The organism is Marinobacter sp. W-8, from assembly GCF_044342215.1.
GTDB classification, from domain to species: Bacteria; Pseudomonadota; Gammaproteobacteria; order Pseudomonadales; family Oleiphilaceae; genus Marinobacter; species Marinobacter nauticus.
The window spans coordinates 1776688-1892030 of sequence record NZ_CP172297.1 but is presented as its reverse complement, the minus strand read 5'-3'; the positions used below and the strand labels follow the sequence as shown (position 1 = coordinate 1892030).

114 protein-coding genes, 2 tRNA genes and 1 pseudogene (2 of these 117 only partly in view) are annotated in these 115343 nt (G+C 56.6%); 65 read left to right on the top strand and 52 right to left on the bottom strand.

What is annotated here, in order from left to right:
* Window positions 1–329, top strand: partial view of an ABC transporter permease gene (locus ACF8YQ_RS08830; protein ID WP_011784940.1) — the end only. It extends 433 nt beyond the left edge of the window; 329 of the gene's 762 nt are visible here — the last part of the coding sequence; its start codon lies beyond the left edge, outside the window; it ends in the stop codon at window positions 327–329.
* Window positions 326–820: a DUF192 domain-containing protein gene (locus ACF8YQ_RS08825; protein ID WP_396623229.1), complete on the top strand. Its 495-nt coding sequence runs from the start codon at window positions 326–328 to the stop codon at window positions 818–820. Before ACF8YQ_RS08830 ends, ACF8YQ_RS08825 begins: the two co-directional genes overlap by 4 nt.
* Here ACF8YQ_RS08825 and ACF8YQ_RS08820 read toward each other — a convergent pair whose 3' ends face one another.
* A complete protein-coding gene (locus ACF8YQ_RS08820; RefSeq protein WP_396623228.1) occupies window positions 821–1612 on the bottom strand; it encodes an enoyl-CoA hydratase in 792 nt (263 codons plus the stop codon). It lies immediately after the preceding gene.
* A 148-nt stretch (window positions 1613–1760) separates the two neighbouring features.
* Between ACF8YQ_RS08820 and ACF8YQ_RS08815 the strand changes: the two genes are divergently transcribed.
* Together ACF8YQ_RS08815 and ACF8YQ_RS08810 are read left to right on the top strand one after the other, a co-directional pair.
* Entirely contained in the window at window positions 1761–1910 is a 150-nt protein-coding gene (locus ACF8YQ_RS08815; RefSeq protein ID WP_014421453.1) for a hypothetical protein, read from the top strand.
* Window positions 1911–2106: 196 nt separating this feature from the next.
* The gene (locus tag ACF8YQ_RS08810; RefSeq protein ID WP_226597969.1) at window positions 2107–2841 is read left to right on the top strand and encodes a THxN family PEP-CTERM protein; all 735 of its coding nucleotides are present in this window, start codon (window positions 2107–2109) and stop codon (window positions 2839–2841) included.
* Window positions 2842–2951: 110 nt separating this feature from the next.
* Here the strand turns inward: ACF8YQ_RS08810 and ACF8YQ_RS08805 are convergent.
* Both ACF8YQ_RS08805 and ACF8YQ_RS08800 read right to left on the bottom strand, forming a co-directional pair.
* Window positions 2952–3038, bottom strand: a tRNA-Leu gene (locus ACF8YQ_RS08805).
* Between the two features lie 89 nt (window positions 3039–3127).
* A complete protein-coding gene (locus ACF8YQ_RS08800) occupies window positions 3128–3757 on the bottom strand; it encodes a class I SAM-dependent methyltransferase (RefSeq protein WP_396623227.1) in 630 nt (209 codons plus the stop codon).
* A gap of 184 nt (window positions 3758–3941) precedes the next feature.
* On the opposite strand from ACF8YQ_RS08800, the gene ACF8YQ_RS08795 reads away from it, so the two are divergent.
* The 4 genes from ACF8YQ_RS08795 to cydC are packed head-to-tail and all read left to right on the top strand — an operon-like array spanning window position 3942 to window position 9671.
* Window positions 3942–5381: a cytochrome ubiquinol oxidase subunit I gene (locus ACF8YQ_RS08795; protein ID WP_396623226.1), complete on the top strand. Its 1440-nt coding sequence runs from the start codon at window positions 3942–3944 to the stop codon at window positions 5379–5381.
* 2 nt (window positions 5382–5383) lie between these two features.
* On the top strand, window positions 5384–6385 hold the full coding sequence (gene cydB / locus ACF8YQ_RS08790; RefSeq protein WP_396623225.1) for a cytochrome d ubiquinol oxidase subunit II: 1002 nt from the start codon (window positions 5384–5386) through the stop codon (window positions 6383–6385).
* Entirely contained in the window at window positions 6386–8059 is a 1674-nt protein-coding gene (cydD, locus tag ACF8YQ_RS08785; protein ID WP_396623224.1) for a thiol reductant ABC exporter subunit CydD, read from the top strand.
* Window positions 8052–9671 carry a thiol reductant ABC exporter subunit CydC gene (gene cydC, locus ACF8YQ_RS08780; RefSeq protein WP_396623223.1) on the top strand — a complete coding sequence of 540 codons (1620 nt, stop codon included), beginning with the start codon at window positions 8052–8054 and terminating at the stop codon, window positions 9669–9671. Before cydD ends, cydC begins: the two co-directional genes overlap by 8 nt.
* Here cydC and ACF8YQ_RS08775 read toward each other — a convergent pair whose 3' ends face one another.
* Window positions 9672–10913: a saccharopine dehydrogenase family protein gene (locus tag ACF8YQ_RS08775; protein ID WP_396623222.1), complete on the bottom strand. Its 1242-nt coding sequence runs from the start codon at window positions 10911–10913 to the stop codon at window positions 9672–9674.
* Window positions 10914–11071: 158 nt separating this feature from the next.
* Between ACF8YQ_RS08775 and ACF8YQ_RS08770 the strand changes: the two genes are divergently transcribed.
* On the top strand, window positions 11072–11401 hold the full coding sequence (locus ACF8YQ_RS08770; RefSeq protein ID WP_224848383.1) for a hypothetical protein: 330 nt from the start codon (window positions 11072–11074) through the stop codon (window positions 11399–11401).
* Between the two features lie 24 nt (window positions 11402–11425).
* Entirely contained in the window at window positions 11426–11881 is a 456-nt protein-coding gene (locus ACF8YQ_RS08765; RefSeq protein WP_396623221.1) for a hypothetical protein, read from the top strand.
* A gap of 30 nt (window positions 11882–11911) precedes the next feature.
* Here the strand turns inward: ACF8YQ_RS08765 and ACF8YQ_RS08760 are convergent, their stop codons facing one another.
* Together ACF8YQ_RS08760 and ACF8YQ_RS08755 are read right to left on the bottom strand one after the other, a co-directional pair.
* Window positions 11912–12853: an electron transfer flavoprotein subunit alpha/FixB family protein gene (locus ACF8YQ_RS08760; protein WP_014421441.1), complete on the bottom strand. Its 942-nt coding sequence runs from the start codon at window positions 12851–12853 to the stop codon at window positions 11912–11914.
* Entirely contained in the window at window positions 12854–13603 is a 750-nt protein-coding gene (locus tag ACF8YQ_RS08755) for an electron transfer flavoprotein subunit beta/FixA family protein (RefSeq protein ID WP_011784958.1), read from the bottom strand.
* Between the two features lie 318 nt (window positions 13604–13921).
* Here ACF8YQ_RS08755 and ACF8YQ_RS08750 point away from each other — a divergent pair, with 318 nt between their 5' ends.
* Window positions 13922–15574: an electron transfer flavoprotein-ubiquinone oxidoreductase gene (locus ACF8YQ_RS08750; RefSeq protein WP_011784959.1), complete on the top strand. Its 1653-nt coding sequence runs from the start codon at window positions 13922–13924 to the stop codon at window positions 15572–15574.
* A gap of 214 nt (window positions 15575–15788) precedes the next feature.
* Here ACF8YQ_RS08750 and ACF8YQ_RS08745 read toward each other — a convergent pair whose 3' ends face one another.
* The 8 genes from ACF8YQ_RS08745 to ACF8YQ_RS08710 form a co-directional block, all read right to left on the bottom strand.
* Entirely contained in the window at window positions 15789–17201 is a 1413-nt protein-coding gene (locus ACF8YQ_RS08745) for an IS1182 family transposase (protein WP_396622918.1), read from the bottom strand.
* A 104-nt stretch (window positions 17202–17305) separates the two neighbouring features.
* Window positions 17306–17767, bottom strand: a complete 462-nt coding sequence (locus ACF8YQ_RS08740; protein ID WP_011784960.1) for a peptidylprolyl isomerase — start codon at window positions 17765–17767, stop codon at window positions 17306–17308.
* Between the two features lie 201 nt (window positions 17768–17968).
* Entirely contained in the window at window positions 17969–18535 is a 567-nt protein-coding gene (locus ACF8YQ_RS08735) for a DUF1285 domain-containing protein (RefSeq protein WP_396623220.1), read from the bottom strand.
* Window positions 18536–18549: 14 nt separating this feature from the next.
* Entirely contained in the window at window positions 18550–19446 is an 897-nt protein-coding gene (locus ACF8YQ_RS08730; protein ID WP_396623219.1) for a radical SAM protein, read from the bottom strand.
* Between the two features lie 41 nt (window positions 19447–19487).
* Window positions 19488–19937, bottom strand: a complete 450-nt coding sequence (locus ACF8YQ_RS08725) for a SixA phosphatase family protein (RefSeq protein WP_396623218.1) — start codon at window positions 19935–19937, stop codon at window positions 19488–19490.
* A gap of 30 nt (window positions 19938–19967) precedes the next feature.
* Window positions 19968–21029, bottom strand: a complete 1062-nt coding sequence (locus ACF8YQ_RS08720; protein ID WP_396623217.1) for an NAD(P)H-dependent glycerol-3-phosphate dehydrogenase — start codon at window positions 21027–21029, stop codon at window positions 19968–19970.
* A gap of 52 nt (window positions 21030–21081) precedes the next feature.
* The gene (locus ACF8YQ_RS08715) at window positions 21082–21573 is read right to left on the bottom strand and encodes an STAS domain-containing protein (protein ID WP_011784965.1); all 492 of its coding nucleotides are present in this window, start codon (window positions 21571–21573) and stop codon (window positions 21082–21084) included.
* Window positions 21574–21587: 14 nt separating this feature from the next.
* The gene (locus ACF8YQ_RS08710; protein ID WP_396623216.1) at window positions 21588–22796 is read right to left on the bottom strand and encodes a PP2C family protein-serine/threonine phosphatase; all 1209 of its coding nucleotides are present in this window, start codon (window positions 22794–22796) and stop codon (window positions 21588–21590) included.
* Between the two features lie 112 nt (window positions 22797–22908).
* Here ACF8YQ_RS08710 and ACF8YQ_RS08705 point away from each other — a divergent pair, with 112 nt between their 5' ends.
* On the top strand, window positions 22909–24393 hold the full coding sequence (locus tag ACF8YQ_RS08705) for an HD domain-containing protein (RefSeq protein ID WP_396623215.1): 1485 nt from the start codon (window positions 22909–22911) through the stop codon (window positions 24391–24393).
* Window positions 24394–24399: 6 nt separating this feature from the next.
* Here ACF8YQ_RS08705 and ACF8YQ_RS08700 read toward each other — a convergent pair whose 3' ends face one another.
* Window positions 24400–25425, bottom strand: coding sequence for an NAD(P)/FAD-dependent oxidoreductase (locus ACF8YQ_RS08700; protein WP_273030038.1), 1026 nt, complete (start codon window positions 25423–25425; stop codon window positions 24400–24402).
* Window positions 25426–25433: 8 nt separating this feature from the next.
* On the opposite strand from ACF8YQ_RS08700, the gene ACF8YQ_RS08695 reads away from it, so the two are divergent.
* The 10 genes from ACF8YQ_RS08695 to ACF8YQ_RS08650 all read left to right on the top strand — a co-directional run bounded on the left by ACF8YQ_RS08695 (window position 25434) and on the right by ACF8YQ_RS08650 (window position 33888).
* Entirely contained in the window at window positions 25434–26390 is a 957-nt protein-coding gene (locus tag ACF8YQ_RS08695) for an acyl-CoA desaturase (RefSeq protein WP_226610864.1), read from the top strand.
* On the top strand, window positions 26387–26857 hold the full coding sequence (locus ACF8YQ_RS08690) for a nuclear transport factor 2 family protein (protein WP_011784970.1): 471 nt from the start codon (window positions 26387–26389) through the stop codon (window positions 26855–26857). The genes ACF8YQ_RS08695 and ACF8YQ_RS08690 overlap by 4 nt, the downstream gene beginning before the upstream one ends.
* Window positions 26854–27636 carry an SDR family oxidoreductase gene (locus tag ACF8YQ_RS08685; RefSeq protein WP_014421431.1) on the top strand — a complete coding sequence of 261 codons (783 nt, stop codon included), beginning with the start codon at window positions 26854–26856 and terminating at the stop codon, window positions 27634–27636. The genes ACF8YQ_RS08690 and ACF8YQ_RS08685 overlap by 4 nt, the downstream gene beginning before the upstream one ends.
* Window positions 27637–27661: 25 nt before the next feature.
* Window positions 27662–28927: an NAD(P)/FAD-dependent oxidoreductase gene (locus tag ACF8YQ_RS08680; RefSeq protein ID WP_394131501.1), complete on the top strand. Its 1266-nt coding sequence runs from the start codon at window positions 27662–27664 to the stop codon at window positions 28925–28927.
* A gap of 2 nt (window positions 28928–28929) precedes the next feature.
* Window positions 28930–29832, top strand: coding sequence for a DUF1365 domain-containing protein (locus ACF8YQ_RS08675; RefSeq protein ID WP_396623214.1), 903 nt, complete (start codon window positions 28930–28932; stop codon window positions 29830–29832).
* Window positions 29820–31094, top strand: a complete 1275-nt coding sequence (locus ACF8YQ_RS08670; RefSeq protein ID WP_396623213.1) for a class I SAM-dependent methyltransferase — start codon at window positions 29820–29822, stop codon at window positions 31092–31094. The genes ACF8YQ_RS08675 and ACF8YQ_RS08670 overlap by 13 nt, the downstream gene beginning before the upstream one ends.
* Window positions 31091–31615, top strand: a complete 525-nt coding sequence (locus tag ACF8YQ_RS08665) for a DUF2878 domain-containing protein (RefSeq protein ID WP_396623212.1) — start codon at window positions 31091–31093, stop codon at window positions 31613–31615. Before ACF8YQ_RS08670 ends, ACF8YQ_RS08665 begins: the two co-directional genes overlap by 4 nt.
* Window positions 31612–32349: a hypothetical protein gene (locus ACF8YQ_RS08660; RefSeq protein ID WP_396623211.1), complete on the top strand. Its 738-nt coding sequence runs from the start codon at window positions 31612–31614 to the stop codon at window positions 32347–32349. Before ACF8YQ_RS08665 ends, ACF8YQ_RS08660 begins: the two co-directional genes overlap by 4 nt.
* Before the next feature lie 78 nt (window positions 32350–32427).
* On the top strand, window positions 32428–33240 hold the full coding sequence (gene xthA / locus ACF8YQ_RS08655) for an exodeoxyribonuclease III (RefSeq protein WP_014421425.1): 813 nt from the start codon (window positions 32428–32430) through the stop codon (window positions 33238–33240).
* Window positions 33241–33258: 18 nt separating this feature from the next.
* Window positions 33259–33888: a TetR/AcrR family transcriptional regulator gene (locus ACF8YQ_RS08650; protein ID WP_396623210.1), complete on the top strand. Its 630-nt coding sequence runs from the start codon at window positions 33259–33261 to the stop codon at window positions 33886–33888.
* A gap of 3 nt (window positions 33889–33891) precedes the next feature.
* Here ACF8YQ_RS08650 and ACF8YQ_RS08645 read toward each other — a convergent pair whose 3' ends face one another.
* A complete protein-coding gene (locus tag ACF8YQ_RS08645; protein WP_011784979.1) occupies window positions 33892–34311 on the bottom strand; it encodes a phasin family protein in 420 nt (139 codons plus the stop codon).
* 343 nt (window positions 34312–34654) lie between these two features.
* Between ACF8YQ_RS08645 and ACF8YQ_RS08640 the strand changes: the two genes are divergently transcribed.
* The 24 genes from ACF8YQ_RS08640 (at window position 34655) to ACF8YQ_RS08525 (ending at window position 54049) form a co-directional block, all read left to right on the top strand.
* Window positions 34655–35092, top strand: coding sequence for a YeeE/YedE family protein (locus ACF8YQ_RS08640; RefSeq protein ID WP_396623209.1), 438 nt, complete (start codon window positions 34655–34657; stop codon window positions 35090–35092).
* Window positions 35093–35095: 3 nt separating this feature from the next.
* Window positions 35096–35542, top strand: coding sequence for a DUF6691 family protein (locus ACF8YQ_RS08635; RefSeq protein WP_396623288.1), 447 nt, complete (start codon window positions 35096–35098; stop codon window positions 35540–35542).
* Window positions 35532–35960 carry a TIGR01244 family sulfur transferase gene (locus tag ACF8YQ_RS08630; RefSeq protein ID WP_396623208.1) on the top strand — a complete coding sequence of 143 codons (429 nt, stop codon included), beginning with the start codon at window positions 35532–35534 and terminating at the stop codon, window positions 35958–35960. Before ACF8YQ_RS08635 ends, ACF8YQ_RS08630 begins: the two co-directional genes overlap by 11 nt.
* A 23-nt stretch (window positions 35961–35983) precedes the next feature.
* Window positions 35984–37096: a ferrochelatase gene (gene hemH / locus ACF8YQ_RS08625; RefSeq protein ID WP_396623207.1), complete on the top strand. Its 1113-nt coding sequence runs from the start codon at window positions 35984–35986 to the stop codon at window positions 37094–37096.
* A gap of 16 nt (window positions 37097–37112) precedes the next feature.
* Window positions 37113–37853, top strand: coding sequence for a 5-oxoprolinase subunit PxpA (locus tag ACF8YQ_RS08620; protein WP_396623206.1), 741 nt, complete (start codon window positions 37113–37115; stop codon window positions 37851–37853).
* Complete coding sequence (gene pxpB, locus ACF8YQ_RS08615) at window positions 37850–38533, top strand: 5-oxoprolinase subunit PxpB (RefSeq protein WP_396623205.1); 684 nt, start codon at window positions 37850–37852, stop codon at window positions 38531–38533. The genes ACF8YQ_RS08620 and pxpB overlap by 4 nt, the downstream gene beginning before the upstream one ends.
* Window positions 38530–39483, top strand: coding sequence for a biotin-dependent carboxyltransferase family protein (locus ACF8YQ_RS08610; protein WP_396623204.1), 954 nt, complete (start codon window positions 38530–38532; stop codon window positions 39481–39483). The genes pxpB and ACF8YQ_RS08610 overlap by 4 nt, the downstream gene beginning before the upstream one ends.
* A gap of 440 nt (window positions 39484–39923) precedes the next feature.
* Window positions 39924–41222, top strand: a complete 1299-nt coding sequence (locus tag ACF8YQ_RS08605; protein ID WP_396623203.1) for a tyrosine-type recombinase/integrase — start codon at window positions 39924–39926, stop codon at window positions 41220–41222.
* Window positions 41223–41225: 3 nt separating this feature from the next.
* Window positions 41226–42047 carry a hypothetical protein gene (locus ACF8YQ_RS08600; RefSeq protein WP_396623202.1) on the top strand — a complete coding sequence of 274 codons (822 nt, stop codon included), beginning with the start codon at window positions 41226–41228 and terminating at the stop codon, window positions 42045–42047.
* Window positions 42048–42144: 97 nt separating this feature from the next.
* Window positions 42145–42339 (top strand): helix-turn-helix transcriptional regulator, encoded by a 195-nt coding sequence (locus ACF8YQ_RS08595; protein ID WP_396623201.1) that lies wholly within the window; start codon window positions 42145–42147, stop codon window positions 42337–42339.
* Complete coding sequence (locus tag ACF8YQ_RS08590; RefSeq protein ID WP_396623200.1) at window positions 42336–42563, top strand: hypothetical protein; 228 nt, start codon at window positions 42336–42338, stop codon at window positions 42561–42563. Before ACF8YQ_RS08595 ends, ACF8YQ_RS08590 begins: the two co-directional genes overlap by 4 nt.
* A complete protein-coding gene (locus ACF8YQ_RS08585) occupies window positions 42560–42994 on the top strand; it encodes a hypothetical protein (RefSeq protein WP_396623199.1) in 435 nt (144 codons plus the stop codon). Before ACF8YQ_RS08590 ends, ACF8YQ_RS08585 begins: the two co-directional genes overlap by 4 nt.
* Before the next feature lie 242 nt (window positions 42995–43236).
* The gene (locus tag ACF8YQ_RS08580; protein WP_396623198.1) at window positions 43237–45249 is read left to right on the top strand and encodes a hypothetical protein; all 2013 of its coding nucleotides are present in this window, start codon (window positions 43237–43239) and stop codon (window positions 45247–45249) included.
* The gene (locus tag ACF8YQ_RS08575) at window positions 45249–45791 is read left to right on the top strand and encodes a hypothetical protein (RefSeq protein WP_396623197.1); all 543 of its coding nucleotides are present in this window, start codon (window positions 45249–45251) and stop codon (window positions 45789–45791) included. Before ACF8YQ_RS08580 ends, ACF8YQ_RS08575 begins: the two co-directional genes overlap by 1 nt.
* 6 nt (window positions 45792–45797) lie before the next feature.
* On the top strand, window positions 45798–46034 hold the full coding sequence (locus ACF8YQ_RS08570) for a hypothetical protein (protein ID WP_396623196.1): 237 nt from the start codon (window positions 45798–45800) through the stop codon (window positions 46032–46034).
* Window positions 46035–46334: 300 nt separating this feature from the next.
* On the top strand, window positions 46335–46787 hold the full coding sequence (locus ACF8YQ_RS08565) for a DUF4124 domain-containing protein (RefSeq protein ID WP_023010151.1): 453 nt from the start codon (window positions 46335–46337) through the stop codon (window positions 46785–46787).
* A 161-nt stretch (window positions 46788–46948) separates the two neighbouring features.
* Window positions 46949–47119: a phage integrase central domain-containing protein gene (locus ACF8YQ_RS08560; RefSeq protein ID WP_396623287.1), complete on the top strand. Its 171-nt coding sequence runs from the start codon at window positions 46949–46951 to the stop codon at window positions 47117–47119.
* Between the two features lie 353 nt (window positions 47120–47472).
* Window positions 47473–47637: a hypothetical protein gene (locus ACF8YQ_RS08555; RefSeq protein WP_396623195.1), complete on the top strand. Its 165-nt coding sequence runs from the start codon at window positions 47473–47475 to the stop codon at window positions 47635–47637.
* Between the two features lie 515 nt (window positions 47638–48152).
* Window positions 48153–48398 carry an AlpA family transcriptional regulator gene (locus ACF8YQ_RS08550; protein WP_023010150.1) on the top strand — a complete coding sequence of 82 codons (246 nt, stop codon included), beginning with the start codon at window positions 48153–48155 and terminating at the stop codon, window positions 48396–48398.
* Window positions 48395–49369: a hypothetical protein gene (locus tag ACF8YQ_RS08545; RefSeq protein WP_396623194.1), complete on the top strand. Its 975-nt coding sequence runs from the start codon at window positions 48395–48397 to the stop codon at window positions 49367–49369. Before ACF8YQ_RS08550 ends, ACF8YQ_RS08545 begins: the two co-directional genes overlap by 4 nt.
* A 378-nt stretch (window positions 49370–49747) precedes the next feature.
* Window positions 49748–50161, top strand: coding sequence for a hypothetical protein (locus ACF8YQ_RS08540; RefSeq protein ID WP_396623193.1), 414 nt, complete (start codon window positions 49748–49750; stop codon window positions 50159–50161).
* A 451-nt stretch (window positions 50162–50612) separates the two neighbouring features.
* Window positions 50613–50987, top strand: coding sequence for a hypothetical protein (locus ACF8YQ_RS08535; RefSeq protein ID WP_396623192.1), 375 nt, complete (start codon window positions 50613–50615; stop codon window positions 50985–50987).
* Between the two features lie 11 nt (window positions 50988–50998).
* Window positions 50999–53764 (top strand): phage tail tape measure protein, encoded by a 2766-nt coding sequence (locus ACF8YQ_RS08530; protein ID WP_396623191.1) that lies wholly within the window; start codon window positions 50999–51001, stop codon window positions 53762–53764.
* Between the two features lie 24 nt (window positions 53765–53788).
* Window positions 53789–54049: a hypothetical protein gene (locus ACF8YQ_RS08525; protein WP_396623190.1), complete on the top strand. Its 261-nt coding sequence runs from the start codon at window positions 53789–53791 to the stop codon at window positions 54047–54049.
* A gap of 331 nt (window positions 54050–54380) precedes the next feature.
* Here ACF8YQ_RS08525 and ACF8YQ_RS08520 read toward each other — a convergent pair whose 3' ends face one another.
* Together ACF8YQ_RS08520 and ACF8YQ_RS08515 are read right to left on the bottom strand one after the other, a co-directional pair.
* The gene (locus ACF8YQ_RS08520) at window positions 54381–54860 is read right to left on the bottom strand and encodes a hypothetical protein (protein ID WP_396623189.1); all 480 of its coding nucleotides are present in this window, start codon (window positions 54858–54860) and stop codon (window positions 54381–54383) included.
* A gap of 110 nt (window positions 54861–54970) precedes the next feature.
* Window positions 54971–55061, bottom strand: a tRNA-Ser gene (locus ACF8YQ_RS08515).
* 263 nt (window positions 55062–55324) lie between these two features.
* Here ACF8YQ_RS08515 and ACF8YQ_RS08510 point away from each other — a divergent pair.
* The 5 genes from ACF8YQ_RS08510 (at window position 55325) to ACF8YQ_RS08490 (ending at window position 57517) form a co-directional block, all read left to right on the top strand.
* Entirely contained in the window at window positions 55325–56026 is a 702-nt protein-coding gene (locus ACF8YQ_RS08510; protein WP_011785004.1) for a Bax inhibitor-1/YccA family protein, read from the top strand.
* A gap of 100 nt (window positions 56027–56126) precedes the next feature.
* On the top strand, window positions 56127–56537 hold the full coding sequence (gene tusD / locus ACF8YQ_RS08505) for a sulfurtransferase complex subunit TusD (RefSeq protein WP_396623188.1): 411 nt from the start codon (window positions 56127–56129) through the stop codon (window positions 56535–56537).
* Between the two features lie 2 nt (window positions 56538–56539).
* Complete coding sequence (locus ACF8YQ_RS08500) at window positions 56540–56890, top strand: DsrE family protein (RefSeq protein WP_396623187.1); 351 nt, start codon at window positions 56540–56542, stop codon at window positions 56888–56890.
* 9 nt (window positions 56891–56899) lie between these two features.
* Window positions 56900–57187, top strand: coding sequence for a sulfurtransferase complex subunit TusB (gene tusB, locus ACF8YQ_RS08495; RefSeq protein ID WP_014421412.1), 288 nt, complete (start codon window positions 56900–56902; stop codon window positions 57185–57187).
* 3 nt (window positions 57188–57190) lie between these two features.
* The gene (locus ACF8YQ_RS08490) at window positions 57191–57517 is read left to right on the top strand and encodes a TusE/DsrC/DsvC family sulfur relay protein (RefSeq protein WP_396623186.1); all 327 of its coding nucleotides are present in this window, start codon (window positions 57191–57193) and stop codon (window positions 57515–57517) included.
* 22 nt (window positions 57518–57539) lie between these two features.
* Here the strand turns inward: ACF8YQ_RS08490 and ACF8YQ_RS08485 are convergent, their stop codons facing one another.
* The 3 genes from ACF8YQ_RS08485 to nfuA form a co-directional block, all read right to left on the bottom strand.
* Window positions 57540–57899: a hypothetical protein gene (locus tag ACF8YQ_RS08485; RefSeq protein ID WP_396623185.1), complete on the bottom strand. Its 360-nt coding sequence runs from the start codon at window positions 57897–57899 to the stop codon at window positions 57540–57542.
* A 21-nt stretch (window positions 57900–57920) separates the two neighbouring features.
* On the bottom strand, window positions 57921–59132 hold the full coding sequence (locus ACF8YQ_RS08480; RefSeq protein WP_396623184.1) for a DUF445 domain-containing protein: 1212 nt from the start codon (window positions 59130–59132) through the stop codon (window positions 57921–57923).
* A gap of 183 nt (window positions 59133–59315) precedes the next feature.
* Window positions 59316–59903 (bottom strand): Fe-S biogenesis protein NfuA, encoded by a 588-nt coding sequence (nfuA, locus tag ACF8YQ_RS08475; protein WP_396623183.1) that lies wholly within the window; start codon window positions 59901–59903, stop codon window positions 59316–59318.
* A gap of 238 nt (window positions 59904–60141) precedes the next feature.
* Here nfuA and metH point away from each other — a divergent pair, with 238 nt between their 5' ends.
* From metH to ACF8YQ_RS08455, 4 genes are all read left to right on the top strand, one after another.
* A complete protein-coding gene (gene metH, locus ACF8YQ_RS08470) occupies window positions 60142–63840 on the top strand; it encodes a methionine synthase (RefSeq protein WP_396623182.1) in 3699 nt (1232 codons plus the stop codon).
* Between the two features lie 15 nt (window positions 63841–63855).
* Entirely contained in the window at window positions 63856–64089 is a 234-nt protein-coding gene (locus ACF8YQ_RS08465; protein WP_114434053.1) for a DUF2970 domain-containing protein, read from the top strand.
* 351 nt (window positions 64090–64440) lie between these two features.
* Window positions 64441–66093 carry a nitrite/sulfite reductase gene (locus tag ACF8YQ_RS08460; protein ID WP_396623181.1) on the top strand — a complete coding sequence of 551 codons (1653 nt, stop codon included), beginning with the start codon at window positions 64441–64443 and terminating at the stop codon, window positions 66091–66093.
* Window positions 66086–66592: a DUF934 domain-containing protein gene (locus tag ACF8YQ_RS08455; protein ID WP_022991198.1), complete on the top strand. Its 507-nt coding sequence runs from the start codon at window positions 66086–66088 to the stop codon at window positions 66590–66592. Before ACF8YQ_RS08460 ends, ACF8YQ_RS08455 begins: the two co-directional genes overlap by 8 nt.
* Before the next feature lie 49 nt (window positions 66593–66641).
* Here the strand turns inward: ACF8YQ_RS08455 and sohB are convergent, their stop codons facing one another.
* Window positions 66642–67703: a protease SohB gene (gene sohB / locus ACF8YQ_RS08450; RefSeq protein WP_396623180.1), complete on the bottom strand. Its 1062-nt coding sequence runs from the start codon at window positions 67701–67703 to the stop codon at window positions 66642–66644.
* Between the two features lie 232 nt (window positions 67704–67935).
* Here sohB and ACF8YQ_RS08445 point away from each other — a divergent pair, with 232 nt between their 5' ends.
* On the top strand, window positions 67936–68250 hold the full coding sequence (locus tag ACF8YQ_RS08445; protein ID WP_396623179.1) for an SCP2 sterol-binding domain-containing protein: 315 nt from the start codon (window positions 67936–67938) through the stop codon (window positions 68248–68250).
* Between the two features lie 85 nt (window positions 68251–68335).
* Here the strand turns inward: ACF8YQ_RS08445 and ACF8YQ_RS08440 are convergent, their stop codons facing one another.
* The 4 genes from ACF8YQ_RS08440 to ACF8YQ_RS08425 form a co-directional block, all read right to left on the bottom strand.
* Complete coding sequence (locus ACF8YQ_RS08440) at window positions 68336–70042, bottom strand: chemotaxis protein (RefSeq protein WP_396623178.1); 1707 nt, start codon at window positions 70040–70042, stop codon at window positions 68336–68338.
* A gap of 210 nt (window positions 70043–70252) precedes the next feature.
* Window positions 70253–70963, bottom strand: a complete 711-nt coding sequence (gene dnaQ / locus ACF8YQ_RS08435; protein WP_011785019.1) for a DNA polymerase III subunit epsilon — start codon at window positions 70961–70963, stop codon at window positions 70253–70255.
* Between the two features lie 52 nt (window positions 70964–71015).
* Entirely contained in the window at window positions 71016–71459 is a 444-nt protein-coding gene (rnhA, locus tag ACF8YQ_RS08430) for a ribonuclease HI (RefSeq protein WP_011785020.1), read from the bottom strand.
* A complete protein-coding gene (locus ACF8YQ_RS08425) occupies window positions 71459–72268 on the bottom strand; it encodes a class I SAM-dependent methyltransferase (protein ID WP_396623177.1) in 810 nt (269 codons plus the stop codon). Before ACF8YQ_RS08425 ends, rnhA begins: the two co-directional genes overlap by 1 nt.
* Before the next feature lie 122 nt (window positions 72269–72390).
* On the opposite strand from ACF8YQ_RS08425, the gene gloB reads away from it, so the two are divergent.
* From gloB to ACF8YQ_RS08390, 7 genes are all read left to right on the top strand, one after another.
* Complete coding sequence (gene gloB / locus ACF8YQ_RS08420; RefSeq protein ID WP_396623176.1) at window positions 72391–73182, top strand: hydroxyacylglutathione hydrolase; 792 nt, start codon at window positions 72391–72393, stop codon at window positions 73180–73182.
* A gap of 169 nt (window positions 73183–73351) precedes the next feature.
* Window positions 73352–75094, top strand: a complete 1743-nt coding sequence (locus ACF8YQ_RS08415; RefSeq protein ID WP_396623175.1) for a LysM peptidoglycan-binding domain-containing protein — start codon at window positions 73352–73354, stop codon at window positions 75092–75094.
* Window positions 75095–75106: 12 nt separating this feature from the next.
* Window positions 75107–76936 (top strand): extracellular solute-binding protein, encoded by a 1830-nt coding sequence (locus ACF8YQ_RS08410; RefSeq protein ID WP_396623174.1) that lies wholly within the window; start codon window positions 75107–75109, stop codon window positions 76934–76936.
* Window positions 76937–76979: 43 nt separating this feature from the next.
* On the top strand, window positions 76980–78065 hold the full coding sequence (locus tag ACF8YQ_RS08405; RefSeq protein ID WP_396623173.1) for a microcin C ABC transporter permease YejB: 1086 nt from the start codon (window positions 76980–76982) through the stop codon (window positions 78063–78065).
* 2 nt (window positions 78066–78067) lie between these two features.
* The gene (locus tag ACF8YQ_RS08400; RefSeq protein ID WP_396623172.1) at window positions 78068–79090 is read left to right on the top strand and encodes an ABC transporter permease; all 1023 of its coding nucleotides are present in this window, start codon (window positions 78068–78070) and stop codon (window positions 79088–79090) included.
* A 1-nt stretch (window position 79091) separates the two neighbouring features.
* Entirely contained in the window at window positions 79092–80690 is a 1599-nt protein-coding gene (locus ACF8YQ_RS08395) for an ABC transporter ATP-binding protein (protein WP_396623171.1), read from the top strand.
* Between the two features lie 67 nt (window positions 80691–80757).
* Window positions 80758–81543, top strand: coding sequence for an enoyl-ACP reductase (locus ACF8YQ_RS08390; protein WP_011785028.1), 786 nt, complete (start codon window positions 80758–80760; stop codon window positions 81541–81543).
* 56 nt (window positions 81544–81599) lie between these two features.
* Here ACF8YQ_RS08390 and ACF8YQ_RS08385 read toward each other — a convergent pair whose 3' ends face one another.
* Both ACF8YQ_RS08385 and ACF8YQ_RS08380 read right to left on the bottom strand, forming a co-directional pair.
* A complete protein-coding gene (locus tag ACF8YQ_RS08385) occupies window positions 81600–82016 on the bottom strand; it encodes a PilZ domain-containing protein (protein WP_396623170.1) in 417 nt (138 codons plus the stop codon).
* 8 nt (window positions 82017–82024) lie between these two features.
* A complete protein-coding gene (locus tag ACF8YQ_RS08380; RefSeq protein WP_396623169.1) occupies window positions 82025–83851 on the bottom strand; it encodes a DUF1631 family protein in 1827 nt (608 codons plus the stop codon).
* 183 nt (window positions 83852–84034) lie between these two features.
* Here ACF8YQ_RS08380 and ACF8YQ_RS08375 point away from each other — a divergent pair, with 183 nt between their 5' ends.
* Entirely contained in the window at window positions 84035–85114 is a 1080-nt protein-coding gene (locus ACF8YQ_RS08375; RefSeq protein ID WP_011785031.1) for a 3-deoxy-7-phosphoheptulonate synthase, read from the top strand.
* A 16-nt stretch (window positions 85115–85130) separates the two neighbouring features.
* Here the strand turns inward: ACF8YQ_RS08375 and cobA are convergent.
* The 20 genes and pseudogenes from cobA to leuC all read right to left on the bottom strand — a co-directional run.
* Window positions 85131–85937, bottom strand: a pseudogene (gene cobA / locus ACF8YQ_RS08370) (uroporphyrinogen-III C-methyltransferase); the annotation flags it as partial.
* A gap of 41 nt (window positions 85938–85978) precedes the next feature.
* Window positions 85979–87253, bottom strand: coding sequence for a serine--tRNA ligase (serS, locus tag ACF8YQ_RS08365; RefSeq protein WP_396623168.1), 1275 nt, complete (start codon window positions 87251–87253; stop codon window positions 85979–85981).
* 114 nt (window positions 87254–87367) lie between these two features.
* A complete protein-coding gene (locus ACF8YQ_RS08360; RefSeq protein ID WP_396623167.1) occupies window positions 87368–88702 on the bottom strand; it encodes a replication-associated recombination protein A in 1335 nt (444 codons plus the stop codon).
* On the bottom strand, window positions 88702–89322 hold the full coding sequence (gene lolA / locus ACF8YQ_RS08355; protein ID WP_273030000.1) for an outer membrane lipoprotein chaperone LolA: 621 nt from the start codon (window positions 89320–89322) through the stop codon (window positions 88702–88704). Before lolA ends, ACF8YQ_RS08360 begins: the two co-directional genes overlap by 1 nt.
* 40 nt (window positions 89323–89362) lie before the next feature.
* Window positions 89363–91963: a DNA translocase FtsK gene (locus ACF8YQ_RS08350; RefSeq protein WP_396623166.1), complete on the bottom strand. Its 2601-nt coding sequence runs from the start codon at window positions 91961–91963 to the stop codon at window positions 89363–89365.
* 22 nt (window positions 91964–91985) lie between these two features.
* A complete protein-coding gene (locus tag ACF8YQ_RS08345; protein WP_396623165.1) occupies window positions 91986–93209 on the bottom strand; it encodes an O-succinylhomoserine sulfhydrylase in 1224 nt (407 codons plus the stop codon).
* Between the two features lie 27 nt (window positions 93210–93236).
* Window positions 93237–94760: an amidophosphoribosyltransferase gene (gene purF / locus ACF8YQ_RS08340; RefSeq protein ID WP_014421385.1), complete on the bottom strand. Its 1524-nt coding sequence runs from the start codon at window positions 94758–94760 to the stop codon at window positions 93237–93239.
* Window positions 94761–94794: 34 nt separating this feature from the next.
* Window positions 94795–95364 carry a CvpA family protein gene (locus ACF8YQ_RS08335; RefSeq protein WP_011785039.1) on the bottom strand — a complete coding sequence of 190 codons (570 nt, stop codon included), beginning with the start codon at window positions 95362–95364 and terminating at the stop codon, window positions 94795–94797.
* Window positions 95365–95457: 93 nt separating this feature from the next.
* Window positions 95458–96129 (bottom strand): SPOR domain-containing protein, encoded by a 672-nt coding sequence (locus ACF8YQ_RS08330; protein WP_396623164.1) that lies wholly within the window; start codon window positions 96127–96129, stop codon window positions 95458–95460.
* Window positions 96130–96221: 92 nt separating this feature from the next.
* The gene (gene folC / locus ACF8YQ_RS08325) at window positions 96222–97538 is read right to left on the bottom strand and encodes a bifunctional tetrahydrofolate synthase/dihydrofolate synthase (RefSeq protein ID WP_396623286.1); all 1317 of its coding nucleotides are present in this window, start codon (window positions 97536–97538) and stop codon (window positions 96222–96224) included.
* Complete coding sequence (accD, locus tag ACF8YQ_RS08320; RefSeq protein WP_396623163.1) at window positions 97519–98448, bottom strand: acetyl-CoA carboxylase, carboxyltransferase subunit beta; 930 nt, start codon at window positions 98446–98448, stop codon at window positions 97519–97521. The genes folC and accD overlap by 20 nt, the downstream gene beginning before the upstream one ends.
* 38 nt (window positions 98449–98486) lie before the next feature.
* Window positions 98487–99299 carry a tryptophan synthase subunit alpha gene (gene trpA / locus ACF8YQ_RS08315; RefSeq protein ID WP_396623162.1) on the bottom strand — a complete coding sequence of 271 codons (813 nt, stop codon included), beginning with the start codon at window positions 99297–99299 and terminating at the stop codon, window positions 98487–98489.
* A 17-nt stretch (window positions 99300–99316) separates the two neighbouring features.
* Window positions 99317–100525, bottom strand: a complete 1209-nt coding sequence (trpB, locus tag ACF8YQ_RS08310) for a tryptophan synthase subunit beta (protein ID WP_197536003.1) — start codon at window positions 100523–100525, stop codon at window positions 99317–99319.
* Complete coding sequence (locus ACF8YQ_RS08305) at window positions 100518–101147, bottom strand: phosphoribosylanthranilate isomerase (RefSeq protein WP_023010109.1); 630 nt, start codon at window positions 101145–101147, stop codon at window positions 100518–100520. The genes trpB and ACF8YQ_RS08305 overlap by 8 nt, the downstream gene beginning before the upstream one ends.
* The gene (gene truA / locus ACF8YQ_RS08300) at window positions 101144–102052 is read right to left on the bottom strand and encodes a tRNA pseudouridine(38-40) synthase TruA (protein ID WP_396623161.1); all 909 of its coding nucleotides are present in this window, start codon (window positions 102050–102052) and stop codon (window positions 101144–101146) included. The genes ACF8YQ_RS08305 and truA overlap by 4 nt, the downstream gene beginning before the upstream one ends.
* An 84-nt stretch (window positions 102053–102136) precedes the next feature.
* Complete coding sequence (locus tag ACF8YQ_RS08295) at window positions 102137–105310, bottom strand: FimV/HubP family polar landmark protein (RefSeq protein WP_396623160.1); 3174 nt, start codon at window positions 105308–105310, stop codon at window positions 102137–102139.
* A 313-nt stretch (window positions 105311–105623) separates the two neighbouring features.
* The gene (asd, locus tag ACF8YQ_RS08290; protein WP_031210539.1) at window positions 105624–106739 is read right to left on the bottom strand and encodes an aspartate-semialdehyde dehydrogenase; all 1116 of its coding nucleotides are present in this window, start codon (window positions 106737–106739) and stop codon (window positions 105624–105626) included.
* Between the two features lie 126 nt (window positions 106740–106865).
* Complete coding sequence (gene leuB / locus ACF8YQ_RS08285; protein ID WP_011785049.1) at window positions 106866–107939, bottom strand: 3-isopropylmalate dehydrogenase; 1074 nt, start codon at window positions 107937–107939, stop codon at window positions 106866–106868.
* Window positions 107940–107957: 18 nt separating this feature from the next.
* Window positions 107958–108605 carry a 3-isopropylmalate dehydratase small subunit gene (gene leuD / locus ACF8YQ_RS08280; RefSeq protein ID WP_396623159.1) on the bottom strand — a complete coding sequence of 216 codons (648 nt, stop codon included), beginning with the start codon at window positions 108603–108605 and terminating at the stop codon, window positions 107958–107960.
* A gap of 17 nt (window positions 108606–108622) precedes the next feature.
* A complete protein-coding gene (gene leuC / locus ACF8YQ_RS08275) occupies window positions 108623–110041 on the bottom strand; it encodes a 3-isopropylmalate dehydratase large subunit (protein ID WP_396623158.1) in 1419 nt (472 codons plus the stop codon).
* Between the two features lie 457 nt (window positions 110042–110498).
* On the opposite strand from leuC, the gene ACF8YQ_RS08270 reads away from it, so the two are divergent.
* Window positions 110499–111386, top strand: coding sequence for a LysR family transcriptional regulator (locus tag ACF8YQ_RS08270; protein WP_396623157.1), 888 nt, complete (start codon window positions 110499–110501; stop codon window positions 111384–111386).
* Here ACF8YQ_RS08270 and ACF8YQ_RS08265 read toward each other — a convergent pair.
* From ACF8YQ_RS08265 to ACF8YQ_RS08250, 4 genes are all read right to left on the bottom strand, one after another.
* Entirely contained in the window at window positions 111380–112534 is a 1155-nt protein-coding gene (locus tag ACF8YQ_RS08265) for an MFS transporter (protein ID WP_396623285.1), read from the bottom strand. The two genes, ACF8YQ_RS08270 and ACF8YQ_RS08265, sit on opposite strands and share 7 nt — an antisense overlap.
* An 18-nt stretch (window positions 112535–112552) precedes the next feature.
* Complete coding sequence (gene aroC, locus ACF8YQ_RS08260; RefSeq protein ID WP_121206582.1) at window positions 112553–113647, bottom strand: chorismate synthase; 1095 nt, start codon at window positions 113645–113647, stop codon at window positions 112553–112555.
* Between the two features lie 37 nt (window positions 113648–113684).
* A complete protein-coding gene (prmB, locus tag ACF8YQ_RS08255; protein WP_011785055.1) occupies window positions 113685–114590 on the bottom strand; it encodes a 50S ribosomal protein L3 N(5)-glutamine methyltransferase in 906 nt (301 codons plus the stop codon).
* Between the two features lie 75 nt (window positions 114591–114665).
* Window positions 114666–115343, bottom strand: partial view of a patatin-like phospholipase family protein gene (locus ACF8YQ_RS08250; RefSeq protein WP_396623156.1) — the 3' portion only. Its footprint extends 531 nt past the window's final position; only the last 678 of its 1209 coding nucleotides appear in the window; its start codon lies beyond the right edge, outside the window; it ends in the stop codon at window positions 114666–114668.

The following is a 115343-nucleotide window of genomic DNA, read 5'->3' as shown; positions in this document are numbered from 1 at the left end:
TTACAGCCATGACCTTTAGCCTGTTCGGCTTCATCATCGGTATCTGGGCGGATGGCTTCGAGAAGCTGCAGATCGTGCCAATGATGATTGTGACGCCACTGGTGTTCCTGGGCGGCACCTTCTATTCCATCGAGATGCTGCCCGAGATCTGGCAAACCATCAGCCTTTTTAATCCAGTGGTGTACCTGATCAGCGGCTTCCGGTGGGCCTTCTATGGGGTTTCCGATGTGCACGTGGGCATTAGTGTAGGCATGACCATGGTATTCCTGACCATGTGCATGACCGCCGTCTGGTGGATCTTTAAAACCGGCTACCGTCTGCGCTCATGATCGTTCGCCATCTTGCCCTGCTGGCTTTAAGTGCCCTGCTTGCAGGCTGCGGCTCGGCAGACGCCAAAGATTCCGCGCACCTGCCGGTGGCCCAGGCCTGTTTCGTCACTGATACAACGCAACACCCGGTGGTGCTGGAAGTGGCCAGCAACAGCCAGGACCGCCAGAAAGGCCTGATGGGCCGGGAAGCCCTGGCAGAAAACACCGGCATGCTGTTCAGCTACGATTATGAGCGCAACCCGGAGCAAGGCTTCTGGATGTACCAGACTCTCCTGCCCCTGGACATTGCCTTTCTGGACAACCAGGGCGTGATCGTCAGCATTCGCCAGATGCACCCCTGTGCATCCTCTCGCAGCAACGATTGCCCCAGCTACCCCGCAGGCGCCCCCTACTGGCACGCCGTGGAAATGAACGCGGGTTATTTCAGCAGCCGGCAAATTGAAGCCGGAGACCGTCTGATCTGGGATCAGGACAGCCCCTGCAAACCCTGATTACTTGTGCTGCCAGTCTGGATCCCGCTTATCCAGAAACGCGGAAATACCCTCCTGGGCATCATTCGCCTGCATGTTTTCCGCCATCACCTTGGCCGTGTAGTCATAAGCATTGGCCAGCGGCATTTCCAGCTGTTTGTAGAACGCCTCTTTGCCAATTTTCAGGGTATGCCCGGATTTGCCGGCAATGGTGGCGGCCATGCCGTACACCGTCTCATCCAGAGCTTCCGGCTCTACCGCGCGGTTAATCAGCCCAATTTGTTCTGCCCGGGCCGCATCAATCAGATCACCGGTCAACAGCATCTCCATGGCATGTTTGCGGCTGACATTGCGGGACAGAGCCACCATGGGCGTTGAGCAGAACAGGCCAATGTTCACGCCGGGCGTGGCAAAACGGGCGCCCTTCTCTGCCACCGCCAGATCGCAGCTGGCCACCAGCTGACAGCCCGCGGCGGTCGCTACACCGGCAACCCGGGCAATCACCGGTTTGGGCAGGTTCACAATCTGCTGCATCACCTTGCTGCACTGCTGAAACAGCCGCAGTTGGAAATCATGACTGTCGAACTGATCCCGCATTTCCCGAAGATCGTGCCCCGCACAAAACACCTTGCCGGCAGCGGCAAGTACCACTACGCGCACATTACCGTCCCCGGCAATCTGCTCAAGCACCTCTGAAAGCGCTTCCAGCAGGGCCATTGAAAGACTGTTACGCCGCTCCGGCTGATTCAGGGTTACTGTGGCCACACCGTTTTCAGCGTGCAGTCGCACCAATTCATCAGATGCCGCCGTCATACAACACTCCCCTTGGTTTTTATCGGATATTTCTTGGTGTCAGTATTCCCAAGGCCGCCGCCTATGTCGAACCGACCTTCGGCGTATGGTTGCAATGCCAGGAATTGCCCTCAGGGTAATAACATGTACCCGACACAGGAGGTGATGCATGTCTCGCTCAACATTGCTCAAAGCCGTTGTTGGTCTTGCCATTATCGTTGGCGGTATCGTCGTGATTATCAAGGATGAACCGGCCGCCCCCACCGGCGACATCAACAGCATTGAGCCCCTGCCAGAACAGGACAGCCCGGATCGTTAGCCTCTGGGTATGTCCGTTTTTTTTACAATGCAGCTGATCAAATACCACCCAGTCGCAAAGGTGACACTCCTTTCATATTGTTAAACGGGCAGTTTTTAAGATCAGGCACCCCCGTTGCTGATTGTCTACCGGAGCTCAGGGATTACACCTTCGAGCGACGGTAAACAAATGACGAAGCCCACAGGGAGTGTCACCAATGAATAAGAAACTATTGATCGCCAGCGCCGCCGTGGCCCTGTTTGCCGCCGCCTCTGTACAGGCGGCGACGATTCAGCTGACCAGCGTTAGCGGAATCTGGACTGCTACCAACCCCGGAAACCCTGCGGTAACCGGTGGTGGAACCGATGAAATCCGTTGGGGAACACCGGCCATTTTCGGCGGACAGAAGAGCGGATACCGTTTCGACGGCGCAGCGCCCCCAGCCGTAAACGTAAATGAGAACATTGATTTTGACCTGGGTACTTTTACCCACTACAACTGGCCGATCTTCGAGCCCTCACTGAATACCGCCCAGCTGACCGTCGAAACCAACCTGACCATCGACGGAATGGCGGAAACCGTGTATTCCGTGTTCGAGTTCGAACATTGGGAAACACCCAACAATGACCGGCCCTGTGCAGACGGCGGCACCAATGGTGTCGGCGTTAACAAGAATGGCTGTGCAGACAGAGTGACCTTCGCGCTCAACGTCGGCGCCTCTGATTCCTTCCTGATTGATGGCGTCAACTACTTTGTAGATATCTCAGGTTTCTTCTACAACGGTGCACTGGCCAGTGAATTCTGGACCAAGGAAAAGAAAGACAACGATGCCACACTCAAAGGCGTCATCACCTCCCGCCCGGTTTCCGTACCGGAACCCTCTACCCTCGCCTTGCTGGGCCTGGGCCTGCTGGGATTTGGTGTGAGGAAGCGGATGGCTAAGGCTGCTTGATAGCTACGCCAAAAAATTAGAAACCGCGGCTGGAGACGGGCGCGGTTTTTTTATTTCCGGAACGCCGAGAAATCTGGTTTCCGAAGATCACGTTTTTGGCCAAATAAGAATGGTGCCCGGAGCCGGAATCGAACCGGCACGACCTTGCGGTCGAGAGATTTTAAGTCTCTTGTGTCTACCAATTTCACCATCCGGGCATCGGAGGGGAGATTCTTGAAGGGCGGAATTGTATAAGGGCCGGTGGCGTAACGCAATTCTGTTTCCCGGCCGGTTTTCAATACGCTTTCTATGCCGCCTCCGGCTTGGTGGCCCTGCCCTTGTAGATGTAACCCGCGATTTTGGGCGCTTTGGGGATGTAGAGGTTTTCCAGCACCTGGATTTCGAAGCCCGCTTCTTTGATCAGATCCGCTATATGGCGGTTCAGGTGGCAGCCACCGGCCAGCTTGCGCCAGCCAGGTGTGATTCGATGTTGCCATTTGCGGGTGCCATCGTGAGGGGATTCGCCATGCTCCAGGAACAACAGATTGCCACCCGGCCTGAGTACGCGTTTCATTTGCTGCAGCGCGGCGTGCCAGTCAGGGATGGTGCATAGGGTGAAGGTCAGCAGCACGGTGTCCACGCTGTTGTCCTCCAGGGGTATTTTCTCCCCCGGCAGATCCAGCCACTCTACTTTTATGGGGGAACGTTGCAGGTTGGGTAGCGCTTTTCGGCGCATGCCTTCTGAGGGTTCGAGACCGTATACCATCTCAACGTGGTCCTGGTTGTAGAACTCCAGGTTGATGCCGGAGCCCATGCCCACTTCCAGTACCCGGCCTCTGGCCTGAGGAACCACCTGGCTGCGCAGTTTCATCACCTGGCCCATGGAGCAGGCTTTGTCTATGATGTGGGGGAGAATTCGTTCCTCGTAAAAGCTCATCTGGCTCACCATAATTGTTTTATATCAAGGGGTGCGACAAACTGCCCTATCGAAATCTGCTACGATTTGCGTAGCATCGTAATCATCTGCCGGTAATAACAACATAACAAAATAAACTATGGCAGCGGCTGAACGGGTTCGCTGACCCGTTTGTTATGACTTGTGCGAGTTACCGGAGGTTCCTATGGAACTAGATCCTCTCATCCTATCGCGAATCCAGTTCGCGTTTGTGGTGTCATTTCACGCCATTTTTCCGGTGTTTACCATCGGGCTAGCCTCCTACATCGCGGTACTTGAGGGCCTCGCCTTCAAAACCCGTAATCCGGTGTGGACCAAACTGTCGACCTTCTGGACCAAGGTCTTCGCCGTGGTCTTCGGCATGGGCGTGGTCTCGGGCATTGTGATGTCGTTCCAGTTCGGTACCAACTGGAGCGCCTTCTCTCAGGCCTCGGCCAACTTCCTGGGCCCCATTCTGAGTTATGAGGTGATCACCGCGTTCTTCCTGGAGGCGGCGTTCCTGGGTGTACTGCTGTTTGGTCGAGACAAGGTACCCGCCGGGGTTCATCTGTTCGCAGCCATCATGGTAGCCACCGGCACCTTTATCTCGTCCTTCTGGATTCTCGCAGCCAACAGTTGGATGCAGACACCGGCCGGTGTCGAATTCCGTGAGGGCGTGTTCCATGTGGTCTCCTGGAGCGAGGCTATCTTCAACCCGTCCTTCCCGTATCGCTTTATGCACATGGCCCTGGCGTCCTTCCTTACCGGTGGATTTGTGGTGGCGGGTGTCAGTGCCTGGTACCTGCTACGGGGACGTGAAGTAGAAGCTAATCGCAAGGCGCTCTCCATGTGCCTGTGGTTGCTGCTGTTCATTGCCCCGGCCCAGGCGGTTGTAGGCGACTTCCATGGCCTGAACACTCTGGAGCACCAGCCCGCGAAGGTCGCGGCAATGGAAGGCAACTGGGAAACCTCCCGCAATGTGCCGCTGTTACTGTTCGCCATTCCCGACCAGGAAAACCAGACCAACCATTTCGAGATTGGCATTCCCAGCCTGGCCAGCCTGATTCTTACCCACGAGTGGGATGGCGAAGTGCCGGGTCTGAATGAAGTGGCGGTGGAGGAGCAACCACCGGTGGCGATTGTGTTCTGGTCCTTCCGGATCATGGTCGGCATTGGTGTCCTGATGATTCTGTTTGCGCTCGCAGGCCTGGTTCTGCGAGCTGGTGGCCGGCTTTACAAGACCCGCTGGTATCTTCAGGGGATGCGCTTTATGAGTATCGCGCCCTTCTTTGCCGTGCTTACCGGCTGGTTTGTGACCGAGGTAGGCCGGGCCCCCTGGCTGGTGTACGGCATGATGACCCAGGCCGAATCGGTAACGCCCTCGCTTACCGGCGGCATGGCGCTGTTCACGTTGATCGGCTATATCGTTGTCTATGCCCTGGTGTTCAGTGCCGGCGTGTATTACCTCATGCGGGTGCTTTACGTTGGTCTTGAAGATTCTGACGATGAAGAACATGCCTCTGATCGCCCTGCCCGTCCGCTCTCTGCGGCCCATGTGCCGTTCGAGATTGAATCCGGCTCACACGGCGTTCATCAGGCAAAACCGGCTAACGAAGGGGGGCACTGACCATGGAACTGTTTGATCTCGCCCTCATCTGGGCGTTTATTATCGGCTTCGGCATCATCATGTATGTGCTGATGGACGGCTTTGACCTGGGCGTGGGTATCCTGTTTCCGTTCGCTCCGTCGGAAGAGGACCGGGATACCATGATGAACTCGGTGGCCCCGGTCTGGGACGGCAACGAAACCTGGCTGGTGCTGGGCGGTGCCGGCCTTCTTGCCGCCTTCCCGATGGTGTATTCCATCTTCCTGCCGGCACTCTACATTGGCGTATTCCTGCTGCTGGCAGGGCTTATCTTCCGGGGTGTGGCGTTTGAATTCCGATTCAAGGCCCGTACCTCCAGGTACCTGTGGAACTGGTCGTTTGCCGGTGGCTCTACCATTGCCGCATTCGCCCAGGGTGCTGTGGTCGGGGCTTACATCCAGGGTTTCAATACCGTGAATGGCGCCTACGTTGGCGGCGCGCTGGACTGGCTGACCCCGTTCACCGTGCTGACAGGCCTGGGGATGCTGGCCGGTTATGCCCTGCTGGGTTCTACCTGGCTGATTATGAAAACTGAAGGGCGCCTGCAAGAGTGGGCCTACCGGGTAAGTGCACCACTGCTGATTGCCGTGTTGGTGGTGTTTGGCATTATCAGTGTATGGACGCCCTTTGTTGACGACATGGTGCGGGAGCGCTGGTTCTCCAATCTGGGCGTGATCTGGATTCTGCCGGCCCTGACCCTGCTGTGTGCTTTCCAGATCTGGCGTTCGGTACGCAACCGGTTTGAAGGTATGCCATTCATTGCCACCATGGGCCTGTTCATCACCACCTACCTCGGACTTGTGGTGAGCAAGTGGCCGTATGTGGTTCCGCCCAACTACACCCTGTGGGATGCGGCTTCCGCCTATGAGTCCCAGCTGTTCCTGCTGCTCGGCCTGCTGTTTGTTATTCCCATCGTGCTGGCCTACACCGCCTGGACCTACTGGGTATTCCGCGGCAAGGTGCGTGCGGGCGAAGGGTACCACTGAGTGGCAGATCCGGCCCGGTCAAAGGTCCGCGCCTGGCTATCGGGTCTGGCCCGCAATAGCCAGCGCTGGATCACCGCAACCGTTCTGGCCGGTGTTCTTGCCGGGCTGGCCACCATCGTACAAATGGTGTTGCTGGCCTGGCTGATTCACCAGGGTGTGATTGAAAAAACGCCGGTTTCCGAACTCACGCCCGTATTTCTGGCCCTGCTTGCGGTTCTGGTGATTCGGGCCGCAGGCCAGGGGCTGCAAACCCGCTTTGCAGCCCGCTGCAGCGAGCAGGTGCGGCGCGATGCCCGCCGGCAACTACATCATCACTGGAAGGCCACCGGCCCGGTGAATCTGGCGGATACGTCCGCTGCGTCCCTGGCTCGCGAGTGGTTGGACCACGTGGAGGCGCTTCACGGCTATTTCGCGCGTTTTCTGCCGCAGATGACCCTCTCCGTGGTGATTCCCCTGGCCATCCTTGTTCTGGTGTTCTGGCTGGACTGGCTGGCTGGTATTTTCCTGGTGCTCTCTGCTCCGCTCATTCCGCTGTTCATGGCCCTGGTGGGCATGGGCGCAGAAAAGCTGAACCAGCAACATTTCGAAACGGTCAGCCGGTTGTCCGGCCAGTTTCTGGATAAGGTACGAGGGCTAACGACGCTTCAGCTGTTCGGGCAAACCGAGGCGGCCAGCCGCACGCTGGAAAACCGTTCCGACCAGTACCGCAAGATCACCATGAAAACGCTGAAAGTGGCATTTTTGTCGTCAGCGGTACTGGAATTCTTTGCCGCTGTGGCGATTGCGGTATTGGCCATCTATATCGGCTTCGGATTACTGGGTTATATCGAATTTGGCCCAAGCGACGAACTCACGCTGTTCAGTGGTTTGCTGATTCTGCTGTTGGCTCCGGAGTTCTTTCAGCCGTTGCGCACCCTGTCTCAGCACTATCACGACCGGGCCGCCGCCCTGGGGGCCGGTGCCGAGATTCTGGCCCGGCTGGAACAGTCTGTCGACAACGCAGAGCCGATCCGGCCAGACAACAGCATTAGCAATCAAGGCATTCAGATCTCCGGGGTCACGCTCCGTTACGGCGAGGGCCCGGTCATCTTCGATAACCTGGATATCCGCATCAAGGCCGGTCAGGTGATCGCCCTTACCGGACCCTCTGGTGGAGGCAAATCGACCCTTTTGCATCTGCTGGCTGGCTTTATTCAGTCAGAGGCAGGGGCTGTGTCAGTATTCGGCGAGGCTCCGGGCAATCAGCCGTTCGGATGGCTTGGCCAGCGGGGCTTCTGGATTCAGGGCACCTGGGCCGAAAACCTTCGGCTAACCACCCCCGATGCGACGGATATTGCCATCGACTATGCATTACGACAGGTGGGCCTGGGTGAGCTGGTGGACAGCCGGGCTGACGGCATTCACAGCCGCATTGCCGAGGATGGTCTGGGGCTGTCCGGTGGTCAGGCCCGCCGTTTAAGCCTGGCCCGTATCTTCCTGGCGGACTATCCCCTGATTCTACTGGATGAACCGACGGCCGGGCTGGATGCCACCAGCGAACTGTTCATTCTGCAGGCCCTGCATAGACTCAGCGAATCCGGAAAAACACTGGTGTTCTCCACCCATCATCAGGCGCTGCTGACATTGGCAGACCGCGTATTGATCGTAAATGACGGCGAGGTGCGCGATGCCTGAACTGAAGCCCTGGCTGGCGCTGATTTTCCGTCGCAAAGGTCGCCTTACGGTTGGTGCCGGCTTGCTACTGGGCACCCTGCTTTCCGGTATCGGTCTGCTAGCGTTGTCTGGCTGGTTTCTGACCGAAACCTCGCTGGTTGGCCTGTTGCTGGCCGCGGGGATACAGGCCTACATCAATCTTTATGTGCCGGGCGGTGGTATCCGTTTTTTTGCGGTGTCCCGAACGGTGTTCCGGTATCTGGAGCGTGTGTACAACCACAACACCGTACTGCAGCTACTCACCGATATTCGGGTGGCCCTGTTTGACCGATTGGCGGCCCGGCCACGAACAGAGCGCAGTTCCCGTTCCGGCGCGCAGTGGCTTTCCCGGCTCACAGCCGATGTCGATGCGCTGGACACGCTTTATCTGAGGCTGATTGCCCCCGCCGCCCTGGCAGCGGTGGTTACCTTGCTGCTTACCGCAATGGCCTGGTTGCTGTTTGATGGCGTGGTAGCGCTGATTCTACTGGCGATTCTGTCGCTATCGTTCCTGATATCCACCTGGCTGGTGTATCTGCGCACCTGCGCTGCCTCCGGGCAATTGAGCGATCAACAGGAGAGCCTGCGGGGCGAGCTGATTGAACATCTTGAAGGCTTTGCCGAACTCACCGCCGCCGGCCGCACCGGCAAACATACGGCCCGGCTGATGCGGCGTAGTGTTGAGTTGTCCCGGGATCAGGCCAGGATCGACAGCCGAACCGGGTGGCATCAGGCCGGCTCTCATCTGCTGATCAATGTCGCGGCCGTGGCGGCCTTGTGGCTGGGTTTTCACCTGTTTCAGGAAGGTGCTCTGAGCGGTCCGGTACTGGTGCTTCTGCCCATTGCCCTGCTGGGCCTGGCCGAAGTCTACGCCATGCTGCCGGATGCTTTTGGCAAGCTGGGGGCGACTCGCTCTGCCGCGCAGCGCCTGAACTCCGACCATGGTCTGGAAACGGCCGCGGCATCAACCGCTAACCCTGCTGGCGAACTGCCGAAGGGTCTCGCGCTTCAGGCCAGCGATATCACCGTCGGTTACCCGGGGTACTCACCGTTGCTCAGTCACTTCACTCTGGAGCTTCACCCGGGCGACACCGTCGGTATCGTTGGCGTGTCCGGCAGTGGCAAATCCACTCTGGCGGATACTCTGGCCGGGCTGGCAGAACCACGCCGAGGGCAACGTCATTCTCTGCCCTGCGCCTATCTCACTCAAGCGACCGTGGTGTTCGAAGACACCGTGAAAGCAAACCTTCTGTTGGCGAACCCCAACGCCGAGGACGGCGATTTGTGGCGGGTACTGGAACTGGTGGAACTGGCGGAACGCTTTGCTCAGGAAGCCGAAGGCCTGGATACCTGGCTGGGCAGTGCCGGCAACCGGTTGTCTGGCGGGGAGGCCCGGCGATTGGTACTTGCGCGGGTTTTGCTGAGCCGGGCGCCGGTGGTGATCCTGGATGAACCTTTCACCGGTGTGGACGAGGCAACCCGTACCCGGATCTCGCCCCAGATCAGCCGCTGGCTGCAGGGGCGAACCGTGGTGTGTCTCGGCCATGGGCCGGACGCCCTACTGGCCTCCGACCGCATTCTACACCTGGGTTGATCAGCGGGTTTCGACCACTTCAAAGGTCAGACCGGCATTGGCCTGCAGGCGTTCGAGCAATTTGCCATCGAGTGCCGAGGCTGGGGTCCAGAAGCCGCCTTTCACATCATCTTTCACATCAAAGGCCAGGCACAGCCCGGCTTCACCCAGCATTTTCGCGGTGGAGCCATAACCCGGGTCGCGATCGCCGGTTACCTTGGTGATCATGGTCTTGCCATCCGTGGTTTTGCCCACGAAACGCAGATCGTAGAAGCCTTTTTCCTGATCTTCGGGGCTCGGGCCCTCACCAGGCTTGGGTACGAGCTTCTCGACCACCCACCGTGTTGGCTTGATTGCGGACGCGGTAAAGAACGCGCCCAGCGCACCGACCATACCGTAAGCGGTCAGGCGGCCTTTGGTGCCCTTGCCGGTCATGATGGCTTCGTCGTAGGTGAACTCTTTGCCGTAGCGGGCACCCTGCAACGCATTGGAGCGGTGCACCACACGGGTGTTGATGGCACCCATCACAAACGGGGCCAGCCAGGCGTTGAAGTTCTTGTCAAACTCAGCAGATTTCAGGCTGGGCTGGCGTTTCTCGGAGCGATGCTCCGGCGGGCAGATAGAGAACGGGTTGGCCAGTTCCTTGCGCAACTTGGGGTCGGCTCCGGCTTCCTTGGCTACGTTGATCATGGAAGCCACCGTGCCGCCAGAAAGGCCGCCCTTGGCCACTTTCACTCTCATGCGCACATCCTGACAGGGCTTGCCGAAGGTTGCTTCCGCTTGCTGCTGCAGGAACCACACGCCCATGTCCGAGGGAATCGAATCAAAGCCGCAGCAATGCACAATCCGTGCGCCGCTTTCTTTGGCCTTGACCTCGTAACGCTCGATCATCCGGCGGATCCACTGCACTTCACCGGTCAGGTCGCAGTAGTCCGTGCCTGTCTCGGCGCAGACTTTTACCAGAGTCTCGCCGAAAAGAGCGTAAGGGCCCACGGTGGAGATGACCACCCGGGTCTGGCCGCACAGATCGCGTAGCGCAGGCTCGTCTGCTGCATCTGCCAGAATGACCGGTAATGATGCGGCGCCTGCCCCCAAGTCCGACTTGAGCTGGTTCAGCTTTCCTTCGGAGCGGCCGGCAATGGCCCATTTGACCTCCTTGTCTGCACCATAGTTTTCCAGAAGGTAGCGAGCCAGAATCTGGCCGACAAAACTGGTGGCACCGAACACGACAAGGTCATAGTTCGCAGCTGTGGTGTCTGTCATGGTCTGTCCTTGTTCAAACGAATGTATGAATGGATGGTAACAGGTTTATTCTGTGGTGCTACTTCCCCGTGAACTCGCGAACCCGCGTCGGGCCGGCCAATCGTTTGTCCTGTGGACTGAGGCACACTCTGCCCAGTCATTGAAGGAGGAGAGCCCCTTTGAGCGTCTTTCTGATTATTATCAGCCTGTTTCTCCTGGCTTGCAGCGCGCTGCTGGTCTGGCAAGTGCTTGAGCAGCGAAAGATGATCAAGCAAATGCTGCAAAGCGAGGATATCAGCGATACACATCAGGATCCTGAGCTGGTGCTTACGTTACGGGTACGGGATCCGATTGCCCTGGCTAAACGCGAATCCCGCACCGGACGGGTGCTGGCCGACCGCCTGCCGGTGATGACCCGCAAAATGGTCTATCAGGAAGTAATGAAAGAGCTGGAGCGGGAACTGGACGAGCGGGACATTGAGGTAGATATGCACATTGAGTATCGCTAGTTACGGAGCGACAGGAGGCTTGCCATGCTGTTACTGATCGTTAGCCTGATGTGCCTGGCCGGCAGTGGAGTGCTGTTGTTTGCTGCGTTCCGGCTTGCCAATGGCAACCGGCGCAATCTGAGAATCCTGAATGCGCATCGAATTGGTGCCCTGAGTGCGATCCAGAAAAGCCGGATGGACCTGATGGAAGTTCGCAACCGCGCCCGGTTGCTGGAAGAAACGGTGTCTGGCGGTGCAACGGCGGTCGAGAAAGTCCACAAAGCCATCGCCAACACCACGTTTGGCCTGATCGACCTGTTTTCCCGGGATGATGAGTTCCGGGACAGCGCCCGACGGATGCAACAGTCCCACCATCAGAAAAGCGAGCAGGTGTACAAGGCGGTGAGAACCACCAACCGGGCACTGCATATCCTTGCCGATACGCTGATTATCGGCAAAGCGGAAAAGCGCATTGTCTCAAAAACAAAGAAGGCGCCCTGAGGCGCCTTCTTTTTCTTAAACTTCAGAAAGTTACAGAACTTTCTTCAGTTCTTCTTCCAGCTGCGGAACTGCTTCGAACAGGTCTGCAACCAGGCCGTAGTCGGCCACCTGGAAGATCGGGGCTTCTTCGTCCTTGTTGATCGCAACGATCACCTTGGAATCAGACATACCCGCCAGATGCTGGATGGCACCGGAGATACCAACCGCAACGTACAGCTGCGGAGCAACGATCTTGCCGGTCTGACCAACCTGCATGTCATTCGGCACGAAGCCGGCATCAACAGCGGCACGGGAAGCACCAACCGCAGCGCCCAGCAGATCAGCAACCTGCTCCAGCATCTTGAAGTTGTCGCCGTTCTGCATGCCACGGCCACCGGAGATAACGATACCGGCAGAAGCCAGGTCCGGACGATCAGACTGAGCTTTCTCTTCACCAACGAAGGAAGACAGGCCAGCGTCTTTTACTACGTCCAGCTGCTCAACAGAGGCAGAACCACCTTCAGCGGCTACCGGGTCGAACGCGGTCGGACGAACCGTCACAACCTTGATGCTGTCGCTTGCCTTGACGGTCGCAATGGCGTTACCAGCGTAGATCGGACGCACGAAGGTGTCTTCGGATTCAACGCGGATAATGTCAGAAACCTGGGCAACGTCCAGCAGCGCAGCAACACGCGGCATGAAGTCTTTACCAGTGGTGCCGGCAGAGGTCAGGATGTGGCTGTAACCCTTGCCTACTTCAGCAACCAGCTCAGACAGGTTTTCTGCCAGGAAGTGACCGTAAGCGGCGTTGTCGGCAACCAGCACCTTGTTCACGCCTTCTGCCTTGGCAGCGGCTTCAGCGACGGCGCCTACGTTCTCACCGGCAACCAGCACGTCGATGTCGCCACCGATGGCCTTGGCAGCCGCTACAACGTTCAGAGTAGCCTGTTTCAGGCTGCTGTTGTCGTGTTCAGCAATTACCAGGATGCTCATTTAGATCACCTTCGCTTCGTTCTTCAATTTATCCACCAGCTCAGCTACGTCAGCCACCTTGATACCAGCCTGGCGTGCAGCCGGGGCTTCGACTTTCAGGGTGGACAGGCGAGCGGCAACGTCAACGCCCAGGTCAGCCGGAGACATGGAGTCCAGCGGCTTCTTCTTGGCTTTCATGATGTTCGGCAGAGAAGCGTAGCGCGGCTCATTCAGACGCAGGTCTGTGGTAACAACCGCCGGCAGGTTCAGAGCAACTGTCATCAGACCGCCGTCTACTTCGCGGGTTACGTTAACCTTGTCACCGTCAACAACCACTTCAGAGGCGAAGGTGCCCTGGCCCATGCCAGTCAGAGCAGCCAGCATCTGGCCAGTCTGGTTGTTGTCGGAATCGATGGACTGCTTGCCAAGAATAACCAGCTTGGGCTCTTCTTTCTCAACAACAGCCTTCAGCAGCTTGGCCGCTTCGAGGGACTGAACTTCTTCGTCAGTCTCGATGTGGATACCACGGTCAGCACCCAGAGCCAGGGCAGTACGGATCTGCTCCTGAGAAGCCTTCGGGCCAATGGATACAACAACGATTTCACTGGCAACGCCCTTCTCTTTCAGACGAACCGCTTCTTCAACTGCGATTTCGCAGAACGGGTTCATTGCCATCTTGACGTTGGCGAGATCAACGCCGGTGTTGTCCGGCTTGACGCGCACCTTCACGTTGTAGTCGATAACTCGTTTTACAGCGACCAGAACCTTCATAGATTCCTCGTTCTTCTACGATGGGTTTAATGAGTCTTCACAGTCAAAGGACCGGGTTGACCCGACCTGACAATGAGACGATACTAAAAATCGACTCAAAACACACTATATTTCGGTGTATACGTACAATGCCAAAGGTTAGTGCAGATTTCAAACAAACGTTTGTTTGATTCTTCAAATGCGTTATCCTTTCGGAACAAAGAGCCGTTTTGAGCGGTTTCGGGCTGTCGTCTATACGCACTTTTACCGGTATGATGGCGCCCCTGATGAGGCCTGCGGGCAAACAATATCCATTAAAAGCTGTTTGAGGAGACCAACGTGGAACGCGAATCGATGGAATTTGATGTTCTGATCGTCGGCGGCGGCCCTGCGGGCCTGTCGGCAGCCTGCCGCGTCATGCAACTGGCGCAGGAAGCCGGCGAAGAACTGACCGTTTGTGTGGTTGAAAAAGGTTCTGAGATCGGCGCGCACATCCTCGCCGGCACCGTATTTGAGCCCACGGCCCTGAACGAACTCTTCCCGGACTGGAAAGAGAAAGGCGCCCCCCTGAACACCCCGGTTACCCGGGACGATATCTTCCTGCTGAAGAATCAGGAAAAGGCCACCAAAGTACCCAATGCCTTTGTGCCCAAGAACATGCACAACCACGGCAACTACATCATCAGCCTGGGCAACCTGTGCCGCTGGCTGGCTGAGCAGGCCGAACAGCTGGGCGTTGAAGTGTATCCGGGCTTTGCCGCTTCAGAAACCATCGTCGAAGATGGCCAGGTAAAAGGCATTATCACCGGTGATATGGGCGTTGCCCGTGACGGTTCCGAGAAAGACGGCTACATGCCGGGTATGGAGCTGCGCGCCAAGTACACCCTATTCACTGAAGGCTGTCGCGGTCATCTGGGCAAGCGCCTGATCAACGACTTCAAGCTGGACGAAGGCAAGGATCCGCAGCACTACGGCATCGGTATCAAAGAGCTGTGGGACATCGACCCGGCCAAACACGAGCCAGGTCTGGTTGTTCACACCACCGGCTGGCCGCTGAACGAATCCGGCTCCACCGGCGGCTCTTTCCTGTATCACCTGGAAAATGGCCAGGTTTATGTTGGTCTGATCACCGATCTTTCCTACAGCAACCCGCACCTGAGCCCGTTCGAGGAATTCCAGCGTCTCAAGTACCATCCGGAGATCAAGAAATACCTGGAAGGTGGCAAGCGTGTTGCCTACGGCGCCCGTGCAATCGCCAAGGGTGGCTACAACGCCCTGCCGAAGATGAGCTTCCCGGGCGGCCTGCTGCTGGGTTGTGATGCCGGCACCCTGAACAGCTCCAAGATCAAAGGCTCCCACACCGCCATGAAATCTGGCCTGCTGGGTGCGGAAGCTGTATTCGAAGCTCTCAAGGAAGGCAAATCCGGTGAGGAAATCACCAGCTTCCAGAAGCGTTTCGAAGACAGCTGGCTGTACAAGGAGCTTTACGCCGAGCGTAACTTTGGTCCGGCCATGCACAAGTTCGGCAATATCGTCGGCGGTGCCATCGCCTTCTTCGAGCAGAACATTCTGCGCAGCAGCCTGCCGATCACCTTCCACGACACGACTCCGGACTACGCCACCCTGAAGCCGGCGTCTGAGTGCAAGAAGATCGACTATCCGAAGCCGGATAACAAGCTGACGTTTGACCGCCTGTCCTCGGTGTTCATTTCCAACACCAACCATGAGGAAGATCAGCCGGTTCACCTGAAGCTGACCGACCCGGAAATTCCGCTGAAAGAGAACCTGCCGAAGTACGACGAGCCAGCGCAGCGTTACTGCCCGGCCGGCGTATACGAAGTGGTCGAGAAAGACGATGGCAGCGGCAAGAAGTTCCAGATCAATGCCCAGAACTGTGTTCACTGCAAGACCTGTGACATCAAGGATCCTGCCCAGAACATCACCTGGGTAACGCCGGAAGGCGGCGGTGGTCCGAACTACCCGAACATGTGATCCACGATCACAGTTTCAGAAAACCGGGGCTTGCCCCGGTTTTTTTATGCTCACAGATTATTCCGGCCATAAAAAAACGGCCCCCGAAGGAGGCTGTGTAAAAACACGATTTACATAGCTTCTGAGCAGGCCCGCAAAATGCCTCGGACATCGTCCGGGGCATTTTTGCTTTCAATCAGCCTATATTTACAGGCAATAAAGAGGCCTAAGCGCCTCAAGCCAGCCTTGCCAGCATCCCCTTCACGCCCAGCACGTTGATCGCCCGCATCAGGTTGTAACTCAGCACCCCCAGACTGTATTCACTACTGGCAGAACTCAGACCCCAGCAGGTAAATCTCCCTTTATTCAGCATTCTCTTGAGTGTAGCGAAGGTCGGCTCAACGGTAGCCATCCGACGGATCATCCGCTCAGGTGTGGCGGCGTTCGTTGCTTTCTCCAGAGCCTCTTCATTGAAGTGGCGTGTGACCCAGCGTCTATCCGCCTTGGTGCATTGGCTCTGGAGCGGGCATTGATTGCAGCCTGAACGTGCGTACAGATGCAGACGATCCTTGTTGCTCACCGTCTTGTGAGGCAGCCGCTCTCCAGCAGGGCAGAGGTAAGCGTCCTCTTCGGGCAAATAGGTGAAGTCACGTTTCTGGAAGTACTCGCCGTTTCCCTGATTGTTGACCGCCCGGTTCGATGGCACTGCCACATCGTACCCAGAAGACTGAAGCTCTTTGATCTGCTGACCGTTGGAGTAGCCGGCATCGGCAACGAGGGTTTCTAGTCTGCCCTCCAGTACATCATGGGTCTCTTGGGCGATCGGTTTCAGTTGCTGGTTATCGCTACCTGCCTGTGTCAGGTCGTGGTGAACGATCAGTTGGTATTCCTCGTCAACGGCATTCTGCGCGTTGTAGCCCACCACCGTGCCTTCCCGGCCAGATTTCATCAGCTTGGCGTCCGGCTCTGTACGACAGAGCTGAGTCTTATCCTCATCGACCAGCGTCTTCAGCTCATCCTGCAGTTCCGCCTTGTGGGTTTCCAGATAAGCCAAGGCTTCGGATACTTTGTCACGGTTCAGATCGGCGTCATCACCTTGTTCCGATGCCGCCAGCTGAGCGAGATAACGATCAATTTTCTGATCCAGCTTGCCCAGCTGCTTCTCCAGCTGCTTGCGGGTAACAGCCTGGTCTTTACTGGCGGCCGCTTTGAACTTGCTGCCATCAATCGCCACCAACTGGCCACTGACCAGTCCTGCCTGTTTGCAGAACACAATGAACTGCCGGCACACCTTCTTGACCGCGTCACCGTTATCTTTACGGAAGTCCGCGATGGTCTTGAAATCCGGTGCCAGCTGCTTCATCAGCCAGAGCACTTCCAGGTTGCGATGACATTCTTTTTCCAGCCGTCGGGTACTGCTGGTCTGGTTGAGGTAGGCGTAGATATAAAGCTTGAGCAAATCGCCGGGGTGGTAAGGGCGGCGGCCGGTATGAGCCGTCTGAGCTTTCCTGAACCCCATCTCTGACAAATTCAGTGAATCCACAAACGCATCAATGACGCGAACCGGGTGATCTTCGGGGACATAATCTTCAACGCTGGGTGGGAGCAACAGCGCCTGACTTCGAGGGGTGCCTTCAAGATGCCTCATAAAAAATAACCGCGAGCCATGTCGCGGTTATTTTGCCAGCTTCGGAGGCTGTTTTCACACAGCCTCCGAAGGTGCCGTTTTCTGATCAACCATCAGAAGGCATATCAGTGCACGTGGCCGTGCTCTTGCTCTTCGTCGGTTGCTTCGCGGGTTTCTACCACTTCAACGTCGAAGTGCAGAGTCTGGCCCGCCAGCGGGTGGTTGGCATCGATGGTAACGGTTTCGTCGCCAACTTCTACTACGCGAACGACCTGGGGGCCGCCCGGAGTCTGTGCCTGGAACTGCATGCCTGGCTCGATGGTGTCTACGCCCTCGAAAGCAGAGCGCGGAACCGGCTGGATAAGCTCTTCGTTTACTTCACCGTAGCCTTCAGCTGGCTCTACGGAAACTTTAACCTGGTCGCCAGCGTTCTTCTCGGTCAGCGCACTTTCCAGTCCGCCGATGATGTTCTGTGCACCTTCCAGGTATGCCAGGGGCTCACGGCCTTCTACGCGGGAGGAATCGAGTTGCTCTCCCTGGTCGTTAGTGAGCGTGTAGTGGATGGTGACAACACGAGGTTGGGCCATGTGATCTCCTTGCGTGTCGCAATGACTGTGTATTTAGATTGTAGGCAATCGAAAGTGATCGTGAACAGCCTGACTGCACAGAGGGACTAACGACCACCGGGCCTCGTTAGAGAGCCAGGCTCGATAACAAGTAAGAAACCACAGTTTAACAAGTGACAGACTGCGTTTTCTACCTTATTCATTGGGGTTGTCAGGCGCTTTTCAACCGCCCTGCCCGATTTCCCAGAATTTTCCGTGACTAAGCACCCCGTACACGGTTTTTCCCGCCGCTTCGGTTTCCTCGGCCAGTTCGGCGAGGTCATAGAACGCCGAGGTAACCAGCCGGGCTTCAACACCGTGGCGTACCTGAATAACTGGCCGAGGTTCGCCAGTCTCAGGGTAAGAGCCCACATGTAATCGGTGCTGCTCGCCAATCTCCAGGGTTTCGCCCATGTTGGTGGCCAGGGTAATGACCTGCTCCGCGCCCTCGCCTTTCACTTCCAGACCATGGGCCAGCAGTGGTGCGTCCTCAACCTGGATACGCCATTTCTCGACCGGCGTAACCAGGTAGTACTCGCCATCGCTTTCCCGCCTGAGAATGGTAGAGAACAGCTTTACCGTGGCCTCCCGGGCGATGGGCTCACCTTTGAAGATCCACTGGCCATCCCGGGTGATCACCAGATCCATGTCGCCGGAAAGTTCGGGGTGCCATTGGTCCAGAGGTGGCAGATCCCTGCTCTTGCCGGCATGCTCGAGGGATTTTGCAATGTCATCGGGTGTCCGGTTCATCATTTTCTCCCTGATCAGAGCCCACGCATCCATTCTTCCCGCAAAGGTACGGCGCCGGGCTGGGTAATGGCCATGTTTACCTGCTGCAGCAGGCGGTCTTTATCGCGGCCCAGCGTGCCCTTGAGCACAAGGTAATTGGAAGCGTGATCGCTGCGGAAAATGGTGTTATCCAGTTCCAGGTGTTCCAGGAACAAACGGATTTCCTCGAACAGGGCCTGCTGGCCCAGGGGGACGAAATCTGCCCCGAAACCCTCGCGGAATCGCTCTTCACCCTGCGGAAAGCTGACCACCAGGGTCGACAGGTAATCCGGCTGGGTTTCATTGCAGAGTGTGGCGGTGTTAATGGCATGCTGCCGTGACAGAGCTTCACCGCCCAGACCATTGAGCACCATCACCGAGCTGACCAGACCGGCCTCCCGGATCTTGACCAGTGCCGACCGGGTGGATTCCCAGGTCTCGCCCTTGTTAACGCGCCGCAGTACCTCGTCGTCACCGGATTCCATGCCCACATAGAGGATTTTCAGGCCGGCTTCCCGGAGCTGCGCCAGTTCTTCAACGGACTTTTTCGCCAGGTTTCGCGGCAGGCAGTAGCTGGAAACGCGTTCCAGGCCGGGAAAAGCTCGCTTCAAGTCAGCGATTATTTCCAGCAAGCGCCGGGTGGGCAGCACCATGGCATCTCCATCGGCCAGGAAAACCCGGCGCACGTCGCCAAATGCCGCTGCTGCTTTCTCGATGTCTGCCCTGATGTCTTCGGGCTTTCGAGCCCGGAATTTCTTCTGGGGCTGAGTATACATCTCACAGAAGGTGCACTGGTTCCAGGAACAGCCATTGGTCACCGGCAGAATCAGCGATTTGGCCTCGCTGGGCGGCCGGAAGACCGGCTCAATGTAATCAATGGGAAAACTGTACATAGGTTCGTTCAGTATCAGAAATGAGTGATGTACTGATTAGATCAGGGCAGAAACTGGGCTTTCAAGTCGGCGCAGCCTGTCCCCACTACAGGCATATCCAGCAGTACAGCCTGAGAAGTCATAAAGGGAATGCCCTGCCGATGGCCATCCACCAACAGAGTGGAGAAGCTACCCACAAATGGCATGTGGGAAACCAGCATCAATGGCGAAATCTGGTTCTCCAGCAGCTCATCCAGGCAGCGGCCGGGGTCGTCATCCGGCGTGATAAAGGCTTTTTCTTCCACCGGGCAATTCAGCACTTCCGCCACAATCGCAGCTGTTTGCCGGGCCCGAACATAGGGGCTGGACCAGATCTGAGCGGGACGCCACGGGGAGGATGCAATCTGCGCCGCCACGGCTGCCACGCCCCGCCGGCCCGCGTCTGTCAGCTCGCGCTCCTGATCCAGGGAATGCCAACCGGCCTCTCCATGGCGCATAACAATCAGATGCACGTGCCTCTCCTTCCGGATGACAATACCGGGTTATTGGGTAATGGTGCGTGGCAGAATGAACTCCACGTCAGAGTTCTGTACGGCCATCATCAGGCTGTTGATCACCGCGTTGATGGAAGCACCTTCGTACAGAATCTCGTAAAGCCCTCGTACCAGCGGCATGTAGATGCCAATGGCCTCGGATTTTTCCCGCACCAGTTTCAGGGTATAGATGCCTTCGGCCACCTGCCCCAGCTCCTGCACGGCTTCGTCCAGTTTCTGGCCCTTGCCAATGGCGTAGCCAACCCGGAAATTCCGGCTTTTGCTGGAGGTGCAGGTGGCAATCAGGTCGCCAACACCTGCAAGGCCCATAAAGGTCATCGGGTTGGCACCCAGACTAACCGCGAAACGGCTCATTTCGGCCAGGCCACGGGTAATCAGCATGGCCTTCGCGTTCTCGCCCATGTTCAGGGCAGAAGCCAGGCCGGCAACAATGGCGTAGATATTCTTGAGTGCGCCGGCCAGCTCAACACCATAGATATCAACATTGGCGTATACCCGGAAGTATTCACAGCCCAGCAGTTCCTGCACGGTGCGGCGCACATCCGGGTCTTTCGCGGCGATCACGGTGGCGGTCAGTTCCCGGTTGACGATCTCGCCGGCCAGATTCGGCCCGCTCAGGACGCCGGAGCGGCACCTGGGGAGTTCCTCCAGCAGGATTTCGCTCATCAATTTGAAGCCATGCTCTTCAATGCCTTTGGTCAGGCTGACGACGATCTGGCCATCGCGGAACGCGCTGCTGTGTTCGCGAATGACCGACCGAAACGCTTTTGAGGGGATGGCAACCAACACGATCTCCGCCTTGCGCACCGCTTCGGCCAAATCTGTTGTCGGCTGAATATCGCCCTCAAGGGTGACGGCAGGCATATACCGGCGGTTAATGCGGGTGCTGCGTATTTCCTCTGCCTGTGCTTCATCGCGCATCCAGAAATGCACAACGTGGCCGTTCTCGCCCAGTACTTTTGCCATGGCAGTACCGAAACTGCCGCCACCAAGTACTGCCACATCGTAGGAATTCGCCCCGTGATTACCGGGCGTCGGGTTATCAGGCATAAACGTTCCGTTCTGTTTCTGTCAGGGCCGGGCCCGGTGCAGGACTGGCGCTTCAGCCAGTTTCCTCGCATTCCAGGGCCCGTACCAGATTCTTGAATTCTTCCCTGTTCCGGCTATTCATGCCCATCAGTACTTTATGGGCATCAAGAACTTTGTCGCGAACCTGCTGTTCGCTCGCCTTGAGCACGGGAATTTCTTCGAGTTCTTCAATTCGGGAAGCCGGCTCACGGACAATGATAAAAATCTTGTCGAAGCCCATGGATGTAATAATGCGGGTGATATCGGGGTTGGTGGAAATCAGCGTTGGCAGAAAATGACTTTGTTTCTGCGCCGCCAGCGCAATCTTGGCCAGCAGGCCAAGCGTCGTGCTGTCGATGATTTCGGTTTCGGTGAGGTCGATAACCACGGTCTTGAATGCCGGATCACGGGTTATGGACTCAACCAGATTGTCCAGCGTCGAACACAGGTTCAGCCGGATTTCCCCAATAAACTTCAGGACGTATATTCCCTGCTGTTCTGCTTGCAGGATTTTATAACCAGCCATTTTTCACACTGCCACTAAGTCGACGACGTGTTATCTGACCCGTTTATGGTATCAGTTACCGATACTATCGCGATATCGTCAGGCAGCTCCGAGATCTTACCCAGCCCCAGAGCGTCGCTCAGCGATGCGATAGTGTGACTACCTCCTGAAACGAGTTCAAGTAGTCTGTTCTCCTTTTCATCCAGAGATTTGGCCGGGATCACTTCCAGCAGGCCATCGGAGAACAACAAAAGCCTGAATGGTCGGTCCAGCTTCACCTGGTAAAGTTCCCATTCCGGCGTTTCAAACAGCCCTACCGGCAGCCCGCTGCCTTCCAGAAAACGGGTTTCACCGTCTTCAAAAGACAGAATGGGCATCGGGAAATGCGCCCCGACCGCATAGCTCAATGTACGTTCAGTCGTTGAAATGATGCCAACAAACACGGTGACATGCTTGCCAAGCCCGGTATCCAGAAGCTCCGAGTTGATCCGCTCAAGGAAGCGTTCCGGATGCAGGATGTCCTCACTGGACTGGCGCCGAAGATTCCGCTGCAAACGATTGGTGAGGTTTCGCAGTAACACCGTAACGAACGCGGAACTGGCGCCATGGCCCGATACATCGGCAATGTACACGAGCACCTTGTCTTCACTGATGCGAAAATAGTCGAGAAAATCCCCGCTGAGATACAGCGACGGCTTGATGAGGTAATCAACGCTGAGCCCGGAAAGCGTGAGCTCGTGGTCTGGCAGCATTTTAAGCTGTACCTTGCGGCCAGCGTTCTGGTCGGCCCTTAACTCGGCAATACCGTTGCGCAAGTCCCGGTTGGCTTCTTCCAGCTCCTGCCGGTACAGCTGATTCAGGCGGTTTACCCTGACCCGGTCAAACAACTTGCCGATAACGTCGTCCAGGGCGTTGCGGTCGTCATTGCAGGGTTTGAGTACCACATCGGCGGCGCCGGCCCGCATGGCCTGGACCACGTCGGCACTGGACTGGCTGCTGGTGCAAGCGACGATGGGCGTGAAACTTTCCACTTCGTCGAGGCGCCGGGACAGCTCTCGTATCGCTTCTGGAGGGAGATCCGCAAAGATCACATCCGGGATGTTGTCGTCGAACAATCCTCGGGCAGCGTTTACCCCTGCCGCACCAGTTACGTAAAACCCCCGCGCCTCCAGGTAACGGGACAGATCGGCGCGGGCCTGTTCATCGGCGTCAATTATCAGAATGCGCTCGGTGCGCGAGGTCATGTCGGTTGCCCTAAACTACCAGCGGTAAAGAAAAAAGGCTTTATATGGCCTATTCTGGCATGCCCCTGTGATATAACAAGGCCGCAATCATCATTTTGGGAGAATTGTAACCATGAGACGTGCCGTTAACGATCTGCTCGGAGCCTATGACAAACTGATCATGGACCCGGTGCATGGCGGTATCCCGCTCTACCGGCACGAAATCCAGGTGATTGACCATCCACTGTTTCAGCGCTTGCGTAACATCTGCCAGAACGACATTCTGAGCCTGGTTTTCCCCGGCGCCACCCATTCCCGTTTCCTGCACAGCATCGGGGTGATGCATGTGGGCACACGGATGTTCCGGGCCATGATCGATGCATACCTTCGAGAACGGCAGCTGAGTGAGCAGACCGATCTCAGCCTGAGCCAGCTCGATGCCATCGATTACCTGGCCAAGACCATCCGCCTTGGCTGCTTGCTGCACGACAGCGGACACTCCAGTTTCTCCCATCAGTTCACCCAGGCCCGGAAGATTCGCGACCTGATGTCTCGCCCTGAACGGTTCCGGGATTTGTGGGAAGGCGTTGACTATTCGGCCTACCACGCCAATGAACCGGAAGAGCTGGAGCATGAACACTACTCTGTTCGAGTCGCCCATGACGTGCTCTCGTCTGTGGATCTGGAGAGCGCCGGGCTGGCTGCCATCGATGTCATCGGCATTATGGAAACCACCGATGTTACGCCCAGCGAAACCTTCTGCCGCCACGCCCAGACGTTCTGGGAATTTATCGCTGGTGATGATGCCATTGCCGGCACTATCCCGCCCCGGGATGTACCGCAGCTGGTGATGGGCCTGCTGTCATCCATAGTTTCGGGGGAAATTGATGCCGACCGGGCCGATTATATGTTGCGGGACGGCTTCCACAGCTCGGTCACCATCGGCGGTTTCAATCTCGATCACCTGCTGAGCAACCTGCGGTTCGGCTGGGACGTTTCTGAACCCTGGATGGGGCTTGCGATTACCCAGAAAGGCCTGGGCGCCCTGGAAGACTTCGTGTACAGCCGCCACCAGATGTACCGCAAGGTATATGCGCACAAGACCGCTCTGGGCTTCGACTGGTTGCTGCGTGAGGCCATTAACGAAGTGCTGGAGGACCCGGAAAGCTTCGACTGGGTGGATACCTGCCTGAGCAACATGAAATGGTTTGCCGAGCTGACCGACAACTTTTTCTGGGAAGCCTTCCGCAAGGTTGCCCGCCGGGAACCGAGGAGCTACTCGTTCTGCATCGTGAACCGTGTGAAGCTGGACCACGTCGACACGCGAGAGAATCTGGACAAGACTGAAATCCTGAATCACAGCCGCTGGCTGGCATCGGAACTGGGCATTAACCCGGACAACGTGGTGACCTGCTCCATGAAGGCCCGCTTCTCGAACATTCAGGACAACTTCAACGGCATCAAGGTCTTGGTGAAAAACCCGATCACCCGGGAGCGAAGCCTGCGAAAAATCACCGAGGTGAGTGCCTTCTTCTCAAAATTCGGCGACGGCACCATCACCCATTTCTACCGGCGGCCGGAGGTCGCAGAAAAAGCTCCCTCCGACCTGACTGAGTAGCCGCAATTACTGATCAGGGCTCTGGCCCATTGCCTGCACCAGTTGCGAGGCGCTTTCCCAGGCGCCTTCAACCCGACCGCCCGCCAGCCAGTCGCCGGCCAGGCCAATGCCGGCAATGTGGTCGAACAGGTAGCCAGGATTATCGGCGGCTTCCGAGCGTGCGTACAGCCAACGGTGAGGTACCCAGTCATCCGGAGCCTCTTCATGCCCGGTCAGCCCCCTGAATTCCGCCAGCAGAGCTTCAGCAATGCATTCCGGGGCGTCATCCACGTGCTGATGTGTCCACTCGGGGTTCGCGTGCAGCACCCACCACTGGCCCTTGTCTTCCCGGCCGGGTTTGGAGGAGTTGTTGGCCACCCAGAACAACACGTCGGAGTTGGGGCGCGCAGCATCAAACGGGAAATCAACGGGACGATTAAAATGGGCAGCTACCGCCCAGCAAGGCAGGATATTATCCACGTGCTCAGCCAGCCCTTCCGCCATCGCTTCAAGCCCGCTGTCCCGCAACAGTTCCTGAGCCTGCGCCGGTGGCGCCGTGATCACGACCTGATCGAAGCCGTCGTAGTGCTGACCCTCGGTATCGGTGAGCTGCCATTTGGAACGGTGTTTTGACAGCCGGGCGATTCGAACGCCTGATTCCAGCGAAATGTGTTCAGACAGAGCCCGGGAAATGGCCGTCATTCGCGGAGTACCAACAAACCTGTGTTCCTCTGGAAACGTCTGCCAGCTGTCCCTTTCCGTCTGATAACCGAAGCGGGCATTCCAGCTCTGGTAGCTCTGGTGCCCCGCCCAGCGATCCAGAAACCGGGTGAAACCGGGATTACGGGACGTGAAGTACTGGGCACCGATATCGGCCGAGCCGTTCGCCACGCGTTTGGACGCCAGACGACCACCAGGGCCGCGGCTTTTCTCGAAGACCCGGACAATATGGCCCGAATCGCCAAGAAGAATTGCGGCCGTCAGCCCCGCCAGCCCTGAACCAATAACCGCGATGCTGCGTATTGATGTGGTGTCTGATGTTACTTCACGCATGGTTGTATATGACCCGAGTAAATAGTTGGTTAACAAACATTCTGAGATGGTTCGATTCCGAAGCAGGATCAGATCACCTGGATACGGACTCCCGAGCCTTTAACTGGGTACGAGTCCTGCCCTTCATCTCCCTCCACCTTGCCTGTTTGCTGGCACTTTATACAGGTGTCAGTACCTTCGCAGTGGTTTTTGCCATTGCGTTCTTCCTGGTAAGGATGTTCGCGATCACGGGCTTCTACCATCGCTATTTCTCCCACAAAACCTTCAAAACCAGCCGGCCTGCACAGTTCGCGTTTGCCATTCTGGGGGCCAGCGCGGCCCAGCGGGGGCCTTTGTGGTGGGCCGCGCACCACCGGCATCATCACCAGCACTCGGACAATGAGCAGGATCTGCACTCACCACACCAGGGCGGGTTCTGGTGGTCCCATATGGGATGGTTCACCTGTGATGCGGGCTTTGCGATGGACGAACGCAGGGTGCGCGACTGGCTGAAATTCCCGGAACTCAGGTTCATCAACCGTTTTGACTCTCTGATACCCGCCGCGTTCGCGGTTGCTATTTACCTGTTTGGCGAGGCACTGGCCCTGTGGGCGCCCGAGCTCGGCACCAACGGGCTTCAGCTCCTGGTATGGGGTTTCTTCATATCAACCGTGGTGCTTTTTCACGCAACGGTTTCGATCAACTCCCTGTCACACGTCTGGGGTAAAAGACGGTTTGAGACCGATGACGACAGCCGCAACAATTTCTGGCTGGCTCTGATCACCCTGGGCGAGGGCTGGCACAATAACCACCACCGCTGGCCGCAATCGGTACGCCAGGGTTTCCGCTGGTACGAAATTGATGTCACCTGGTACGGCCTGTGGTTGCTTTCCAAGCTGGGCATCATCTGGGATCTCAATCCAATTCCGGCTCATATTCAGAAAGAGACCCGGGAACTGGACCACAAGAGGAGGAACCGCTCATGACGACGTCTGCCTCTGCCATTGAAGTCGGGGCACCGGATTCCGGATTGCCCGTGGTACTGGAACGTTTCTGTTCGCTGTATAACGCACTGGACAAAGGCAATCTCAACAAGCTCCAGCAGGTATACGGCGAGGATATCGAGTTTCAGGATCCTTTTGGTCGGGTACATGGCCTTGATCAGCTAACCGAATACATGGCGAGCGCCTACGGCAACGTTATCCGCTGCCAGTTCCGTTTCCATGAACCCGTCATTCAGGAATGCTGGTGCAGCCTGCCCTGGGTGATGGAACTTCAACACAAGCGTGTCCGCGGCGGCAAGCCGGTGTTTGTAGAAGGCATCAGCCACCTGGAAATCCGGGACGGGAAAGTGCGATATCACCGGGACTATTTCGACGCCGGCCAGCTATTGTATGAAAACCTGCCCGTATTGGGCCGCATGATTCGTTGGGTAAAGGAGCAGGCGGGATGAGCCAATTGCTGTCATCACCCAGCAACATCTGGTTAACCGGCGCCTCATCCGGTATTGGCGAAGCGCTGGTTCACGAACTCGCCGGTGCCGGTCACAAACTGATTGTGACCGGCCGCCGGCAGGAGCCATTGGATGAGCTGTTGCAAACCTTCCCGAACCAGATAGCCGCCGCCGCTGCGGACACCACCAGCAAGAATGACTTGCAGGGGGTCAAGTCGCAGCTTGACCACTTTGGCGACCTGGACATGGTCATTCTGAACGCCGGTACCTGTGAGTATCTGGAAGTCGCGGACTACAACAGCGATGTCATTGCCAACAACGTGACCACCAACGTGATCGGCACAGCACGCTGCCTGGATGTTGCCCTGCCGGCGCTGCGGGCGACCCGTGCCAAAGGTAAACCGGCGACGCTGGTGATTGTGAGTTCCTCGGCGTGGTGGTTTCCGTTCGGGCGTGCTGAGGGCTATGGCGCCTCCAAGGCGGCACTTACCTACTTTGCCCAGTCACTGAGAGCTGATCTGGCGGCCGAGGGGATTCGGGTGGTGGTGGTATCCCCGGGGTTTGTCAAAACGCCATTGACGGACCGAAACGATTTTCCCATGCCGTTCATCATCTCAGCCGGGGATGCGGCTAGACGAATCCGCACAGGGCTTGAGAAAGGCCGGAACGAAATCGCGTTCCCGAAACGCTTTACCTGGTCCCTGAAGCTGCTAGCCGCCCTGCCCCAGGGAGTCATCGACCGCATGGCCGCCTCCATGGCCCGTAAAACCGATCATTGAAGTTTGACCACAGGAAATACCTTGCATGAATCAGGAACGTCAGCGAATTGCCGTGATTGGCGCTGGAGTATCAGGTTTAACAGCCGCCTGGCTGCTGGCCGACAAGCACGATGTGCATCTGTTTGAAGCCGGCGACTATGCCGGAGGCCACACCAACACGGAACAGGTTGAAGCTGGTGGTCGCACCTGGCCGGTGAATACCGGTTTTATTGTGTTCAACGACTGGACCTACCCCAACTTCATCAAGTTGATGGATCGGCTCGGGGTGGCCTCTGAAGTGAGCAACATGAGTTTCAGCGTGGACTGCCATGCCAGTGGACTGCAGTACAACGGCACCAGTCTGAACACCCTGTTCGCCCAGCGCCGGAATCTGTTTAATCTGAATTTCCTGAAAATGATCCGGGAGATTCTCCGGTTCAACAAGGAAACCCGTGCCGACCTGGCCGCCGGCACGATTCCGGACGGCGAAACACTCGGGGAATACCTGAACCGCAACGGCTACAGCCGGTACTTCCGAAACTACTACATTGTCCCCATGGGCGCGGCTATCTGGTCTGCGCCGGAGATTGTGCTGGAACAGTTCCCAATCCGGTTTTTCCTGCAATTTTTTAACAACCACGGCATGTTATCTGTGGATGACCGGCCCACCTGGCGAGTGATTTCCGGAGGTTCGGCTACCTACGTAAACCGGATGATGGACAAGCTGGGCGAACGCACCCATCTGAACAGCCCGGTAACTTCCGTAAAACGGGATGACGAGGGCGTTACCCTGGTGGCCAACGGACAGGAACATCGTTTTGACCAGGTCATTTTCGGCTGCCACAGTGACCAGGCCCTGGCCATGCTGGACGACGCCACTGACGATGAGAGAAGCATCCTCGGAGCCATCGCATACCAGAAGAACGACGTGGTTCTGCACACCGACGCCAGCGTACTGCCCTCGAACCGTCTGGCTTGGGCCGCCTGGAATTACATGATCCCGGAACACAGCACGCAACCGGTTTCCGTAACCTACAACATGAACGTTCTTCAGAACTTCGACGACGCTCCGGAAACCTTCTGCGTCACCCTGAACCGCAGTCGGGATATTAATCCGGAAAAAGTGATCAAACGGTTTGAATACGATCACCCCGTCTTCACACTGGACGCCGTTGCCGCACAGGAGCGTTACGATGACATCGGTAACCGGAACCGCACCCACTTTTGCGGTGCCTACTGGTTCAATGGCTTTCACGAAGACGGTGTGCGCAGCGCACTGAGGGTTACCCGGGCGTTCGGGGTGGAGCTCTGATTATGGCCAGTGAATGGCTGGAAGGCACCATTAGGCATCGGCGCAAGTTACCGGTTCAGCATGAATTCAGCTACAACATCGGTATGCTTGCCCTCGACCTTGATGACTGGTCCACGGTAACCAGAACCAGCCCGTTCTTCTCCCTCGAACGTTTTAACTGGCTGGGACTCTACCGCCGGGATTACCTGGACCCGGAAGTGCCCAGCCTGCGCCAGGCCGTATTCAACCGTGTTAAAAGCGCCACTGGTTGGGCACCGGACGGGCCAATAGAACTGGTTACCCACCCACGCTATCTTGGCTACATTTTCAATCCGGTCAGCTTTTACCTGTGCTATGAACGGGGCTGCAGGCCGGAAGCCGGCGCCATTCCGCGCGTGATCGTCGCCCAGATAACCAATACGCCCTGGAAGCAGCGCCATGTTTACTGCATGGAATGCACCCAGCCGGGGCCCGGCTCCGATAGCGCCTGGCATACCGAGCGTTTTGCCTTCAGCAAACGCTTCCACGTGTCGCCATTTAACGGCATGAACCAGCACTACCAGTGGCTGTTCAGTTTTCGCGGCAAGGACATGCGCATTCACATGAATGTGGAAGAGCAAGGCCACAAGCATTTTGATGCCACGCTGGTAGTCCAACGCACCCCTCTTGATCGTAAAACACTGCACAGGAGCCTGAGACGGTTTCCCCTGGAAACCATCAAAGGCGTTGCCGGTATTTACTGGAATGCCCTGAAGCTGAAACTCAAAGGGGCACCCTTTTACACCCACCCGGACAAACTCGATGCAACCGACAGTGCCTACCAGCGCGGTATCGAAGATCTGGGGCTGGATGTAACAGAAAAGGCACCGGCACAACAAGACAACGCATTTGATTCGGCAGGAAGGGTAAGCTCATGGAGAACCTGAACACCTCGGTTGAACACCAGCACACTAGCAACACGGGACTTTCGTTGATCAGCCGTGTTGCAAAGAGCCTGGTTTACCAGCAGCTGGCGCAGCTTGGTCATGGCAAGCTGGTGATCAGGGAGGCAGGAGCCCAGGACCTCGTATTCGGTGATGGCGATGACCGCTATCCCCAGGCCGAGTTGGTAATCCACAATCACAGCACCTGGCGGGATCTGGTGACCGGTGGCAGTATCGGTGCTGCCGAATCCTATGTGGCAGGTGACTGGAGCTCGCCAGATCTGACCGCCCTGCTCCGGTTTTTTACCCGTAATATCGACACCATGAACCGGTTCGAAGACCGCTTTGCCTGGATCAGCAAACCTGCGCTCAAGGCGCTGCACTGGCTGAACCGCAACACCCCGGAAGGCTCCCGCAAGAACATCAGCGCCCACTACGATCTGGGCAATGACCTGTTCCGCCTGTTCCTGGACCCGACCATGATGTATTCCTCCGCCATTTACCCCCGCGAGGATGCAACCCTGGACGAAGCGGCCGTTCACAAGCTGGATACCATCTGCCGGAAGCTGGATTTGAGGCCGGAGGACCGGGTGGTGGAAATCGGTACTGGCTGGGGTGGCTTTGCCATTCACGCCGCCAAATACTTTGGCTGCCATGTCACCACAACCACCATTTCCAGGGAGCAGCTGGAGCTGGCCCAGGCGCGAGTGAAAGCGGAAGGTCTGGAAGACAAGATTACGCTGTTGTTTGACGACTACCGCGATCTGCAGGGACAGTTCGACAAACTGGTGTCCATCGAGATGATCGAAGCCGTTGGCCCTCAATTCCTCGACAGCTACCTGTCCCAGATCAGCCACCTGCTGAAGCCGGATGGCCTGGCGCTGATTCAGGCCATTAACATGCCGGAACAGCGTTACCACCGGGCATTGAAGAATGTGGATTTTATCCAGCGCTACATTTTCCCCGGCAGCTTTATCCCATCATTCGGCGCTATTCTGGGTTCCATGGACCGGGGCTCGGACCTGGTACTGACCCATGCCGAAGACTTCGGCTTTCACTACGCCCGAACGCTGAGGGACTGGTGTGATCGGTTTATGGCGCGCCGTCAGGAACTGGAACAGCTGGGTTACGACCAGGCCTTCCAGCGCCTGTGGCATTTCTATTTTGCGTACTGCGAAGCTGGCTTCAGCGAGCGAGCGATTGGCGTTGCCCATCTTGTCATGGCCAAGCCGGCCAACAAGCGCGCGAATATTTTAAGTGTATGATCACTTCAAAAACTGCCCGTAACCTGTTGAACTTTATACTGTTCCAGACAGGCTGGCTGGCCTGCGTGCTGTACCCCGGGCTGGCTACAGTGGGGCTGATCCTGGTGTTCCTGGGCCTGCATTTTGCTCTGGTCAGTCAGCGTCGGTTTGCAGAACTTCAGTTTATTGGCTTTGGCGTGGTGCTCGGCGGCCTGATGGACACGCTCTGGTTCCGAACCGGGGTTCTGGCCCTGGATTCAGGAGCCGAGGTGCTGGCGGCCCCGCCCTGGCTCATCGCCATCTGGGCCATCTTCATGACCACCCTGTGCCATTCCCTGGGCTGGATTGGCCAGCGCCAGTGGCTGCCGTGGGTTCTGGCCCCCATTGCCGGGCCGTTTGCCTATTGGTCTGCCAGCCAACTCGGCGTGGTGGCGCTGCCGAACCTGACCATCTCCCTGGCCGCCATGGCCGTCGGCTGGCTCGTCCTGTTTCCGTTGCTGCTGTTCATTCGAAAGGCCCTGTATACGGAGCTCGAAACATGAAGCCAAGTACTTCAGCCGTTCTCGCTCTTCTGGCAGCCGCCGCGCCCCCCGCTGCTGGAGCCGTATTTGAATTCACAGGTACGGCCAAACAGGATGGGAACGTGCTTTATCAGGAGGATCATCGGGTTGAAGGTACCTGCTCCGAGGGGGTCTTTGCCCCGGTTGATCACCAGGTTTCCTACCGGAATCCGGAAAGCGGAGACGAGTTCGCCAGCAAATCGATGTCTTACAATAACTCTGCGTTCAGGCCTCAGGTTGAGTTCCGCCAGCCAAGCTTCGGTGAAGCATTAACCGTCACCTACCCCCAGGAGCAGTCTCTCAACATTGTCTGGCAGGAGCCAGCGGGAGACACCCGTGAATTCACGGTGCCCTTTGACCAGCGACTGGTGGTGGATTCAGGGTTTGACTACTTTGTCCGGGCCAACTGGGAACAGGTCCAGCAAGGCGAGTCGGTGGAATTCCGGTTTCTGGCGCCCACCCGGGGGGAACACTACGGTTTTGTTCTCGAGCCCGCCACCTCCGTCAAGGTGAACGCAGAAGTGACTGTCCAGATCCGCCCCACCAGCCTGGCATTGCGGTTTCTGGTCGACCCCATCGTGCTGGGCTATAGCTCAGACGGCGCACTGACCGACTATCTGGGGTTGACCAACCTCCGGCAAGATGCCGAATCCAACCACATCGCCCACATTCGCTATCAGGTTTCCCGCTTACCGGATTGTGAACTGACACGGTAATCTGGTCGCAGCTGCCAGACGGCACCCGGCCTGGGGTGTGTTAAACTCCGAAAAAATTTTTCCGGAGATTCTGCGCCCATGATGTTTGTGTCGTTCAATGTGAACAGTATCCGCACCCGCCTGCATCAGCTCGAAGCCGTGATTCAGCAGCTTAACCCGGATGTCATCGGTCTTCAGGAAACCAAGGTCACTGATGAGGAATTCCCTGTCGAGGCCATTCGCGAGCTCGGTTATCACGTTCACTTTCATGGCCAGAAAACCCACTATGGTGTTGCCCTGTTATCCCGCGCGGAGCCGGAAGAGGTCCTCAAAGGCTACCCCTCTGATGGTGAAGACTCCCAGCGGCGCCTGATTACCGGCCATTTCACCGTTAACGGCGAACCCCTGACCGTCATCAACGGTTATTTCCCCCAGGGGGAAAGCCGGGACCACCCTGTAAAGTTTCCTGCCAAGGAAAAGTTCTACGCCGACCTGATGGCCTACCTGGACGAATTGGCCAAGAAACCCGGCCATATTATGGTAATGGGCGACATGAACATATCGCCCACAGACCGCGACATCGGCATTGGCGCCGACAATGCCAAACGCTGGTTGCGTTCGGGAAAATGCAGTTTCCTGCCGGAAGAGCGGGAATGGCTTGGGCAGGTTGAACAACGGGGCTTTACCGATGTATTCCGCCATCTGCACCCGGACGAAGCCAATACCTTCAGTTGGTTTGACTATCGCAGCAAAGGCTTTGAGCGTGACCCGAGGCGAGGCCTGCGCATTGACCTGATCATGGCCAGTGACAGCCTCCTGCCCAAGGCAAAAGCAGCTGGTGTGTCCTACGATATCCGGGCCATGGAGCGACCATCCGATCACTGCCCGGTGTGGGCCTCATTCGACCTCTGATTGACCGGGCCATTACGGATGAAGAAAGTCAAAACCAGGGATCGGATCCTCGACACCAGCCTGCTGCTGTTCAACAGCCTTGGGGAGCCCAACGTCACCACTCTGCTGATCTCTGATGAGCTGGAGATCAGCCCTGGCAACCTGTATTACCACTTCAAAAGCAAAGGCGATATCGTTGAGGAATTGTTCCGGGCCTATGAGGCAGAGATGCTGGATCTTCTGGCGGTGCCCGACGAAGCAGACGTGCCCATGGACCAGTTCAGCTTCTTCCTGCATCTGCTGTTTGAAGCCGTGGCCCGCTACCGTTTCCTGTACCAGGATCTGGTCAATGTCCTGTCCCGTTACGATCAGCTTCAGGTTCGATTTCGCAGGATTCTCAAAAAAAAGGAATTGGCGTTCAACACGCTGTGTGAGAGTTTTCGCCGGCAAGGCATCATGAACATCGGTTCGGATGAACTGGCTTCGGTATGTGAGCAGCTTACCCTGACGGTGTGTTACTGGAGCAGCTTCGATACGCTTTCGCATCTGGATGACAGGGAGTCAGTGGACCCGGGCCGCGGGGTCTATCAGATGTTGCACCTGTTGCTGCCCTACCTGAACGAGGACGAGCAGGAACAGGTCCGGCTCACCAGCCGGACCTATCTCTAGAGTTTATTCTTCCTCGTCGCGCGCAGTGTTCTGGCCGCGCAGCCTGGACAGCTCACTTTCCAGTGCCTCGATACGGCGCTCCATAGCTTCGATTTCTTCCCGGCGATGGATGCCCAGGCGACGGAGTGCGCCAGAAACCCGCTGGTCGAACATATGCTCGAGCTTGTCCCAGGTACCGGTGGCCCGCTCACGAACCTCGCCTACCCGATCTTCCACGGTGCGGATCTGTTTCTCGACCACACCCCGGGTTTTGCTCTCCAGCTGTTCGCCTTCCTGAACCAGACGATCAAAGAACTTGCCGGCGTCCTCCTCCGCTTTGGTGTAGGCGCCAAGCCCAGCCAGCCAGATTTGCCGGGCGGAATCCTTGATCTTGCCCGCCAGTTGCGGATCATTTTCAGGATTTTTGTCGTCGTGCTCAGACATGCATACCTCATGGGAGTCGGGCATTAGCGGTAGCTGTCATTGTATTACAGCCGGGGCCGGATTGCAGTGGTGGCCCTGAGAACCGCATAACGAAAGGCCGCAGTATAACCACTGATGCAATATGAAAAAATGTTTTCAAACGAAAGCGCCTCTCACTTGAACTGTTCAAATTATGGTCAATACTTCCCAATACCGGCATCCCTGTTGATGTCGGTTTGTCTGGAAGTCTTTCATGGATACTACTCGCACGCCTCTGCCCGGCATTCCCTGCCGGGCTTTTTTTGTTATTATTTCTCCCCATTATATGGTTATTCCAAAACCGATATTTCGCGGGAGTCTATGAATGATTGATATTGCCTGGAGCCAGTTTACCCCTGGCGCTGCACTGACCGGCGGCCTGCTGATCGGCCTCGCCGCCGCAAGCTTCCTGCTTTTGAATGGCCGCATTGCAGGAATAAGTGGAATACTGGGCGGCCTGTTGGTGCCTGCCCGCCGCGATATACTCTGGCGGGTGGCTTTTCTCGCCGGGCTTGTAGGCACCCCAAGCCTGTGGCTGTTGTTTTCTGAACTTCCACCCATTCAGGTTGACGCAGGTTATCCAGCCCTGATCGTTGCCGGATTGCTGGTGGGTATAGGCACTCGCTTCGGCTCAGGCTGCACCAGCGGGCATGGTGTCTGTGGATTGTCTCGTCTGTCGCCTCGCTCACTGGTCGCAACCGTGAGTTTTATGGCAACAGGATTTTTAACGGTGTTCGTAATTCGCCACCTGATGGGAGTCTGAATGATGAAGTACTCTGTCACCTCACTTCTGGCAGGACTGATTTTCGGGTTGGGGCTCATGGTATCGGGTATGGCTAATCCGGAAAAAGTGCTCGGTTTTCTCGATATCGCCGGGCTTTGGGACCCTTCACTGGCTTTCGTGATGGGAGGCGCAATCATCGTCGGACTGGTCGCTTTCGCCGCGGCGCGCAGGCGTACCCTGTCGTTCCTCGGATTCACCATGAAAATGCCGGCGAACAACCGTATTGAGCCCAGACTTGTCATTGGCAGCATGATGTTCGGAATTGGCTGGGGCATCGCCGGTTTTTGTCCAGGGCCCGCCCTGGTGGCTCTTGGTGCGGGAGAAATCAAAGCCGTGGTCTTTGTTGCGTCCATGGTGGCCGGTATGATGGCATTCGAATTGATCGAGCGGATTAAACGACCGTCTGTGGGAGACACGCGTGGATATTAGAAAAATTGATGACAGCCTTTCCGTAGCGCCTCAAATCGCAATTGAGGACGTTGCCGAAATCGCGCGACAGGGGTTTCGGACCCTGGTCGCCAATCGGCCCGACCGTGAAGAATACGGCCAACCGGCCATGGCAGACATTGAGGCCGCCGCGAAAGAACAGGGCCTTGAGTGGGTCTACATGCCGGTTGAGTCTGGCAATATTACCGACCAGGACGTAGAACGCTTCGCGCCCATGATCCGTGATGCCGAGAAACCCGTACTAGCCTTCTGTCGTTCCGGCACCCGCTGTACGGTACTATGGGCCCTGAGCAGTGCCCGCGACCACCAGCCTGAGGAAATCCTGTCCCGGGCACGGAATGCAGGTTACGACATTACCGGGCTTATTCCCCGCCTGATGCAGCAGGCCGGCAAGCGTTAATTTTCACCTCACGGAACGTCTCAATGCCTTACAACGGGATCGATAACTACCGCCACAATGAGCCGGACCGGCTCGGTGTGCTGATCACCAACCTTGGAACCCCCGACGCACCTACTACTCCCGCCCTGAGGAAATACCTCGCGGAATTCCTCTGGGATCCGCGGGTTGTCGAGTTACCGCGCCCCCTGTGGTGGCTGATTCTGCACGGCGTCATCCTCCGCATTCGCCCCCGGAAAAGTGCGGAAGCCTATGCCGGTGTGTGGGAAAAGGACGGTTCTCCCCTGCTGATTCACACAGCGAAACAGGCTGAGGGTATCCGTGAGGCCATGAAACAGCGCTTCGGCACCAATGTGGTGGTAGGTTTCGCCATGCGTTATGGCAACCCTTCCATCCCCCGGGTACTGGACGAGATGCAACAACAGGGCGTGCGCAAGCTGCTGGTACTTCCGCTGTATCCCCAGTATTCAGCCTCGACCACGGCCTCAACGTTCGATGCCATTTCAAAAGACTTTACCCGGCGGCGCTGGCTGCCCGATTTCCGGTTTGTTTCCCATTACCACGATTTCCCGCCGTACATCGAAGCCATGGCGCGCCATATTGAATCCCACTGGGCTGAGCATGGCCGCAAGGAAAAGCTGATTCTCTCCTACCACGGCGTACCGCTGAAATACCTGCTGAAGGGCGACCCGTACCACTGCGAATGCCATAAGACATCACGGCTGCTGGCGGAGCGTCTTGGCCTCGGTAAAGACCAGTACATGACCACTTTCCAGTCCCGGTTCGGGCGGGAGGAATGGCTGCAACCCTACACCGATGAAACCCTTAAAGCCTTGCCCGGAAAAGGGGTAAAATCCATTGATGTATTCTGTCCTGGTTTCTCCGCCGATTGCCTGGAAACCATCGAGGAGATTAACGAGGAAAACCGCGAATACTTTATGGAGTCCGGCGGCGAAGGCTTTAGCTATATTCCCTGCCTGAACGCCACTCCTGGGCACATCGATGCCCTGGTGCAACTGGTGGAGGACAACCTTCAGGGATGGGATATTCCCGAGAACACACCGGAATCCCTTGAACAGCGGGCCACACTGGCGGAAGAGCGCAAACAGGCCACCTTCCCAGGCCGCAGCGATATCTGAAAAACAGGACGGTGCCATGAGACTGAATTGCGATCTGGGGGAAAGCTACGGCGCCTGGCAAATGGGCCAGGATGACCTGGTTATGCCCCTGATCGACATGGCCAACGTGGCCTGTGGCTTTCACGCCGCAGACCCTATGGTGATTCGCAAAACACTGGCACTGGCAGCTGCCCATGACGTGGCGGTTGGCGCTCACCCGTCCTATCACGACCTGCCCGGCTTCGGCCGGCGCTCGATTCACCACACGCCGGAAGAAATCGAAGCCCTGATGCTTTATCAGCTCGGGGCGCTCGAAGGCATGTGCCGCAGTGAAAGCCTGACGCTAAGCTACGTCAAACCCCATGGCGCCCTGAATAACGACATGATGCGGGACAATAGACTGCTTCGCGCCGTGATGGAGGCCGTACGCACCTTCCGGACCGATCTGGCACTAATGATTCCGGTCACCAGTAACTACCGCGAACATCAGCAAATGGCGGCCGATGTTGGCCTGCCCCTACTGCTGGAAGCCTTTGCAGACCGCGCCTACGATGACGAAGGCCAGCTGGTTTCCCGGCGCCAGGCCGGCGCCGTACACGAGGATCCGGACATCATCGTTCGCCAGGCAAAGTCGTTTGCTGACAAAGGTGGTGTGTTCAGTACCACCGGCCACTGGCTTGAGCTTCCCGCAGACAGCCTGTGCGTGCATGGCGATAATGATGCCGCACTGGAGGCGATCAAAGCCATCCGCAAGGCGCTCGGCAAACCCGGCCAATGATTGAGCCGGTTTCCGAAGACACCATCCTGATTACCCTGGCCCCGGCCATTGACGATACCCTGCCCGCTCGCATTGCCAGCCTCGTCGACAATATTTGGCGTGCCGGTTTTCACTGGCTGGTGGATATGGTGCCCTCATACACGACATTGATGGTGGTCTACGACCCGGTAGCCGTCGATTTCCGACAGGTAAGCGCCGAACTCAGGCCCCTCGTTCACAGGCTGAGCACGGAGGCGCACCAGGCGGAATTGAAAAGCCGCCTGGTGGAACTGCCGGTGTATTACAGCGTCGAGACCGGGCCTGACCTGCAATGGCTGGCCGCGGAGAGCGGCCTCGATTGCGAGGAAGTGATTCGTCGACACAGCTCGGTTGAATACCGGGTGCATGCGCTCGGTTTTGCCCCCGGCTTCGCCTTTATGGGGCAGGTTGACCCCACCATCGCCGCACCCCGGAAAACCACCCCGCGAAAACAGGTACCCGCCGGAAGCGTTGGCATTGCCAATCGGCAGACAGCCGTTTACCCGCAGGTTTCTCCGGGCGGCTGGCAGCTGATTGGCCGCTGCCCGACACGCCTTTTTGATCCAACGAACCTGTCGCTGCTCAAGGTGGGCGATCGGGTGCGCTTTACCCCCATCAGCCGGGAGGCGTTTCTGGCCGCCGGTGGGGAGCTCATTTCATGAGCTGGCTGGAGGTCATTCATCCCGGCGTGCAAAGTTCTGTGCAGGACAGTGGTCGCCGAGGTTATCGCCACCACGGGCTGGCCGCAGGCGGCGCCCTTGATCTGATCAGCTTTACCTGGGCCAACAAACTGCTGGACAATCCTCGCCATGCTGCCTGCCTGGAAATCATGCTGGGGGGATTCCGCGCCATTGCCCACGGCTCGCTCCAGGTTGCCATCACCGGTGCCAGAACCAGCGCGGCCGTGAACGGTGAACCCGTTGAGCTGTGGCGAACCTTGAACCTGAATGACGGTGACGAGCTGACCATCAGCCACTCGGGTCATAACCGGCTTATCTACCTGGCTGTGGCGGGGGGATTGGATTCACCGGAGCAGTTCGGCAGTCGTACGGTGGTTGTTCGGGAAAAGCTTGAGGGCCGGGGCCCGTTAAAGACAGGAGATAAACTGGTACCACGGGAACCGCAACGAAAAGTGCCAAGCCGGGAAGTTCCCGCACACCAGCGCCCTGATTTTAGTTCAGAGGTGGTTATCGGCCTGATACCGGGCTATCAATACTCACAGTTTCAACGTACGGATATCCTGCGGCTGACGACAAGCAACTACACCGTTAGCGATCAATCCGACCGTATGGGTTTCCGGCTTCAGGGCCCGGCCCTGGACTGCCCTCCTCCCGGCATCATATCCGAAGGTATTGCGCACGGATCCGTTCAGATTCCCGGTGATGGTCAGCCTATCGTGCTGCTGAACGATGGCCAGACGATTGGTGGCTACCCGAAGCCTGGCGTGGTACCGATCCTGGATTGCAGCCGCCTGGCCCAGCAACTACCCGGTGGCCGTGTCCGGTTTGAATTATGCGATCTGGCTACGGCGCAGAATCAGCGTCGGCTTTTTGAGCTTCACTACCAGAACACTCGCTGGTGTCAGAATGGCCAGGCACTTGAGTGGCTTTGATTCCCCCGGCATGCTCAAGATCGGGAACAGCCTGGCAAAAAGTGCATTCTTCCGTATCTACGGCCGCCCCACCCGTCTCGACATAACGCACGCGATGGCTCGCCCTGCCTCGATTCGCTGACACGGCGAAGCGGCGGTTTTTGCGATCTGACTGTTCCTGACTTTCAGGTTCTTCAGCCATGGATGAAATCTCCCGGATATGAAGCGTGGCGTTTGGAATCCAACGGGGGATTGGTGTAACAAGGATATTGGGGTATCGAGAGGAAAAACAAGAAGAAAAATGGCGGTGGGCCAGACCTTACAAAACCCGCCAACCACGCGGCCTTCCGACTCCTAACTACCCGAAAAATCAAAGATTACCTGTTTCGCTTGTGTCTTACCGTAACACTGTATAACATCAAATAACAATACTTTTTGTGTGACAGGATGTGGGCCAAGCAATGCCGAAGATTGCCAAGGAACTTTCCGCCCTTGAGGTTAAGCGCCTCACTTGCAGGATAGACCCGGAAACCGGAGAGGCGACGGAAGTTCGCTATCCGGTAGGTGGTGTGTCTGGCCTGCTACTCCGAATAACTCCCTCTGGTTCCCGTCAATGGATTCTACGCGCCAAAGTTGGCAATCGGCGCCCGGATATGGGCCTGGGGCCCTACCCGGAAATCTCATTAGCTCAAGCCCGCGACAAAGCCCGGGAGATGAAAGAGAAAATCCGGAGCGGGATAGATCCCCTGGAAGAAAAGCGCACCCTGAAACGCGCACTGCTGGCGGAACAAATCAGCACGCTGACATTCCAGAAGGCCATGGAAAAATACATCAAGATGAAGGCTAAGGAGTTCCGGAACCCCCGGCAGGAAAAACAGTGGACGAACAGCCTTAACACCTACGCAATCCCGCATCTCGGCAAGCTGCCGGTTCGTGAAATCGACCTCCCGCACATTAAACAGGTTCTGGACCCAATCTGGGAAACCAAAACCGAAACCGCCAATCGCGTCCGCGCCAGAATTGAGAACATTCTCGGCTGGTGCGCGATCCACGGTTACCGTTCAGGGGAAAACCCGGCTCGATGGCAGGGCTATCTTGATGAGGTCTACCCGTCTCCGGAGAAAATCAAAAAGCGTGGCCACTTTGCCGCCCTTTCCGTGGACGATATGCCGGAGTTTATGAAGGATCTGAAAAAGCGGACAGGTACAGCGGCCCGGGCTCTGGAATTTCTGATTCTGACCGCCAGCCGTACGAACGAGGTGATTGGAGATAAGCGGATCGGCAAGGCCGGAGTTACCTGGCAGGAAATCGACCTGGCCCGCAAAGTCTGGACAGTGCCAGCTGACCGCATGAAATCTGAAAAGGTCCACCGCGTCCCGCTGACTGATTCAGCCATTGAGCTTCTCAAAGGGATGGGAGAAGGATCCCCGGAAGATTTGATCTTTCCCGGGCCAAAGGGCGGAATTCCGTCAAACAACTTCCTAACTGCCCTCCTGAAGCGGATGGAAAGGCCAATCACCGCGCACGGCTTCCGCTCGACGTTCAAGGATTGGGCCAGAGAGCGCACAGCCTACTCTGACGAAGTTTCGGAGCTGGCCCTTGCACACGTGAACAGTGACGCCACCCGGGCCGCCTATGCCCGCTCAGAGCTGATAGACAAGCGCCGGCTGATGATGGCCGATTGGGAGCAATTCTGTGTGCACGGGGAGAACAAAAAGGAATCCGGCAAGGTGGTAGCCATTGGCGAGGGGAAGGGATAAATCATGGCAAAACTAAGGCTGAAACAGAAAGAATGGTTCACTCTAGCCGACGCTGCGAAGTATCTGACAGACGTAACTGAAGGCGCCGAGATTACTGAAGCAGATGTTATTCAATATGCTCTCGATGCAGAGCTCACAATTTCAGTGCGTCTCAATAGGTGGACTGAGCACTGTTTTCCGTATGGGAATCTGTATTTAAGCAATAATGAAGGTCCGAGCCTCAAAGAACTCAGTGAAGGGTTGCAGGATCCCATTCGCGACATCCATTTCTTAATTCATAGAAATCAGCAATATTTTGTCGTTTTGCGCGACGAAACAAACTTAATGCCAGGTATTTATGATATAGCTAATGACGCCGACAGCAGCGAAATCATATCCGATCTCTGGATAGCGCTTAAAAACGGACAGCAGGATACAAACGGTCAAACCTTTTCTTCTCCTCCGGCCCTAATAAACGAGTCAGGTAAATCTGTAAGGTTTTGCAAATATATAAACCTCATAGATGATGAAAGCAGAGTCGCAATAAGAATTCCGGACTACCAAATACCCCCAAAAACCTATTTTGTTGTCCGAAAAGCGGAAATTGATTCCCTTACAGAACCAAGCTCGAAACCTGAAAACCATGAAAAGCTATCGACGAAAGAAAAGAAAACCTATCTCAAAATCATCAGGACCCTCTGTGAAGATCACGAGCACCTTGATCTCAATCAGCACTCAACCACCGCCAGCCAAATAATAGCAATGGCCGACACGCTGGGGTTATCCATTCCAAGCAAGCGCACCCTCGAAACACTACTCAAAGAAGTCCGTGAGCTAGAAGATTAAGCGCAATTGCGCAACCACATAACGCAACTGCGCCAAATCAATAACCCGCGTTGATTTACTGACCTCGTTGTTATCAGAAAGCACACGAGGTCATTAAATGAAATCAGATCAGACAGAGAAATACCTCTCAGCCCGAGAGCTCGCTTCTCGTTATGAAGTGTCCTTGGTTACGCCTTGGCGCTGGGCCAAGCAAGGATCTTTCCCCTCCCCCGTAAAACTCGGACCTAACTGCACCCGCTGGAAGCTCTCAGAGATTGAAGCCTGGGAAGCCAGCAAGGGGACTGCAGCATGAAACAGCAATCCCCCGTTAAGCCTGGCTGGTTCTTCCGTAATGGCCGGCGGTACCTAGCCGTTTCCGAAGTACCGCGCACAGTCAATCTGACGACCTCCGAAGTAACCGACGCCATATCCCTAGGGCAGCTCAGAATCGAGCGTGTGAACGGCTGCAAAGTCGTCGCAATGGAGGAACTGTTCAACTGGATTGATATGCAAGAAAGCGGGAGGGGCCAGGCATGAGACGCATATACCATTACACCAGCCAGGCCCAACACTTGCCCCAGATATTGGATTCCGGGGCGCTAATAGGCCGGGCTGACTTCGAAAATGAGAAGCCGCTTGTCTGGTTTTCTCTCAACCCCAATTGGGAGCCCACCGCGACTAAGCCAGTCCGGGAACATGGCGTGCTAACCCAACTGACCCCGAGCGAGTACCGCCGCCGCTTCGGCATGGCCCGGTTATCACTTCCGGCTGATGACCCGCGCCTGATGGACTGGAGAGCAGCCTGCAAGTACGCGGGGATTCCCACCAGAGACAGAAAAGCCATGGAGGCCGTGGGCAAGCAAGCTGGGGGCAATCCGAAACACTGGTTTGCAGCACCGGGCCCCATTTCTCTTTCTGAATTGAAAGTGGAAATTCTGGACGGGAAAGCATGGAGGGGCCAGGCATGAAAACGGCACCCGCCCCCGGAGGGGCAAGGCACCAGACCCATCCCGATTATATCACCAGTGCCTACGGCGAGCGCAAAGAGCTGACCAGATCAGCTCTGGAAGCGATGGGCTGCACAACAAAGCCAGTCGAAATAACCCGATATGATAGTAATGGCAGCCCGGCGAAGCCTTGGAAAGGCAACGCCATATTCCGTCCCCTATATTTAATTGCCACTGGTGAGCCTTGCGGTCATGAGCGGATTTTGGACGAGAAGATCCAACAGATTCCGGATGAAAAGCCCAAGGACAAGCTGGCCACCAAAGGCGCCAAAGTGGCTGGCGCATGCACGCCTATCGGCTTCGATATAGCCGACCTACCCACTATGACCGGCAACATCATTGTTTGCGCCGGACTAGCGGACGGATACCGGCTCCATGAAGCTACCGGGCTGCCGGTTGTCTGTGGCGTTGGTGAGGCTCTGATTCCGCGTAACGTATCTGAGGTAGCAAACCGCAATCCGGATCTGCACCCCATTGCCGCCGTGGATAATGACAAGGCCGGAAAGATAGCCGGTGAAAAGTCTGGGTGTGTCTGGACCTGCCCACAATCTGAAAAAGACTGGAGTGACGTTTACCAGCAAGCAGGATCCGAAGCTGTGCTGGCGGAGTACCAGGAAGGTCTGACCGTACCGGCCAAGCCCGACTCAATCACGGAAGACGCAGACGACGAACGCAAGGCGCAATCCGACCTGATTGTGGAATTCGTTCTAGCCTTCAATGACCTGTTTCACGATGAAAATGATATAGCTTATGCCCGGAACATGGATTCCGGCGAAGTGTGGCCGCTGGCAGGAAAGGCTTTTCGCCACTGGCTGACCGCTGCGTTTTATAAGCAAACCGAAAAGGCGGTTCGGGATCAGTCACTGCGTGAAGCAAGGATGACGCTGGAGGGTATGGCAATGCAGGACTGCCGACCGGTTTATATCCGAGTTGCCAGCATTGATGGCCAGCATTGGATCGACCTTGCGGAGCCCGGAAAGAGCACGGCTATCTGCCTGATGCCGGGTAAGTGGGCAATCTATGATGCTCCGGTGATGTTCTCACGCTCCGAGAGTGCCCAACCACTACCACGCCCAGAACCCGGAGGGAACATCGATCTACTATGGAATATTGCCAACATCGTTCCGGATCAGCGGATCCTGGTTATTGCCTGGCTAGTGGAGTGCCTGCGAACAGATACACCCTTTCCGATTCTGGAAATGTTCGGTGAACAGGGCTGTGCGAAATCTACTACCCAGACCGCCCTCCGACGACTGATTGACCCGAACGCTGCCGACCTGCGGGCAGTCCCGAAGTCTGCCGAAGACCTTTATGTGACCGGCGGAACCAACCACGTAATCAGCATCGAAAACGTCAGTCATTTACCCGCACCGATTCAGGATGCGCTGTGTGTGATAGCAACCGGCGGAGGATTCGCCAAACGGAAACTGTACAGCGACAGTGACGAAATCGTTATTACCCTCAAGCGCCCGGCAATCCTGAATGGCATTGTCGCCGCAATCACGCAGCAAGATGCAGTCTCGAGGGCAATTAGCATTGAACTGCCGGTGATTACCAGTGCAGCGGCCAAAAACAAACTCGATACTGAGTACGAAAAGAACAGGGCGGCCATTTTGGGCGGTCTACTTGATATCGCAGCAAAGGCCTTTGAATACCTTCCGGAGATGACACTGCCGGCGGATCAGCGCCCGCGCCTGGTAGAGTTCGCCTATCTCGGCATGGCCGTTGCCAAAGCGATGAACTACCCGCCAGAAGTCTTTATGGAGCAATTCAACGCCGCCCGCCAGGACGGACTCGAACGCTCCCTGGACGCCAGCCCGGTTGCTAGTGCTATCAGGGATTGGGCCGAAACAAACCCGGATCAGATTGCCGAGCGGTCTGCGAAAGACTGGTTGAACTGGCTGGAGGACTACAAGCCCAAAAACTGTGATTCGTGGCCGCGTTCGCCAAAGGGACTTGGTGACGCTATGCGCCGGGCCGCGCCTGCGCTTCGCCAGCTGGGCATTGAATGCCGGTGCCTTGGCAAGATCGGTTCAACGGTCAAATGGCGTATCGGTCAGAAAAAGTCTTCAGAACAAAGTCGTCAATGTCTTGAAGTCGTGAACAATTCGGAAAAACAGCACGACATTACGACTTTAACGACTTCAGATCAGAGAGTTTCTTTTGATGAAAGCCAGAAACCTGCCCGATCTGCTGGCGGAAGGAGGCTGTTCTGATGACTGCCTTGGCTTACCTTCACGCAAACGGGCTGGATGCTGAAACCCTGATGGGCAATCAGATCGCAGTCTGGCCAGAGGATTCGATCACTCCAGAGATGGAGCGCTGGATCTCTGAACACAAGTCACAGTTGGTTGCTGAATTGAGAGGGTGCGGCGAGAACCCGAACGAGCTTCTACTGGCAATTGCCCAAACCCTTCAGAGCAACCCCGCCCGTTTGCGGGCAATGCTCACCGATGACGATATGCAGGACATAGCCGAAGGACTGAACAGCCCCGCCGATATGCTGGATTTCTTCAGACTGGCACAGGAAAACGGGGATTTGCTGGCGGACGATACACCAGAGCCCACTAGAGCGCCGGAGAGCAGCCCCGGACACGTCGAACTGATGCAGGCATGGAAGCCTGCCCACGATGACCTGATTAACCACCTGATGGCTTGTAGCGCCTGCTACGCACCCCGCGCCCGGTACTGCACCGAAGGGGCAGAGTTACGCAGGGCATACCTTGAGAGCTACCAGAACGCACAACAGCCGGAGTAAACACCCATGACCAAAGTGACACACCTGCACCCAGCTACAACCGTCTACCGATACAAGGCCGGAGACATTACCCGCGCCCTGGCTGAAGGTTTGAAACATGAAGTCGTCGCCGCCGACATCGAAAAGGTTTTGCGTGATGTTCTGTTCTTTCCAGAGCACGATGCAGAAGCGCAATACGGGGCGCTATGTGAGGCAAGCAATGTTCTCTACAACCTGCTGTACGCCAACGGCACCGCACCATAACGACACCAGCGGCAACAGGTACAGGCCGGGCCCTGCTGGCGGACAAAACCCGAAAGGTACTACCGGGCAACAACTCACCACGGGGACGCGGAACCGCACAAGCCGCCCAATTATCGGCACCCCATGCCACCACCACCGCACGACCGAACGCCCCGCCCTGCCTGCCTGAAGCCGTGGCGAACGTGGAGAAACAGGAAGCCAGGACCAAAAAACTGGCCGGTGCGCAGATGGCTTGCCTGGAGGCGCGCAGCCAAAGTCCTTATGCTAGGCTGTTACATATCGTTACAGGGAGGTAATCTCATGCGTTTTCTTGCTCTTCTTCTGACTGCACTTTCATTCTCAGCTGCTGCCCAGGTCTACAAATGGACGGACGAAAACGGCGTTACGCATTTTGGTACTCAGCCACCGGCTGGCCAACACGAATCTGTTCATATCCGAGAAAGCTCCCCGGGCGCCATGGGCAAGGGAAACCCTGCATCGTCAGACCTGGAGCTGCGAGCCCAACGGTTAGAGCTGAAACGAAAGCGTGAGGAATTGCAGCGGAAGGTGGATCGACGCGAGGCAGCTGCCAGAGCTGAGGCAGCAAGAGGGCCTGAGGAGAGCTGGGCCTGCAAGTATTCCAAGGATCGAGTAGAGGAATACGAAGTGCGCTTGCGAGAGCTTGGCAGGCGCGGATATCAGCAGTGGGAAAAAGATCAGTTGGAGTCCTGGAAACGAGAAGCTGAGCGAGAGGTTCAACGAGACTGTAACTGAGACAAATACTCAGTGAAGAGGTCCCGCCGTGCGCCGGTTTGTTATACGCGGAGAAAACACGGCAGGCCTGCCCACAAAACAGCAGCGTTAATGAAACCGGCTCACAGAATGGAATTACCTCTACCTGGCAACACCCGATCACTCGTATTGAGCCGCCACTGGTGCTCCGAAAGATCCAAGCACAGGGCAAGTACGAAACCGCGCACAGAATAAAACAGCAAATCAGCCAGGTATCCAGGTTCGCTATTTCAGATGGCTGGGCTGAAAGGGATCCTGCAGCCGACCTTCGCGGCCTCGTGAAATCCATGCCAGCAAAAGCAGAGCTTCCATAACAAAACCGGGCTGTTACGGGCCATTGAGGCCTATGCAGGCCAGCCGACAGCTTGCGCTGCATTGAAGTTGGCGCCCATGAATTTCTTTCGGCCCGGGGAGCTCAGAAAGGCGATTTAGTTGGGAGATTGATCTTGCTGCCGGCACCTGGATTGTTCCCGGCGAAAAGACGAATGGCACACTGAAAGCCAAGCGGGCGGGCCAGGTACCGGACCGCATCATTCCCCTGCCCCGCCAAGCAGTCGAGATCCTCAAGCCACTGTAACAAATCACAGGCCAGCGCCCCTTCCTGTTCGAAGCAATCGAACCCGGGAGACAACTCTCAGAAAACACGATCAACACCACGCTCCGGAGCATGGGCTATGACACTGAGGTTATGGTTGGTCATGGATTCCGGGCAACCGCGTCAACACTTTTGCATGAAATGGGCTGGCAGCCGGAAGTCATCGAGCTGCAACTTGTTCACCGCCAGCGAAACCAAGTAGCCGTCGTATACGACAGAACCGAGCGGCCAGTCTGAAAGAGCGAAAAGCGATGTTGCAGCATTGGGTGGACTACCTCGACTCACTGAAAACTGGACGCTCAATTCTGCCATTCAAAGCAAAAGAAGCCTGAACAATCATTGTATTTTTCAATAAAGAAATTAAAAAAAGATTGCTGACGCTATCACCACAGGCATAGTGAGCAGCCGCTGACGGACGTCTACGGATAGCAACGAATAACATACCGTAACCATTTGAATCTTGGGCAAGTTCTCCACAGGCGATGGAGTGCTGGCATTTTCGGGAAGATCAGCTTGCGGACTTTGGATTAAAGCGGCAGGGTTATGACGTGTTCGGAAGTGAGCGGATACGGAAGCGTACCAGGCAACCGTATCCGCCCGAACCCAGAGCCGTTGAAGGATGGGTGCTATTAAGATGCGACTCCAAATAGCCCCCGAACGATAACAGGGCGTTAGCGTCTCTACAATTTCGCTTTGTATCCTGGGGCCAGCCCCTCAACGGCATAACTACACCTGAAATACAGAGGTATGTTATGGCCGCTGCCAATCAAACCATTATTCGACTCGCTGAAACTCTCCGCCGAACCGGCCTCTCTCGCAGTACGCTCTACGATCTGCAAACCGCCGGGGACTTTCCAAAATCCATCAAGCTCACCCGTCAGGGTTCCGCTGTTGGCTGGCTTGAATCAGAGGTAAACGCCTGGATTGAGGCCCGCGTCGCTGAGCGTGATCAAATCGCTCAACATGCCTGGGAATCGACAGGGAGGGCCGTTGCATGAAAAAACTAACCGCAGCAGAACGCGCCAATCGACTCCGAGAAATCGAGACCCAACGTGAAGAACTCATGCCGGAGTTCAGCAACATTCGATCCCGGCTCCAAAATGTCCAAGGCCAACAAGCGAATCTTGAGAAACAGCTTCAGGAACTCACCTCACCACCTCCGAAACATGGCTGGCGGACTGCAGGCCGGTCAGGTGACACGGCTCGTGTTCGTCGTGAACTGGATCAAGTAAAGCAGAGCAACGAACAGCTTCAGGAAGAAATGCGACCTTTCCAGGAACAGCTGGACGATCTGGCCAAGGAAGAAGAAACGCTCCTGAACAATCCGCCCAAGGTATCGCTGGCGGACCTCCAACAGACTCAAGCCGAAATCACCAAACTTGAAATACAGATAGATCGAATCGGTCAGGCCCGGGATGAAGCAGCAGCCAGGACACCGACAGCGGGTATTGAATCTCTGAAAGAGGAAATCGCCCAAGCGGCTTCTGACCGTGATCTGCTAGCAGCTGACCTGGACCTCGGCGAAGGCTCCGAAGGGGATCTCAAGAAAGCCACCACCTATCTGACCAAGCTGAGGAAACAGCTGGCAGAACAGGAGGAAACCGCCAGCTTGGCCGGAGCAACTCAACGAGGCTACGAAAAACGGCTGGCGGACCTCTCAGAAACCAAGCGTCAGGCAGAGCAGGAATTCCGTTGTCAGCTGAGCTTGTACGCCAAGGAAATTCACGATACCGGGCTTCAGAAAATCGTAAAGGCCTTTGAGGAAATCGCCCCCGCTCTCAACGAGATTCTGGCCGCCAATGAGCTGTCGGCCATCCACGGCACCGGGGACGAGTTCAGCCGTTTAAGCGGGCGCGTCAGGCTTGATATGGGAGGCTTTCACGGTATCGAGAATAACTCAATCAGCGCCGATGACGAATTGATTTCTGAGAGAGTTGCGGGAATTTTGGCGGACATTCGCAAGAGCTGAAAAAAGGCAGCTCACCACGCCCATTTGGTGAGCTGCCTTCCTGGAGGAATAAAACCATGAACAATCTTAGCACACCCCTGCCTGAACAAAACAGAGTCAGAATCACCACCCCACTGTTGGCCCGCGAACGCCGAATTCTAACCGCCCTTCTCATGGGTCCGGTCAGTCGTGAGCAAGCCGACAGAGTAGGCCGTGTGAGCAACTCGCCACAATACATTGCCACTTTGCGGAGCCGGGGCCTGGCCATCGCCTGCATGAGGCAAACCTTCATCAACGAGGATGGGACTCTGTGCCGACCTGGAATCTACCAACTGTCCCGGGACTCCATTCCCCTCGCTCGAGAGCTTCTCTCTATCGCCCGCCAGGGAGCCTGAACGGATGCCGGCCAAAGACCCCAGGGCAAAGCACAAGGGCCGGAAAGGACAAGCGGGGTACCTCCATATACCCCGCGATGTTCTGAAAAGTGAGGCCTATCTCAACCTGGACGGCTGGGCGGTGAAATTGCTGGTTGATGTTGCCGGCCAATTCTGCGGAAACAACAACGGCGATCTGACGGCATCATGGAGCGTTATGAGGGATAAGGGGTGGCGGTCACCGGGAACCCTGAACAAGGCCCTCAAAGCGCTGACTGAAGCCGGCCTGTTGGAGCAGACCAGGCAGGGAGGCCGGAACCGGTGCTCTCTCTACGCCGTTACGTGGCGCCCTATCGACGAGTGCAAAGGCAAGCTCGACATAAAACCAACCCAGGCCCCCAGCGCCCGCTATCTGAATTTGGAGAAACTTGCAGCATGAAAATTAAAAACTGTAGTCGCTATTCGTATCAATGTAGTCGCTATGTGTATCAGTCAGGGGATTTTCCCCCTCCCTCCCCCTTCCACTGGTCGCTATGTGTATCAGTCATGCAATTTTGGGCGCGCTCATTAGTCGCTATGTGTACACCTTATAGTTTACCAAGGGGGGTGTTTACTCAGCTCTCTCTTTGCGGTGAATCCAGTGAGAAATCACCCACGGCCACCAGTGAACACATTGGCTGTTCAGTAAGCACAAACGGTAGTCACTCACACCACCTGAAAAACCCGGGGGACCCTGGCACCTCAAAAACTCCGCGGGGACGGTGCAACCACCCGGTATTCGGAAAATTTTTGGCGCTACATGGGGCCTCACCAGTTGGACTGGTAAACCCTATACAAAACAATCAACTAGATCTGATTCATCTGATGATTCCAGAGACAGGAGAGAACCAATGACTACCCAGAGAACCCTCGCCAAGCTGAACAGCCAACTGGCCGCAGCTGAACGGGCCTCCGCTGTATTCAAAGCGGAGCTGAAAAAACTTCAAGCGATCGAGCAGGAGCTACGCCAGGAATACGACCTGGCCACGAAGGATGACATTTTGAAATTGTGCATCGCCAATTCCGAAGATGATCTTTTTGTTGCCCTATGCCAACGCCCGATGCCTCGGAAGGCGGTTAAAGCAAAGCTGGAGCTTGCCCGGGAACTGAGGGACATCGCCCAAGCCGCAGGCATTGACGCCGGCCCACTCATTCAACACATGGACAACCCTGCACAGTTACTGAAAACCGCCATCACCGCCGCAAAGACAAGCGGCTACCATTGAGGGGAAACATCATGGCTGACCTGAAAAAAACCGTTGAATTGATCTTTGGTGGCGTCGATAAGACCGGCCCCGTTATTTCATCCGTTGGCAGGAACCTTGATTCACTCGTCGATAAAACCGGCAACATCACCGGCCCGCTGGCGGATGCTGCCGACAGCATTCTGAAGTTGCAGACCTCACTGGTTGCCCTGGGGGCCGCCGCCCTCACCTTTGCAGCCAAGGAAGCCGTTAGCTTTGAGGCGGCCCTGATTGACCTGCAAAAAGTCATGGGCGATAACGAGGGAGCTGCAGCCGATTACGCGGACACTTTCAGCAACCTCTCCAACCAGTTCGGAGTGGACGCCGGGGCCATTGTTCAAAGCACGGCAGATTTCCGCCAGGCCGGTTTCGATATCAACGACTCGTTAACCCTTGTTGAACAGTCGTTGCTGGCGGTTAACGCTGCGGATCTGACCACCCAGCAATCGGCGGATCTGTTGATTGGTACGCTGGCGGGCTTCAAGGCTCCGGCTGCCGATGCCGCCAACCTGCTGGACGTGCTGAACGCCGTTTCCAACAATGCCGGCGCCTCAGTGGCCCAGCTCGGGGACGGCTTCAAGGTCCTGGCGCCAGTGGCCAAAACGCTTGGGCTGACTTTCGAGGAAACCGCCGCCCTGCTGACGCCGGTAGTTGAAGTGACCCGCTCCGGATCCGAATCGGCCAACGCCCTGAAAACGGCAATCTCCAATCTCATCAAGCCGACCAAGGAACGAAAGGAACTGTTGGAGGATGAGCTCGGCATTCAGCTTGAAATCGACGGCCAGCGCCGGAACACCAAAGATGTTCTGTATGACCTGATTGAAGCCACCCAGAGCCTGGACGATAACGAGAAACAGCGCGTGGCAACGGTCATTGCCGGCGCCGAGCAGATGAGCCGGTTCCTGGCGGTTCTGAATGGCGCTGAACGCTCTGAGGAAATTCTCAAGGTAGCATTGGAGGCCAGCGGTTCCACGCTCCGAGAATTCGAGGTTCGCACCCAGTCCGCAGAGTTCGCCCTGAACCAACTTCGGGCCGCATTCACCACGGCAGCCAAAGTTACCGGGATGGAGTACATCGAGGAAACGAAAGCCGCCACCCAGGCTACCACAAGCCTCGTTCAAGCCTTCCAGCAAGCCCTACAGGGCGATAACGCGGATAAGCTGTTTGACGCGCTTCGGGGTGGCCTGGAACGGTTCTCTGAACAGGTAAATGTCATTGCCGAGAATCTGCCTGAAGCTTTCGAGGGCCTCGACTTCTCGCAGTTGCTGGTGGCCTTCGACGGCCTGGGGGATGAGCTCGGCGACGCGGTAAGCGCGGTATTCGGTGATATCGACCTGGACACAGCAGAAGGCTTGCAGCAAGCCCTGCAAAAAGTAGTGGATGCTTTCACCGCACTGACCAACGTTTCAGCCGGCATCATCAACGGCCTTGAGCCGCTATTCGACGCCATTGGCGCCGGCATTGAGGAATTCCAGAATCTGGATTCAGCCACCCAGAAAAGCGTTGGAGAGTTGCTCGGTATTGCCAAGGCCATTGATACCGTTCTGCCCCTTCTGGGCGGCCTGGCTGGCGGACTGCAATCCGTTGGCTCTGGATTAACCGCCCTGGCCGGTGCGCAAGGCTTCAAGGCCCTACTGGGCAACCTGGGCGAACTTGAAAAGATGGGCAAAGTCGGGAAAGGCGGCCTTATCGGCTTTGCTCTGGCTGGCGGGTATGCCATCGGCGAAATCATCAACGAGACAATCATTAATCCACTTGAAGAAAAGTTCGGCACCTCTATCGGCAGCTGGCTTTATGAGCAATTCAACAAGGATGAGCTGGAGAAAATCACCAAGGCCATGGCGCCGGTCTCCGAGGCCCAGCAGAAACTGGTCAAAGACACCCAGGATCTGCGCGACATGAACGCCAGCCTGGCTGAAAAGCTTGGCAAAACCGAAGTGGCCACCAAGGACACCCAGCGGGCATGGCAGGACTACGCCAATGAGCTGGTGAACGCAGCCAACAAACACGGCGATCTCAACGAGGCCATGAGCGGTACCGGGGAGAACCTCAATCGTTCCGCCAACGCAGTAGAGCGCCTGCAGGGTGAGGCTAGCAAAAGCGGGGACGCCCTCGGCAACGTTGGCCGGGCTACCAAACAGCTGGCGGAGAACAACGAAACCCTGGTTCTCGGATACGACAAGGCCACCGGCAAGGTTAACAGCTGGTCCGGCGCCATAGTGCGATCGGGTGACGCCATGGACGACACCGCCACCAAAACGGAAAAGGCCATCGCCAAGTCTGAAGATTATTACGTTCAGATGGAGAAAATTGCCAGCAATGAACGGATAGCTAACATCCAGGCATCGGTGGATTTGGATATTGCCGAGGCAGAAGCAAATGCCCAAAGAGTTGAAGCAATGCTGGAGTCTATTTCGAGCACGTTTGGGGACTCCACAAAGCTGACAGGCGATCTGTTCGGAATGCTCCTCAACGATGCTGATAACTTCCGTGAAAAATGGGCCGTTTCTGACCAGATCAAGAATGAAAACAAGCTCCGCGATGAACAGATGAAACGGCAGAAGGAATTGACCGAAGCCGAGATTGGTTACATGAAAGAAAAAACCCGCCAGCTTCGGAAAGGGGACGCCAAGCTGACAATCAACGCAGCCGGCCTTGAGCCCCACCTAGAAGCGATCTGGTTCCAGATCCTAGAAAAGCTCCAGGCAAAAGTGAACGCCGAAGGTGAAGAAATGCTCCTGGGCCTGAAGGGCAACTAACCCCAACTGAATGAGGCATACAGCATGACCAGCGAAAAGTTTAAAGAAAGATTTCAACACCACCCACTAGGCTACGTTTTCCAAATAATGGAGGTGGCAAACGACGAAGCTGAGCTTGAGCGTTATCTCAGCATGGCCCACGGAATGATTATGCTTCTCGAATTCCAGGGAGAGCTATCGAAAGAGGATCACGATTTCCTGAAAGAGGCCGCCAAGGGCAACGCAAAACGGAATTACGACAGGCTTCAGAAAACCAACGCGGCAGCCCCGGCCACCAAGCAGTAACCGGCCAATTGTCGGACAAAACACAGTAAATCATAAGCCCCGGGAGTTCCCCGGGGCTTTCACGGACTATTCGCAAAACTCAGAGTTTCAACACCCCTCAACGGGGAACGTTCGATAACCGTACTGACGCAAATCTGCGTCAACTTTCAGCAAAACCCAGCCCGGGCAATTTTTAAAGTTGGGTCGCCTTGTTCTCTTTGCCATTCTTGCGCCTGCTCAAGCGTCTCGAACTCAGGCGACACCGGGAGAGCTGGCTGGTCCGGACGACAGACATAATAGTATTCTGTTGGTGTTTTCATTTTCTCACCTTCCTCATCGTCGCAATCACAGCTTAGCGCCCAACCTCAGCGAGCGCCCGCATTTCCTGCCCCGCTCGGTCCATATTATCAATCAGCTGGCCGACATAGGTTTCAACAATTAACCCGCTCAGTTCTGAGCCTCCATCTCTGGCTTGCTCAAGGTATACCAGCATCATGAGCAGCATGGATCGGGTGTGTTCATGGATCATGTCGATGTTGTTGAAATGCTCAGCGCCGGCATCCTCCATTGACTCATGCGTGGCTTGTGCATCACTTTGTGTGGGCAGCGACCTTGGTTCAGCCTCGTATTGCTTACAAAGCAACTCAGTCTTTCCGCATGCATCGGATACAAGATCAAACGTACGCTCAATCATTGCGGCCAGGGTGACCTCCGGGGAGTCACTCTCAAGCATATGATTCAGGTTTTCAGGTTTGCGCAAATAATTCAGCAATGCGTCTGCATCAAGCAGGCGTGAACGGCAATCAGTAAGATGGTTGGAGAGTTTTTGCATGGTCACATTCCTTTTCGATTGTTGGTGAAAAACAAGCGAATCAGGCATGTGGGCCAAGTTGTAGGCCTTTTGGATTTCCGGGAGATAAAAGACTGTTTTGAAAGGAAAAATGGCGGTGGGCCAGGGATTCGAACCCCGGGACGGCTATTAACCGTCGGCGGTTTTCAAGACCGCTGCATTCAGCCACTCTGCCAGCCCACCGTCTAGTCGAAGCATCGGGAAACGCTTCGGCTTGCTGCCTTGTCGACAGCGGGAGGAATGATACCGGATTTGCCCCCTCTGTCAACGCCCTGCAAGAAAAACAAAGCAAATTCCGTGGCTTCTGGTCAGAGCTTAGACAAGATTACCGCGTTTTAATGGAATCCATTTGGTGTTTCTCTGTCGTAAATGATTGAAAGTTGCGGTTTCGACATTATGATGGTCTACAGTATCCAGTTGCACTAAAGCACTAAACGGAGATGACAATGGAAGACAGACGTTTCGGCGTTCAGAACAACCAGGCGGCCTACTCGCCGGCCAGCGAGACCAGTCGCGCAACGACCGGTATCAGCGACGACGCCATGAAGGTGTTGCGTAACACCTACATGCTGCTCGGTATGACCCTGGCGTTTTCAGCCGTGACTGCGTTCCTGAACATGAATGGCACGCACCCGGGCTTCCTGATTACCATCGTGGGCTACATCGGCCTGCTGTTCGCCACCTATAAACTAAAGAACAGCCCCTGGGGCATCGTCACCACCTTCGCACTGACCGGCTTTATGGGTTACACCCTTGGCCCGATCATCGGTGCGTTTGTTGCTGCCGGCGCCTCGCAGATTGTTGCTCAGGCACTGACGCTGACTGCCGTCGCGTTCGTGGGCCTGTCCGCAACCGCTATCATCACCAAGAAGGACTTCAGCTTCCTGTCCAGCTTCCTGACCGCTGGCGCATTTGTGCTGATTGGTGCCATGCTGCTGGCGTTCTTCATGGAGAGCTCTGCTCTGCACCTGGCCGTTTCCGCAGGCTTCACGATCTTTGCTTCGATCATGATCCTGTTTGAGACCAGCCAGATCATCAAGGGTGGCGAGCGTAACTACATCATCGCCACCGTTGGCCTGTATGTGTCCATCTACAACCTGTTCGTCAGCCTGCTGCACCTGCTGTCTGCGTTCAGCGGCGAAGACTGATCAGCAAACTCAGTCCAACGCCTTGAGAAAACCCCGGCCTATGCCGGGGTTTTTGCTTTAGGTACACTTGCAGGGTTTCCACCAGTCAGCAGTCAAACCCATGCCGCAGTCTCTCAGTTACACACTCGTGATCACCGGTGCACCCTGGGCAACACAGGCGCCCCAGACGGCCCTGTCATTGGCTCAGGCCCTGCTGAAAGCGGGCCACCGTATCGACCGGGTGTTCCTGTATGGTGATGGCGTACACCTGGCGTCGGCCCTGAGCGCTCCTCCCTCCGATGAGCAACACTGGCCGCGACTGTGGTCTGAATTCCTTTCCGGGAACAACATCACAGCGGTCGCCTGCATTGCTTCGGCACTGCGCCGTGGCATTGTCGATGATACCGAACAGGCCCGTTACGAGCTGACCGCCAGCAATCTCAGGGCACCCTTCGAAATTGCCGGTCTTGGAGAGTGGGTAGAGGGTAACCTGAAGTCCGACCGGGTTCTTTATTTTCACGGGGCACACTGACCATGACCACCCTGATTGTGATCGATCAGCCACCCTATGGCTCCTGGACAGGACGAGAAGCGCTGGACATAACGTTTTCCCTGGCGGCCTTCGACCAGCCCGCCGCGATGCTGTTTCTGGGGGCTGGCGTCCACTGGCTTTGCAAAGGCCAGGCCGCCGACGCCGTCGGCCAGAAATCTGTGGAGAAGAATCTCTCTGCCGCCACCCTGTTCGGCGTTGAACAGATACTGGTCGATACCCGGGCATGCGCACAATATGGACTGGAGATCGACGATTTGCTGTCAGGAAGCACGCCATCGGAGTCGATTTCCGAAACCCTGAGCCAGTTTTCCCGCGTTGTTTTTGCCGGATAGGACCCTGTCATGCCTGAAAACACGACCGCAACCCTGCACATCATCAACAAAGCTCCGGAACACGCCAGGTTCCGGCATTGTCTGGCGTCTGCTCAACAGGGTGACACGCTACTGCTGATTGAGGATGCGGTGCTCGCACTGCTCGATCGCGAAAAGCAGTTGCCGGGGGCTTCTTATGGTCTGGAGGCAGACGCACATGCGCGCGCCGTGGCCAATCGCGTGCCCGCAGATCAACTGGTGGACTACGCCGGTTTTGTGCAGCTGACCGTCAATCATTCACGAATCATCAACTGGTAAACCATGAGTGCTTCGAACTCGCCTGAGAGAAACAACGAGGGTTTTCTGGAGGACGCGGCCACCTGGACCAATGAGGTAGCCCAGGAAATCGCTCATGAAGACGACATTGATTTAACGGTAAAACACTGGGAAATCATATACTTTTTGAGGGATTTTTATAAACAGCATGAGATGTCGCCACCGTCGAACCGGTTGTTCGTAAAGGCCGTAAGAGAAGCGCTGGGGGACGAGAAAGGCGACAGTATCTACCTGATGACACTGTTCCCCGGAACCCCCGCCAAAACAGCCTGCCGGATTGCCGGACTGCCTCGCCCTACGAATTGCCTCTGAGCCCGTGGAAGATGTCGCGCTGTTATCTGTCCCGCTTTTCGGCTGACTGCGCCTGATTGGCTTGTTGCTCTTCGGCAGCGGCCCCCAGAAAGGTGCTCAGCCCGTTTTCAAACAGGTTCGAACCAAACTTGAGGAACTGGCGAGTGGATTCCCTGGTGGCACCGTCCCAGGCGCTTTGGGGTATCTGCCGGATAGATTCAGCAACCCCCTTCTGAACGCCACTGGTCACCCTCGGCTCAATCTCATTGGCGGTATCAATCAGTTCCTGAATGCGCTCAGCCAGCCATGGCTTTACCACCCAGAACCAGAAACCGAAGAGAACGGCCGTTACGGTGGCCGCTGTCAGTAAAACCTGCGTGAGGATCTGCGCCCAAACTGGCATACGCTATTCTCCCTGGTGTGGTCAGCCCAGTACGGCCTGGGGCAAGCCGGTCATGGCAAGAAACTGAACGAGCCCGGCCACGGCACCAAACAAGCCACCCACGAACATCAGCTGGATTTCTTCCTCCCGGAACGCTGGCCTGAGGATGTCCTGGAACTCTTCCGGGCGCAGGGCTTTCATCTGGCTGGCCAGCACCCCCGCCACGACGGGTGCACGCTCCCGATTGAAAGCGGGATCACTGAATACATCCCGGGTTGCCAGCACCGCTTTCTGATTCATCACGCGCTTGAGCTCGGTGTAACCGGTCATGCCCACAGACACCTGGGCCGCCAGCTTCATGACCATGGAATTGTCGAGCATGGGGCGCAGGTGTTTCTGGATGATGGCGCGGGTACGGTCACCATGCTGACCGTTGATCATGGCATCGGCGACTTTCTCCACCGTGATCAATTCCTCCGCCACCAGGCGCGCCCAGATATCGCTGATTTCATCCTGCCGACGCAGGAACAGCCCCTGCAACTGCCAGAACAATACCCGGCGCGGGCGCACCGGTGCAAAGATCAGGTTGATGGCAATCCAGTTAGTGATAAAGCCAATAAAAAAGCCGCCTACCGGCAGTAACCAGGGCTGGGGGTAGAACACCGAAACCGGCGCCAGCACCGCGCCCATCAAGGCACCGATAATCGCGCCCCGATTAATGACCGACCTGAGTTCAACCGCACCCGCCTGCCGGAATATACGATTCATCAGGTCCGGATGGTTCTGAAGCTCCCGACTCAACAGAGCCTTGAGATCGACCAGCTCATCCAGGTCGTCACCAAAATCCTCCACCAGTTCTTCTACCCGATTGGGTAACTGTTGCCGTGCCCACTGATAGATCCGGGCACGAACAAACAGCGGCAGGTTATCCCAGAGTACCGGCTGGATTTCATACATGACCTCGTCAATGTACTCATCCATACGGGGCGTTACCTGAGCCACCACCTGTTCCACAATGCGGTTGGGCTCCAGCTTCTGGTACACAGAATTCAGGTCGCCAAACTTCTGCAGTGTGCGATCGATGCAGATGTGGGCCATTTTCTCGGCCTTGCGCGGAATCACCCCTTGCCAGCCAATAACCCCAACGCCAATGAACCGGACAGGATGAAAGGACATCTGAATGGCGAGCCAGTTGGTGAACCATCCCACCACGGCAGCCATTACAGGCACGGACACAAGAGCAAGGTCAGTCAAGCGTTACCCCGAAAAAGAAAAAGCGTTCGCTCACACGGCACGGATAATACCCGGGCTTTGATTCTGTTTATGTGACCGATAATGAAGTATTACGCTTAACAGGCCATTGGCCGTGTAGCCAGGCAAGGCGGGTGTTTCTGGCAGCCGCCAGAGAAGGGGCGACTGCCGGAGGAAGGGTGCAACTTACTGATAGTAAGCGTTTTCGGTATTCGAGTGGTCTGTCACATCACGCACCGCGGAAATTTCAGGTACGCGTTCCTTCAGTGTCTTCTCGACACCCTGCTTCAGCGTCAGGCTGACCGCAGAGCAGCCCTGACACCCGCCACCAAAGCGCAACACCGCAACCGATTCGTCAACAATCTCAACCAGCGAAACATCACCGCCATGAGCTGCCAGGTTGGGATTGATTTCAGAGGCCAGCACGTAGTTCACACGATCCGGCAGGGGCGCATCATCAGCCACCTGCGGCACCTTGGCATTAGGCGCCTTGATGGTCAGTTGCCCGCCCATCTGATCCTTGGAGTAGTCGACATAGGCGTCTTCCAGGAACGGCACCGAATTATGGTCCAGATACAGAGTAAACTTCTCCAGGTTGACCTGCTCATCGGTTGGCACAACTTCATTGGGCGGACAGTATGCCAGACAGGTCTCTGCGTTGCGGGTGCCGGGCTGGGTCACGAAAATGCGTACGCCCATACCTTCAACGTCCTGCTTTTCAATCAGTTGCGCAAGATAATCCCTTGCGGAATCAGTCACAGTTACCAGAGCCATGCTTCCTACCTGTTATCAAGTGTGACTGACATTTTATGAGAGATCGCCGGAACATAAAAGACCAAGTAAAATAGTCGGGCATTAATGGGGTAATCAATTTCCCTTATCCCAACGGCGGACAGGCAAAACGGAACTTGATAATGATCATCCGTACTAAGACGCCTTTCAGCATTTTTGCTATGATCCCGCGCCAAAACGTAAAACACGACGTTAATAACGACACCCGGAAGAGTTTTCTATGACCGATCGCAATACACGCCTGGAACAGCTGCACCAAGCCCTCAAGGAGCGGATTGTCATTCTTGATGGTGGCATGGGCACCATGATCCAGAACCAGAAACTGGATGAGGCCGCATTCCGGGGCGATCGATTCAAGGATTACGAACGGGAAGTTCAGGGCAACAACGACCTGCTGAACCTTACCCAGCCTGCCCTGCTCCGCAACATCCATGCAGAGTACCTGGACGCGGGCGCAGACATTATCGAGACCAACACCTTCAACTCCACCAAGCTGTCGCAGGCCGACTATGGCCTGGAATCGCTGGCACGGGAGTTGAACGTAGCTGCGGCAAAGCTGGCACGGGAAATCGCCGACGAGTTCACCGCGAGGAATCCCCAAAAGCCACGCTTTGTAGCCGGTGCCGTGGGTCCCACCTCACGCACCGCTTCTATTTCACCGGATGTGAACAATCCCGGTTACCGGAACGTGGATTTCCAGACTCTGGTCGACAATTACTACGAGGCAGTTTCCGGCCTGGTTGAAGGTGGTTCAGACCTTATTCTCATTGAAACTGTTTTCGACACCCTGAACGCCAAAGCAGCAATCTACGCGACCCAGCAGTTCTTTATAGACAGTGGTATTGAGCTGCCGATCATGATTTCCGGCACTATCACCGACGCCTCTGGCCGAACCCTGTCTGGCCAAACCACTGAAGCCTTCTACAACTCGGTTGCCCACGCTAAACCGATTTCCGTGGGTCTGAACTGTGCACTGGGCGCGGACGCGCTGCGGCCTTATGTGGAAGAACTGTCGAACAAGGCCGAAACCTATGTATCAGCCCACCCCAACGCCGGGCTGCCCAACGAGTTTGGTGAATACGACCAGACCCCGGAGGAAATGGCCGAGATCATTGAAGGCTTTGCCAAAGACGGCTTTCTGAACATCATCGGCGGCTGTTGCGGCTCGCGCCCGGATCATATTGAAGCCATCGCCAGGGCCGTGGCCAAGTATCCGCCCAGACAGATTCCTGAACGCCCGAAAGCACTCAGGCTCTCCGGCCTGGAACCGTTTACCGGTGACGAAAACGCCCTGTTCATCAACGTGGGTGAACGCACCAACGTAACCGGCTCCAAGCGCTTCCTGCGGCTGATCAAGGAAGAACAGTATGAGGAAGCCCTGAGCGTTGCCCGGGACCAGGTTGAGAACGGTGCGCAGATCATCGATATCAACATGGACGAGGGCATGCTGGATTCCAGGGAGGTGATGGTTACGTTCCTGAACCTGGTGGCCTCTGAACCGGACATTTCCCGCGTACCCGTCATGATCGACTCGTCCAAGTGGGATGTGATCGAAGCAGGTCTGCGCTGCATCCAGGGCAAGGCCGTGGTGAACTCCATCAGCCTGAAAGAAGGCGAAGAGGAGTTCATCAAACGTGCCAGGGACTGCATGCGCTACGGCGCTGCGGTGGTGGTGATGGCCTTTGACGAAGACGGCCAGGCCGATACCTTCGAACGCAAAACCGAAATCTGCAAACGCTCCTATGATGTGCTGACCGGCGTCGGCTTCAACCCGGCCGACATCATTTTTGACCCCAACATCTTTGCCATTGCTACCGGTATTGAGGAGCACAACAACTACGCGGTGGACTTCATCAACGCCACACGCTGGATCCGGGAGCATTGCCCCCACGCCTCTATCTCCGGTGGCGTCAGCAACGTGTCATTCTCGTTCCGCGGCAACGATGCGGTACGTGAGGCCATTCACTCTGTCTTCCTGTATCACGCGGTCAAGGCCGGCATGAATATGGGCATCGTGAATCCGGGCCAACTGGTGATCTATGACGAGATCGAGCCTGACCTGAAAGAACTGGTGGAAGACGTGGTTCTGAACCGCCGGGATGACTCCACCGATCGCCTGCTCGAAGCGGCCGAAAAGTTCAGAGGCAAAGGCGGCCAGGCCAAAGAGGAAGACCTTGCCTGGCGTGAATGGCCCGTTGAAAAACGCCTGGAGCATGCCCTGGTTAAAGGCATTACCAGTTACATTATTGACGACACAGAAGCCTGCCGGCAAAACGCCAGCCACCCCATCGAGGTAATCGAAGGCCCGCTGATGGCCGGCATGAACGTGGTTGGCGATCTGTTCGGTGACGGCAAGATGTTCCTGCCCCAGGTGGTCAAGAGCGCCCGGGTAATGAAGCAGGCCGTGGCCCACCTGATTCCCTACATCGAAGCAGAGAAAACTGAAGACCAGCAGGCCAAGGGCAAGATACTGATGGCCACGGTCAAGGGCGACGTACACGACATTGGCAAGAACATTGTTGGCGTTGTCCTGCAGTGCAACAACTACGAGGTAATCGACCTTGGCGTGATGGTGCCCTGTGAAAAGATTCTGGAAACAGCCCGAAAAGAAAATGTCGACATGATTGGCCTGAGCGGCCTGATCACACCGTCACTGGATGAGATGGTGCACGTAGCGCGTGAAATGCAGCGACTGGACTTCAATATCCCGCTGATGATTGGTGGTGCCACCACCTCGAAAGCCCACACAGCGGTCAAAATCGAGCCCCAGTACAAGAACGACATCGCCCTTTACGTTTCTGATGCATCCCGCTGCGTGAACGTAGCATCCCAGCTGTTGAGCAAGACCGCGAAGCCCGCTTTCGTGGAAGCAGCTCGCACCGAATATGACGAAATTCGTGAACGCCGCAAAAACCGTGGTGACCGCACCAAGCTGGTGTCGCTGAAAGAAGCCCGTGCCCGTGCACCGGAAATCGATTTCGAGAACTACCAGCCGCCCAAGCCCGCATTTACCGGTGTCCGGGTCTTCGAGGACTATGATCTGAAGGAACTGGTGGACTACATCGACTGGACACCGTTCTTTATTTCCTGGGACATTGCCGGCAAATACCCGGCCATTTTCGACGACCCGAAACGAGGCGAAGCCGCACGTACCCTGTTTGACGATGCCCAGAAACTACTGAAACAGATGATCGGGGACAAGCGGATCTCGGCAAGAGGCGTTGTCGGGTTCTGGCCCGCCAATCGTCGGGGTGATGACATTGTCGTGTACACCGATGAATCCCGGACCGAAGAGCTCACTACCCTGCACCACCTGCGTCAGCAGGATGAGAAAGCTCCGGGCAAGCCAATGATGGCGCTGTCAGATTTCGTGGCGCCGGAGAGTCTGCACCTGGGCGATTATGTCGGAGGCTTTGCGGTGACCACAGGCATCGGCGTGGACGAACTGACCGCTGAGTTCAAAAACGCCCACGACGACTACAGCGCCATTATGGTGCAGGCCCTGGCAGACCGCTTGGCCGAAGCCTTTGCCGAGCGCATGCACGAACGGGTGCGCAAGGAATTCTGGGGTTATGCCACCGATGAACAGATGGCCAACGAGGACCTGATCAAGGAGCGCTACCGTGGTATCCGCCCGGCCCCCGGCTACCCTGCCTGCCCGGACCATACCGAAAAGGCCACTCTGTTCAAACTGCTGGATGCCACCGCCAACACCAGCCTCCAGCTAACGGAGCATTTCGCCATGTATCCAACCGCAGCGGTCTCCGGATGGTACTTCGCCCACCCGGAAGCCAAATACTTTGCCGTTGGCAAAATTGGCGTTGATCAGGTTGAGGACTATGCTGAACGCAAAGGCCTGACCAAGGCTGAGGCTGAGCGCTGGTTGATGCCAAGCCTGGCGTACGATCCGGCGGAATAACCTGAGGCGTATTCCATGAATGACGTGACCGAAAACAACAATAACAATGAACGCCCCCGCAGCCCGGGGGTTCTTAAGATCATGCAAAGCATCCTTGCCGGCGCTTTCGGTGTGCAGTCTGACAAGCGCCGCCAGGAAGACTTTTCACACCACAGCCCGCTACCCTATATCATTGCAGGCGTTCTGTTTACCGTCGCGTTTGTGGGCGCGCTGATCATCGTGGTCAAACTGGTATTGGCCGGGCAGTAGCCTACTGCCCGGATACCCAGACCACCGCAAAAGCAACTGCCAGCAGCACGAGCAATACCGCCGCCACTGCATCGGCCTGGCTGTCTGATTGCACGGATTTTTTCATGGCACTTCCTCCTTCCTACCCGAAGTTGTTGTTTTTCTGGCTTTCCCGATCAAGTAAAGCAGCAAATTGACATTCGTCCAGTTCCGGCGGCGATCACTTATCACCTGAATCGATAATGTTATGTTGAAATAATCATTTTGAGAATAAAAACACGATGGTATCCTGCCTCGCAGGAATAAGGCCCGGTCCATGAAACCCGGCCGTAAATTTTAGCTCTTCTGATGTAGCAGGCAGGACGTTCCACTATGTACGTTTATGATGAGCACGACCGGCAGATAGCCGCAGAGCGTGTTGCCCAATTCCGTGACCAGACCGAGCGCGCCCTTGCTGGTGAGCTGTCTGAAGAGGAATTCCTTCCACTTCGACTGCAGAACGGGCTTTATGTTCAGCGTCTCGCACCCATGCTCCGTATCTGTATCCCTTACGGCATGCTTCGCTCCGAGCAGCTTCGCCGCTTGGCACGCGTAACCCGGGACTATGATAAAGGCTACGCCCATTTCACCACCCGCACCAACATCCAGCTGAACTGGCCGAACCTGGAAGACGTGCCCGATATTCTGGCTGAGCTGGCGGAAGTGGAAATGCACGCAAATCAGACCAGCGGTAACTGCATCCGGAACACCACCACGGACCCGTTCTCCGGTGTCCAGGTGGAAGAAATCGCTGATCCACGCCCCTATTGCGAGATTATTCGCCAGTGGTCGACGTTCCACCCGGAATTTGCGTTTTTACCACGTAAATTCAAAATTGCCGTGAATGCCTCCGAACACACGGATCGCGCAGCTATCCGGGTGCATGACATTGGCTTGCAGCTGGTGCGCAATGACCAGGGCGAACTTGGCTTCCGGGTTCACGTTGGTGGCGGACTTGGTCGTACCCCCATGGTTGGCCCGGTCATCCGCGATTTCCTGCCGGAACTGGATCTGCTGACTTACCTGGAAGCCATTGTCCGGGTTTACAACCGTTACGGCCGCCGGGACAACAAGTTCAAGGCGCGCATCAAGATTCTGGTCAAGGCGCTGAGCCCCGAGGGCTTTGCCGAAAAAGTTGAAGCAGAGTGGGCCCACATCAAAGACTCACCTTCCCGGCTGACGCCGGAGGCGGTGAGCAAATTCCAGGGCTACTTTACCGAGCCGGCGTATGATGCAGTGGACAATGCTACCGATCTGCTGGCGACGCAGCGCTTCGAGAACCGTGAATTTGACAAGTGGTTGACCCACAACGTCAACAGTCACAAAAAGCCGGGCTACGCTATTGTAACCCTGACACTCAAGAAGACCGGCACGCCCCCGGGGGATGTCACCGACTTCCAGTTGGAGCAGATTGCCGATCTTGCGGATGAGTACAGCTACGGTGAAGCCCGGGCCACCCACGAACAGAATGTGGTGCTGGCAGACGTCCGCCAGGATCGACTGTTTGAGCTCTGGCAAAAGCTTGTGCCTTTGGGCTTCGCAACGGCGAACCTGAACACACTGAACGACGTTATCTGCTGCCCCGGCGGCGATTTCTGCGCCCTGGCCAACGCCAAGTCGATTCCTGTGGCTGAAGCAATCCAGCGTCGTTTTGATGACCTGGACTTCCTGTACGACCTCGGCCCCATCGACCTGAACATTTCAGGCTGCATGAACGCCTGTGGCCACCACCACGTGGGCAATATTGGTGTTCTGGGCGTCGACAAGAAAGGCGAAGAGTTCTATCAGATCAGCCTGGGTGGATCGTCACACCACGACGCCACCATCGGCAAGATTCTGGGGCCGTCCTTCGCTCGTGAGGAAATGCCAGAGGTCATCGCCAAGCTGATCAATGTTTACGTAGAAAACCGGACGGAAGAGGAAACCTTCCTGGACACCTATCGCCGGGTCGGTCTGGATCCTTTCAAGGAGCGGGTATATGCCTGATGTAATTGCCGCTGACGGCACGATTCGTAATGACGACTGGGTTGTGGTGCCCCGCCCTGCGGCGGGTGAGTCCATGGATATTCCTGAAGATAAGCCGGTCTTGATTCCGGCAGATCTGTGGCTGGCCGGCCATGAGCACTTTGCCGCAAAGCCCTCAGTGGGTGTCTGGTTTGACAGCCACGATGAGCCGGAATTGCTTGGCGAGAAAGTGAATGAATTGCCACTGATCGCGGTGAATTTCCCGCGCTTTGTCGATGGCCGTGGTTACAGCATTGGCCGTTTGCTACGTGAACGGTTCGGGTACCGCGGCGAGCTGCGAGCCATTGGCGATGTTCTGCTTGACCAGCTTCAGTTCATGAAGCGCTGTGGCTTTGACAGCTACGTACTGCGCGCTGACAAGGACATTGCAAAGGCACCGAAGTGCCTGAGCTTCTTCACCCAGACCTACCAGGCTGCGACCGACACGGACCAGCCCCTGTTCCGCCGCCGGGCCTCCTGAGACCAATCACCAGCGCATGAGTCGTCATGCGCTGGCGTTCAGTTCTGGTTTACTGCATTTTTTGATTCCGAAACGCACTCAACACTTTCCAGACGGTATGTTCGAGCGCCGCGCTGGTAGCCAAACCGAGCTTTTCCGGCAGTGTACGTTTGCGCTGGAAAGACACTGAGATCACGTCTCCCCGCTCACAAGCCTCAATCAGGTATTCGTCAGACGTTTTGATCTCATCGATCAGCTTCACGTCCAGGGCACGCTTGCCGAACCAGATATCTCCATTGGCAACCGCCTGAATATCCAGATCCGGACGCCGCTCACTCACATACTCCTTGAACAGGACATGGGTATCCTCCAGGTCCTCGAGGAATTTCTGGCGTCCCTTGTCGGTATTCTCACCAAAGATTGTCAGCGTTCGCTTGTGTTCACCCGCGGTGTGCACCTCGAAGTCAACGTCGTTCTTTTTCAGGAATCGGTGGAAGTTCGGGAGTTGCGCCACCACCCCGATGGAACCGAGCACGGCAAACGGCGAAGCAATAATGCGATCAGCCACGCAGGCCATCATATAGCCGCCGCTGGCCGCAACCTTGTCGACGCAGGCGGTCAACTTGATACCTTTGCTGCGAACACGATCCAGCTGGGCTGCCGCCAACCCATAGGCATGAACCAGACCACCGCCGCTCTCCAGGCGGATAACCACTTCGTCCGTTTCCGGATTGGCAACACTCAGAACCGCCGACACTGAACGCCGCAGGGTATCGGTATCGCTGGCTTTAATGTCACCGTCGAAATCGAGCACGTAAACCCGCGCCGTTTTCTCTTCGGTAGCGTCAGGTTCTGGCTGCTTCTTCGCGGCTTTCTTTTCAGCCTTGTCCTCTTTTTTCTTTTTCTTCTGCCAAGCCTTTCGTTCCTGGTCTGTCATCAACCTGGCCTGGATTGACTCTCTGAGCCGGCGATACTGATCGTTCAGCTTGCGTATTTTCAGCTCACCCTCACCTTCGTGATCGTCCCGGTCTTTCTGGGTTGCCGAGACAATGATGGACACGAGCACAATCGCCGCCACCACGAAAGTCGCCACCTTGGCGAGAAACAGGCCGTATTCGGTCAGAAATTCCAAAATGCAGTCTCCACACGTATTTGCAAACCCCGAAGTGTACCGCCTCGGCACAGGCCTGATAAGCCCGCGATAAAATTAAAACAAGCGTTCGATCAAGCTTGACACGAACCGGCTCTAACCATAAAGTCGGATTGCGAGGTTGGCGCTACCCCGGCTGCTGTACAGGCTGCCTCTGCCAGGGATCACTAGTCGTCACCACCATGACAAGACAACCATCAAAAAGGGTAAAACAATGTCTGTAGCTCAGGTATTTGAAAAACTCGAACAGAACTTCAACGCAGACGCAGCACAGGGCCTGGACCTGGTATTCCAGTTCGACATCGAAGACGACAAGACTTACCACCTCGTGATCAATGACGGCACCTGCAAGCTGCACGACGGCGCACACGACGATCCTTCTGTTACCCTGATCATGAACTCTGAAACCCTGCAGGGTATCGTCTCTGGCGAGACCGACGGCATGCAGGCGTTCATGGCTGGTCAGCTACGCGCCGAAGGCGACATGATGCTGGCAACCAAGCTGGGTGAACTGTTCAACATGGGCTGAGCCCGGTTAAACACCAGCTATAAAAAAACCTGCGCAAACCGCAGGTTTTTTTTATGCCATTCAGAAATTCGGGCCACCCTGGCGTCTACAGACCGACGTCATCCAGCGAACTCTGAGCCAGCTTGAGCAGGTCTACATTCCTGTCTTCCCGCCGACCGACGCCTTCAATGTAGTACTCGAGCGAGGTGAGCGCATCCGCCAGCGCTTCCAGAACCTGAGACGCAGGGGCTTCGCGCGCATCCAGCAGGCGCTCCTGAATGGACGTCGCCACCCTGGCAATCACCTCGGCGGCCATGGGGTCGTCCACCATTTGCAGACCACCCCAGATACTGCGCAGCGTACCCGGGAGATTGGCCAGATGGAGTTTGTCGTAATCGGATTCGATAAACGCTGTGATCGCCCGTTTGGCCAGGGTCAACGCACTGCGCGCCTCGTCCGCCACCACCCAGATGGCTTCCTGCAGGTACACGGATTCGTCCCGGCTCCGGTCTGCACCAGCAAGGGCATCGGTCTCTGAGGTAATGCCACGGGTCACAATCTGCATGACGGCATCCTCTACCCCCAGTACGGAATCCGCCAGACGATAGAGCTCCTCCTCCGCCGGCAGGCGGTTTTCCTCTTCCCATTTACGCAGTTTGGCCGCTTCTTCACGGGAAATACTGGCCAGGCGGTTCAGATCGAGCATCACCAGCGTATTGGCCAGGCGCTCCAGAGTATCGGCAATCGAGGCAAGTTCGGCCAGATCCGGTTCTATTCCGCGCTCGATGATGTCCAGCTTGTCCTTCAGCTGATTAAGCTCTTCCTGCAAGGCTTCAGACAGGGATTTGAGCACATCCGTGCCAGGGCCATAGAGGCGCCGGGAATGAGCCTCAAGAAGTGCGTCCGGGAATTCGGCAGGACCGAGCTGATAAGCAGAGAGTACCCGCGTCACCTCAGGGTTGGCTGAGCCACTGCGGTAAAGCAGATAGACCAGATCTTTGATCAGCGATTCGGGGGCGTCCTTGGCGGTAGCTACCTTGCCGACATATACCACTTCCCGCGCGTATTTCTCGATTCGCATCAGCAGACGCTTGCGGGCCTTGCTAAAGCCCATGGCACGATCCAGCATGGTATCGGATACCAACGCCAGCAGGCACCACATCTGCCCCATAGGCGCTCCCTGACACAGCCGTGCGAGACCACGGGCAGCCCTGGCAATGAGCTTCTTGCTAACCGCTTCGTTGCGCTCGCGGAGAATGCCGAGCAGTGCCACCTGGAAGGTCAGGCGCATGCGACGGGCCAGGATTTCATATTCAGACTCTGCATCATCCATGGGCCTGAGTCCCAGATCGCTGCAAAAGTCCGGGCGCTCCTTGATGTCGATATCAAAGAAGCAGGATTCGGGATAAGGTTTCTCACGACGGGCTTCACGCAGATCATTGATCACGGGCAGCAGCAGCTCGGGATGATCTTCACGTTGCTGATGGTAGTACTCGACGTAACGGCGGAGAATGAACAGCGCGCTGTTAAGTGCTGTCAGCAGTATATTCTTGTCGTCGTTGGCACCAACTGGCACATCATTGGCGAGATTAACCGCTTCCTGGCAAAGCAGGGTTCCGCCCCGGAGCTCCACCAGAATGAAGATTCCCCGAAGCTGGTTCAGGTAATCAACACAGTTCTGCAGATCTTCCCCGCTCTCGCGGTTTTCCTGAAAGCGCTCAAGGCTGGATTCTGCCTGCTTGATGGTCTGTTCGATTTCACTTTTGACCAGATCAAACGACTGCGATTTCGTCGCCAGAGACGATTGAACCATAAACGCTTCCTGTTAATTTGCGGAGACTACCGCATCCTGTTCATGAACTGCAGCCTGCATACGGGCAGGTCCTTCCTGTTCAGCGAGGCAGCCCTTGCCCATACCTGAACGGTTCGCAAAAAACTGGCGAACTTATCATTACTTATAACACAAAACTCAAGTAGCTCAAGAAAGCCGGAATGTAACAAATGGTACAGCTGAACGTGGTTCTCATTCTGTTGCCTGCAACCGGGACCACACCGTTTCGCCGGCCTGCTTCTCCATCATCGCCATGAACTCATCATGGGCAGAGGCTTCATCACTCGTGGCCCGAACCACCGCCAACGGCGCGCGCTCACCGGAGATCCGGCGAATACCGCCATCGCCACCTTCATCGCCGGAGCCGGCATCCAGGGACAGCGCGGTCTGGCCGCCGGTCATCAGCAGATAGACGTCTGCCAGGATCTCGGCGTCCAGCAATGCCCCGTGAAGGTCACGGTTGGAGTTATCCACTCCATAGCGCTTGCACAGGGCGTCGAGATTGTTTTTCTGGCCCGGGTGCTTTTTCCTGGCAATGGCCAGTGAATCGACAATGCCGCAGTGGTCTGCTGTTTTCCGAACCGGTTTCAGGCGGGCGAATTCGGAGTCCATGAAGCCCACGTCGAACGCGGCGTTATGGATGACCAGCTCTGCGCCCTTGATGAACTCAAAGAACTCGTCGGCAACCTCCGCAAACTTTGGCTTGTCGGCCAGAAATTCGTTGGTGATACCGTGAACGGTGATAGCCTCCGCTTCTACCTCGCGCTCAGGGTTAATGTATACGTGATAGTTGCGACCGGTCAGCTCGCGCTCGATCACTTCCACGCAACCAATTTCGATAATGCGGTGACCTTCGTTCGGATCAATACCCGTGGTTTCGGTATCCAGTACGATCTGTCTCATGCAACTGCGCTCTCACTCACTGCCCATTAATCGGTTTTCCAGGGGCCAGGGTTCAGGCCCCGTTCAGTTCGCGGACTCCGCGGTTGGCCAACTCATCCGCCAACTCGTTATCAGGATGCCCTGAATGACCCTTCACCCAATGCCAGTTAACGGTGTGCCTGGCAGTTTCAGCATCGAGCTCCTGCCACAGATCCGCATTCTTGACCGGTTTCTTTGCCGAGGTTTTCCAGCCATTGCGCTTCCAGCCGCTCATCCATTCGGTAATGCCCTTGCGTACGTATTGTGAGTCCGTATACAACTCCACCTGGCAAGCGCGCTTGAGCTCCCTTAAGCCTCGAATGGCCGCCATCAGTTCCATCCGGTTATTCGTGGTCTGCAACTCGCCACCGTGCATGGTCTTGCACGCATCGCCATAGCGCAATACGACACCCCACCCCCCGGGCCCAGGGTTACCTTTACAGGCTCCGTCGGTATACATCACTACCTTACCAGCCATTACTGCTCCTGTTCTGTTCTCCGCCTGTCCACCCTGCCTGAGCTATGGCTGGCACAGCCACTGGATACCCCCACGGTTCCGGGCAAAGCAATTACCTTGCTCTTGCGCCAGGATGCTCTGGTCCGGATCCGGGCGTATTCGCGTTTGCGGGCAAGGATACAGTAATAGGCGCCAGTGGGCAGTAAATGAGGGCGGCTACTGGCGGCCAAACGCTGCCGTCTTCCGGATGCCCCGTGTTTTCGCTGCAACGGAAGCGTACAGAAATAGGTGCCACTGTTTTCCAGCTCGAACCCCAGCAATCTGAGCCAGTCCTCCATTCGTGATCGCATCAGGAACCGACCACCCCAGGGGCCAAACCGATGGCGGGAAACCAGTCTGCGTGCGCCCCAGAGACTGAGCGGGTTGAACCCAACCAGAGCGATGCGCCCCTCACCTCGCAATACGCGGGCGGACTCGCGAAGCACCTGGTGCGGATCCGGGGAAAAGTCGGCCGTATGATGAAGGATCACAAGATCCATGGAATCACCGGGAAACGGCAACTCGTCGGCGTCACAAACCGCCACGCCCTCCGGCATATGGGCATGCCAGGCCGGGCAGGTAATAATCTTCTGGGCAAAATCGGTACCACTCGCCAAAGGCAATCGGTGACTCAGGCCAACCTGAAGTTGTCTTGCCCCGGTAAGGCCTTGCAGTTCCTTATCAAGTACTGCTCTCTGGCTGGCCAGCAGGGAGCGGCCAAGGGGGGTCTGCACCCAACGTTCAAAACTCTCATGTCGTGCTGAATAGTCAATCACGCCGCTGGCTTTCACGCTGGCTCCCCTACCCGATCCACTAAAGGTTTGATTGCTCGCGCAACCTGCCGCTCCTTGGGCTGTACTCGTTGTTGCATTATCATAACAGGCACATTCATTGAACACATGGGGTGGCCACCTTGCGCATTCATCCGGTTCCGGCATTCTCAGACAACTATATCTGGTGCCTTACCAACCTTGAGTCCGGCAAGACCCTGATAGTCGATCCCGGCCAGGCAAAGCCGGTGCTGGATTATCTCAGTGACAGCGGTTTCTCAGCAGACACTATCCTGATCACCCATCACCACCCGGATCACACCGGCGGTGTGAAAGAGCTTCAGCAACAGTATCCGGACATCCGTATTGTTGGCCCGACTGATTCGCCCTTCAAGGGTGCCACAAACACGGTCCATGCCGGCGATGAAGTCGTCTGGGAAGGCATCACGTTCAATGTCCTGGCAGTTCCCGGCCATACACTGGATCATATTGCCTATTACAGCGACACCCAGGTAAATGACAAACCCGTCCTGTTCTGCGGCGACACACTGTTTGTCTGCGGCTGCGGACGACTGTTCGAAGGCACACCGGAGCAGATGCACACCTCGCTCCAGACCCTGCGGGACCTTCCGGATGACACTGCAGTATACTGTGCTCATGAATACACCCTGGCAAACCTTCGCTTCGCCCGTCACTGGCTACCCGAAGATAAGGCGTTGGCCGAGTTTGAGAACGCCTGCAAAGACCTTCGGGAACGGGGTAAGCCCACCGTGCCGACCACGATTGGCCAGGAGAAACAGCTGAATCCATTCCTTCGGTGGGATGATGCCAAGGTCATAGAGGCCGCCGAGAACTACAGCACCACACACCGCCTTGCCACCGGCTCGGATTGTGCGGTTTTTGCAGCCGTGCGGCACGGCAAAGACAACTTCTGAGCGTGCGGGCGGTCACTGCTTAACAATTTATCTCACAGCCGTAACATGGCTCAGCTTGACCGCCCGGAAAACGCTCCCATAGAATTTCGAGCAATTATCGAACGTAACCTGTTAAATATGCCGGCTATTTTTACAGATACCCGCCGGCTCCACCCGGAACCCTGTGTTTATGCCGGTAAAACGACTGCCCTTCATCCTTCTCGCGTCAACCCTTTTCAGCGGCTGCAGTACCAGTCAGATCGCCGAGAACTGGCATACACCTTCGGCCTGGTTCGGGACCGAGGAAGAGAATCAGCAAAAAGACCCCCTGGACTCACAGCAAGTGGTTGTTGCCAAGGGCGATGAGGACCTCAAGGCTGACGTCGCTGCCGGCAATGGAGAGGACAGTGCCAGCGGGGCACCATTAGATGACGCCATCTCCCCGGAGCTTCAGGCCAAGGCCCAGCAAGCTCGGGAAAAACTGGACAATCCCGCCCGGCAATCTGACGCATCCACCAGAACAGACGATCTGTGGTCACGACTTCGCGACGGTTTCACCATGGACCACTCCGTCGACAATGCCAGGGTACAGGCTCAATTAGACTGGTACGTGCGCCACCCCCGTTACATCGATCGCGTGGTGGAAAGAGGCTCCCGGTACCTGCATTACATTATCAATGAAACCGAAAAACGCGGCCTGCCCAGCGAACTGGCTCTGTTGCCAGTGGTAGAAAGCGCCTTTGATCCTTTTGCCTACTCCCACGGTCGCGCTGCCGGGCTTTGGCAGTTCATCCCGTCTACCGGCAAATACTTCGGGCTGACCCAAAGCTGGTGGCATGATGACCGACGGGACGTGATTGCGGCTACCGATGCTGCCCTGACTTACCTAGAGCGCCTGGCCAACCGGTTCGATGGCGATTACACCCTGGCCCTGGCCGCTTATAATTCCGGGGGCGGGACCGTATCCAGCGCCATGCGTCGTAACCGTAACGCCGGTAAATCCACAGATTACTGGTCTCTGACATTACCGACGGAGACCCGCCACTATGTGCCCAAACTGATTGCCCTGGCAAAAATTTTCGACGATCCGAAAGCCTACGGTATCGACCTGCCACCATTAAAAGACGAACCGTATTTCGAAGTGGTGGATACCGGCTCCCAGCTGGATCTGGCCCAGGCCGCAGAATTAGCCGGCGTGGATATTGATGAAATCTATCTGCTGAACCCGTCCTACAATCGCTGGGCAACCAATCCGGATGGCCCCCATCGCTTGCTGGTCCCCAAGCAACAGGCGGAGGCTTTCCGCACCGCACTGGCAGAGTTCCCAAGGGAACAGCGTGTTTCCTGGCAGAACTATAAAGTCCGCAAGGGTGACAGCCTGAACACCATTGCACGCAAGTTCTCCACTACGCCGTCGGTGATTCAACAGGTCAACAAGCTCAACAGCGATCTGATACGAATAGGCCAGCAACTGCTCATTCCTTCCGCCACCAAGGGTTCAGATGCCTATGCGCTCAGCCAGGCCCAGCGACTGGAGCGAACGCAGGAACGTAAGCGCAGCGGCAACAAGGTACGTTACACCGTGCGCCGGGGCGATACCTTCTGGGATATTGCCAGGGAGCACCGGGTGTCTGTTCGGGAAGTGGCTGCCTGGAATGGCATGGCGCCGGGAGACCCCCTGATTCCGGGCAAGGAACTGGTGATCTGGTCGAAAACCTCAAAGCCGACCATGGTGGCCTCGAATACCCGCGGCAAGGCGATGGTGCGGAAGGTGGGATACCGGGTTCGCAGCGGCGACTCCCTGTCTGCCATCGCCAGCCGGTTTTCAGTGAATGTGCGAGACATCGCATCATGGAACGATCTTAATACGGACCGTTATCTCCAACCCGGCCAAAGTCTGGTACTCTACGTGGACATAAGAAACAGTCCGTAACGTGCGAGAACCATGACAAAAAAACCGGAAGCACCCTTGCTGACCAGAATTACCGCGACGCTGGCTCTGGCAGCGTCTGCCTGTTTCGCCACAGCCGATGAAGGCGTCACCGAAAACCTTAGTCCTGTGCATGGCATCGCCATGCACGGAGAACTGAAATACTCGGCGGATTTCAGGCACTTCGACTACGTCAACCCGGAAGCCCCGAAAGGCGGCGCACTGAAGTTATCCGTGGTTGCCAACGGCTTCGACAGCTTTAACCCCTTTGTCATCCGCGGTATCTCTGCGGCGGGTATTAACGCCTACGTGTACGATACCCTTCTGGAGTCCTCTGCCGACGAGCCGTTTTCCGAGTACGGGCTGATTGCCGAATCCGTTGAAGTGCCGGAAGACCGCAGCTTCGTCATCTTTAACCTCAATAAAGATGCCCGCTTTCAGGACGGCGAACCAATCACCGCTGAAGACGTGAAATTTTCCTACCGGATTCTGACCACCGAAGGTCACCCGTTTTACCGCAACTACTACGCGGATGTAGACAAGGTCACCATTGAAAACAGTCACCGGATCCGCTTTGACTTTGCGCAAACCAACAATCGGGAACTGCCCCTGATTCTTGGCCAGATGCCCGTCCTGCCAGAACATTTCTGGGAGGATCGAGAGTTTGAAAGCAGCGGCCTGACCACCCCGGTGGGCAGTGGCCCCTACCGGATTACCTCTTTTGACGCCGGCCGCTCCATTACCTATCAGAGGGTCGACGACTACTGGGCCAAAGATCTCGGTGTACGCAAGGGCCGTTTCAACTTCGACACCATTTCCTACGAGTACTACAACGACGACACCGTCGCCCTGGAGGCTTTCAAAGCCGGTAATTTCCATTTCCGCCAGGAAACCTCCGCCAAGAACTGGGCCACTGCCTATACCGGTCGTCAGTTCGAGAGCGACGATATTGAAAAAGAAGCCATCGAACACCACCGCCCCACCGGCATGCAGGGCTTTATCTTCAATACCCGCAAGCCGGTGTTTCAGGATCCCCTGGTTCGGGAGGCGCTGGCCTACGGTTTTGATTTCCAGTGGGCCAACCAGAACCTGTTCTTTGGGCAGTACACTCGCACCAGCAGCTATTTCGAGAACAGCGATCTGGCCTCGTCTGGCTTGCCCGAAGGGCGGGAGCTTGAAATTCTTGAAGCGTATCGGGATCAACTAAGCCCCGACGTTTTCACGGAGGCCTATTTCCCACCGGATACCGGTAACGGCGTCAGCCTCCGCGACAATCTTCGGACGGCTCTGAAGCTTCTGACAGAGGCCGGATATCAGATCAAGAATGGCAAGATGATCCACCAGGAGACCGGCAAGCCGCTGGCTTTCGAGATCCTTCTGTTCCAGAAGAGTTTTGAGCGGGTGGTTCTGCCTTTCAAACAGAATCTCGAAAAGCTGGGTATCGATGTGGCGGTGCGTCTGGTCGACAGCAACCAGTACATTCAGCGCGTTCGGAGTTTTGATTTCGACATGATCACCCAGGTGCTGCCGCAATCCGATTCTCCGGGTAACGAGCAACGGGACTACTGGCACTCCAGCAACGCCGATGTAACCGGTTCACGCAATTTCATGGGCGTTAACGACCCGGTCGTCGATGAACTGGTCAACATGGTCATTCAGGCGCCGGACCGCGAAGAGCTTGTACACCGGGTGCACGCGCTGGACCGTGTACTGCTGAATGGCCATTACGTGATCCCGCACTGGCATTTGCGCAAGGATCGGGTGGCCTACTGGAACCACCTGAAACGCCCGGCCAACACGCCCAAGAACGGCATCGACCTTAACAACTGGTGGACTGAACGCTGATACCGTTCGCTATCACGACGCTGTAGTAAGGACTGCTCCCTGAATGGGCATTTACATACTCCGCCGCCTCGCCCTGATCATCCCCACCCTGGTGGGGATCATGCTGTTGAATTTTGTCATTGTTCAGGCCGCGCCCGGTGGCCCCATTGAACAGATTCTCGCGGAGATGGAAGGCCACGGCAGCAGCGCTCTGGCGCGCGCCGGTGGTGGAGATGTTGGCGGTGAAGTGGCCAGCAGTTCCGGAGACAGCCGCGCATCCCGAGGCCTGCCGCCCGAACTTCTGGAAGAACTTGAGGCCATGTACGGCTTCGACAAACCTGCCCACGAACGTTTCTTCAAAATGCTGGGCGATTACGCCACCTTCGACTTCGGCGATTCCTTCTTCCGGGACAGAAGCGTCGTCGAACTGATTCTGGACAAGATGCCGGTCTCCATTTCCCTCGGCCTCTGGTCCACGCTGATTATCTACCTCGTCTCCATTCCACTGGGTGTCCGTAAGGCGGTAACGGACGGCTCCAGGTTCGATGTCTGGACCAGTTCTGCGATCGTGGTCGGCTACGCCATTCCCGGATTCCTGTTTGCCATTCTGCTCATCGTATTGTTTGCCGGTGGCAGTTATTTCGACCTCTTCCCGCTCCGGGGCCTGACGTCTCCGGATTTTGACCAGATGACCTGGTACCAGAAGGTTGCTGACTATTTCTGGCATCTCGCCCTGCCCGTTACCGCGAACGTGATCGGCGGCTTCGCTACCCTCACGCTTCTGACAAAGAACTCGTTTCTGGACGAAATCAGCAAGCAGTATGTGGTCACCGCCAGGGCCAAGGGCCTGGAAGAAAAGCAGGTGCTTTACGGCCATGTGTTCCGCAATGCCATGTTGATTGTCATTGCCAGTATGCCCGGCGTTCTGGTGGCGCTGTTCTTTACCGGCTCTCTGTTGATTGAGGTGATCTTCTCGCTGGACGGCCTCGGCCTGCTCGGCTTTGAAGCTGCACTCAACCGGGATTACCCGGTGATTTTCGGCACCCTCTACATCCTGACGCTGATGGGACTGGTGATGAAGCTGATCAGCGACCTCACTTATGTCGCGGTTGATCCGCGCATCGATTTCGAAAGCCGGGAGGGTGCGTAATCGTGGCAACCCTCTCGCCGATTCAGCGCAGACGACTCAATAACTTTACCGCCAACCGGCGCGGCTTCTGGAGCCTCTGGATTTTTCTGGTGCTGTTTGGCCTCTCGCTGTGTGCGGAACTGATCGCCAACGATAAACCCCTGGTCGTTTCCTACAACGGAGACTGGTACTTTCCCGTCATTCAGCAGGTGCCCGAAGAAACTTTTGGTGGGTTTCTGCCCACGGAAGCTGATTATCGCGATGACTTCATAGCGGGCGAAATCGAAAGCAATGGCTGGATGCTCTGGCCTCCCATTCGCTTCAGCTATAACACTATCAACTACGATCTGACTGTTCCCTCACCTGCGCCGCCCAGTGCCGAGAACTGGCTGGGAACCGACGATCAGGGTCGGGATGTGGCCGCCCGGGTGATCTATGGTTTTCGCATTTCGGTGTTGTTCGGCCTGACGCTCACCATCGCCAGTTCCATCGTTGGCGTTGCCGTTGGCGCACTGCAGGGCTACTACGGTGGCAAGATCGATCTGTTTGGCCAGCGCTTTATCGAGATCTGGTCTGGTTTGCCCATGTTGTACCTGCTCATCATTCTGTCTTCGATTGTTCAGCCCAATTTCTGGTGGTTGCTGGGCATCATGCTGCTGTTCAGCTGGATGGGGCTGGTGGATGTCGTGCGGGCTGAGTTTCTCCGCGCCCGAAACTTCGAGTATGTGAAAGCCGCCAGAGCACTCGGCCTGGACAATCGCAGAATCATGTTCCGGCACATTCTGCCCAATGCCATGGTGGCAACCCTCACGTTCATGCCGTTTATTCTCACCGGCGCCATAACCGGGCTCACGTCTCTGGATTTCCTGGGGTTCGGCCTGCCCTCGGGATCGCCATCACTGGGTGAACTGATTGCCCAGGGTAAAGCCAACCTTCATGCCCCCTGGCTGGGTATTTCCGCATTCGTGTCACTGGCCGTCATGCTTACGCTGCTGGTGTTTGTGGGAGAAGCGGTGCGCGATGCCTTTGACCCGAGAAAGAACTGATATGAGTGACCTGCTTTCCATCTCGGACCTGTCCATCACCTTCGATAACGGCCCACGGGTGGTTGACGGGCTGTCATTCAGCATCGACAAAGGCCAGACTCTTGCGCTGGTTGGCGAAAGCGGCTCCGGCAAGTCAGTATCTGCCCTGTCGATACTTCGGCTGCTGGATGAACGTCATGCGGCTTATCCCGCCGGACAGATCCTCTACAAGGGCGAAGACTTGCTGCAGGCGAAGGAAAAGCGCCTGCGCCAGATTCGTGGCCGGCACATCAGCATGATCTTCCAGGAGCCGATGACCTCGCTCAATCCGTTGCATACCGTTGAAAAGCAGATTTGCGAGACCCTGGAATTACACAAAGGCATGCGCGGCCCCCAGGCCCGGAAACGCTGCCTGGAATTACTGGAACTGGTCGGGATTCCGGCCCCGGAGACCCGCCTGACGAGCTACCCACACCAATTATCGGGTGGGCAAAAACAGCGGGTAATGATTGCCATGGCTCTGGCCAATGAACCTGATCTGCTGATTGCGGATGAGCCCACCACGGCACTGGATGTGACGGTTCAGAAACAGGTGCTGGAGTTGCTGAAATCATTGCAGCAGAAGCTGGGCATGGCAGTGCTATTAATTACCCACGATCTGAGCATCGTCCGCCGGTATGCCGATTACGTGGTGGTGATGGAACGGGGAAAAATGGTCGAACAAGGCGCGACAGAAGCGCTGTTCAGGTCGCCCGCTCATACCTACACCCGTAAACTCATTGACGCTGAACCACCGGAGCACCCTCTGCCTGCCGCCAACGGCACCGAAACCCTGATGACCGTAGACAACGTGAATGTGCATTTCCCCATTCGCAAGACCATGCTGGGCAAGGTAAAAGAAAGCTTCCACGCGGTACAGGATGCCAGCTTCGAGCTGCGTGCCGGTGAAACCCTCGGTATTGTCGGCGAAAGTGGCAGTGGCAAAACCACACTGGGCCACGCCTTGTTGAAACTCACTCCGAGCACAGGCAAGTTCAGCCTCTGCGGAACCGAGCTGTCCGCCCTTTCCCAGAAGGCTTTCCGGCCATGGCGCCGGCGCGTTCAGATTGTCTTCCAGGATCCCTTTGGCAGCCTCAGCCCGCGGATGTCCGTTGAAGAAATCATCCGTGAAGGACTGGAAATCCACGAGCCCGGGAGTTCCGGGCAGCACGAAGCCAGAGTTATCCAGGCCCTTCAGGATGTGGGGCTGGATCCGGACGCACGGCATCGCTATCCACACGAATTCTCCGGCGGCCAGCGCCAGCGTATTGCCATAGCACGCGCGCTGGTTCTCCAGCCAGACCTGATGATTCTGGATGAACCCACCTCCGCCCTGGACAGAACGGTACAGAAGCAGGTGATCGAGCTTTTACGGGAAATTCAGGCCCGATATAGGCTAAGCTACATCTTTATCAGTCATGATTTGGCCGTTGTTCGCGCACTCAGCCACAAACTGCTGGTACTCAGGCAAGGCCGGATTGTGGAATACGGCGATGCAGAGACCATTTTCCGGGAACCGCAACAGCCGTATACCCGGGAACTGCTGAATGCCGCTTTTTTCTATCAGTCTACGACCAATTGAGCGTTACCCGGCCCTGGCAGGTCGGGGATAATGCGCCGAAACCACGGAACACAGGGAGCAGAAACCCATGGGAATCCTCAGTGGCAAAAAAGCACTGATTGTTGGCGTCGCCAGCAAACATTCCATTGCCTACGGCATTGCCGAGGCCTTCGCTCGTGAAGGCGCCGAAATGGCCTTCACCTATCAGAACGAGAAACTGCAGTCCCGCGTTGAGAAGTTTGCGGAACAGTGGGGCAGCAAACTGACTTTCCCCTGTGACGTCGCCAGCGACGAGCAGATTGACCAGGTATTCGAGCAACTGGGCAAACACTGGGACAATATCGACATCATCATCCATGCGGTTGGTTATGCGCCGGCCCATGAGCTGGATGGAAACTACGTGGACGTCACCACCCGTGACGGATTCCGGATTGCCCACGATATCAGCTCATACAGTTTCGTGGCCCTCGCCAAGGGCGCGCGCGAGATGATGCACGAAGGCAGCAGTCTGCTGACCCTGAGCTACCTGGGCGCCGAGCGGGTGCTGCAGAACTACAACGTGATGGGTCTGGCCAAGGCGTCTCTCGAAGCCAACGTACGCTATATGGCCGCCAGCCTGGGCAAGGAAGGCATCCGGGTGAACGGTATCTCAGCGGGCCCGATCAAGACCCTGGCCGCTTCAGGCATCAAGAGCTTCCGCCGCATGCTGGCCGAGAACGCCAAGCAGGCCCCCTTGCGTCGTAACGTGACCACAGAAGAAGTCGGCAACGCCGCCGCCTTCATGTCGTCCGACCTGGCCTCTGGTATCACCGGTGAAATCCTGTATGTGGACGGTGGTTTCAACATCACCGGCATGGCGGAGATGGACGCCTGATAGGTTCCTTACGTCAGCCATAGCAAAAGAGCCGGCGCGATGCCGGCTCTTTTCGTTCAGCTTTCCGATAGCGCCCTGGCAACCGCCTCGATCCAGTCCAGGTAGTCGGTTTCATCGGACTCAAGTACCCGGACACCAATCAGGTAGCCCCACTCAGCCTCGCGGCACCACATGACCTCAACACTCAGCCGGAAGTGCTCTGAGTGTTCCCCAAGACTTACTTCCGCAACCAAAATCGACCCGATACTAAGCGATGCCTCGCACAACAGACTGATTCCACGGGCCGATATGTCACGTACCTGACATTCCAGCCTGCCGGGTACACCATCCAGTGTCGACGGCTCCGACTCCGGTTCGGGCGATTCCGGGAGTATCCAGGCACGCGCCCGGGCCGTTAGACGGTAGTCCTCACGAAGGTCTTTCCCTGACGGCAACTCGTCCTCTATTCCGAACCCATAATCATCATCGATCATCGTTCACCTCAGTTCCGACCAACACGGATACGCCCGACAACGCGGCTCAGGGTGTCATCAAACTCGGCCGAACTACCAAGCACGCGAATTCGACCTTCCACGATTCCGTTAACCAGTTCGTCCTGGAGAAACTCCCGGCGATTGAGCCCCAGACGATCCACAAACACATATTTCCGCGAAGCAGAAATCTTGACGGCGAGCTTGAGCCGAACGGGGTCGTCATCCCGGGTTTCCTGAGTGAGCACAATCCAGCCGCCGAGCGCGATACCTTCGACCTGTTTGGTGGCCACCAGCTCTGCCTCTTTTCGCAAACGCTCCTGCTCCGCCTTCTCATCTGCCACCCTTTGGCGCTCGGCCTCTTCACGTTCCCGTTCGAGTGCCTGCTGGCGTGCAAGCTCATCTTCCCGACGGCGTTGCTCGGCCGCTTCCCGTTCCTTCCGAAGCGCTTCGGCCCGGGCACGGGCTTCCTTGGCCGCCTTTTCCCGTTGTTCCAGCTGCCTGGCGCAGACTTTCGATAGCACTTCGAGGGTTTCTACAAGTACCTGACCGAAGGCCGTTGGTTCTGGAAGCGGCCTGAGCGCACCGCGGCCAAGCTCGGCCTGGAACTCGGCCCACGGCTGCAGTCCGAGTTTAACGCCGGCACCATTGGTCCAGAGCACTTCCCCGCTATCAGACAACAAAGCAAAGAAAAAACGTCGCTGTTCCCTTGCCCCTTCACCCTCTACAAACCACTGACCGACCAGAGGTTTGGCGTGGTCGGCCGAGACCGGCTCATTTGCCAGCCAGGTGCTGTCCCAGGTAAAATCTGAACCGGTGGCGAGCGCGGGCTCCAGTTCTGGTGTCTCTCCTCGAATTCGAGCCACAATTACCGCCTGGATCTCGTGTAATGCCTGTTCAGGAGCATCCTCACCCAGGGCGCGAGTCCAGACTTCGCGGACACGGTCGCCGAGTTGTTCCCCGACGTGATACAACCGGTTACGATCCCGATCAGAAAGCTGGGGGTCGCCCACCCAGACCAGCCACTCCAGTAATTTGTTGGCGTGCCGATGCACTTCACTGTCCGCGCCTTCGGCCCAGACACTCTGTTTCAACACCTTGTGCCAGTCGGTCAGGATAAAGCGGGTAATGGCCGGCGGTAGCTGACGGCCCGTCAAGGCGCGGCCGATCAGAGCCCTGGCCACCTGATCTGACAAACGCTGGCGTGAAGCCCCCTGCTCGGTTTCCAACAAACGTTCCCGTAGCCGCGCCACCTGATCATCCCGCTTTCGGGTATCGGCAAGCCATTGGCTACAGTAGTGCTCCAGCGGATCGCGGCTGCCGGCCTCAAAGCTGCCGGATACAGTAATAACCAGGCTATCGAGCTGATCCAGCAATACGCGGGATGATCGACCACCGGTATCACTCCAGCCACGCCATTCCTGAAGGTTATCAAGCCAGTCCAGAAGCACCCCGCTGAACACCTCCGCACCACACAGATCCAGTTGCCATGCCAGCCAGAACCGCAAGCGCGCTATGCGCCCCACCAGGGCGGCATGCAGGCCTGAGGTTTTCAGGAAGACATCCATGATCCGGTCGGAGAGGTAGGCCGCATTCACCTGTCGGACGGTCCACTCAATCTGAACCGAACGCAGCACTTTGGTTACCCGCTCATCCCGCTGTTCCGTCCAGCAGGACATCAATAAGGGACGCCAGTCCGGTTCCTGCTCTGGGGAAGACTTACTGGCGGGGTATGGCAGATCGGGCACCCGGATCCCGGACAGAACCTGGGTAATCCTTTCTGAAACCACCTTTCGGGAGGGAGCGACAGCCTGTGGTTTCGTTGATGAGGGCGACATCCGTTACCTGTTGTCCTGAAGCGTTGAGAAGCGTTGAAAAGGGCCTGCAAATAACGCAGTATAACCAACTCGCCGGGGTTTACTGCAACCTAGTATCCCACTCGCACTTATTATTCAATCATCCGGACAAAAGAATGAACATACCGGGTGAGGTAACGACAAGATTCGGGGAAGCACAACAAGATGTCGGGTAAGAAACTGGAAAACCTGAACGTGGCCAGCCAGGAAACACTGATCACTCCTGAAGCACTGAAGCAAGAGATGCCACTGTCAGACAAGGCAGCCGAAACCGTTGCCAATGGTCGGCAAGCCATCTACGACATTATGGATGGCAAAGATCATCGTTTGTTCATTGTCGTAGGCCCCTGCTCGATTCACGATGTAGAAGCTGCCCGCGATTATGCCGCCCGACTGAAAAAGCTCGCCGATGAAGTCAGCGATACACTGTTGATCGTCATGCGCGTGTACTTCGAGAAGCCACGCACCACCGTAGGCTGGAAAGGCCTGATCAACGATCCGCACCTGAATGATACCTTTGATATCGAGCAGGGACTGCACATTGGTCGCCGCCTGCTGCTGGACATCAATGAGATGGGCCTTCCGGCCGCCACTGAAGCCCTGGACCCCATATCTCCCCAATACCTTCAGGACACCATAGCCTGGTCTGCTATCGGTGCCCGTACCACCGAGTCCCAGACCCACCGGGAAATGAGCAGCGGCCTGTCCATGGCCATCGGCTTCAAGAACGGCACCGATGGCAGCCTCGACGTTGCGGTAAACGCCATGAAGTCAGTCTCTCATCCCCACAGCTTCCTGGGCATCGACCAGCAGGGCAAAGTTGCCATTATTCGCACCAAGGGCAACAACTACGGCCACGTCGTGCTTCGTGGTGGTGGCGGCAAGCCAAACTACGACTCCGTCAGCGTAGCCCTGTGCGAACAGGCACTGGATAAGGCCAAGCTGCGCAAATCCATCATGGTGGATTGCAGCCACGCCAACTCCAGCAAGGATCCGGCTATTCAGCCTTTGGTAATGCAGGATGTGACTCACCAGATTCTGGAAGGCAATCAGTCTATCCAGAGCCTGATGGTGGAAAGCCACATTAACTGGGGTAGTCAGTCTATTCCGGAAAACCTGGCTGACCTGAAATACGGCGTATCCATTACCGACGCCTGTATCGACTGGGAAACCACCGAAAAAGCCATTCGCGACATGCGTGAGAAGCTTAAAGACGTTCTGCCCAAGCGGACCGCCTCTGCCTGAAGTCTGAAGCCGGGCCTCAGCGCCCGGCTTCTGCTCCCAGCCAGTCCAGACGGTTTCGAAGAGAAACCACATTGCCGATAATCACCAACGTCGGCGCCTGAGCCCCCTTCTCCTGAACCCGATCCACAATTGTTTCCAGAGTGCCGGTAATCACTTCCTGTTCCGGCGTGGTGCCGCGGGATACCAGTGCCACAGGCATATCCGCCGGCATGCCGTGTGCCATCAGCTCCCGACTGATGATCGGTAAACCGACCAGGCCCATGTAAAACACCAGCGTCTGGTTATTCTGAACAAAATCCTTCCACGGCAGATCACAGGTGTCATTCTTCAGGTGCCCGGTAATAAACCGCACTGACTGGGCGTGATCCCGATGGGTCAGCGGAATACCGGCATAAGCAGCACAACCTGAGGCGGCAGTGATACCCGGTACAACCTGGAAACGGACGCCGGCCGAGGCCAGGGTTTCAATCTCCTCGCCGCCACGGCCAAAGATGAACGGATCGCCGCCTTTAAGACGTACCACCCGATAGCCTTCCCGGGCCAGATCCACCAACTGTTGATTGATCTGATCCTGTGGCAGCGTGTGGTTCGAACGCTGTTTGCCAACGTGGATCTTCTGGGCGCCTTCAGGAATAAGAGCCATGATTTCCGGAGAAACCAAGCGGTCGTACAACACCACCTCCGCCGACTGGATCAGGCGCCAGGCTTTCAGGGTGAGTAACTCCGGATCGCCGGGGCCGGCACCGACCAGCGCCACTTCCCCAGCCGAGTTGTTGGGGTTATCCGTAACCGGATTTTTCCTGTACCGCGCCGGTGCAGAGCCGACGGGTACGCCCTTTACTGGTGCATCCCTGGATTGATCATTCATTGAATACGCTCGACGCCTCCCATATAGGGTTTGAGTACATCGGGCACCAGAATACTGCCGTCCGCCTGCTGGTAGTTCTCCATTACCGCAATCATGGCGCGACCTACGGCCAGACCGGAACCATTGAGGGTATGGACCGGTTCGGGCTTTCCGGTGTCCGGATTACGCCAGCGGGCTTGCATACGCCGTGCCTGAAAATCACGGGTGTTGGAACAGGAAGAAATTTCGCGGTATTTGCCCTGCCCTGGCAGCCAGACTTCCAGGTCGTAGGTTTTCGCGGCGGAAAAGCCCATGTCTCCGCCACAGAGGGTGACGACACGGTAAGGCAGTTCGAGCAGTTGCAGGATCTTCTCGGCGTGTCCTGTCAACTCCTCCAGCGCCTGCGTGGATTCATCCGGACGAACGATGTGCACCAGCTCCACTTTGTCGAACTGATGCTGACGAATCATGCCCCGCACATCCCGGCCATAAGACCCTGCCTCACTCCGGAAACACGGCGTATGGCAAACCAGGCGCAACGGCAGTTCAGCATCATCCAGTATGGTATCCGCAACCAAGTTGGTGGCCGGCACTTCCGCGGTCGGAATCAGGTACAGAGGATTGTCGCCGGCTGTGCGGAAAAGATCTTCTTCAAATTTCGGCAGCTGGCCCGTACCGAACAGAGTGTTGGCATTCACCAGGTAAGGAACATAGGCCTCGGTGTAACCATGCTGCAGAGTATGCTGATCGAGCATGAACTGGGCCAGTGCACGGTGCAGGCGGGCCAGCTGTCCGCGCATAACAGCAAAACGGGAATGGGCCAGTTGAGTGGCCTTCTCAAAGTCCAGGCCTTTCAGCTGCTCACCCAGAGCCACGTGATCCTTAGGCTCAAAATCGAATTCACGGGGCGTACCCCAGACACGCGTCTCGACGTTGTCATCTTCACTGGCGCCCGGTGGCACGTCGTCGTCGGGGAGGTTGGGAATACCGGCAAAGAAGGCATTCAGGGATTCCTGCACGGAACGCAGTTCGTCCTCGGCGTCACCACGCTGCTGCTTCAGGCTTTCGACTTCTTCCAGCAACGGTTTGATATCCTCACCGGCTGCCTTGGCTTTGCCGATGGATTTCGACCGTTTGTTCTGCTCGCTCTGCAAGTTTTCCGTACGAACCTGAATGGCCCGGCGGCGTTCCTCAAGCTGCTCGAAGGTGGCAATATCAAACTCGAAATTCTTGATAGCCAGCCGACGGGCGATCTCTTCAGTCTGTGTACGGACACGTTTCGGATCGAGCATGTTGTTCCTGATTTCCGGTTAACGAATGAATGGTTATGCGGGCATTATACCTGCCGTGAATGCGCTGACCACCACCGGCCGGGCACAGGCAGAAAAATTGGCAAGGGATGGGGCTTAGTACCGCTTTTTCGGGCTGTTGGCATCCAGCGAGTCCAGTCGTTCGCGCTTCTCAGCCAGCTTGATTTCCAGCCCCCGCTGGACCGGTTGGTAATAGCGGCGCTGGTGGATCGCCTCCGGCAGGTAGGCTTCTCCTGCCGCATAGGCATCCGGCTCATCGTGGGCGTATCGGTACTCTTCTCCGTGCCCCATGCTTTTCAGCAATTTGGTGGGCGCATTGCGCAGATGCACCGGAACTTCATAGTCCGGATCGCTGCGGATATCCGCGATGCATTGATTGTAAGCTTTGTAAACGGCATTACTTTTGGGGGCAAGGGCCAGGTAGATGACGGCCTGCGCCAGCGCCAGCTCACCTTCCGGGGAGCCCAGGCGTTCCTGAGCATCCCAGGCCTGCAGCGTAATCTGGAGCGCCCTCGGGTCGGCATTACCGATGTCTTCACTGGCAATACGAACCAGGCGCCGGGCGACATACAGCGGGTCGCAACCTCCGTCGAGCATCCGGCACAACCAGTAAAGTGAACCGTCCGGGTTGGAGCCCCGCACCGATTTGTGCAGCGCCGAAATCTGGTCGTAGAAGACATCCCCACCTTTATCGAAACGGCGGAGACTGGTCTGCAGTACCTGTTCGAGAGTTTGAGCGGTAACCCGGTTAACACCGTCATCATCCGGCTCTGCCAGGTCGGCGGCCACCTCCAGAATGTTCAGCGCTCGCCGGGCATCGCCACCTGACGCTTCCGCCATAGTCGCCAGCACCGCCTCATCTACCCGCAACTGGCCGGCAAAGCCCTGCTCGCTCTCAAGGGCACTGTCCAGCAGCCGTCGTATATCCGCCGCTTCCAGGTTTTTCAGGACATAAACACGGGTACGGGACAGCAAGGCGCTGTTCAGTTCAAAGGATGGGTTTTCGGTGGTTGCGCCCACGAAAATGAAGGTGCCATCTTCGATGTGGGGAAGGAATGCATCCTGCTGGCTTTTGTTGAAGCGATGCACTTCATCCACGAACAAAAGCGTATCCCTGCCCTGGGACTGTTTGCGGTTGCGAGCGCGCTCCACCACCTCGCGAATTTCCTTAACGCCACTGAGGACTGCAGAGATGGTTTCGAAGGACAGGTCGCCGACATTGGCCAGCAGGCGAGCAAAGGTGGTTTTTCCGACTCCGGGCGGCCCCCAGAGAATCATGGAATGCAGCTGCCCCTGCTCCACAGCCCGGCGCAGGGGTTTTCCAGGGCCGACCAGGTGAGCCTGGCCGACATAGCCTTCAAGAGAGGTCGGCCGCATACGAGCGGCCAGGGGCTGAAAGCCGGTCTCAGTCTGAAACAGGCTGTCCTGCATCAGGCACCATCCCGAATCACGTCAACCCCCTCCGGATAATCGAGGCGGAAGACACTGGAATCGAGTGCCTGATTCAGTTCAATATGGTCGAAGCTGAGAATGCTCATCTGGGACAGTGAATCCCGCATGCGCATTTCCTGCAGCTCTCCGTCATAGAAGCTGAGTCGCAGAGAGGTAAACAAAGAATCCTGGCTACGGGGTACCAGAGTGAACTCACGGGTGCTTTCGCCAAGATCCCGAACGCTCACTTCGTAACTCTCATCCAGGTTCTCCACTTCCCCGCTCAACAGCAGTGCCGGCGTGGTCTGCACCCGCTCATCAAGGGAATGAACGGTTACCTGCTCCAGGTCCGGATCGTAGACTTCGACTTTGTCACCATCGCTGACAATAAACTGGGACAAGGGTGCACCGGTCTCCCAGTAAAACAAACCAGGCCGTTTGGCTTTGAGCGATCCACGGGTTTCCTGAACCTGATTACCGTTCTCGTTGACGACAATCTGTATAAAATCCGCCTGATAGGTCTCGTAACCTTTCAGAATCGAGGTCAACTGCTCAGCCGCGCCCCGGGATGCCTGTACGCTCTCAGCCTGGGACAGGCCAGACCACGTTGCTGCCAGCATCAACAGGATTCCTGAAAACATTCTGATCATCTGATAACTCCTAGTCTCTGGGAGGCGGCGGTGCGAGAACTTCTCTGGCACCGTTGTGGCCCGCCGGGCTAACTACCCCCGAAGCTTCCATGGCATCCACCAGATTGGCGGCACGGTTGTAGCCGATCTTGAATTTACGCTGGACCGACGAAATCGACACCCGTCGGTTTTCGGTAACAAAGGCGACAGCTTCGTCAAACAGGGCGTCGCCCTCTTCGCCACCACCGGCGCCGCCCTCGCTGAGCGTGGGCACACCAGGAAGGTGCTCGCCCTCGGCGCCATTCAGTACATCATCCACGTACTCCGGCTCACCCCGGGCTTTCCAGGCACTGACGACGCGGTGAACTTCGTCATCATCGACAAAGGCCCCGTGCACCCGCACCGGTAAACCGGAACCAGGTGGTAGATAAAGCATGTCGCCATGGCCCAGCAACTGCTCTGCGCCGCCCTGGTCGAGAACGGTGCGGGAGTCGATCTTGGAGGACACCTGGAACGACATCCGGGTGGGAATGTTCGCCTTGATCAGACCGGTAATCACATCAACGGAGGGCCGCTGGGTTGCCAGAACCAGGTGGATGCCAGCCGCCCGTGCCTTCTGGGCAATCCGGGCAATCAATTCTTCCACTTTCTTGCCGACAATCATCATCATGTCGGCAAATTCATCGATCACCACCACAATAAACGGCAGTGTATCCAGCTCAGGGCGTTCCTGCTCATCATTGGCAAGGTATTCATCCGGCTTCCAGAGTGGATCCAGCAGCGGCTCTCCCTCCGCCCGGGCATCTTTCACCTTCTTGTTGTAGCCGGCAATATTTCGAACCCCCAGGCTGGCCATCAGCCGGTAGCGGCGCTCCATCTCGGCCACACACCAACGCAGGGCATTGGCGGCCTCTTTCATGTCCGTGACCACTGGCGCCAACAGATGCGGGATCCCGTCGTAAATGCTCAGCTCAAGCATCTTCGGGTCAACCATGATGAACCGGACCTCGTCCGGAGTGGCCTTCAGCAACATGCTCAACAACATGGCGTTCACCCCCACCGACTTACCGGAACCGGTGGTGCCGGCGACCAGCAGGTGGGGCATCTTGGCCAGGTTGGCAACCATGGGGTTGCCCCCAATATCATTCCCCAGAGCCAATGTCAGTGGAGAGGAGGATTCGGTGAACACTTTGGCACCCAGCACTTCGCTCAGGCGTACAATTTCACGCTCCTCGTTGGGAATCTCGATGCCGACGACGGATTTGCCCGGAATCACCTCGACCACCCGCACACTGAGCACGGCCAGGGATCGGGCCAGGTCTTTTGCCAGGTTGGAAATCTTGCTGACCTTGACCCCGGGCGCCGGTTTGATCTCGAAGCGGGTAATCACCGGGCCGGGATTAACCTCGACCACCTCAACCGACACCCCGAAATCGCTTAGCTTCTCTTCGAGCAAACGGGACATGTGCTCCAGAGACTCTTCCGAATAACCTCTTTCTTTGTGCTCCTCGGGAGGATCCAGCAATGAAATCGGCGGAATCGGGCTTTCAATGTCTTCCAGCAGAGAGCCCTGGCGCTCATCACCCTTTTTCGGCGCACCGCCCTGCTCTTCTTTCTTGAACGGCGAAATCTTCAGGGAACGGGTCTTGGCCTTTTCAGCCGGGGGAGGCGATGGCTCTGACTTTACATCCCGAGAGCTGAAACTCTCCAGGTGCTCTGGTTCCGCTATGGATGCAGGCAGCCCTTCGATAGCCGGTTCTTTCCGCTCGCGCTGGGGCTCCCGGGTCCTGGTATCCTCTGCGGGTTTTGCACGACGACCAAATATCCGCTGCCACCAGCTCTGCTGGCCTGCCTTTCGGTCATTTTTACCCCTCTCGAGAGCCCGGACTTTGTCACGCACAACCGGGGGTTCCGGTTCGGGCTTTGGTGCTTCCGCCCTGGCTGCTGGAGTTCCCTGGCCGGTGTTTTTATCAGGCTTCTTTCCTGCCCCGGCGAATAGAGCTTTGGCGGCCAGGCCAAACTTCAGAGTCAAGCCTCCCACCTGATCCATCAACCGGAACCAGGACAAGCCGATCGTCACCGTCAGGGCAAACAGAAAGATGGCAATCAGCAGTAGCGTGGTCGCCGGAAGATTAAAAAACCGAACCATGGCTTCAGACACGGCAGTGCCCAAAACGCCACCTGAGGAGGCGCCCAGGCCAAATACGGAGTAGAGAGAAAGCAGACTGGTCGCAGACAGCAGAATAAGAACGAAGCCACCAAAGCGAACCATGAACAGTGGCCAGTGCATATCGAGCGGTTGGTGCCGACGACGAATAAGCATGATGGCGTAACCGGCAACCATCACCGGAAACAGCCAGGACACATGGCCGAAGAAGTCCATGAACAGGCTCGCCAGCCAGGCACCGGTGCGGCCTGCGTAATTCTGCACACGGATATCATGGCCAATACTGGCCCAGCCTGGGTCAGCCGGATTGAAGGTAAACAGGGCCATGGCGAGATAGATGCACAGCACAATCAGCGCAATAACTGCGCCTTCTCTGGCTCCCTGGGCCATCAGGCGACGAAATCGCTTCTGCTTGTCGGTCAGTTCTGTGGCTACTGCTTTCTTCGCTTTCGCGGATTCCGCCATGAATACTCAAACCGTCCGGTTGTTAGTCTTTCAACGCCTGGAAACCTCTGTCCAGATCGGTTTTCAGATCCTTGATGGATTCGATACCGACGGACAGACGAATCAGGTTCTCGGTAATGCCTGCCCTCGCCTTGTCCTCGGGAGAGAGGCGTCCATGAGTGGTTGTCGCCGGATGAGTGATGGTGGTTTTCACATCCCCCAGATTGGCGGTGATGGAAATCATCCGGGTCGCGTCAATAAACTTCCACGCCTGTTCCCGGCCACCCCTTACCAGGAAGGAGAGCACGCCACCAAAGCCGTCCTGCTGTTTTTTCGCCAGCTCGTGCTGCGGATGACTCTGCAAGCCTGCATAGTAAACTTTTTCCACACAGTCCTGCTGTTCCAGCCACAACGCCAACTCTAACGCATTGTCACAATGGGCGCGCATACGAATCGGTAAGGTTTCCAGGCCCTTCTGGAAGACCCAGGCGTTGAACGGACTCATGGTCGGGCCGGCGGAACGGAGGAAACCATAAATCTCGTCCAGGTACCTGGCCGGCCCAACCACCACGCCACCGACACAACGGCCCTGGCCGTCGAGATACTTGGTGGCTGAGTGGATAACGATGTCGGCGCCCTGCTCCAGTGGCCGCTGCAGCACAGGTGTGCAGAAGCAGTTGTCGACCACCAGCAAGGCATCGTTTTCGCGCGCGATCGCAGACAAGGCAGCAAGATCCGCCACTTCACACAGCGGATTGGACGGGGTTTCCAGAAACAGCATCCGGGTGGCGGGACGAACCTCAGCCTTCCACTCATCGGTGTTCGTCAGGCTGACAAAGCTGGTTTCTACGCCAAATCGGGCCATGTACTTCTGAAACAGTACGTTGGTCGTCCCGAACACACCTCGGGAGCAAATCACATGGTCGCCGGATTTCAGCAAAGACATGCAGGTGCTGAGAATCGCAGCCATACCCGAAGCGGTCGCAACACCACGCTCTCCCCCTTCCATGGCGGCAATTCTGGCTTCAAATGCCTGCACGGTCGGGTTGGTAAAGCGGGAGTAGATATTACCGGGCTCTTCACCGCCGAAACGGGCGGCCGCCTGGGCAGCGCTGCCATAGACGAAGCTGGAGGTCGGGAATATTGCATCGCTGTGTTCGAGCTGCCCGGTACGGATCTGCCCTGCCCGCACGGCCAGGGTATCAACCGACATGCCTTCCAGGTCCGATTCGGGAATCCAAACTTGCTCATCTCGGCCGAACGTCATGGCAGTCTCCTGGCGCAGTTGTGGGTGTCAGTCTTCATCGTTGTGCAGGTCAATAATGGCATTGTCGGCATTGGCCACCTGGCTGGTTGAGCGCTTCTCGTCCTTTCGAAGATCCTCCAGCCTGGTCAGGTAAGCTTCATCCACGTCGCCGGTAATATAATCCCCGGTGAATACCGAGCATTCCCACCCATTAATGTCTTCGTTGACATCGTTGACACAGGAAATCAGGTCATCCAGGTCCTGATACACCAACCAGTCGGCGCCGATCAGATCCCGAACCTCTTCCACCGTGCGGTCATGGGCAATCAGTTCGCTGGCCGAAGGCATGTCGATGCCGTACACGTTGGGATAGCGCACGGGGGGCGCCGCCGACGCGAAATAGACATTACGTGCTCCGGCATCCCGAGCCATCTGAACAATTTCCTTACAGGTAGTGCCCCGTACGATGGAATCGTCTACCAGCATGACGTTCTTGCCACGGAATTCCAGGTCAATCGGGTTGAGCTTTTGGCGTACCGATTTCTTACGCATTTTCTGGCCGGGCATGATAAAGGTACGGCCAATGTACCGATTCTTGATAAAGCCTTCGCGATACTTCACGCCCAACTGATGGGCCATTTGCATGGCGGACGTACGACTGGTGTCCGGAATGGGAATGACTACGTCGATATCGTGGTCGGGCCGCTCGCGCAGGACCTTGTCTGCCAGCACCTCGCCCATCCGGAGCCTGGCCTTGTAACAGGAAACGCCGTCCATGATCGAGTCCGGACGGGCAAAATAGACATGTTCGAAAATACACGGATAGAGCTTGGGTGATTCGGCGCACTGTTCTGAATACAAGGTGCCATCGGTTTCAATATAGACAGCCTCGCCCGGAGCAATGTCACGAACGATGCTGAAACCGGCAGCATTGAGGGCGACGCTTTCCGACGCGATCATGTATTCCTTCTGGCCCTCTTCATTTTCCCGGACACCGTAGCAGGCGGGCCGGATACCGTTCGGGTCCCGGAAACCGACGATGCCATAACCGGTGATCATGGCGATAACAGCATAGGCGCCTTTGCAACGCTTGTGCACTGCGCGCACAGCGGAAAAGATCTCGTCCTTGGTGGGGTTCAGCTTACCCAGTTTCTGCAGTTCGTGGGCGAACACGTTCAGCAGAACTTCAGAATCCGAGTTGGTGTTGATGTGGCGCAGATCGGTTCGGAACAGATCGCTGCTCAGCTCATCGGCATTGGTCAGGTTGCCGTTGTGCGCCAGGGTAATGCCGTAGGGGCTGTTCACATAGAAAGGCTGGGCCTCCGCTGAACTGGAGCTACCCGCCGTGGGATAACGCACATGCCCGATGCCCACGTTACCCACCAACCGGCGCATATGGCGAGTATGGAAAACATCCCGCACCAGTCCATTGTCTTTACGCAAAAAGAATCGGTTGTCCTGGAAGGTAACAATACCCGCCGCATCCTGGCCACGGTGCTGAAGAACAGTCAGTGCATCATAAAGAAGCTGATTGACGTTGGAAGTACTGACGATACCGACAATGCCGCACATGGCTGGATATATCTCCGAGTGTTAAAACTGAATGTTAACGGGATGCAGACGCGGGTTCCACGCCTTCAGGTTCTGCGGACGCCTCCGGGGCTGTTTGAGCGCCCTGCTCCGGACCGAGGAAGCGGGCAAACTCGTCGCCGAGCGTGCGCCTGGACCAATCCTCAACTACCGCAAGGCGTTCAATCATGACCGAAGTTCTCCACCAGGTATCCTCGGCCAGCGGCGTGTAGCGCGTGAAGGCAATGGCGACAATCACAACCACAACCCCTCTGAGAAGACCAAACCCCATGCCGAGTACCCTGTCCGTTGCTGACAGGCCGGTCGCACGCACCAGGTGGCCGATCATATTGTTGATGATCGCGCCAACGATCAGGGTGCCAAAGAAAAGGATGGCAAACGCTGCAATCAACCGCACCAGCGGTGTTTCCACCGTGGACTCCAGAAGCGATTGCATCTGGGGGTGAAACGTCCGGGCAATGATAAATGCACCAACCCAGGTAACCAGCGACAGCGCTTCACGGACAAAGCCCCGCTTCAGACTGATAAGCGTGGAGACGGTAATGAGGGCAATGATGACCCAGTCTATCCAGATCAGCGCTTCCATGGAAAACCCGGTGGAGAAAACGAAAGGCGGATTCTAACAGGAAACCGGGTGACACCAAACTGCCGAAGCCAGATTAAATCCGGCAACGGCCAGTTATTTGTCGCCGGTGGTAACCAGGCTGTTCAAGCCGAAGGCTTTATCAAGGGCCGCCTTGGCTTTCTGGGCATCGTCTTTGTTGACGAACGGACCGCTGAATACCCGGGTCAGGGTGCTATCGCCGCGATCAACCTGTTGCAGGTGGGCGCCGTACCCCATGTCGAGAACCTTGTCCCGCAAACGCCGGGCGTTGTCCTGGTTGCCAAAACTGCCAAGCTGCACCACCCACGCACCTTCAAGTGAACCGGTAAACTCGGCCTTATCGCCGCGTTCTGTACCAGCTGTGGAGGCAGCATCTTGCTGTTCGGCTGGCGCTGCAGGCTCCGGCTCAGCGGAGGATTCTGCCGGTACTGGTTCCACCTGTTGGGAATTTGGCTCCGGGGCGGGCTCCTCCTCGGCAGCAGCGTTTTCCTCGATGATCCGGAAACCGGCCGCCGGCTCGTCGTTAACGGGCGGCGCGGAACTCCTGGGGGCCTCTGCGCCGACGGTCTCGTTATCCGGATACTGAGATTCAGGCATCTCAACTTCGGGGAACGGAGGTTCCTCGGGAATGGTGATGGGGGTTGACTGTCTCTGGGAATGAGGCTCGTCAAAAATCATCGGCACGAAAATAACCGCGAGTGAAACCAGCACCAGTGCGCCAATGATCCGCTGCTTCAGTCCATCCACCTGAGAGGGCTCCCGTTAACAACCTGTTTGATCACGATACTAACCGGCCACTCGCCAGAACTCAAAGCTTGCCAGGTGCCTATGGACAAACTTTAAGGCGCTTCCGAAGCCGGCAGAAGTTCTTCCCTGGCCAGTGCAACCGTAAAGAACGATCCAAACACGACAATCCGGTCACCGGACTTTGTGGCCTCCATGGCCGCGGCAAGCGCCTCGGACACCGAGCCAAAAGCCCCCGGCTTTCCTTGAAGCGCAACGGTTGATATACGCTTCATCAGGCTGTCGGAATCGAGCCCTCTGGGAACATCCAGGCCCGCCAGGTACCATTGATCGACGACGGATGACATGGCACTGGTCACACCCTCTACGTCCTTGTCTCCCAAAGCCCCATAGACGGCCAGAATTCGCCCGGGGCTGTCACCCCGAAGGTCACGAAGGTTCTCTGCGAGCCAGGCAGCAGCATGGGGGTTGTGACCAACGTCTATAATGACATCCGGATCGTGATGAATGGTTTCAAACCGGCCTGGAACCCGCACGCTATGTATCGCATGCTGAAGGCTTTCCAGTGAAAGCTCCGGTACGAGTTGCCGGGAGAGCACCGCCGCAGCCGCCACACTCTGGACAGGCAAGGGACCGGATGGCAACTCTATCTTCTCGTCGCCAATAGTGAGCAAAACCTGTCCGGGAGCACCGGGCACAAGCGTATAATCACGGCCGGTGAGCTTCAGCGCCACCTTCTGCGCCGCGGCCTGTTGAAGGACCGAGGATGGAGGATTTGGATCCGCACAAACGGCGGGTATACCCGGTCTGAGGATCCCCGCTTTTTCAAAACCAATGACTTCCCGGTTATCCCCCAGAAAACCAATATGATCGATATCTACTGACGTGATCACCGCGTAGTCCGAGTCCAGCACGTTGACTGCATCCAGGCGACCTCCCAACCCGACTTCCAGCACCCAATTCTCAACGCCAGCGTCTGCAAATGCGACAAAAGCGGCCAGGGTTCCGAATTCAAAATAGGTCAGAGTCACCCCGCGGCGAGCCGCCTCCACCCGCTCGAAGGCGGTCACCAGGGCCGCATCGGAAATCTCCTGGCCACCAATCCGAACCCGCTCGTTATAGCGGAACAGATGGGGGGACATATAAGCCCCGGTGCTCCTGCCGGCTGCCAGCAAAATCGACTCAAGTGCCGTAACCGTGGTGCCTTTGCCATTGGTCCCTGCCACGGTAATGATGCGAGCCTGAGGCTTGCGCGGGAACAACCGCCGCAGAACCACCAGTACCCGGTCCAGGCCGAGATCTATTTCCGTGGGATGAATGGCTTCGAGCCAGTGCAGCCATTCTTGAACAGACGCCCCGAGGGCCGGAGGCCCAACGGGGGCTGAGGAGGATTCAGTGCCCTTCTGGTTCATCAACGTCCGGCTTTTCAGTAACTTCAAATTCGATGGGGGCTTCGGTGCCGGGCTTTTCCTGGGCAGTAAACTTGGCCAACAGATGGGCGATGCGCTCACGCATCTGATGACGATGCAGAATCATATCAATGGCACCATGTTCCAGCAGAAATTCGCTGCGCTGGAAACCTTCCGGCAGTTTTTCGCGCACGGTTTGCTCGATAACCCGTGGGCCCGCGAAACCGATCAGAGCGTAAGGTTCAGCAATATTGAGGTCACCCAGCATAGCGAGGCTGGCCGATACACCACCAAAGACCGGATCGGTCATAACCGAAATGTACGGTATGCCTTCCTGCTTGAGCTTCTCCAACACCGCCGCGGTCTTGGCCATCTGCATCAAAGACAATATGGCTTCCTGCATGCGGGCACCGCCACTGGCGGAAAAGCAGACCAGGGGAATCCGGTGCTCAAGAGCCACATTCGCTGCCTGGACAAACTTCTCGCCAACCACCTGACCCATCGAACCGCCCAGGAAGTTGAACTCGAACGCGCAGACAACCAAAGGGACACCCATGGTTGTGCCACGCATGGCAATCAGCGCATCTTTTTCGCCGGTCGCTTTCTGCGCCGCCGCGAGTCGATCCTTGTAGCGCTTGCTGTCTTTGAACTTCAGCCGATCTGACGGTTCGAGGTGAGCTGCCAGCTCCTCACGCCCGTCTTTGTCCAGAAAGATATCCAGTCGACGACGTGCAGACACCCGCAGATGGTGATTACACTTGGGGCAAACGTCCAGGTTCTTCTCGAGCTCCGGCTTGTACAGGAATGCGCCGCATTTGGGGCATTTCTTCCATAACCCTTCCGGCACTCCGGTACGTTGCCGCGATTCCGAGCGAATCTTGCTCGGCATGATTTTGTCCAGCCAGTTACTCATGCTCTCGTCCTGTCCTTTGATGCCTGGATAATGCCCGCTCAGTGAGCGAGGCTGTCCAGCGCTTCGCGCATCGGGTGCAGCAGATCCGTCAGTGCGTTACGCAAAGCGTCAGGATCTGTCTGATGTCGGGCTATTGTATCGACCAGCACACTGCCAACAATTACACCATCGGATACTCTGCCTACGGCGGCGGCAGTTTTCGCATCCCGGATACCAAAGCCCACACCTACCGGTAACGCTGTGAGCTCGTGCACGTGGGCCACTTTCTTCGCGACTTCATCAACATCAATGGTTGCGGACCCGGTCACGCCCTTGATAGAAACATAGTACACATAGCCGGATGAGTGCTCGCTGATCGCCTTGATCCGATCATCCGTGGTTGTCGGCGCCAAAAGGAAAATCGGATCCAGATGGCGGTCGGCAAATAGCGGCGCTACCTGACCTGCCTCTTCCGGAGGCAGATCGACTGTTAGAATACCATCGACACCTGCGTCCGCTGCCGCATTGGCAAACGCTTCATAGCCCATTGCTTCCATCGGGTTCAGATAACCCATCAGCACCACCGGGGTATCCGGATCGGTCTTGCGGAACTCCTTGACCATCGCAATCACCTGACGGAGCGACGTACCGTGCTTGAGCGCCCGTTCACAGGCAAGCTGAATCACCGGGCCGTCAGCCATCGGGTCCGAAAACGGCACGCCCAGCTCGATAATATCAGCACCAGCAGACACCAGGGTATGCATCAGGCTGACCGTCTCATCCGGATGTGGATCGCCCGCTGTAATATAGGGAATCAGCGCCTTGCGACCCTGCTCTTTCAATGCTTTCAATACGCCTTCAATTCGGCTCATGCCTGCTCCTGATACCTTCAGATCTCAATGCCATCCAGTTGGGCAATGGTGTGAATATCCTTGTCGCCGCGACCAGAGATGTTGATAACCAGCATTTGGTCCTTGTCCATGGTGGCGGCAAGCTTCACGCCATAAGCCACAGCGTGGGCGGTTTCCAGCGCTGGCATAATCCCTTCCACGCGTGTCAGTTTACGGAAGCCATCCAGTGCCTCGTCATCAGTCACCGACACGTAATTGGCGCGGCCAATGTCTTTCAACCAGGCATGTTCGGGCCCTACTCCGGGATAGTCCAGACCAGCACTGACGGAATGTGTTCCGGCGATCTGGCCATTCTCATCTTCCATCAGGTAGGTCCGGTTACCATGCAGCACGCCGGGGCGACCGGCACAAAGCGGCGCCGCATGTTGGCCGGTTTCAATACCCAGACCACCGGCTTCAACACCATAAAGCTCGACGGATTCATCCGCGAGGAACGGATAGAACATACCAATGGCGTTAGAACCGCCACCGACGCAGGCCACCAGTGCGTCCGGCAGTTTACCCACTTTTTCCATGGCCTGTTTACGGATTTCTCGCCCAATCACCGACTGGAAATCACGCACCAGTAAAGGATAGGGATGCGGCCCTGCCACAGTGCCGATGATGTAGAAAGTATCATCCACATTCGCGACCCAGTCGCGCATGGCATCATTCATGGCATCCTTAAGGGTTTTCGTACCGCTCTGAACGGCATGGACGGTCGCGCCCAGCAGTTTCATGCGGTACACGTTCAGGGACTGACGCTTGACGTCTTCTGCCCCCATGAATACGTGACATTCAAGGCCCAGACGGGCACAAACCGTGGCGGTGGCTACACCATGTTGACCGGCGCCAGTTTCTGCAATGATGCGCTTCTTGCCCAGAAAACTGGCCAGCAGGGCCTGGCCAATGGTGTTATTCACCTTATGGGCACCGGTGTGGTTGAGGTCTTCGCGCTTGAGCCAGATTTGTGCGCCACCGGCTTCCCGAGTCAGGCGCTCTGCGAAATACAGCGGGCTGGGACGGCCAACATAATCGGCGAGGTCATTATCAAAAGTCGCCTGGAATTCCGGATCCTCCTTCAACCGAAGGTACTCCTTTTCCAGGGTCATCAGAGAATCCATCAGGGTTTCTGAAACAAACCGTCCACCAAAGGCACCGAAGTGACCTCTCGCATCAGGAAGCGCCTTCAACATTTCTTCAGTCAGTTTTACAGACACGGTGAACCTCTTTGAAAAATTGAGACAATTTGGTGGCGTCTTTCTTACCCTTGCTCTCTTCCACCCCACCGCTGACGTCAACAGCCCAGGGGCGTACCTGCTCAATCGCGCGGGCTACGTTATCAGATGACAGCCCACCGGCCAATATCAGGGGCAAGGGCCTGCTTTCAGGAATCAGTGACCAGTTGAACGACTGGCCGGTACCGCCATAGCGGTTTGGATCCCAGGCGTCCACCAACAAACCGGAAGCCTGATGATAATCGGCAAACGCCTGCTCGATCTGTCCGGGCTCACGCACCCTGACGGCCTTGATCCAGCGCCGGCCAAAAGACTGGCAGAACTCCGGACTCTCATCGCCATGGAACTGCAGGAGATCCAGTGGCACAGCATCCAGAACTGCTTCGACATAATCCCGCTCAGGATTCACGAACAGTCCAGTAACCGCCACGAACGCAGGAACCTTGGCGGCCAGGATTCGGGCCTGCTCCAGATCGACCGCTCTAGGGCTCGGCGCATAAAACACCAGACCTATGGCATCGGCGCCACAGGCTACCGCGGCTTCCACATCCTGCGGGCGCGTCAGGCCACATATTTTTACGCGGGCTGTCATGCAGGAGCCTTTCCCTGTTTCGGGTGTATGTGAGTTGGTGTGATCGGCGCGTTGCTGGCCGGGTCAAACCAGGGAGTAACGAACGCCGGTCCACACAATGCCTTGGGAATCCCGAAGGACTCAGGATAACCGACATCCACCAGGTAGAGCCCGTAAGGAGGGGCGGTCACACCGGCAAGTTTGCGATCACGGCGTTCCAGAATATCACCAATCCAGCCTTCAGGCTGCTGACCATTACCAACCGCCATCAAGGCACCGGCAATATTGCGTACCATATGATGAAGAAAGGCGTTGGCCTGCACATCTATTACGACAAACTCTCCGCATCGGGTTACCGAAATCTGCTCCAGAAACCGAACCGGAGTCCGGGACTGGCAACCGGCAGCGCGAAATGAGGAGAAGTCATGCTCGCCGACCAGTGCCTGGGCTGCACAATGCATTCTTTCGGCATCCAACGGACGAAATGTCCAGGACACCTGTCCACGCTGGATCCCCGGGCGCACCGGATTATTGTAGATCACATACCGGTAACGTCGGTAAATCGCGGAAAACCTGGCGTGAAAATCGCCCTGACCGTTCCCTGCCCAGTGCACAGAAATGTCATCAGGTAATGCCGTGTTCATTCCCATGACCCAGGAACGAAGGTTTCGAACCGATGGCGTGTCAAAATGGGCTACCTGAAAACTGGCATGCACGCCGGCGTCGGTGCGGCCTGCACACACCAGGTCGACCGGATGGTCGGCAACGCGGGCCGCGGCCCGGGAAAGTTCTGCCTCCACCGAACGCACGCCACTCTTCTGCAATTGCCAGCCATGAAAGGCCTGACCGTCGTACTCAAAGATGATGGCAACCCGTCCATTACCAATGGCGTTATCTGTGGTGAGAGGCTGAGGCGTGAGGAACAAGTGCTGACCCGATTGCTGTCCACTGAAAAAGCAAAACGCCGGCTCAATGGCCGGCGCTTGCCGCGGTTAGTTGATTATAACGAATCAGGAGAGATTTTTAAGAAGCTCTTGTGCTTCTGCCTTCTGTTCTTCGTTACCCTCAAGAGCAACTTCCTCCAGAATATCCCTGGCACCGTCGCTGTCACCCATTTCGATGTAGGCCCGTGCCAGATCAAGTTTGGTGGCGGCTTCATCGGTACCGGCGAGGAAATCAAAGTCATCCTCGTCGTCCAGAGCGCTCTCATCAATATCCAACCCGCTATCACTGCGAGTGGAGCCTTCATCGAGTGAGTCTGACGCCACAGGCACTACTTCGTCCTCCAGCTCTTCAGGAGCCGGTTCAGCCTCAGCAACCTCTTCTGTCTGCTCCGCCAGCTCTTCCGGATTCTGCTGGTCAACGCCCGGCTCATCAGCCTCGGATTCGCTGAGCGCATCTTCCAGCCCAAGCTCATCTTCCAGGGATGGTTCGTCTTCCTGAGGACCTGCAGGCTCTCCGTTATCAGAGAACTCTTCCATCAGCGCCAGATCTTCATCAGACACATCCAGCTCCAGGTCATCCAGATCAGATTCGCCGAGCTCCAGTTCAGAGGGGTCTTCATCCTCGCCGGCAACCTTATCCAGCTCCGCATCAAGCTCGTCCAGGAAGGACTCGTCAAGCGAATCAGACTCCAGGTCCAGATCCGATACCTCGGTGTCCTCCGGCTTAACTGGCTCTTCTTCCGTCGGCTCAAGGTCGTCATCAAGATCGAAGCCCAGCTCAAGATCGTCTTCCTGATCCGAAACGGTACCAGACTGATCCGCCTCAACCGGCTCCGCTTCATCGGTTTCCAAGGAGGGCTCATCTGAACCGGCGAGTGCGTCGTCTTCAAAGGCCGACTCGAAATCCAGACTGAAGTCCTCTTCTTTGGATTCGGAAGTCCCGGTTGCCTCATCCAGACCGGAATCCAGATCAAGTGAAGCGTAATCAGTTTCGGTGGCGGACTCGTCTTCAGACTCCGGTTCTTCACCAATGCCGGACAGATCGTACTCAATCATGTCATCCCGGCCATCGGATTCTTTGCTGACATCGGATTCCAGCTCACCGAACTCGTTTTCATCAGCGGGCTCTGAAGTGGCTTCAAATTCGTCAGCTTTCAGCTCGTCAGAGATATCCCAGTCATCCGAAGCATGCTCGGTGGCCGGCTCTTGCTCTGGCTGACTGCCGAACGAATCCGAGCGCAGTTGGGATTCAAGGTCGTCGATGCTGGGCATCGCTTCAGCTTCAGCAAGGCGCTCCCGGAGGGATTCAGCTTCCTGGATAGCTGCCTCATCATCCAGCGCTTCAACTTCACGGTACTGCTTTTCAAACGCGTCACGATCCTGATTGTCCGCATACACCGACAACAGCTTCAGGCGCAGATCAGTGCGGCTGGGCTCACGTGAAATGGCGTTTTCGAGCACGTGGGCTGCCTGATCGTGACGACCGTAGGCAACATAGGTTTCTGCTTCGGCAATGGCATCACCGGCTTCCGCTTCTGCCTCACCCTCATCTTCGAGACTGAGGTCGAACGAATCACCGCCTTCGCCCTCATCACTGTTCAACTGGTCGTAGAACTCTTTCTCTCGATTGGCATTGCGTCGTGCCACGAGCAGCAACAACAGAAGCAGAAGGATAAGGCCACCACCGAGGGCAATCTGATACATCGGATTGTTCAGAATACCGTCAATAATGTTACCCGGAAATGCCTTTTCAGGCGCGGTTACTGGCTGCTGCGGTTTTGGCTGCTGGGCCTGGGGGACGGCCGCTGGCTCAGGTTCAGATGATGATTCCTGCTCGGTAACGGCAGGCTGCTCTGCCACCACCTCATCCGCAGCGCTCGCGTCGACATCACCACCAAACGGCTCTTCACCTGCAATATCAGCTTCGTCCGGGGCCATGGCGCTATCTTCTTCCGCCATCGCTGTGTCGGCCGATTCACCATCAGCGGCTTCATCAGACTGGCCGTCTGATACCGGTTCTTCGCCGGTGCCGGCACCCAGATCACCTTCTACAGGTGTGGTCGCCGGTTCAGCGTCAGACTCGGTCACGCCAGTGTCGGTCGGGGCCGGAGACTCTTCCTCCGACACCATACCCTGCATGTCCGCCAGCTGGCTGTTCTTCAGCTCCAGCAACCGCTGCAGGGTCTCAACCTGATCCTGCAGATCCTGGACACGGGTATTGAGCTCGTCATTTTCGCGTTTTGCGGCTTCCAGTTCTTCCATCGCAACTGCGGAACCGGCATCAACACCGCCAGGCAGATCACCATCACCACCGGCAGAACCACCGTCTTCGGTAGACCGGGATTCCGATTCATCGGCAACCAGCAGGCGCAACTCATCACCCGCTGCCGCCTGAGTAGCACCCTGTCCTGCCGCAGCCTGGGCGGTATCCGTTGCATCAACGGTTCTCGGAGACTGGAATTCCTGGTTCTGCTGTGCAACTACCCGATTGGCTTCAGCGCGGCTACGGCTCCGAATCTGATCGAGGGAAGGAATCCGCAACACCTCACCACGCTTCAGGCGGTTAATATTCCCACCAATGAACGCGTTAGGATTCTGATCCTGAATCGCGAGCATAACCTGCTGCATGGAAACCGAACCATCCGGACGTACCTGCTGGGCAATAGTCCAGAGTGTGTCGGAGGGCCCTGTCGGACCAAACGTATCTGCCTGATAGCCCCGCGACACGGAGCCTTCGGCTGCCGCCTGACGGCGGACAGATTCCTGGCTGCGCGCCGGCTGCTGTCGGGTGGCTGTCGTGGCCGGAGCACTGACTTGCTCCTCAATACCAGATTCCTCGGCGTAGACCGGAGGATCGACCAGCACGGCATATTCCCGCATCAGGCGACCATTGGGCCAGGTCAGCTCGAGGAGGAAATTCAGATACGGCTCGCGTACCGGCGCCCGGGAGGAAACATTGATGGCCAGGTTGCCATCCGTCCCGGTAACCACTTCAAACCTTAATTGACTCAGAAACTGGTGGCGGTCCAGGCCGACGCGCTCATAGGCGGCCTCCGGTGCCACATTGACGAACACTTCACCGGGATCAACACCGCGACTCTGATTCAGTGATATTTCTGCATCCAGTGGCTCATTCAGCCAGGACTGGAGCTCAATTTCTCCAAGTCCAAGCGCCTGAGCCATTCCAGAGCCGAGCCCTCCCGCCAGCGCCAGGGCAACCGCAAGCTTGCGTACCTTCATGCTTATTCCTTTCCAGTCTCCGTTATTCTTTACTGCCGTATCTCAACAGAATCGGACGAGGTTGGATGACTTTCGCCTTGTTATTTCTCGTTTTTATATCGCAATTATACCGTTCGGTTTGGCAAGTATTGTTGATAAAACCCGTTTTATCAATCAATCAGCTGCAATCCTTGCACCGTTTTTTTATCTATCGGGCGGAACTCCTTAGCGCCCTTGAAAATAACAGGGGCGGACGCTGAAATCAGCCTCCGCCCCTGACCGGCTTGCAAAAAACCGGACACAGTTGGCATTAATTACCGCTGTGTAACACTTTTTAACGTTCCTGAAGGATTCGCAGCATCCGACGCAGCGGTTCTGCAGCACCCCACAGCAACTGGTCACCCACTGTGAAAGCGGAAATGTATTCTGGCCCCATAGACAACTTGCGAATACGACCAATCGGAATGCTCAATGTGCCGGTCACTTTCGCCGGAGTGAGCTCCTGCATGGTGGCATCGCGATCATTGGGAATGACCTTTACCCAGTCGTTGGCCTTGGCCAGAATGCCTTCGATTTCGGAAACCGACAGATCTTTCTTCAGCTTGATGGTCAGCGCCTGACTGTGGGACCGCATGGCGCCAATGCGCACACAGATACCATCGATAGGAATCGGATTGTCACTACGACCCAGAATCTTGTTGGTCTCGACGCCCGCTTTCCACTCTTCCTTGCTCATGCCGTTATCGAGCTGCTTGTCGATAAACGGAATCAGACTGCCCGCCAGCGGCACACCAAAATGCTCGGTAGGGAAATCGCCGGAACGCATGGTATCGGTCACCTTGCGATCGATTTCGAGGATGGCGGAAGACGGATCAGCCAGCTCAGATTTGACGCTCTCATTCAGCGTGCCCATCTGGTTCAACAGTTCCCGCATATTCTGGGCACCAGAACCGGACGCTGCCTGGTACGTCATCGGAGACACCCACTCGATCAGATCCTGCTCCAGCAGGCCACCCAGGGCCAGCATCATCAGGCTCACGGTGCAGTTACCGCCGATATAATCCTTTACGCCCTTATCCAGGGCCGCATCGATCACGTTTCGGTTAACCGGATCCAGCACGATCACAGAGTGATCGACCATACGCAGGGTGGATGCCGCATCAATCCAGTAACCGTCCCAGCCTGCATCACGCAGCTTCTGGTAAACCTCGGTGGTGTAATCGCCGCCCTGACAGGTAACGATCACATCCATTCCCTTGAGGATGTCGATATCGAACGCGTCCTGCAGTGGTGGAACGCCGTCTTTGCCTACGTCCGGGGCCGGCTTCCCTGCCTGGGAAGTGGTAAAAAACACCGGATCGATGTCGGCAAAATCATTTTCTTCGCGCATGCGCTGCATGAGGACCGAGCCCACCATGCCACGCCAACCTACAAGTCCAACTCGCTTCATGTGCGACCTTTGAACCTCGTTTTATGCCCGCCCGCTACCGTTATCGCTGGCAGGGACAGGATGGATGATCCCGCAACGGCTGCATCCTGCCGTTGTCGGGTCTCGATTAAGTAAACCAGTGGTGCGTTAAAGCGCGTTCAGAACCGCTTCACCCATGTCGCGGGTAGATACCTTCTGACCGCCTTCCGACATAATGTCGGCGGTACGCAGCCCCTGGTCCAGCACCTTGCTGACCGCCGCCTCGATGGCCAGGGCAGCTTTCTCCTCATTCAGGCTGTAACGCAACATCATTGCAGCACTGAGGATGGTAGCCAGCGGGTTGGCAATGCCCTGCCCGGCAATATCCGGCGCCGAGCCGTGACACGGCTCATACATACCCTGCTTGTCGGAATTCAGTGACGCTGAGGGAAGCATGCCAATAGAACCGGTGAGCATTGCCGCTTCGTCAGAAAGAATATCACCAAACATGTTGCCAGTCACAATCACGTCGAATTGCTTCGGCGCACGGACCAGCTGCATGGCAGCGTTATCCACGTACATATGGGAAAGCTCCACATCAGGATATTCCCGCTTCAGGTCTTCCATGATTTCCCGCCACAGCACGGTCACTTCCAGCACGTTGGCCTTGTCAACCGAACACAACTTCTTGCCCCGCTGCTGGGCCGCCTCAAAGGCAACCCGGCCAATACGCCGAATCTCGGACTCGGTGTACTGGTAGGTGTTGTAGCCCTGGCGCTCACCGCTTTCCAGTTCACGCACGCCGCGAGGCTGACCAAAATAGATACCACCGGTCAGCTCGCGCACGATCAGAATATCCAGCCCTGAAACCACTTCCGGCTTGAGAGACGAGGCAGACGCCAGCTGCGGATACAGAATGGCCGGACGCAGGTTGGCAAACAGCTCAAGATTGGAACGCAGACCCAGCAGCCCCTTCTCCGGGCGCTTCGCCATCGGCAGGCTGTCCCACTTTGGGCCGCCTACGGCCCCCAGCAGGATCGCGTCAGCCTTACGGGCCTTCTCCAGGGTTTCTTCAGGCAGCGGCGTATCGGTCTCGTCAATCGCCGCACCACCAACGAGGGCAGATTCAAAACTCAGCCCCAGACCAAACTGGTCATTCACCTTATGCAGAACCTTCTCCGCTTCTGCCACGATCTCCGGACCAATGCCGTCGCCCGGCAGGAGCAATACATTACGGGACATAATCCAATTCCTTGTTAATCAGTTTCCAGTAGTAAACAGCCAGGGAGCGGTCTTGCGCCGGGATTCTTCATAAGCGCGAATGGTATCCGCATCCTCCAGGGTCACGCCAATGTCATCCAGACCATTCAGCAGGCAATGACGGCGAAAATCGTCCACATCGAAGCTGAACGACTCGCCACCAGGCGTCGTCACCGTTTTCGCTTCAAGATCGACCGTCAGCTGATAGCCTTCATTCTCTTCGGTTTGCCGGAACAGCTTATCAACCACTTCCTCATCTAAAACAATGGGTAACAAGCCATTCTTAAAGCAGTTATTGTAGAAGATGTCAGCAAAACTCGGGGCAATAATCACCCGGAAACCGAAATCATCCAGCGCCCAGGGTGCGTGCTCACGACTGGAACCACAGCCAAAATTGGTCCGGGCCAGCAACACACTGGCGTTTTTGTAGCGATCCTGATTCAGCACGAAGTCTGGATTCAGGGGACGGTTGGCGCAATCCTGATCCGGCTTGCCTTCATCCAGATAACGCAGCTCATCGAACAGGTTCGGGCCAAAGCCCGTACGTTTAATGGACTTCAGAAACTGCTTGGGAATGATCATGTCCGTGTCCACATTGGAACGGTCCATGGGGGCAACAATGCCCTGGTGTTGCGTAAATGCTCGCATGGTCTCTCTCCTGTGGCTCAGTTCATCAATTCACGGACATCAACGAAGTGGCCAGTTACCGCTGCCGCGGCGGCCATCGCCGGACTCACCAGGTGGGTACGGCCACCAAAGCCCTGGCGACCTTCGAAGTTCCGGTTGGAGGTAGACGCACAATGCTCGCCCTGCCCCAGCTTGTCGGCGTTCATGGCCAGACACATGGAACAACCCGGGTCACGCCACTCCAGACCCGCCTCGATAAAGACCTTGTCGAGACCTTCCTGCTCCGCCTGGGCTTTGACCAGACCGGAACCCGGAACCACCATCGCCTGCTTGAGGCTCGCAGCCACCTTGCGGCCCTTAACCACCGCCGCAGCTTCCCGCAGATCCTCAATCCGGCTATTGGTGCAGGAACCGATAAACACGCGATCCAGCTGGATATCGGTAATCTTCTGATTCGGTTGAAGCCCCATGTACTTCAACGCGCGGACGATCCCCTCGCGCTTGATGGGATCCTCTTCCTTCGCAGGATCCGGCACCGCGCCCTCTACACCAACCACCATCTCCGGCGACGTGCCCCAGCTCACCTGAGGCTGAATGGCGGAACCATCAAGCTCAACCACTTTGTCGAACACCGCATCATCGTCGCTGTGGAGCGTGCGCCAATATTCAACCGCCTTGTCCCAGGTCTCACCCCTGGGCGAAAACGGACGACCTTTGACATACTCGATGGTGGTGTCATCCACTGCCACCATACCCACCCGGGCACCGGCTTCGATGGACATATTACAAATGGTCATCCGGCCTTCCATGCTCAAACCACGGATCGCCTCGCCACCAAATTCAATGGCGTAACCGGTACCACCGGCGGTACCAATCTTGCCGATGATCGCCAGAACCACATCCTTACCGGTCACACCTGCGCCCAGCTTGCCGTTCACCTGTACCAGCATGTTCTTCATCTTCTTCTGGACCAGGCACTGGGTCGCCAGAACATGCTCCACTTCAGACGTGCCGATACCATGAGCCAGACAGCCAAAAGCGCCGTGAGTAGAAGTATGAGAATCACCGCAGACAATGCTCATGCCCGGCAAAGTCGCGCCCTGCTCCGGCCCAATCACATGCACGATACCCTGACGCTGATCCTTGATCTTGAACTCGAGAATACCGAACTCGTCACAGTTCTTGTCCAGCGTCTCCACCTGAGTGCGGGAGACCGGATCCACAATACCGTCGATGCCTTTGTCACGATCCGTGGTCGGTACGTTATGATCCGGCGTGGCGATGTTGGCATCAATCCGCCAAGGCTTGCGGTTAGCCAGACGAAGCCCTTCAAAGGCCTGAGGTGATGTCACTTCGTGCAACAATTGACGATCAATGTAAATCAACGCAGAACCATCGTCCCGCTGCTTGACCAAATGGTCGTCCCACAATTTGTCGTATAAGGTCTTGCCCGCCATGATTCTCTCTCACTCTCTGGGGGTTTCTGTTTCTGCTTCGAATGGTGACATCATACCCCTGCGTCACGAATAACCTCAATTCATGTTTTTTATGCTTTGCATTCCTCTAAGGAATCACCATAAACTTTCACATCGGTGCAAGACGCAACCAGAAGGGTGTGGCTTTTCAAAACACGCCTACAAGCACATCCCTGTGGGCTCGTTTCGGGCCGTCCTTGGCCCTCAACGGTTTTGAAAAGCCACACCCTCCTGGTCACGCCCCGTACTTTCTGCTCGGCTGCTTGCATTTGTTACCAGACGGCATGCTGTGTTCACCGATAGCGGGTTTGGGTGGCCTCTCCCGAAAATGTCGAAGGCCATGGATGGCCGGAGAGAAGCGCACATGGATGTGCTTGTAGCGGTTTTCGGGAGAGGCCACCCGAACCCGCGCTCACACCAACGTCAAAGGTTCTGCCCAATGGATGCAAACTCCTTAAAAGCATTCCTGACAATCGTCGACCAGGGTTCCTTCTCGGAAGCCGCTGAAACCCTGCACCTGACACAGCCAGCCATCAGCAAACGCCTGGCCGCCCTGGAAACCCAACTGGACACCCGACTGATCGACCGCAGCAACCGCGAAATCCGCCTGACCGAAGCCGGCACAAGGCTCCTCCCCCATGCCCGCAAAATCCTCGACGAAATCCACAACGCCCGCATGGCCCTGACCACCAGCGCCGCCAGCATCGGAGGCGAACTCCACGCCATCGCCAGCCACCACATCGGCCTGCACCACCTGCCCAACTGGCTGCGCCGCTACCGTCGGGAATACCCTCAAGTGGATCTGCATCTGCAATTCATGGAATCCGATGCCGCCTACGACCAGATGAATAAACGCAATGCTGAACTGGCCTTTGTGACCCTCAGCGACAGCATGAATCCGGAGTTCTCCATCCTCGCCCAGTGGCCAGACCCAATGGCCTTCGTGGTTGGGAAAGAACACCCTCTCGCAGCACTGGCGAGTCCTGAACTTTCTGACCTCGCGCCACACCCCGCGCTGCTACCGGATACCAGTACCGCCACCTACCGGGTGGTCAGCCGTCTGTTCCTGGAAGCCAACCTCACCCTGAAACCCCTCATGCCAACCAACTATCTGGAAACCATCAAAATGATGGTAAGCGTTGGCCTTGGGTGGAGCATTTTGCCGGTCAGCATGCTCGATAACAGCCTGAAAGTGCTTGAAGTGCCCCACCCTGTTACCCGGGTTCTGGGTGCCGTGGCACTGTCCCGACGACAACTGGGCAGTGCCGCACAGGCAATGCTGCAGATAGTGGAACAGGAAGAAACGCGACCAGAGTCCGGTCAATGAGCTAGCTGGGGTTCCGGCGGCGGCTGCAAGCCCCGCCAGGTCACGATAATCGCAAGGGCCATTGCGGCGGCACCACCCCAGAACGCCGCGGAGGTACTGAAACCATCCACCAGGAAACCGGATAACCATGCACCGAGCGCCCCGCCGGCGCCGAAGGTCAGGCCACTGTATAGAGCCTGACCCTGGCCATGATGGTGTTTACCGAAAAAGCCCTGAATGTATTGGACTGATACTGCATGCAACGCGCCGTAAGAAGCCGCATGCAGCAGTTGGGCAAAGATCAGTACCGGCAATACCGACGTAAGCTCGGCAATCAGGCCCCAGCGGATCATCGTCAGCACCAGCGCCCCCAGCACCACCTGCCGTACACTAAAACGCCGGGATAGCCTGTGCATAATCAGAAACAAGCCTATCTCTGCGATGACTCCGAGTGACCACAGCAACCCGATAGCCAGCTTGCCGTATCCATGCTGTTCCAGGTGGATACTGAAGAAGGTGTAGTAGGCACCATGTGATACCTGAAGCAGAAAATTCATCGCGAAAAAAGCAATCACAGCCGGATGAGTGACAATTGCTTTCAGGCTACCGACAGGTGCGGATTGCTGTTTGCGCTCACCACGCTCGGAAGGTACCAGAAATGCCGAGACGGCAATCCCTGCGAATACCGGCAATAACAGCCACGGCAAGTACTGAATCTCCACCAGTTCCAGTAGCCCGCCGATCAGAGCCACTGCTCCGATAAATCCTACAGAGCCCCAAAGACGAACCTTGCCGTACTTGTCCCGGTGCTTGCCGAGTACCCGCAAGGTAATGACTTCATACAGCGGCAAAATGGCGTTCCAGAAAAAGGTGAACACCAGCATGACCAGCAACAGACCGTAGAAACCGGGTTCCAGAAACACGCCGGCGAAAAACAGCGAGCCGAAAATAGCACCAAATCGTACCAGGCGGACCCGCTGGCCGGTCCGGTCACCGATGTAACCCCAAACGCTGGGTGCGACGATCTTGGTTAGCTGGATGGTCGCCATCAATGTGGCAATCTGGAGATAGGAGTAGCCCTGCCCCTCAAGATAGAGGGACCAATAGGGCAAAAGCCCTCCAAGGAGGGCGAAAAACCAGAAATAGAGGTTCGACAGCCGCCAGTAGATGGTAGCGCCTCCCCGAAATCAGAGCTGGCCGAGGACCGGCGTGGTGACTTCTACATCGCCGTTCTGACCGCGATGACGCAGGTAATGGTCCATCAGGACGATCGCCATCATGGCCTCGGCGATGGGCGTCGCGCGGATACCTACACAGGGGTCGTGCCGACCAGTGGTGATCACCTCCACCGGGTTGCCGTCTACATCAATACCCTTGCCGGGCAACCGCAAGCTTGATGTTGGCTTAAGGGCGATACTGGCAACAATCGGCTGACCGGAGGAAATGCCGCCCAGTACACCACCGGCATTGTTGGAAAGGAAGCCTTCTGGCGTCATCTCATCCCGGTGTTCTGTTCCTTTCTGCTCGATGCAATCAAAACCGGCACCGATCTCCACACCCTTGACCGCGTTGATGCTCATCAGGGCGTGGGCAAGATCGGCATCCAGACGATCAAAAATCGGCTCACCGAGGCCTGGAGGAACCCCCTCCGCAACCACATTGATGCGGGCGCCAATCGAATCCCCTTCCTTACGCAAAGCATCCATGTAGGCTTCCATTTCGGAGACCTTGTCTGCATCCGGACAAAAGAACGGATTCTGGTGAACCTGCTCCCAATCCAGCTTGTCTGCCTTGATCGGCCCTAACTGGGAAAGATAACCCCGAACTTTGATCCCGAGACGCTGCTCAAGAAACTTCCGGGCGACGGCGCCGGCAGCAACCCGCATGGCGGTTTCCCTGGCGGAAGAGCGGCCACCCCCACGATAATCCCGGGCACCGTACTTGTGGTGATAGGTGTAGTCTGCGTGGGCCGGGCGGAACTGGGCAGCAATCTTGGAATAGTCCTTGGAACGCTGGTCGGTGTTTTCGATAATCAGACCAATCGGTGTGCCCGTGGTTTTGCCCTCAAACACACCAGACAGAATCCGAACCTCGTCCGCCTCACGACGCTGGGTCGTATGCCGGGAAGTACCGGGTTTGCGGCGATCCAGGTCCCGCTGCATATCCTCTTCTGACAGCTCCAAGCCCGGAGGGCAACCGTCGATAATGCAGCCCAGGGCCGCGCCGTGACTTTCACCAAAGGTGGTGACGGTGAACAGCTTTCCGAATGTATTTCCCGACATAATTCAGCACTTTATACAGGTTTTGTAATTTACGATCTTAGCTCTTTCGGGCCTGCCATTCACGCAGATCCCGGGCAGTGACCAGGAATACGCCATCGCCGCCGTTCTCGAATTCCAGCCAGGTTAACGGCAAATCCGGGTAGGCATCATCCATGGCACCCCAGGAGTTGCCAACCTCCACAATCAGGAGTCCGTCGTCGGTGAGGTAATCGGCAGCCTGGGCAACTATGCGGTGGGCAATGTCCAGCCCATCGTCTCCGGCAGCCAGGCCCAGTTCGGGCTCATGGTGATACTCGGCCGGCATGTCTGCAAGGTCTTCCGCATCCACATAAGGCGGATTACTGACGATTACGTCGTAGCGACCTTCAATGTTGTCGAAAACATCCGACTGAATCGCGCGTACGCGACCCTCCAGTCCATGAAGTTCAATATTGGACTCAGCTACGGCGAGGGCATCCGCCGAAACATCAGACAGATCCACTTCCGCCTCGTCAAAAACCGTCGCCGCGCCAATACCGATACAGCCGCTGCCAGTACACAAATCCAGAATTCGTTGAACCTGCGTAGCGCCCAACCAGGGCTGGAGACCGTTCTCCAGCAGTTCGCCAATCGGCGAACGGGGAACCAGAACGCGCTCATCAACGTTGAACGGCATCCCCATAAACCAGGCTTCGCCAAGCAGGTAAGCAATCGGAATACGCTCGTTGACCCGACGCTCTACGCGCTCGAGAATCAGTTCCCGCTCTGAACGGGTCAGTCGCGCATCCAGAAACAGATTGTTGTTTTCCAGCGGTAGATGCAGGCTGCGCAATACAAGCTGAACGGCCTCATCCCAGACGTTATCAGTGCCATGGCCAAAGTAGATTGGCGAAGCCGCAAAACGGGAAACCGTGAACCGAAGCAGGTCACGGATGGAGTGCAGATCGTCAACGGGACTGGTCAAAACTTAGCTTCCTGGTCTGGCTAATGGTGCGCGGCATTATACGCGCATTGCGGCGCGGGCTGCAGCTCTTGTGGCTCAGAGAGCCAGCGGGCCGGAGCTGCTGCGGCTTTGTTCAAACCGGTCCAGGGCGGCCAACATCCGCTCCCGGCCCAGCTGTATCAGCTCCGGGGCCTTGTGATAGTCGTAGCTTCTGCAGGCATTCTTGGGAATGTTAACCAACAGATCCGGTGGGTAGCCGGCAATCTTGTACTGCACTAACGCGCTTTGCATGGTCTCGATGGTCAGGTTCATTACGTCGAATTTGCCAATGCCCAGCTTGTCCCAGTCAATGGTCTCGTGCTCGTCACGATGCCTGGACCGCCCCGATTCCTCTTCACGCTTTTTCTCGGGTGCTGTTTTCTTTGCCATTTCCCGGCTTATTTTCTGTTCCGGCGACTCGCCACTTTCCGGTTTTCGGGAACCCAGCGTTTTCAGGGTATCCCAATCAAACCAGCGGGACGCCTTTTCGCGAATGGCATCGACCCATTCCTCCATATCGCTACTGGTTTCTTCCGGAGCAAACGCAGCGTCTGGAATGCGCCTTTGTTGATCATCCTCACCGCTCAGGTTAACGGCCATCACCAGATCTGCATGGGCTGAGATGGTGGGAATAATAGGCAATGGATTGAGCAGTGCGCCATCCACCAGTACCCGGCCGTTGAGCACCAGAGGCGTCACCACGCTGGGTATGGCAATGGAGGCGCGGATAGCCTG

Coding starts and splice junctions, on each gene's coding strand:
- ACF8YQ_RS08825 (WP_396623229.1), top strand. CDS start 326: ATGATCGTTCGCCATCTTGCCCTGCTGGCTTTAAGTGCCCTGCTTGCA.
- ACF8YQ_RS08820 (WP_396623228.1), bottom strand. CDS start 1,612: ATGACGGCGGCATCTGATGAATTGGTGCGACTGCACGCTGAAAACGGT.
- ACF8YQ_RS08815 (WP_014421453.1), top strand. CDS start 1,761: ATGTCTCGCTCAACATTGCTCAAAGCCGTTGTTGGTCTTGCCATTATC.
- ACF8YQ_RS08810 (WP_226597969.1), top strand. CDS start 2,107: ATGAATAAGAAACTATTGATCGCCAGCGCCGCCGTGGCCCTGTTTGCC.
- ACF8YQ_RS08800 (WP_396623227.1), bottom strand. CDS start 3,757: ATGAGCTTTTACGAGGAACGAATTCTCCCCCACATCATAGACAAAGCC.
- ACF8YQ_RS08795 (WP_396623226.1), top strand. CDS start 3,942: ATGGAACTAGATCCTCTCATCCTATCGCGAATCCAGTTCGCGTTTGTG.
- cydB (WP_396623225.1), top strand. CDS start 5,384: ATGGAACTGTTTGATCTCGCCCTCATCTGGGCGTTTATTATCGGCTTC.
- cydC (WP_396623223.1), top strand. CDS start 8,052: ATGCCTGAACTGAAGCCCTGGCTGGCGCTGATTTTCCGTCGCAAAGGT.
- ACF8YQ_RS08775 (WP_396623222.1), bottom strand. CDS start 10,913: ATGACAGACACCACAGCTGCGAACTATGACCTTGTCGTGTTCGGTGCC.
- ACF8YQ_RS08765 (WP_396623221.1), top strand. CDS start 11,426: ATGCTGTTACTGATCGTTAGCCTGATGTGCCTGGCCGGCAGTGGAGTG.
- ACF8YQ_RS08760 (WP_014421441.1), bottom strand. CDS start 12,853: ATGAGCATCCTGGTAATTGCTGAACACGACAACAGCAGCCTGAAACAG.
- ACF8YQ_RS08755 (WP_011784958.1), bottom strand. CDS start 13,603: ATGAAGGTTCTGGTCGCTGTAAAACGAGTTATCGACTACAACGTGAAG.
- ACF8YQ_RS08745 (WP_396622918.1), bottom strand. CDS start 17,201: ATGAGGCATCTTGAAGGCACCCCTCGAAGTCAGGCGCTGTTGCTCCCA.
- ACF8YQ_RS08740 (WP_011784960.1), bottom strand. CDS start 17,767: ATGGCCCAACCTCGTGTTGTCACCATCCACTACACGCTCACTAACGAC.
- ACF8YQ_RS08735 (WP_396623220.1), bottom strand. CDS start 18,535: ATGAACCGGACACCCGATGACATTGCAAAATCCCTCGAGCATGCCGGC.
- ACF8YQ_RS08730 (WP_396623219.1), bottom strand. CDS start 19,446: ATGTACAGTTTTCCCATTGATTACATTGAGCCGGTCTTCCGGCCGCCC.
- ACF8YQ_RS08720 (WP_396623217.1), bottom strand. CDS start 21,029: ATGCCTGATAACCCGACGCCCGGTAATCACGGGGCGAATTCCTACGAT.
- ACF8YQ_RS08715 (WP_011784965.1), bottom strand. CDS start 21,573: ATGGCTGGTTATAAAATCCTGCAAGCAGAACAGCAGGGAATATACGTC.
- ACF8YQ_RS08710 (WP_396623216.1), bottom strand. CDS start 22,796: ATGACCTCGCGCACCGAGCGCATTCTGATAATTGACGCCGATGAACAG.
- ACF8YQ_RS08705 (WP_396623215.1), top strand. CDS start 22,909: ATGAGACGTGCCGTTAACGATCTGCTCGGAGCCTATGACAAACTGATC.
- ACF8YQ_RS08700 (WP_273030038.1), bottom strand. CDS start 25,425: ATGCGTGAAGTAACATCAGACACCACATCAATACGCAGCATCGCGGTT.
- ACF8YQ_RS08695 (WP_226610864.1), top strand. CDS start 25,434: ATGACCCGAGTAAATAGTTGGTTAACAAACATTCTGAGATGGTTCGAT.
- ACF8YQ_RS08690 (WP_011784970.1), top strand. CDS start 26,387: ATGACGACGTCTGCCTCTGCCATTGAAGTCGGGGCACCGGATTCCGGA.
- ACF8YQ_RS08685 (WP_014421431.1), top strand. CDS start 26,854: ATGAGCCAATTGCTGTCATCACCCAGCAACATCTGGTTAACCGGCGCC.
- ACF8YQ_RS08680 (WP_394131501.1), top strand. CDS start 27,662: ATGAATCAGGAACGTCAGCGAATTGCCGTGATTGGCGCTGGAGTATCA.
- ACF8YQ_RS08675 (WP_396623214.1), top strand. CDS start 28,930: ATGGCCAGTGAATGGCTGGAAGGCACCATTAGGCATCGGCGCAAGTTA.
- ACF8YQ_RS08670 (WP_396623213.1), top strand. CDS start 29,820: ATGGAGAACCTGAACACCTCGGTTGAACACCAGCACACTAGCAACACG.
- ACF8YQ_RS08665 (WP_396623212.1), top strand. CDS start 31,091: ATGATCACTTCAAAAACTGCCCGTAACCTGTTGAACTTTATACTGTTC.
- ACF8YQ_RS08660 (WP_396623211.1), top strand. CDS start 31,612: ATGAAGCCAAGTACTTCAGCCGTTCTCGCTCTTCTGGCAGCCGCCGCG.
- xthA (WP_014421425.1), top strand. CDS start 32,428: ATGATGTTTGTGTCGTTCAATGTGAACAGTATCCGCACCCGCCTGCAT.
- ACF8YQ_RS08650 (WP_396623210.1), top strand. CDS start 33,259: ATGAAGAAAGTCAAAACCAGGGATCGGATCCTCGACACCAGCCTGCTG.
- ACF8YQ_RS08645 (WP_011784979.1), bottom strand. CDS start 34,311: ATGTCTGAGCACGACGACAAAAATCCTGAAAATGATCCGCAACTGGCG.
- ACF8YQ_RS08640 (WP_396623209.1), top strand. CDS start 34,655: ATGATTGATATTGCCTGGAGCCAGTTTACCCCTGGCGCTGCACTGACC.
- ACF8YQ_RS08635 (WP_396623288.1), top strand. CDS start 35,096: ATGAAGTACTCTGTCACCTCACTTCTGGCAGGACTGATTTTCGGGTTG.
- hemH (WP_396623207.1), top strand. CDS start 35,984: ATGCCTTACAACGGGATCGATAACTACCGCCACAATGAGCCGGACCGG.
- ACF8YQ_RS08620 (WP_396623206.1), top strand. CDS start 37,113: ATGAGACTGAATTGCGATCTGGGGGAAAGCTACGGCGCCTGGCAAATG.
- pxpB (WP_396623205.1), top strand. CDS start 37,850: ATGATTGAGCCGGTTTCCGAAGACACCATCCTGATTACCCTGGCCCCG.
- ACF8YQ_RS08610 (WP_396623204.1), top strand. CDS start 38,530: ATGAGCTGGCTGGAGGTCATTCATCCCGGCGTGCAAAGTTCTGTGCAG.
- ACF8YQ_RS08605 (WP_396623203.1), top strand. CDS start 39,924: ATGCCGAAGATTGCCAAGGAACTTTCCGCCCTTGAGGTTAAGCGCCTC.
- ACF8YQ_RS08600 (WP_396623202.1), top strand. CDS start 41,226: ATGGCAAAACTAAGGCTGAAACAGAAAGAATGGTTCACTCTAGCCGAC.
- ACF8YQ_RS08595 (WP_396623201.1), top strand. CDS start 42,145: ATGAAATCAGATCAGACAGAGAAATACCTCTCAGCCCGAGAGCTCGCT.
- ACF8YQ_RS08590 (WP_396623200.1), top strand. CDS start 42,336: ATGAAACAGCAATCCCCCGTTAAGCCTGGCTGGTTCTTCCGTAATGGC.
- ACF8YQ_RS08585 (WP_396623199.1), top strand. CDS start 42,560: ATGAGACGCATATACCATTACACCAGCCAGGCCCAACACTTGCCCCAG.
- ACF8YQ_RS08575 (WP_396623197.1), top strand. CDS start 45,249: ATGACTGCCTTGGCTTACCTTCACGCAAACGGGCTGGATGCTGAAACC.
- ACF8YQ_RS08570 (WP_396623196.1), top strand. CDS start 45,798: ATGACCAAAGTGACACACCTGCACCCAGCTACAACCGTCTACCGATAC.
- ACF8YQ_RS08565 (WP_023010151.1), top strand. CDS start 46,335: ATGCGTTTTCTTGCTCTTCTTCTGACTGCACTTTCATTCTCAGCTGCT.
- ACF8YQ_RS08555 (WP_396623195.1), top strand. CDS start 47,473: ATGGGCTATGACACTGAGGTTATGGTTGGTCATGGATTCCGGGCAACC.
- ACF8YQ_RS08550 (WP_023010150.1), top strand. CDS start 48,153: ATGGCCGCTGCCAATCAAACCATTATTCGACTCGCTGAAACTCTCCGC.
- ACF8YQ_RS08545 (WP_396623194.1), top strand. CDS start 48,395: ATGAAAAAACTAACCGCAGCAGAACGCGCCAATCGACTCCGAGAAATC.
- ACF8YQ_RS08540 (WP_396623193.1), top strand. CDS start 49,748: ATGCCGGCCAAAGACCCCAGGGCAAAGCACAAGGGCCGGAAAGGACAA.
- ACF8YQ_RS08535 (WP_396623192.1), top strand. CDS start 50,613: ATGACTACCCAGAGAACCCTCGCCAAGCTGAACAGCCAACTGGCCGCA.
- ACF8YQ_RS08530 (WP_396623191.1), top strand. CDS start 50,999: ATGGCTGACCTGAAAAAAACCGTTGAATTGATCTTTGGTGGCGTCGAT.
- ACF8YQ_RS08525 (WP_396623190.1), top strand. CDS start 53,789: ATGACCAGCGAAAAGTTTAAAGAAAGATTTCAACACCACCCACTAGGC.
- ACF8YQ_RS08520 (WP_396623189.1), bottom strand. CDS start 54,860: ATGCAAAAACTCTCCAACCATCTTACTGATTGCCGTTCACGCCTGCTT.
- ACF8YQ_RS08510 (WP_011785004.1), top strand. CDS start 55,325: ATGGAAGACAGACGTTTCGGCGTTCAGAACAACCAGGCGGCCTACTCG.
- tusD (WP_396623188.1), top strand. CDS start 56,127: ATGCCGCAGTCTCTCAGTTACACACTCGTGATCACCGGTGCACCCTGG.
- ACF8YQ_RS08500 (WP_396623187.1), top strand. CDS start 56,540: ATGACCACCCTGATTGTGATCGATCAGCCACCCTATGGCTCCTGGACA.
- tusB (WP_014421412.1), top strand. CDS start 56,900: ATGCCTGAAAACACGACCGCAACCCTGCACATCATCAACAAAGCTCCG.
- ACF8YQ_RS08490 (WP_396623186.1), top strand. CDS start 57,191: ATGAGTGCTTCGAACTCGCCTGAGAGAAACAACGAGGGTTTTCTGGAG.
- ACF8YQ_RS08485 (WP_396623185.1), bottom strand. CDS start 57,899: ATGCCAGTTTGGGCGCAGATCCTCACGCAGGTTTTACTGACAGCGGCC.
- nfuA (WP_396623183.1), bottom strand. CDS start 59,903: ATGGCTCTGGTAACTGTGACTGATTCCGCAAGGGATTATCTTGCGCAA.
- metH (WP_396623182.1), top strand. CDS start 60,142: ATGACCGATCGCAATACACGCCTGGAACAGCTGCACCAAGCCCTCAAG.
- ACF8YQ_RS08465 (WP_114434053.1), top strand. CDS start 63,856: ATGAATGACGTGACCGAAAACAACAATAACAATGAACGCCCCCGCAGC.
- ACF8YQ_RS08460 (WP_396623181.1), top strand. CDS start 64,441: ATGTACGTTTATGATGAGCACGACCGGCAGATAGCCGCAGAGCGTGTT.
- ACF8YQ_RS08455 (WP_022991198.1), top strand. CDS start 66,086: ATGCCTGATGTAATTGCCGCTGACGGCACGATTCGTAATGACGACTGG.
- ACF8YQ_RS08445 (WP_396623179.1), top strand. CDS start 67,936: ATGTCTGTAGCTCAGGTATTTGAAAAACTCGAACAGAACTTCAACGCA.
- ACF8YQ_RS08440 (WP_396623178.1), bottom strand. CDS start 70,042: ATGGTTCAATCGTCTCTGGCGACGAAATCGCAGTCGTTTGATCTGGTC.
- dnaQ (WP_011785019.1), bottom strand. CDS start 70,963: ATGAGACAGATCGTACTGGATACCGAAACCACGGGTATTGATCCGAAC.
- rnhA (WP_011785020.1), bottom strand. CDS start 71,459: ATGGCTGGTAAGGTAGTGATGTATACCGACGGAGCCTGTAAAGGTAAC.
- ACF8YQ_RS08415 (WP_396623175.1), top strand. CDS start 73,352: ATGCCGGTAAAACGACTGCCCTTCATCCTTCTCGCGTCAACCCTTTTC.
- ACF8YQ_RS08410 (WP_396623174.1), top strand. CDS start 75,107: ATGACAAAAAAACCGGAAGCACCCTTGCTGACCAGAATTACCGCGACG.
- ACF8YQ_RS08405 (WP_396623173.1), top strand. CDS start 76,980: ATGGGCATTTACATACTCCGCCGCCTCGCCCTGATCATCCCCACCCTG.
- ACF8YQ_RS08395 (WP_396623171.1), top strand. CDS start 79,092: ATGAGTGACCTGCTTTCCATCTCGGACCTGTCCATCACCTTCGATAAC.
- ACF8YQ_RS08390 (WP_011785028.1), top strand. CDS start 80,758: ATGGGAATCCTCAGTGGCAAAAAAGCACTGATTGTTGGCGTCGCCAGC.
- ACF8YQ_RS08385 (WP_396623170.1), bottom strand. CDS start 82,016: ATGATCGATGATGATTATGGGTTCGGAATAGAGGACGAGTTGCCGTCA.
- ACF8YQ_RS08380 (WP_396623169.1), bottom strand. CDS start 83,851: ATGTCGCCCTCATCAACGAAACCACAGGCTGTCGCTCCCTCCCGAAAG.
- ACF8YQ_RS08375 (WP_011785031.1), top strand. CDS start 84,035: ATGTCGGGTAAGAAACTGGAAAACCTGAACGTGGCCAGCCAGGAAACA.
- serS (WP_396623168.1), bottom strand. CDS start 87,253: ATGCTCGATCCGAAACGTGTCCGTACACAGACTGAAGAGATCGCCCGT.
- ACF8YQ_RS08360 (WP_396623167.1), bottom strand. CDS start 88,702: ATGCAGGACAGCCTGTTTCAGACTGAGACCGGCTTTCAGCCCCTGGCC.
- lolA (WP_273030000.1), bottom strand. CDS start 89,322: ATGCTGGCAGCAACGTGGTCTGGCCTGTCCCAGGCTGAGAGCGTACAG.
- ACF8YQ_RS08350 (WP_396623166.1), bottom strand. CDS start 91,963: ATGGCGGAATCCGCGAAAGCGAAGAAAGCAGTAGCCACAGAACTGACC.
- ACF8YQ_RS08345 (WP_396623165.1), bottom strand. CDS start 93,209: ATGACGTTCGGCCGAGATGAGCAAGTTTGGATTCCCGAATCGGACCTG.
- purF (WP_014421385.1), bottom strand. CDS start 94,760: ATGTGCGGCATTGTCGGTATCGTCAGTACTTCCAACGTCAATCAGCTT.
- ACF8YQ_RS08335 (WP_011785039.1), bottom strand. CDS start 95,364: ATGGAAGCGCTGATCTGGATAGACTGGGTCATCATTGCCCTCATTACC.
- folC (WP_396623286.1), bottom strand. CDS start 97,538: ATGAACCAGAAGGGCACTGAATCCTCCTCAGCCCCCGTTGGGCCTCCG.
- accD (WP_396623163.1), bottom strand. CDS start 98,448: ATGAGTAACTGGCTGGACAAAATCATGCCGAGCAAGATTCGCTCGGAA.
- trpA (WP_396623162.1), bottom strand. CDS start 99,299: ATGAGCCGAATTGAAGGCGTATTGAAAGCATTGAAAGAGCAGGGTCGC.
- ACF8YQ_RS08305 (WP_023010109.1), bottom strand. CDS start 101,147: ATGACAGCCCGCGTAAAAATATGTGGCCTGACGCGCCCGCAGGATGTG.
- ACF8YQ_RS08295 (WP_396623160.1), bottom strand. CDS start 105,310: ATGAAGGTACGCAAGCTTGCGGTTGCCCTGGCGCTGGCGGGAGGGCTC.
- asd (WP_031210539.1), bottom strand. CDS start 106,739: ATGAAGCGAGTTGGACTTGTAGGTTGGCGTGGCATGGTGGGCTCGGTC.
- leuB (WP_011785049.1), bottom strand. CDS start 107,939: ATGTCCCGTAATGTATTGCTCCTGCCGGGCGACGGCATTGGTCCGGAG.
- leuD (WP_396623159.1), bottom strand. CDS start 108,605: ATGCGAGCATTTACGCAACACCAGGGCATTGTTGCCCCCATGGACCGT.
- leuC (WP_396623158.1), bottom strand. CDS start 110,041: ATGGCGGGCAAGACCTTATACGACAAATTGTGGGACGACCATTTGGTC.
- ACF8YQ_RS08270 (WP_396623157.1), top strand. CDS start 110,499: ATGGATGCAAACTCCTTAAAAGCATTCCTGACAATCGTCGACCAGGGT.
- aroC (WP_121206582.1), bottom strand. CDS start 113,647: ATGTCGGGAAATACATTCGGAAAGCTGTTCACCGTCACCACCTTTGGT.